This window comes from Pedobacter kyonggii (assembly GCF_004310665.1).
Classification (GTDB): Bacteria; Bacteroidota; Bacteroidia; order Sphingobacteriales; family Sphingobacteriaceae; genus Pedobacter; species Pedobacter kyonggii.
On record NZ_SIXF01000023.1, the window covers coordinates 1 to 89,237 of the forward strand.

61 protein-coding genes, 1 other RNA gene and 2 pseudogenes are annotated in these 89,237 nt (G+C 40.5%); 27 read left to right on the top strand and 37 right to left on the bottom strand.

The features are described from left to right. The 3 genes and pseudogenes from EYS08_RS25835 to EYS08_RS18735 all read left to right on the top strand — a co-directional run. A pseudogene (locus EYS08_RS25835) lies at positions 1–298 on the top strand (hypothetical protein); the annotation flags it as partial. 197 nt (positions 299–495) lie between these two features. Further along, on the top strand, positions 496–1,131 hold the full coding sequence (locus EYS08_RS18730; RefSeq protein WP_131031551.1) for an HAD family hydrolase: 636 nt from the start codon (positions 496–498) through the stop codon (positions 1,129–1,131). Between the two features lie 8 nt (positions 1,132–1,139). Next, on the top strand, positions 1,140–1,460 hold the full coding sequence (locus EYS08_RS18735; RefSeq protein WP_029279495.1) for a DUF962 domain-containing protein: 321 nt from the start codon (positions 1,140–1,142) through the stop codon (positions 1,458–1,460). 340 nt (positions 1,461–1,800) lie between these two features. On the opposite strand, the gene EYS08_RS18740 is transcribed toward EYS08_RS18735, so the two are convergent. Beyond that, positions 1,801–2,985 (bottom strand): proline dehydrogenase family protein, encoded by a 1,185-nt coding sequence (locus EYS08_RS18740; RefSeq protein ID WP_131031552.1) that lies wholly within the window; start codon positions 2,983–2,985, stop codon positions 1,801–1,803. Positions 2,986–3,078: 93 nt separating this feature from the next. Here EYS08_RS18740 and EYS08_RS18745 point away from each other — a divergent pair, with 93 nt between their 5' ends. The 9 genes from EYS08_RS18745 to EYS08_RS18785 all read left to right on the top strand — a co-directional run bounded on the left by EYS08_RS18745 (position 3,079) and on the right by EYS08_RS18785 (position 12,214). Then, positions 3,079–3,285 (top strand): RNA-binding S4 domain-containing protein, encoded by a 207-nt coding sequence (locus tag EYS08_RS18745; protein ID WP_131031553.1) that lies wholly within the window; start codon positions 3,079–3,081, stop codon positions 3,283–3,285. Next, positions 3,285–4,343, top strand: coding sequence for a 3-dehydroquinate synthase (gene aroB, locus EYS08_RS18750; RefSeq protein WP_131031554.1), 1,059 nt, complete (start codon positions 3,285–3,287; stop codon positions 4,341–4,343). Before EYS08_RS18745 ends, aroB begins: the two co-directional genes overlap by 1 nt. Position 4,344: 1 nt before the next feature. Continuing rightward, positions 4,345–5,307, top strand: coding sequence for a sterol desaturase family protein (locus EYS08_RS18755; protein WP_131031555.1), 963 nt, complete (start codon positions 4,345–4,347; stop codon positions 5,305–5,307). 644 nt (positions 5,308–5,951) lie between these two features. Next, on the top strand, positions 5,952–6,785 hold the full coding sequence (locus tag EYS08_RS18760) for a prephenate dehydratase (protein ID WP_131031556.1): 834 nt from the start codon (positions 5,952–5,954) through the stop codon (positions 6,783–6,785). 129 nt (positions 6,786–6,914) lie between these two features. Continuing rightward, positions 6,915–8,054, top strand: a complete 1,140-nt coding sequence (locus EYS08_RS18765) for a chorismate mutase (protein ID WP_131031557.1) — start codon at positions 6,915–6,917, stop codon at positions 8,052–8,054. Between the two features lie 200 nt (positions 8,055–8,254). Next, positions 8,255–9,544 (top strand): 3-phosphoshikimate 1-carboxyvinyltransferase, encoded by a 1,290-nt coding sequence (gene aroA, locus EYS08_RS18770; protein ID WP_131031558.1) that lies wholly within the window; start codon positions 8,255–8,257, stop codon positions 9,542–9,544. A 74-nt stretch (positions 9,545–9,618) separates the two neighbouring features. Further along, on the top strand, positions 9,619–10,716 hold the full coding sequence (gene aroC, locus EYS08_RS18775; protein ID WP_131031559.1) for a chorismate synthase: 1,098 nt from the start codon (positions 9,619–9,621) through the stop codon (positions 10,714–10,716). 9 nt (positions 10,717–10,725) lie between these two features. Continuing rightward, on the top strand, positions 10,726–11,334 hold the full coding sequence (locus tag EYS08_RS18780) for a DUF1684 domain-containing protein (RefSeq protein ID WP_131031560.1): 609 nt from the start codon (positions 10,726–10,728) through the stop codon (positions 11,332–11,334). Positions 11,335–11,458: 124 nt separating this feature from the next. Further along, positions 11,459–12,214, top strand: coding sequence for a LytR/AlgR family response regulator transcription factor (locus tag EYS08_RS18785; RefSeq protein ID WP_131031561.1), 756 nt, complete (start codon positions 11,459–11,461; stop codon positions 12,212–12,214). Position 12,215: 1 nt separating this feature from the next. On the opposite strand, the gene EYS08_RS18790 is transcribed toward EYS08_RS18785, so the two are convergent. Next, positions 12,216–14,531, bottom strand: coding sequence for a tetratricopeptide repeat-containing sensor histidine kinase (locus EYS08_RS18790; protein WP_131031562.1), 2,316 nt, complete (start codon positions 14,529–14,531; stop codon positions 12,216–12,218). Positions 14,532–14,804: 273 nt separating this feature from the next. Next, a complete protein-coding gene (locus EYS08_RS18795; RefSeq protein ID WP_131031563.1) occupies positions 14,805–17,225 on the bottom strand; it encodes an alpha-ketoacid dehydrogenase subunit alpha/beta in 2,421 nt (806 codons plus the stop codon). Positions 17,226–17,396: 171 nt separating this feature from the next. Here EYS08_RS18795 and EYS08_RS18800 point away from each other — a divergent pair, with 171 nt between their 5' ends. The 5 genes from EYS08_RS18800 to EYS08_RS18820 all read left to right on the top strand — a co-directional run bounded on the left by EYS08_RS18800 (position 17,397) and on the right by EYS08_RS18820 (position 22,306). Continuing rightward, the gene (locus EYS08_RS18800; RefSeq protein ID WP_131031564.1) at positions 17,397–17,789 is read left to right on the top strand and encodes a DUF1573 domain-containing protein; all 393 of its coding nucleotides are present in this window, start codon (positions 17,397–17,399) and stop codon (positions 17,787–17,789) included. 63 nt (positions 17,790–17,852) lie between these two features. Continuing rightward, on the top strand, positions 17,853–19,052 hold the full coding sequence (locus EYS08_RS18805; RefSeq protein WP_131031565.1) for a pyridoxal phosphate-dependent aminotransferase: 1,200 nt from the start codon (positions 17,853–17,855) through the stop codon (positions 19,050–19,052). A 131-nt stretch (positions 19,053–19,183) separates the two neighbouring features. Further along, positions 19,184–19,549: a transfer-messenger RNA gene (ssrA, locus tag EYS08_RS18810) on the top strand. 264 nt (positions 19,550–19,813) lie between these two features. After that, positions 19,814–20,629 (top strand): helix-turn-helix domain-containing protein, encoded by an 816-nt coding sequence (locus EYS08_RS18815; protein WP_131031566.1) that lies wholly within the window; start codon positions 19,814–19,816, stop codon positions 20,627–20,629. Positions 20,630–20,701: 72 nt separating this feature from the next. Then, positions 20,702–22,306, top strand: a complete 1,605-nt coding sequence (locus tag EYS08_RS18820; RefSeq protein ID WP_131031567.1) for a serine hydrolase domain-containing protein — start codon at positions 20,702–20,704, stop codon at positions 22,304–22,306. Positions 22,307–22,525: 219 nt separating this feature from the next. Here EYS08_RS18820 and EYS08_RS26365 read toward each other — a convergent pair. From EYS08_RS26365 to EYS08_RS18880, 12 genes and pseudogenes are all read right to left on the bottom strand, one after another. Next, positions 22,526–24,316, bottom strand: a pseudogene (locus EYS08_RS26365) (glycoside hydrolase family 9 protein). After that, the gene (locus EYS08_RS18830) at positions 24,300–24,848 is read right to left on the bottom strand and encodes a carbohydrate binding domain-containing protein (RefSeq protein WP_131031568.1); all 549 of its coding nucleotides are present in this window, start codon (positions 24,846–24,848) and stop codon (positions 24,300–24,302) included. The pseudogene EYS08_RS26365 and the gene EYS08_RS18830 overlap by 17 nt, the downstream one beginning before the upstream one ends. 229 nt (positions 24,849–25,077) lie before the next feature. After that, entirely contained in the window at positions 25,078–26,190 is a 1,113-nt protein-coding gene (locus EYS08_RS18835) for an IPT/TIG domain-containing protein (protein ID WP_131031569.1), read from the bottom strand. A gap of 5 nt (positions 26,191–26,195) precedes the next feature. Next, positions 26,196–27,773 carry a RagB/SusD family nutrient uptake outer membrane protein gene (locus EYS08_RS18840; protein WP_131031570.1) on the bottom strand — a complete coding sequence of 526 codons (1,578 nt, stop codon included), beginning with the start codon at positions 27,771–27,773 and terminating at the stop codon, positions 26,196–26,198. Positions 27,774–27,796: 23 nt separating this feature from the next. Further along, the gene (locus tag EYS08_RS18845) at positions 27,797–31,204 is read right to left on the bottom strand and encodes a TonB-dependent receptor (RefSeq protein ID WP_208745902.1); all 3,408 of its coding nucleotides are present in this window, start codon (positions 31,202–31,204) and stop codon (positions 27,797–27,799) included. Between the two features lie 260 nt (positions 31,205–31,464). Further along, positions 31,465–32,631: a FecR family protein gene (locus EYS08_RS18850; RefSeq protein ID WP_131031572.1), complete on the bottom strand. Its 1,167-nt coding sequence runs from the start codon at positions 32,629–32,631 to the stop codon at positions 31,465–31,467. A gap of 87 nt (positions 32,632–32,718) precedes the next feature. Further along, positions 32,719–33,336, bottom strand: coding sequence for an RNA polymerase sigma-70 factor (locus tag EYS08_RS18855; protein ID WP_131031573.1), 618 nt, complete (start codon positions 33,334–33,336; stop codon positions 32,719–32,721). A gap of 358 nt (positions 33,337–33,694) precedes the next feature. Beyond that, positions 33,695–34,042, bottom strand: coding sequence for a nuclear transport factor 2 family protein (locus EYS08_RS18860; RefSeq protein ID WP_131031574.1), 348 nt, complete (start codon positions 34,040–34,042; stop codon positions 33,695–33,697). A gap of 431 nt (positions 34,043–34,473) precedes the next feature. After that, on the bottom strand, positions 34,474–35,586 hold the full coding sequence (locus tag EYS08_RS18865) for a Gfo/Idh/MocA family protein (protein WP_131031575.1): 1,113 nt from the start codon (positions 35,584–35,586) through the stop codon (positions 34,474–34,476). After that, complete coding sequence (locus EYS08_RS18870; protein WP_131031576.1) at positions 35,586–36,449, bottom strand: sugar phosphate isomerase/epimerase family protein; 864 nt, start codon at positions 36,447–36,449, stop codon at positions 35,586–35,588. The genes EYS08_RS18865 and EYS08_RS18870 overlap by 1 nt, the downstream gene beginning before the upstream one ends. A gap of 2 nt (positions 36,450–36,451) precedes the next feature. Next, positions 36,452–37,996: an MFS transporter gene (locus EYS08_RS18875; RefSeq protein WP_131031577.1), complete on the bottom strand. Its 1,545-nt coding sequence runs from the start codon at positions 37,994–37,996 to the stop codon at positions 36,452–36,454. A gap of 26 nt (positions 37,997–38,022) precedes the next feature. Then, positions 38,023–40,941 (bottom strand): PVC-type heme-binding CxxCH protein, encoded by a 2,919-nt coding sequence (locus tag EYS08_RS18880; protein WP_131031578.1) that lies wholly within the window; start codon positions 40,939–40,941, stop codon positions 38,023–38,025. 165 nt (positions 40,942–41,106) lie between these two features. Between EYS08_RS18880 and EYS08_RS18885 the strand changes: the two genes are divergently transcribed. Further along, the gene (locus tag EYS08_RS18885; RefSeq protein WP_131031579.1) at positions 41,107–41,976 is read left to right on the top strand and encodes an AraC family transcriptional regulator; all 870 of its coding nucleotides are present in this window, start codon (positions 41,107–41,109) and stop codon (positions 41,974–41,976) included. Positions 41,977–42,087: 111 nt separating this feature from the next. Here the strand turns inward: EYS08_RS18885 and EYS08_RS18890 are convergent, their stop codons facing one another. The 11 genes from EYS08_RS18890 to EYS08_RS18940 form a co-directional block, all read right to left on the bottom strand. Continuing rightward, entirely contained in the window at positions 42,088–42,978 is an 891-nt protein-coding gene (locus EYS08_RS18890) for a PorP/SprF family type IX secretion system membrane protein (protein ID WP_131031580.1), read from the bottom strand. A gap of 16 nt (positions 42,979–42,994) precedes the next feature. Next, positions 42,995–46,216: a T9SS type B sorting domain-containing protein gene (locus EYS08_RS18895; protein WP_131031581.1), complete on the bottom strand. Its 3,222-nt coding sequence runs from the start codon at positions 46,214–46,216 to the stop codon at positions 42,995–42,997. A 31-nt stretch (positions 46,217–46,247) separates the two neighbouring features. After that, entirely contained in the window at positions 46,248–48,089 is a 1,842-nt protein-coding gene (locus EYS08_RS18900; protein ID WP_131031582.1) for a carbon starvation CstA family protein, read from the bottom strand. A 34-nt stretch (positions 48,090–48,123) separates the two neighbouring features. Beyond that, a complete protein-coding gene (locus EYS08_RS18905; RefSeq protein ID WP_131031583.1) occupies positions 48,124–50,073 on the bottom strand; it encodes a heparinase II/III family protein in 1,950 nt (649 codons plus the stop codon). 11 nt (positions 50,074–50,084) lie between these two features. Further along, a complete protein-coding gene (locus tag EYS08_RS18910) occupies positions 50,085–51,362 on the bottom strand; it encodes a polysaccharide pyruvyl transferase family protein (RefSeq protein WP_131031584.1) in 1,278 nt (425 codons plus the stop codon). Between the two features lie 33 nt (positions 51,363–51,395). Next, positions 51,396–52,559, bottom strand: a complete 1,164-nt coding sequence (locus tag EYS08_RS18915) for a glycoside hydrolase family 88 protein (protein WP_165456510.1) — start codon at positions 52,557–52,559, stop codon at positions 51,396–51,398. Between the two features lies 1 nt (position 52,560). Further along, entirely contained in the window at positions 52,561–53,478 is a 918-nt protein-coding gene (locus EYS08_RS18920; protein WP_131031585.1) for a DUF5017 domain-containing protein, read from the bottom strand. A 34-nt stretch (positions 53,479–53,512) separates the two neighbouring features. After that, positions 53,513–55,504, bottom strand: coding sequence for a RagB/SusD family nutrient uptake outer membrane protein (locus EYS08_RS18925; protein ID WP_131031586.1), 1,992 nt, complete (start codon positions 55,502–55,504; stop codon positions 53,513–53,515). Between the two features lie 11 nt (positions 55,505–55,515). Beyond that, entirely contained in the window at positions 55,516–58,902 is a 3,387-nt protein-coding gene (locus EYS08_RS18930) for a TonB-dependent receptor (protein ID WP_244216000.1), read from the bottom strand. A 200-nt stretch (positions 58,903–59,102) separates the two neighbouring features. Further along, the gene (locus tag EYS08_RS18935) at positions 59,103–60,269 is read right to left on the bottom strand and encodes a FecR family protein (RefSeq protein ID WP_131031588.1); all 1,167 of its coding nucleotides are present in this window, start codon (positions 60,267–60,269) and stop codon (positions 59,103–59,105) included. 122 nt (positions 60,270–60,391) lie between these two features. Continuing rightward, positions 60,392–60,982 (bottom strand): RNA polymerase sigma factor, encoded by a 591-nt coding sequence (locus EYS08_RS18940; RefSeq protein ID WP_131031589.1) that lies wholly within the window; start codon positions 60,980–60,982, stop codon positions 60,392–60,394. Between the two features lie 1,199 nt (positions 60,983–62,181). Here EYS08_RS18940 and EYS08_RS18945 point away from each other — a divergent pair. From EYS08_RS18945 to EYS08_RS18980, 8 genes are all read left to right on the top strand, one after another. Further along, positions 62,182–64,524, top strand: coding sequence for a sensor histidine kinase (locus EYS08_RS18945; protein WP_131031590.1), 2,343 nt, complete (start codon positions 62,182–62,184; stop codon positions 64,522–64,524). Positions 64,525–64,538: 14 nt separating this feature from the next. Continuing rightward, the gene (locus tag EYS08_RS18950) at positions 64,539–64,898 is read left to right on the top strand and encodes a response regulator transcription factor (RefSeq protein ID WP_131031591.1); all 360 of its coding nucleotides are present in this window, start codon (positions 64,539–64,541) and stop codon (positions 64,896–64,898) included. A gap of 188 nt (positions 64,899–65,086) precedes the next feature. Next, positions 65,087–65,245, top strand: a complete 159-nt coding sequence (locus tag EYS08_RS18955; RefSeq protein WP_208745903.1) for a hypothetical protein — start codon at positions 65,087–65,089, stop codon at positions 65,243–65,245. A 216-nt stretch (positions 65,246–65,461) separates the two neighbouring features. After that, entirely contained in the window at positions 65,462–65,902 is a 441-nt protein-coding gene (locus EYS08_RS18960; RefSeq protein WP_131031592.1) for an Hsp20/alpha crystallin family protein, read from the top strand. 80 nt (positions 65,903–65,982) lie between these two features. Beyond that, a complete protein-coding gene (locus EYS08_RS18965; protein ID WP_131031593.1) occupies positions 65,983–66,291 on the top strand; it encodes a hypothetical protein in 309 nt (102 codons plus the stop codon). Positions 66,292–66,383: 92 nt separating this feature from the next. Beyond that, positions 66,384–66,830: a response regulator gene (locus tag EYS08_RS18970; protein WP_131031594.1), complete on the top strand. Its 447-nt coding sequence runs from the start codon at positions 66,384–66,386 to the stop codon at positions 66,828–66,830. Between the two features lie 169 nt (positions 66,831–66,999). Further along, a complete protein-coding gene (locus EYS08_RS18975; protein WP_131031595.1) occupies positions 67,000–67,632 on the top strand; it encodes a TetR/AcrR family transcriptional regulator in 633 nt (210 codons plus the stop codon). A 604-nt stretch (positions 67,633–68,236) separates the two neighbouring features. Then, the gene (locus EYS08_RS18980) at positions 68,237–70,099 is read left to right on the top strand and encodes an amidohydrolase (RefSeq protein ID WP_131031596.1); all 1,863 of its coding nucleotides are present in this window, start codon (positions 68,237–68,239) and stop codon (positions 70,097–70,099) included. A gap of 147 nt (positions 70,100–70,246) precedes the next feature. Here the strand turns inward: EYS08_RS18980 and EYS08_RS18985 are convergent, their stop codons facing one another. Next, positions 70,247–70,444, bottom strand: a complete 198-nt coding sequence (locus EYS08_RS18985) for a hypothetical protein (RefSeq protein ID WP_208745904.1) — start codon at positions 70,442–70,444, stop codon at positions 70,247–70,249. Between the two features lie 486 nt (positions 70,445–70,930). Between EYS08_RS18985 and EYS08_RS18990 the strand changes: the two genes are divergently transcribed. Next, a complete protein-coding gene (locus tag EYS08_RS18990) occupies positions 70,931–72,007 on the top strand; it encodes an RICIN domain-containing protein (protein ID WP_165456511.1) in 1,077 nt (358 codons plus the stop codon). 431 nt (positions 72,008–72,438) lie between these two features. Here EYS08_RS18990 and EYS08_RS18995 read toward each other — a convergent pair whose 3' ends face one another. The 10 genes from EYS08_RS18995 to EYS08_RS19040 all read right to left on the bottom strand — a co-directional run bounded on the left by EYS08_RS18995 (position 72,439) and on the right by EYS08_RS19040 (position 87,767). Beyond that, positions 72,439–76,680, bottom strand: a complete 4,242-nt coding sequence (locus EYS08_RS18995; protein ID WP_165456512.1) for a hybrid sensor histidine kinase/response regulator transcription factor — start codon at positions 76,678–76,680, stop codon at positions 72,439–72,441. Positions 76,681–76,936: 256 nt separating this feature from the next. Further along, on the bottom strand, positions 76,937–78,865 hold the full coding sequence (locus tag EYS08_RS19000) for a beta-L-arabinofuranosidase domain-containing protein (protein WP_208745905.1): 1,929 nt from the start codon (positions 78,863–78,865) through the stop codon (positions 76,937–76,939). A 122-nt stretch (positions 78,866–78,987) separates the two neighbouring features. After that, the gene (locus EYS08_RS19005; protein ID WP_131031599.1) at positions 78,988–80,520 is read right to left on the bottom strand and encodes a glycoside hydrolase family 43 protein; all 1,533 of its coding nucleotides are present in this window, start codon (positions 80,518–80,520) and stop codon (positions 78,988–78,990) included. A gap of 72 nt (positions 80,521–80,592) precedes the next feature. Beyond that, the gene (locus EYS08_RS19010; protein ID WP_131031600.1) at positions 80,593–81,945 is read right to left on the bottom strand and encodes a glycoside hydrolase family 43 protein; all 1,353 of its coding nucleotides are present in this window, start codon (positions 81,943–81,945) and stop codon (positions 80,593–80,595) included. Positions 81,946–82,259: 314 nt separating this feature from the next. Beyond that, a complete protein-coding gene (locus EYS08_RS19015; protein ID WP_131031601.1) occupies positions 82,260–83,531 on the bottom strand; it encodes a glycoside hydrolase family 5 protein in 1,272 nt (423 codons plus the stop codon). Positions 83,532–83,619: 88 nt separating this feature from the next. Beyond that, positions 83,620–83,772, bottom strand: a complete 153-nt coding sequence (locus tag EYS08_RS26680; RefSeq protein ID WP_131031602.1) for a cellulase family glycosylhydrolase — start codon at positions 83,770–83,772, stop codon at positions 83,620–83,622. 169 nt (positions 83,773–83,941) lie between these two features. Next, on the bottom strand, positions 83,942–84,712 hold the full coding sequence (locus tag EYS08_RS19025) for a 3-keto-disaccharide hydrolase (protein WP_131031603.1): 771 nt from the start codon (positions 84,710–84,712) through the stop codon (positions 83,942–83,944). Positions 84,713–84,745: 33 nt separating this feature from the next. Further along, complete coding sequence (locus tag EYS08_RS19030) at positions 84,746–86,686, bottom strand: c-type cytochrome (protein WP_208745906.1); 1,941 nt, start codon at positions 86,684–86,686, stop codon at positions 84,746–84,748. 4 nt (positions 86,687–86,690) lie between these two features. After that, the gene (locus tag EYS08_RS19035; RefSeq protein ID WP_131031604.1) at positions 86,691–87,437 is read right to left on the bottom strand and encodes a hypothetical protein; all 747 of its coding nucleotides are present in this window, start codon (positions 87,435–87,437) and stop codon (positions 86,691–86,693) included. Between the two features lie 123 nt (positions 87,438–87,560). Beyond that, on the bottom strand, positions 87,561–87,767 hold the full coding sequence (locus EYS08_RS19040) for a fibronectin type III-like domain-contianing protein (RefSeq protein WP_131031605.1): 207 nt from the start codon (positions 87,765–87,767) through the stop codon (positions 87,561–87,563). Between the last annotated feature and the right edge of the window lie 1,470 nt (positions 87,768–89,237).

Consider the following 89,237-nt stretch of genomic DNA (forward strand, 5'->3'; position numbering starts at 1 on the left):
GAGACTCTCCTATGCAGAGCCTGAGATAGAACTCTCAGCAGATTCCTGTTTTACGGCACAGGAACAGGAGTTTCTTGATCATCGGATAATCCGTCTTGAAGGGAAAACCCAAAAGCAGAAAAACCCATATCAGGCAAAAGACCTAAAGAGGTATGTATGGGCAATAGCCAGACTTGGGGGATGGAAAGGCTACGAAAGTAAAAGACACCCAGGAATTACAACCCTTTGGATAGGCATCAAGTATTTTAAAGCATCAATGCAGGGCTGGGATATCCACAGAGATGTGTCCACACGATAGGCGAAGGCGGGAATCTTAATGCAAATAGAAAATACTGCTAAAGCATTAAGATTCCCAATCAAGTTGGGAATGACGCATCTACAAAGTATTACTCTCCAATTAAGTACTTCGGTTTTTTTATTGTAAAAAAAACGCCGTTAAATACCCTTCATTAAATCAGCAATAATATCTTTGCAGCAAATTGCTAAAGGATTTCCATGCAAAACATTAAAAACATTATTTTCGATTACGGAAACGTAATATTTGATATCGATTTCAGCATTGCGCAAGCATCTTTTCAAAAGCTAGGCATTACCGACATCGAAAGCTTCTTTGCCCATAAAGCACACAATCAATTATTTGATGACTTTGAAACAGGGGCAATTTCTCCTGCCCAATTTAGGACAGGAATTAGAAAGGCAGCGGGCAAACCAGACTTAACCGATAAACAGATTGATAATGCATGGAACAGCCTATTGATTGGCACCATTCAGGAAAACCACGATTTACTGCTTCGGGTAAAAGAAAAATACCGTACATTTTTGCTGAGCAACAATAACGAAATCCATTACGATTGGATTACCAACTACCTGAAAACCACTTTCGAAATCAATAATTACGACGCTTATTTTGAGAAAGCCTATTTTTCTCAGCACATGAAACTGCGTAAACCCAACACCAATATTTTTGAACAGGTATTAAAAGACAATAATTTAGACCCCACCGAAACTTTATTTATTGATGATAGTCCACAACACATTGAAGGCGCAAAAAAAGTAGGTTTAAATACCTTATTAATGACAGAAAAACCTGCTCAACTGGAATCTTTTTTAAAAGCAAACGGAATTTTGTAAATTAGTGTATGTCAGAAAAAAAGTTTAAGTCGCTAAAAGAGTTCTACCCTTTTTACTTGTCAGAACACACCAATACTACATCGCGTATTTTACATTTTATTGGTACGGGCTTGGTCTGTCTTGCTTTTTTTACAGGATTTTTGTTTCACAACTGGCATTTCTTTTTGGCTATTCCAGTACTTGGATATGGCTTTGCATGGGTTGGTCACTTTTTCTTCGAAAAAAATAAACCCGCAACTTTTCAATACCCGGGTTATAGTTTAGTAAGCGATTTTATATTGTTCTACGACCTCTTAACCGGGAAACAATCTTTTGTAGTGAAGAAATAATTTTTCTTGGTTTAAAAAACTACCGCTCAACCTAAACTCGATCCGATAGCTATCGATGAAGCGGCATCCCCCTCCCGATTTTACATCGGGATCATTGAGGATACAGCGCAAAGCGAGGTTGCATGTTCCGAAGCACTACTGTATGCTCATTTCCAAAAATAATGAACCAATTATAAGATGCTGAACTAAATTCAGCATGACGATACGAGAAGAAAAATCGTCATCTCGAATGAAGTGTAGTAGAGATATCTAGACTGATTTAGCTTCGCTGAGCCTTCGGGTTCTCGACTGCGTTGTACTCCGCTCGAAATGACGATATTAAGATTAACCAAAAACTGAGCTACAGCTTCCTTCTTTTTAATTCTCTTTCAATCAAACCCAGCTCACGGCCTGTTTGCCCGGCAACTGATGTATTTTCTTGTGCTCTTCTGAACAGATAAGGCATTACCGCTTTAATAGGACCGTAAGGAACATATTTTGCTACATTATAATTCGAATCGGCAAGATTAAAACTTAAGTTATCACTCATCCCTAGCAACTGGGCAAAATATACGTGAGGGTGATTGTGCTTAATATTTTTTTCCTCTAAAAGATAAGTCAATAAACGGCTGCTATCTTCATTGTGCGTTCCGGCAACAATGGCAATTTCTTCAATATGATCTACACAATAACGTAAAGATTCATTATAATCGTGGTCAGATGCTGCTTTATCTGGCTGAATTGGCGAAGGATAACCCATTTCTGCGGCACGTTTACGTTCTTTTTCCATATAGGCACCACGAACCATTTTCACACCCAGAATAAAGCCATCAGCTTTGGCAATTAAATGGTCGGCTTTCATATCGGCCAGTTTATCATGGCGGTACATTTGGTAGGTATTGTAAACAATAATACGTTCGCGGTTAAATTTACGCATCATATCCAAGGCCAGTTCATCAATGGTATTCTGAATCCAGGTTTCTTCTGCATCGATCATAATCGGCACACCTTTATCGAAAGCAGTTTTACAGATCATTTCGCAACGCAGTTTTACTTTTTCGTATTCTGCCTTTTCTGCATCATTTAAAGTTTCTTTAGCATCCAGCTTCTGCAATAAGGCAAAACGACCAATTCCGGTAATTTTGAAAACTGTGATCGGAATTTTGGTATCACCATCCGCGCGGACAATCGTACGGATAATCTCTGCACAGGTTTCATCAAAAACATGCTCCTCTTCTTCGCCTTCAACCGAATAATCTAAAATGGTACCCACTCCGCCTTTATTCAATTGCGCAATGGTTTTATCACACTCTGCAATGGTTTCTCCACCACAAAACTGCTGAAATATAGTCGCTTTTATTGCGCCCTGGATTGGTAAACCGATATTTAAAAAGAAATTGGTAATGGCAGGACCAACTTTGGTAAGGAAATTACTGCCAATCATTTTAAAAAGCCAATATGCTTTTTTTAGTTCGTTGTTAGATTTTTGACGGAAAGCAATTTCCGTATTGTCGAAATTTGGTTGTTTGTTGGGGGATAAATCCATTTTTATCTATTAATAAGTCAGATTGGTGCAAAATTATAAAAAGCATTGGTTGTTAAAACTAAAAAACTCCAAATAATCGTATTTTTGCACAAAATGATACAATTCAAATTAGAGGGCGAATTTATTCCATTAATCCAACTGTTAAAAGCAAGCGGATTGGTTGGGAGTGGCGGTGATGCCCAAACCGTTGTTGAGGATGGTTTAGTAAAAGCTAACGGCGAGGTCGAATTCCGCAAACGTTATAAGGTTAGGGTTGGCGATATTATTACTTTTGGAGAAAACAAAATAGAAGTTATTTAATGGAACCACTAACCAGTGCAGGTCACACCCTATATTTCGAAAGTAATTTAGCAGCGCTAAAAACACTTTTAGAAAGCAACAAATACAGTAAAGTTTTTGTACTTGCAGATGAACATACCAGCGAAATCTGTTTACCGCTTTTTCAATCGCTTTTAGATGATTTTTCTGAATTTGACCTGATCGAAACTTCGGCAGGCGAAGAAAACAAAAACATTGATTTTTGTATCGGAATCTGGAAGACGCTTTTGGATTTTGAAGCAGACCGCAAAAGTTTAATGATCAATTTAGGTGGCGGTGTAATTACCGATATGGGCGGATTTATTGCCTCTACCTATAAAAGAGGAATCGATTTTATCAATGTACCCACTACCCTTTTATCGCAGGTTGATGCTTCGGTAGGGGGCAAAACAGGGATCGATATCGACAATGTAAAAAACATGGTAGGCACCTTTACCTTACCGCAAATGGTTTTTATCGAAACTGCATTTTTAAAAACATTGCCACAGCGCGAGCTTTTATCGGGCTTTGCCGAAATGATTAAACACGGCTTGATTTATGACAAGCCATATTACGAAAAATTAAAAGGAAGCAATTACTTAACCCCTTCGGCACAAGATATTTACCGGTCAGTAGAAATTAAAAACGAGGTGGTTACGATTGATCCGCATGAGAAAAACCTGCGTAAGATTTTAAACTTCGGGCACACCATTGGACATGCTGTAGAGGGTTATTCTTTGGCAAATGACGAAAATCCGTTAACACATGGTGAAGCCATTGCCATCGGTTTTGTTTGTGAGGCTGCTTTATCAATCAAAAACAGTACGTTAACTCAGGAGGAATTGAAGGATATTAGTGGGTATATTTTATCCTTATACCCTAAATACCACATTAAAAAAGAAAGTTTCGATACACTTTTAGAACTGATGCAAAGTGATAAAAAGAATGAAGATGGAAACATTCTCTTTTCACTTTTAGAAACAACAGGCAAATGCACGTTTAACTGCCATGTAAGTACCGCCGATATTTTGAGCAGTTTAGATTATTACAATAGTTTATAAAATGAATTTTACCGGAAGTGATATTTCTGTTATAGGCCTATTTGGTTTCGTAATCGTTTTAACCTTGGTTGAAATGTATTTCAGCTATGCCCACGATAGAAAATTATATACCAAACGCGATACGTGGACCAATATCTACCTGATGACGGCTGCTATTGTGATTAATTTAGCAACCAAAACAGGCACTTTTTTTCTACTGCAGTATTGTTATCAATTCCGTTTATTTCAAATTCCTAATATTTGGCTTTATTGGTTTGTTTTGATTTTAGCGCAAGATTTCCTGTATTGGTTTTTGCATACAGTTGGTCATTATGTACGCTTTTTCTGGGCGATGCACGTTACACATCACTCATCTGAACACTTTAACTTAACCACTGGTTTCCGTTCAACCGTTTTCGAGCCACTGTACCGTGTTTTCTTCTATCTACCCTTAGCATTTATGGGTTTCACCGCTGTTGATATCCTTTTTGCTTACCTGGTAACCCAAATTTACGGCAACCTGGTGCACACACAGTACAACATTAAGCTTCCAAAATGGTACGCATATATTTTCGTAACGCCATCACACCATCGCGTGCACCATGCCAGCAATATACGTTACCTAGACAAAAATATGGGTATGGTTTTAATCCTTTGGGATAGATGGTTCGGTACTTTTCAAGAGGAGTTACCAGAAGATGTTGTTAAATATGGCTTAACTACTCAACCTAAAGATACTGGTGCGGTTAACATTATTTTCCATGAGTTTATTGCATTGAGCGCCGATGTTAAAAAGGCACCAACTTTTATGGATAAAGTGAAATACATTTTTAATCCGCCGGGATGGAGCCATGACGGAAGCACTAAAATTGCTAAAATTATGCAACAAGAATTGCGCGAAGAGGAAGGGAAAAGGTATGAAGCATTACAACAGGATAAAGTAAAAGGACTTAACGACCGGGGAGAGTTAAGTTCTACAGGATAAAAAATTAATTTGTTTAATCTAAAGGTCTGTGTCTCCACAGACCTTTTTTGTTAATATTTCATTTACTTTTTTTAGACACAGATGCACACGGATTAACACTGATGATGCTTTCATATTCGAAAATGCTGTCATTCTCAGCGCAGCGAAGAATCGATGACTGTGGCGAACAGGTGTTTCATCGTCTGCATGTACTTCATTACGCTTCTATTGATAGTACTCGATTAGTACAGTCGTCATTCCCGCGCAGGCGGGAATCTTAATACTTTTGCATTAAGATTCCCAATCAAGTTGGGAATGACGATCTCGCGCGACTGATCATCTCTAATCAATATTTCTAACCCTAACCATATAAAAATCCGTTTTTAGGTTGTTTCAAGAAACAAAAAGACCAATTCATAAAACAGACCGTTTTTAACAAAATTAAATTTTATTAAAAATATTTTCAATTTCCTATTGACAAATTAAATTTTGTTGCTACATTTGGCTCAACAAAAAAAGGATGAAAAATTTTAACACATATTACTTTGGTTACTTTTACTATTTTAGTGAGAGCCGGGGCTAATATGCAAAAAGATATATAACAATATTAAAATGTATAAAAAAGTCCCGGCAAACAGCCGGGACTTTTTTGTTTTAACGCAAAAATGGAAACGACAAAACGAGTAGCAATTCAGGGTATTAAAGCATCTTTCCACGAGGAGGCCGCCTACAAATTCTTTGGTAAAGACATTGAAACTGTTGAGTGTAATTCTTTTAAAGAAACCTGCGACAAGCTAGAGAAAAACGATGCCGATTTCGTAGTAATGGCTATCGAAAACTCTATTGCAGGCAGTTTATTACCAAACTACACACTGATCAGAGATTTTGGTTTTTCGGTTGTAGGTGAGGTTTACTTACCTATCCAATTGCACTTGATGGCACTACCAGGCGTAAAGTTTGAAGATATTAAAGTGGTTACTTCACACCCCATCGCCATCCGCCAGTGTATCGATTTCTTTTACGATTATCCACACATTAAAATCGTGGAGAGCAACGATACTGCTGCTTGTGCAAAACGTATTCAGGAAGAGACATTAACCGATACCATGGCCATTGCAAACAGCTTAGCTGCAGAACTTTATGGCTTAAATATTTTAGAACGCCGTGTAGAATCGAACAAGAAAAACTACACCCGTTTTCTGATCCTTAAAAAAGATAAAACAGACGAAGGAAAGAAAATAAATAAAGCATCAATCTGTTTTCAGGTTGGACACAAAGCAGGCTCATTGGCAACTGTATTAAATATTTTCGCCGAACAGGATGTAAGCTTAACAAAAATACAATCTATGCCAGTTTTAGGTAAAAGAAACGAGTATTACTTTTACGTCGACTTAGAATGGCCAAGTACCGAAAAATATGATAAGGCCATTAGAAAGGCATTAAAATATACATCGAACTTTAATATCCTGGGAGAGTACCAAAAGAACGATAAAGTATAAACGGTCAGAGGTCCGAAGTCGGGAGTCCGAAGACAGATAAGAGAACAATCAACTCATAATATAAAATAATTAAAATATAACTCCGGATTTCCGACAAAGGACTACGGAATTTAAACACCCCCCATCATCATGAAACTTAATTTAAACATCCAACCATTAAACACCTGGTTAAACGTAAACAACGAACCACTAATAATTTCTGGTCCTTGTAGCGCAGAAACTGAAGAACAATTATTAACTACAGCGCACTTATTGGCTGCTACCGGTAAAGTATCGGTATTGAGAGCTGGTATCTGGAAACCACGTACCCGTCCGGGAGAATTTGAAGGTATCGGAAGTATCGGTTTAGAGTGGTTAAAACGTGCTAAAGCAGAAACTGGTTTACCAACGGCTGTAGAGGTTGCAAATGCAAAACACGTTGAAGAGGCTTTAGCAGCTGGTGTAGATATCCTTTGGATTGGTGCACGTTCTACTGTAAATCCTTTCACTGTTCAGGAAATTGCTGATGCTTTGAAAGGCCATGATGTTCCGGTATTGATCAAAAACCCAGTTAACCCAGATTTACAATTATGGATCGGTGCAATTGAGCGTATCAATGGCGCAGGAATTACTAAAATCGGTGCTATTCACCGCGGTTTTTCATCATTCGAGAAAAGTTCTTTCCGTAACGAACCAATGTGGGAACTTGCTATCCAATTAAAAACACTTTGCCCTGAATTACCGATCATAAACGATCCAAGTCACATTTGTGGTAACCGTGAGTTAATCCCTTACATCTCTCAAAAAGCTTTAGATTTAGATATGCAAGGTTTAATGATCGAATCTCACGTAGATCCTTCAGTTGCCTGGACAGATGCTAAACAACAAGTTACGCCAGCGGCTTTAGCTGAATTGGTAGACCGTTTAACTGTTCGTGAACCAGAGGTTGCAAACGAAGCTTCTGCTGATAAATTAGCTGAATTACGTAAGTCAATCGATAAAATTGACGATATCCTATTGCAAAAATTAGGCGAACGTATGTCTATCGTATCAAAAATCGGTGAGTTTAAACGCGATAACCAGGTAACTATTTTACAGGTTAACCGTTGGGATGCCATCATCCAAAAAGGTCAGGCTTTTGCAAAAGCTTTAAAATTAGACTTAAACTTTACCGAGAAATTCTTAGAATTGGTGCACGGTGAATCAATCCGTAAACAAACTGAAATTATGAATGCTGGCAAAGCTGAACAAGGCATTGCTGCTGAGCAACATACTGAAGTTAAAGCGTAATAAAGGTGGAGGGTTTAAAGGTTTAGGGTGGAGGGTAAAACCAAAACCATAAAAAGAAATCCTCTCTATATAATATAACGTCGTTGCGAGGCACGAAGCAATCTTAAAAACGGTAGCTAAGGAACCAATGACAATATTTAATATTTGTGGTGTCAGATGTTTTATCTGACACTTACATTTAAGAATAAAAACAGAATAAAATGTCGAAAAACGCCTTAGTTTCTTTTAAAGGAACCAAGAATATTAATACGGAAATCCAATTAACAGGCTCGAAAAGCGAATGCAACAGGGCTTTAATTATTAGCGCTTTAAGCAAAAAACTGGTTAAAGTTGAAAACCTTTCCAATGCTGCCGATACGGTAACCTTAAATGGCATCCTAAACAAGTTGGGAGTTGAGACTAGTGAGTTGGGAGCAGACTCCAAACTGAAAACTGCAAACTCCGAACTGGTTGACGTTGGCCCTGCAGGAACCGCTATGCGTTTCTTATCGGCTTATCTTTCGGCTAAAAACGGCAATTTCTTACTTACCGGAACCGAACGGATGAAACAGCGCCCCATTGGTATCTTGGCAGAGGCTTTAAAAACCATCGGAGCTGATATTTCTTATGCAGAAGCTGAAGGTTTCCCTCCATTGAATATTGTTGGCCCTTTGAATCAAAAAACTGCTGAAGTTAAAATTAAAGGCGATATCAGCAGTCAATATATTTCGGCCTTGCTGATGATTGCCCCTATCCTACCTCAGGGTTTAACTTTAGAAATTGAAGGCGAGCTTACCTCTAAACCATATGTAGATATGACTTTAGATATGCTTGCGGAAGTTGGTATTGAGCATTCCTGGAATGGAAATTCGATTTCTATTAAACCTCAAGCTTTTACGCCTGGGACTTTAATAGTTGAACCTGATTGGAGCGCAGCATCGTACTGGTACAGCATTGCAGCTTTGGCTGATGAAGCAGAAATCAGTTTACCTGCTTTAAAAGAAAAAAGTTTGCAGGGTGATAGCCAGATCAAAAATATCATGAAGATTTTTGGCATTGCTACCAGCAAAACCGATAATGGAATTGCCATTAGCAACTTAGGCCTTTCTTTAGACACAAAAGAGGTTTTAGATTTAAAAACCTGTCCGGATTTAGCACAAACCATTGTAGTTATTGCAGCAGCTTTGGGCAAAAACATGGCTTTTACAGGCTTAGAGACTTTAAAAATCAAAGAAACAGACCGTATTGCAGCGCTTCAGAACGAATTGGCTAAAATAGGCGTTACTTTTACAGAAAGTAATCTTGTTTATACTTTAAATACAGACAACCTCCACTTTCCAGATAAAGTTACTTTTGCAACCTACGAGGACCACCGTATGGCGATGGCTTTTGCACCACTTGCACTGTTGATCAACGAAGTTGAAATTGAAGAAATGCAGGTAGTAGAAAAATCTTATCCATATTATTGGGAAGATTTGAAGAAGGCTGGGTTTGATGTTAGTATCAAGTAGCGAGAAGAAAGTATCAAGAATGGGTATTAAAATCCATTCAATAATTTAACCAATCTATAATTCAATCAAAAATAATGGCAGGCAACTCATTCGGACAACTATTTCGCATCACAACCTTTGGCGAATCTCATGGCGTAGCCATTGGGATAATTATTGATGGCTGTCCGGCTAAATTGGATATCGATATGGATTTTATCCAATCAGAACTTGACAAACGTAAACCGGGTCAATCCAAAATCACCACTCAAAGAAAAGAAAGCGATACCGTTCAGATTTTATCGGGTGTATTTGAAGGAAAAAGTACAGGTACACCAATTGCACTTTTAATTCCGAACGAGGATCAGCGATCAAAAGATTACGGTCACAATGTTGATGTTTACCGTCCCAGCCATGCCGATTATGTTTATGATGCAAAATATGGCATCCGCGATCACCGTGGCGGAGGTCGCTCTTCTGCGCGCGAAACTGCTGCTCGTGTAGCGGCAGGCGCTATTGCAAAGCTTTTTTTAAAGCAAAAGGGCATTGAAATTTTCGCACACGTAACTTCAGTAGGTACAATAGAAGCCCCCAATTTGGAAAGCAATGATTTATCAGCTTTATTGCAAATTAGAGAAGAAAATATTGTGCGTTGCGCTGATCCTGCAACTGCACACGAAATGATTGAGTTTATTGATTCGGTTAGAAAGGATGGCGATACCGTTGGGGGAAAAATAGGTTGTGTAGTAAAAGGCTGTCCTGCAGGCTTAGGTGAACCTGTTTTTGATAAATTACATGCCGATTTAGGTAAAGCTATGCTCAGTATTAATGCTGTTCATGGCTTCGAATATGGCTCAGGCTTTGCTGGAAGTGAATTAAGAGGATCGCAACACAATGATATTCCACAGCCTAAAGCTGCCGATTCGAAAGTTTTTAAAACCACAACCAATTATGCCGGCGGCATTTTGGGTGGCATTTCTAACGGGATGGATATTACCTTCAAAGTAGCTTTTAAGCCTGTTGCAACCATTATGCATAATCAACAAACCATCAATGCTGCTGGTGAAGCTTCGGAGATTAAAGGCAAGGGCCGACATGATCCTTGTGTAGTACCCAGAGCAGTAGTAATTGTTGAGGCCATGGCTGCATTGGTTTTAGCCGATCAGTTTTTAAGAAACAAAGCAAGTATTATTTAATTTTCGTTAATGAGAATCATCACCTTCTTATTTTTATTGATCAGCATGAATAGCTTTGCACAAAGTTATGCTGATCAGATTGCAAAACATCGTGAAACCTATAAACAGGACTTCATTAAAGATGAACGGTCTCCGCTCAGGAAAAACGACCTGCAAAACCTGCATTTTTATGAGGCTGACAGTACTTACAAAATCCTGGCCGATATAGAAATACTGAAGAATGAAAAAGTTTTCAAAATGCCTACTTTTAATGGTTCTAGCAGCGATTACTATAAATATGCACATGTAAACTTTGTTCTCAATGGCAAAAAAATCCAAATGACTTTATATAAAAGTGTTTCTTTATCAACCAACCCGGTTTATAAAGATCATCTCTTTTTGCCCTTTACTGATGAAACCAACAATAAGGAAACTTATGGCGGTGGCAGGTACATTGATCTGGATGCAAAAGAAATTGCAGATAATCACATTGAAGTCGATTTTAATAAGGCCTACAATCCTTACTGTGCCTACAGTGACGGATACCGTTGCCCTGTGCCGCCAGAAGAAAATGACCTGCAAGTGGCCGTAAAAGCTGGCGAGAAATTATACACTGGTGAAAAGAAACACCAAAAATAAAAGTTAATGTTACCTTTATCTACAAAATGATACCTGGATTGTATTATAATCTACATTTAACGTAAATTACAAACATTAAGTAAAAATGCGTGTTCTCTAACTAAATTACATAATCCATTCCTAAATGACATACAGCTGTTTAATTGTTGATGATAATGAAATTGAAAGAGATGCCATAGAAATGCATCTAAAAAAAATCCCATCATTAAATATTATCGCTGTCTGTAGTAATGGTATAGAAGCTTCGCAAATTTTATCAACCACTTCAGTGGATATTGTTTATTCTGATATTGATATGCCGGAGCTTTCTGGTATGGATTTATTAAAAAGCCTGAAAAAACAACCGCTATTTATCTTTATCACTTCATTTAGTGAGTACGCGGCAGAAAGCTTTAATCTGGATGCATTGGATTTTATTGTTAAGCCTGCAACGTTCGAACGCATATTAAAAGCCACCAACAAAGCGATCGAGTATATTGAATTAAGGAAACAAGTAAGTAAACTTCCGGTCGAGAACCTAAACAACGACGATAAAAAAGACGACGATTATTTCTTTTTTAGAGAGACCAAAGGCATAACCAAGCTGAAGTATAATGATGTAATTTATATTGAAAGTATGGGCGATTTTTCAAAGCTGTTTACCAGTAGCGATAAACATGTTATTTTGGTAAGCCTAAAAAATTTAGAAAAACAACTGCCTTCGAAAATTTTTTCAAGGGTACATAAACAGTACATTATTAATATAAACCACATTGTAACCTTAACCAATCATGAGGTTCATTTAGATCATAACTTTCTGGTTCCGATAAGTGCTTCTAACAGGCAGGAATTATTGGAAAAATCAATTGACAAGAAAATTCTCTCGAGATTTTTAAAATAAGTTATTTTTTCAAGATTATTTTGAAATAACTTCCGCCTGTGGGATTAATATCGGCGCTAATTTTACCATCCATCATGCTAATAAAGGTTCTGCAGAGCAATAAACCTAAACCTGTACCTTTTTCTTTATTGGTGCCTAATGTGCTTATACCCGCGCCTAAATAGCCTGGCTTATTAAAATGCTCGACCTGTACAGGCGTTAAACCGATACCTGTATCTGAAATTTTAATCTCCAGTACATTTCCGTTATGAGCGGCATTAGTTGTGATTGTACCACCATTTGGTGTAAATTTAATGGCATTACTGATGATATTTCGAATAACCAGCATAAACATATTCGAATCTGCTTTGCAAAATGTTTTGGCTGGCACTAAATTCTGAATAGTTAAGCTTTTTTCATTGGCATTATCCTGCAAAGAAAGAATAACTTCATTAATCAGCTCACGAATATCCAACGATTCTAAATACGGGTTAAAACCCTGCATCTGGCTGGCCGCCCAATTAAGGAGATTCTCCATCATTGTAGAAGTATAGGTGAGGTTGTTTTTCAGTGCCACAGCATACCTGTTTAATTTCTCTTGTTCAATATTCGTCCCTTCTAACAGCTGCATAAAGGATATTAATGAATTTACAGGGGTACGCATATCGTGACTTACGACACTAAAAATACGGTCTTTAACCTTACTTAACTGCTCTAATTCGCGTTTTTGGTTATTGATAATTATATTCAGCCTCGTTGTTTTCCGTTGATTAAAAAATATAACAACGGCAATAATCAGAATCAGTGTGGTGGCTATGGTGAGGAATAATTTTACACGTTCATCAAATTTAATCTGTTGTACCTGTTTACTAATCTGCTTATCCTTTATCCCAGCAGCTAGCTTTGCCTCAAATTTAGCATTAGCAAATTTACTATCCTGAGCCAAACGCTGAATATCGAGATCAGCTTTTGCCTTCTGAAAAGTCAGGAGATCCAATGCTTTTTCTTTATCACTCAACACTAACTGTTGCCTTTTTAGCTCAAGTTCTTGTTGTTGTCTTTTTAACTCGCCTTCTGTAAGTTTTTGCTTCAATAAATAATCGCGTTCTTTAATACCAAAATCGAGCTGCATCTGCCTTCTCGTAATTTCCTTTTCCTTTTCCTGGTCGAAAATTTTATCTCTAACGGCAATATACTGTCTGTAATAGGCTAACGATTTGTTATAGTCCTTTTGTTTTTTATATACCGTACTCAACCCTAAATTAGATTGTTTTTCTATATCCAATAATCTGTTTTCTTCGGCAATTTTTAAACTATTATTGAGTAATAGGATGGCGTTTTCAAAATCATTTTCTTTTTGGTAAAAGTTCCCCAATGCGTATAAACTTGATGCATAAGCTTCTTTATCATCTCCCGACTTATTTAACTCAACTGATTTTTGATACGATTTTAACGCCGCATCCTTTTGTCCAATTGAACTGTATAAGTCGGCAAGATCTCGCTTAACAGTGGCTATTAAACCTATATCTCCAATGGCTTCTGATACCCTCAGCGATTTATTATAATACGCTAAGGCGAGTTTAATTTTCTGGTTAGGCAATACATTCACCTCCATTAATTCGCGATCTGAAGCCTCGAAATAATTGGTACCAATCAAGCCATAAACAACGGCTACGCCTCTTGTATTTTCGCCATCTTTAGCAAATACTTTTAGCGCCATGTTCATATAAACCAAGGCCTGGCTCTGGTTACCTAAACTTTGGTAAATGGTAGAAATATTGGTATAACAACTTGCCATGTCTGTTTCGTTACCCATTTTTTCGTAGATAGCTATGGCCTTTTGGTTAACTTCCAATGATTTCACATAATCTGGAATGCTGCCATATAAAGCGCCTAAATTGAGGTAAGTTCCGGCAACCATATCTAAATTACCCACTGAGGAAAATTCGGCAATTGCATTGTGATAGTTCTCTTCTGCCTTTTGATAATTAGACCTACCGTGATACATCAAGCCTCGACGGTAATAAGCCATTGCAGAGAATTTTTTTTGATTTTTCTCATGCGAAAGCAGAATGGTTTTATCCACATATTCTTCTGCTTTATCTACATTTTTCATCCTCATGTATTGGCGGTAAACTTCCGTCAATATTTTGATTTTGGTGGAATCTGTTTTTAAATTCTTTTGATTTAAACTTAAAAGGCTATCCAGTTTTTTCTGCGGCGCACTCACCTGGCTAAAACCAGCCATACATAAAAATGAGAAAAAGAGAAACAGCATGCCTTTTTTAGAAAAACACGCTTTACTAACGAACTGAGCATTTACAAGATAGCGCTTCATTTTCAGATCAAACCAATGATTTGTTTCTACTGGATGATGAGCATAAAAAATCTTGAAAATGGCAGCGTTTCATGTCTGGGATGAGATAAAACATAAGAAATAACAAAATAGGTTTGGTTTATAAAAGTAATTAAAAAACCGATCAATAGTTAACCAGTTATTCACCTTTTTATCAATAGCTAAATCATTTAAGTATAAACAAAATAAGAAACTGATTTGTAAACCCTTTAAATTATTCAGACGGTTAAATCTTATACCCCAGCGATTGCTTTATTAAAAAAATGCGGGATATTTAGTTGGATTCGCATCGTGCATCATCTGGTAAATGGTTTCAATTACATCATCAACCGACGGTTTACTGAAATAATCACCATCAGATCCAAATGGCGGACGGTGCGCTTTCGCCGATAACGTTTTCGGCTGGCCATCTAAATGGAAATACCCTTTTTGTTCTTCGAGTACCTTTTGCAGGATATATGCAGATGCACCTCCGGGAACATCTTCATCTACCACCAGTAATTTATTTGTTTTGGCAAGAGAATTTACACAAACCTGAGTGGTATCGAAAGGTAACAATGTTTGTGGATCTATAATTTCTACCGAAATGCCCAATAAGCTCAATTCTTCTGCGGCCTCCTGAACAATTCTTAACGAAGATCCGTAAGATACTACAGTTATGTCCGTTCCTTCTTCTAAAACCTCTGCTTTGCCTAATGGAACCGTAAAATCACCAACATTGATGGGTAGTTTTTCTTTAAGTCGGTAACCATTTAAACACTCAATTACTACGGCAGGCTCATCGGCCCTAAAAAGGGTGTTGTACATGCCGGCAGCTTGAGTCATATTTCTTGGTACACATAAATGCATCCCCCTTAAAGCCCCCAAAATCATGCTGATTGGTGAGCCCGAATGCCAGATTCCTTCCAGTCGATGGCCACGGGTGCGCACAATAACTGGTGCTTTTTGAATCCCTTTGGTTCGGTATGAAAGCGATGCTAAATCGTCGCTGAGTACATTTAGTGCAAAAATTAAATAATCAAGATATTGTATTTCGGCAATCGGTTTTAAACCCCTCATGGCCAAACCAATGCCCTGCCCCATAATGGTCATTTCTCTAATTCCAGTATCGGTAATCCTCAACTCACCATATTTGGCCTGTAAACCTGCAAAGCCTTGATTTACATCTCCAATATTTCCTAAATCTTCTCCGAAAGCAACCAAACGCGGATCGCGGGCAAAATTTTCGTTAAAGCAGGCATTAAGCACTTCCCTACCGTCAACCATTTTCGATTGTTCATCATATGCTGCGTTAACCACTGCAATCATATCCGGACTTTCTTTACCGTCAGTATGTAGTTTAGAATTATAACGGTCGTGATTAAACTTAGCCTGTTGTTTATACCAGGTTAATAATTCATCGCGTTCGGGAGAATTAAAACTAGCCGATAAACGGATGGCTTTTCGTATAGCAGTAAAAACTTCCCTTCGTTGTGCATCAGCTGTCGAAGCCAGATTTGCAGCAATTCTAGCCAGTTCTGGTTGATGTTTAGCTACACCGCCAATTAAATCAATCACTTGTTTTTGTTCGGGTTTAATGCTATCCAAAAACTCGTTCCAAGCTTCCTTTTGTGCATTACGAACAAAAATTTTCGCCTCTTTTTCAATCTCTGCGATTTCCTCTTCAGTTGCTACTGCAGAATCGAGCATCCAGGCACGCATTTTCAGGATACAATCGTGTTCAGTTTCCCAAGCTAAACGATCTTTTGATTTATACCTTTCGTGCGAACCAGAGGTAGAGTGCCCCTGAGGTTGAGTAAGTTCGGTAACGTGAATTAAAACAGGTACATGTTCGTCTCTACAAACGTTTATTGCTTTTTCATACACCTCGCATAAAGCTGGATAATCCCAGCCTTTTACTTTATAAATCTCATATCCTGGTTGATCAGGCTCACGTTGAAAACCTTTCAAAACTTCAGAAATATCTTCTTTTGTAGTTTGATATTTTGCCGGAACTGAAATGCCATATGCATCATCCCAAATCGAGATGGCCATGGGTATCTGTAAAACACCCGCGGCATTAATGGCTTCGAAAAATACCCCTTCTGAAGTTGATGCATTACCAATGGTACCAAAAGCAACCTCATTTCCGTTAACCGAAAAATGTTTTAAGTAATCCAGTTCCTTATTTTGCCTAAATAATTTAGAGGCATAAGCTAAACCTACCAAACGGGCCATCTGACCTCCTGTTGGTGAAATATCGGATGAGCAGTTTTTAATCTGCGTTAAATCATTCCAGCTTCCATCTTCATTAATTGATTTGGTTGCAAAATGGCAGTTCATTTGCCTCCCGCCCGAAAACGGATCAGCTCCGTCGGTTGGATTGGCGTAAAGTTGTGCAAAAAATTCTTTAATGGTAGAAATCCCTGTTGCAAAGGCAAAAGTTTGATCACGGTAATAGCCCGAGCGCCAATCGCCGTTTTTAAAAGCTTTCGCCATCGCCACCTGTGGTACTTCTTTCCCATCGCCAAAAATACCAAATTTAGCCTTTCCTGTTAATACTTCTCTACGGCCCAAAACACTGGCCTGCCTACTTTCAAAGGCTATTTTATAGTCGTTTATAACAATAGATTTAAAATCATTAAAACTGAGTTCGGAAGCATCAATAGTGTTGGTCATCAATTTTTCATTCGGCATAGTAATCAAAGATTGGTTGCGGCAAATATATACAAAATTAAAAGTTTGCCTTTATCCTCCATTGTAAAATTATATATGGATTTGTAAAATATATTTGGAATAGTTTTTGTTTTAATATGAAAACATTAAATTTGTTTTAGAATTTTAAAAAATAAATTACAACCACATAACATGAAAAAGATCTTAGTATTATTCGCTTTTGTTTTAGGTTTAGGTATTGCTGTAAATGCACAAACTAAACCTGCAGAGTTTAAATTTGAATCGGAAACTCACGATTTCGGTAAAATTGTTTTGAACAAACCAGTAACTTACGATTTTAAATACACCAACATTGGCGAAGAGCCTTTAATTATCACTAAAGCTGAAGCAAGTTGTGGATGCACAGTACCTAAATACACATCTACCCCATTGAAAAAAGGTGAAACTGGTGTAATTTCGGTAACCTTTAACGCTGCTGCTGGTCCATCAACTTTTTCGAAAGCCGTAACCATTACTTCAAATGCTAAAACACCAATTAAAGTGCTTTACATTAAAGGTGAAACAGTTGCCGCAACTTCAAAATAATTTTTTTAAACGATAATATTTAAAAAGTCCCGATTTTCATCGGGACTTTTTTATTTTTGTGCCATGCCAAAAATTTCACAAAAAGGTGTGCAGATGCCTGCATCGCCAATCAGAAAGTTAACTCCATTTGCAGATCAAGCTAAAAAAGATGGTAAAAAAGTTTTCCATTTAAATATTGGTCAACCAGATATCGAAACACCTGAAGGAATGTTAAACGCCATCAAAAACATTGATTTTAATGTTTGGGCCTATACTCCATCAGAAGGTACGCTTGCATACCGTTTAAAACTTACCAAATACTACAATAAACTGGGTTACAATATTACACCCGAAAATATATTGGTAACAGTTGGTGGTTCAGAGGCCATTACCATTGCCATGCAAACCTGTGTAAACGAGGGCGATGAAATTATCATTCCAGAACCTTTTTATGCCAATTATAACGGCTTTGCCTGCATGAGCAACGTGGTGGTAAAACCGATCCTTTCTTATATCGAAAATGGTTTTGCTTTGCCTCCGATTGCCGAATTCGAAAAACTGATTACAGAAAAAACGAAGGCAATCATTATTTGTAACCCAAATAACCCTACTGGTTATTTGTATTCAAAAGCAGAATTAGAGGCATTAAAAACACTTTGTGTTAAATACGATCTATTTTTATTCTCTGATGAAGCTTATCGCGAATTCTGTTATGATGGGAGAGAATTTATTTCTCCAATGCATTTAGATGGTTTGGATGAAAATGTGGTCATTATGGATACGGTTTCTAAACGCTACAGCGCTTGTGGTGCACGTTTAGGCTGTTTAATCACCAAAAATAAAGAAGTTATTGCATCAGGATTAAAATTTGCGCAAGCAAGATTAAGCCCAGGCATGGTAGAGCAGATTGCCGGAGCGGCCGCTGTTGATACACCAGATAGCTATTTCGAAAAAGTAAATACCGAATATACCTTACGCCGCGATACTTTGGTTAGCCGGTTGAATAATATAGAAGGTGTTTTCTGTCCTAATCCGGGCGGTGCATTTTACGTGGTAGCAAAATTCCCGATTGATGATGCTGATAAATTCTGTCAGTGGATTTTAGAAGATTTTGCCCATAATAACCAAACGGTAATGATGGCACCTGCAACGGGCTTTTATTCTACGCCAGGTTCTGGTAAAAACGAAGTACGTATGGCATACGTGTTAAATACTGATGATTTAAACGCAGCTATGGACTGTTTGGAAGTAGCACTGCAACAATATCCGGGAAGAACGGTATAGTTTGCAGTTGGCAATTTCCAGTTTTCAATTTTAGATGCCAAATAACAGTTTACAGCTATTATTTGGCATTTTATTTGTATATTTGTTGTTCAGTTTGCAAACTGATTACTCAAAACTGCAAACTGAAACTTGGGGCCGTTCTTGGATTTGACAGGGTGGCGAAGGTTATGTTAGCATGCAGTGCGTTGTACGGAGAGCACTTAAAGTGAACGTTCACATTTTAGTTGGCGAAAATACTTACGCCTTAGCTGCTTAGTTTAGAACTAATTAGCTTTTGTCCCTCTAACTGCTGCATTGTTGGGTTAGAATCTGGGGCATCGAAACAACAAAGCTGGCTTTAAGGAGATACGACTTAAAGTGAGATAAAGTATCTAAGGATTTAAATAAGGTCGGTTTTCAGCCCGTTTATTTCCCGAAAATCAATTGAAAAATAAGCATGTAGAAGGTATAATTTATCTCACAACTGGACAAGGGTTCGACTCCCTTCGGCTCCACTGGAATCAGTATCAGAATTCACCAAAAAACACTAAAAGCCTGCAAATCAATTATTTGCAGGCTTTTGTTTTTTGGTATTTATTGGCTGGTTATCCAGCCAATAAACAAATAAAGGTGAGTGTTCGATCAAAAACATGGCAGTTCAAATTCCCTGATGAGCATCGCCGTAAAAGTTCTAAGGATGAGTATTGATATTTAAGAATCTAGTTTTTTGCCTCATACTGTAACTACAATTTGCTTTTTGTGTCTCAAGGTTAAAATGACTGATGAAAAAAATTACTGCGGGAAATTTTTTTGGTAATACTGATCAAACAATAATCCTGAATGAAATTATTATCACCAACACGGAGTACACGCACGAATTTGTTGACTGGCATTATCACGATAATGCTTATTTTACTTTTTTACTGGCGGGGAATGTCTCTGAAATAAGTAAAACGGATCATCATAAATGTGTGCCAGGCACTTTGCTATTCCATAATTCCCATGACCCGCATTACAATGTGAAGCCTAAGGGTTACACGAGGGGGATGCAACTGGAGTTGTCATCAGGATTGTTATCAGAATTTGCAGGCAAAAAAATGGACAGAGGCAGCTTTGAAGTCGTGAACCCTTTGGTAAAATCGCTTTTCCATCAAATGCTGTTATTATCAAAAAACCCTGATGAAACCAGTTTGCTATCCTTGCATTCGCTGGCGCTTAATGCGATAGATGGACTTTGTAATCATTCAAATCCTTTAATACACAAACATCCGCCAGAATGGGTCAATAAGATCAGGCAATTGTTGCACGACAATGTGAACAAAAGCCATTCCCTAGCATCCTTGTCGAATATAATTGGTATACATCCTGTGCACTTATCCAGATACTTTCCGAAATATTTTGGCTGTAACCTTGGGGCATACATACGCAGAATGAGACTTTGCAAGGCAGCGGCGGAATTTGGTACTAAAAAAAAATCTGCCATTCAGATTGCTTTTGAATGTGGCTTTTACGACCAAGCCCATCTCATTCGCTGTTTCAAAGAAGAATTCCGGTTTACCCCGCATCAATATCAGCGTTATTTAAAGCAAGAATTGTAATCATGGTCCATGTTAATTCTGTCCTATTTTTCAGCATCGTAAAGCGTTAACCTTGTCAGATAATATTTTCTTATGAAACGCATTTTATTTTTAACGGTATTTTTCACCTCTATAATCTCCTGTTTTACTGCAAGTGCCCAAATGAAAAGCCTTGATTTTTTAGATCACAGACCAATTCATCTAACTGATTCTACGGCTGAAGGAATTTCAAGCTATAATATTGGAAGTGATAAAGATTTATACTTAAGGCTCAATGTAGGAAAATCACTAGTTGAGGAACTCGCCATATTGGCACCAAAGGTTTCAGCCGATTCCTCTTTAAAAACTGGAAATTTTCAGTTTTGCTTTCTGATAGATGGTAAGATGGTGTATCAAGAGAATCTGCATCCTGGAGCTATTCTGCTTCAGGATAAAATAGTCAGTAAACCACTGGCGGTAGTGCTAATCAGTGCGAGCAGATCTGGACTATGGAGCATAAATATGTGGGATCGGTTTATGATAAATTCTGGAATAGATTTATTTGGGCCGTTGCCAAAAAAACTAACCGTCCAAGTAAGGGTCTATATCGATGCGGGCAAAAGAATTTATTCCCCAGTTTTGTTGGAATCTAGTATTAACATGACAAGAATTCTTCCCGAAATTGATGAAGCGCTGCTGAAACCCCAGGCGATTAAGGCAGGCAGTGGCTGGCCGCTGTATGTAGGAACGTACGATGAGAAGTTAATCACAGCGCTTAACACTAAAATTATCCAACAGTCATTTAAAAAAATCAATTCGGTGGTTGTAGTCAAAAAAGGAAAGTTGTTGCTGGAAGAGTATTTCAATGCTTCTTCCAGGGCAAACCTTCATGATCCACGCTCCGTTAGCAAGTCTTTTACCGGAACCCTGCTTGGTATGGCGATTCACGATGGCTACCTGAAATCTGAGGAGCAAAAATTGGGGGCATTTTACAATTTAGCGCATTTTGAACATCCCTCAGCGAAAAAAGAAAATGTACGGTTGGTTGACCTGTTGACAATGAGTTCGGCTTTTGACGGAAATGATGAAGTGATGGAATCCCCTGGTAATGAAGAAAATATGTATCCTACTTCTAATTACGTAAAGTTCGCATTGGATTTACCCATGGAAGCAGACAAGCAGAATGGCAAACAATGGTCTTACTTTACCGCAGGAACGATGCTGCTCGGTGATATTATGGATAAAACTATTCCAGGTGGCTTAGAGCTTTACGCGAAAAAAAAATTATTTGATCCTTTGGGCATTGATTCGCTTGAATGGGCCCGCACACCACAGGGTAAACCATTTACAGGTGGGGGTTTACGCCTAAGAGCCTTAGACTTTGCGAAATTCGGGCAACTTTATCTTAAAAAAGGTATCTGGAAAGACCAGCAACTTGTGCCAAAATCTTGGGTAGACAAGTCATTTCGCCATTTGCAGATACTCCCTTCAGACCGGCCAGGTTTTTATGGATTCCTCTTCTGGAATAAAACATTTAAGATTAACGGCAAAATCCTGGAAGCATGGTACAGCTCGGGAAACGGTGGAAACAAAATCTACATTTTTAAGGAGATTGATCTGGTTGTTGTAATAAATGCATCTGCATATGGAACTTCCTTTGCACACCAACAGGCAGATCAGATTTTAGAAAAATATATACTTCCGGCAGTATTGAAATAATCATCTTAAATAAATTTAAAATGCAATTGTATATAATCTAAAATTGAAAAAACATTTCAAAAAAAACAGATAGAATGAATATAAAATCAGCTTTACCTTTTGGGCCTTTCATTTACCTTAATTGGCAATATTAACCTTTCACAAACCAGGCAAGACAACCCATAAGGATTGATATATCCGCTGTGATGACAAACAAGCTAATTATATGGCTGTTTTTTACTACCTATTATTTGAACCGTCCCTTTCTTTTGTTTGTAAACACTCTAGTGCATTTGCAACATATACCAAGGGAGCGTTCCAATTGATCGCTATCTCATTACTTGCATAAGAAGCAACATTGTCGAGGTAAGATAGTTCCGGCTCCGCAAATTCATATTTTAGTCCGTCCTGCTTTTCCGAATTGGGCCCACCAACCAACATACCAGGAACCGGATCAGCAACACCATCAGCAAAAGAAATGCGGTGGTGTGGGTTCATCGGTGATTTGGCACCAATACCGGTAACAAAAGAATAACCAGTTGCATTTCTTCCCAGTATATAATCCAGATTACCCAGGGCGGCGTTCAGGTAATCCTTATTTTGTGTGAATAAATAAGCATTAATGAGCAAAACTGATTGATTCATGGCAACCGAATTACTTCCCCATACAAAATCCGACAGTGAGCTGCCCATTACTGAGCCATAGGCACCTGCCTTGCCCGACAACAGATAACGGTCTGCAATTGAAAGCACTTTTTTCTTCAAAATACTAGTGATGCTGCTGTAACTTTCTGGGAGTTGGTCATGACACCTGATCAGGGAATAATACCCTAAAATGCCTACGTAACTCCAGCCGGGCAAATTTACCTTTGCATTAAGCCGCGCAAAGAAGGCATCATAATATTGTGGCTCGCCGGTAGTGGCCAGGAGCTCAGCAGCTGCCCAGCTCCACTCGTCTTCAAAATCTTTGTCTCCGTAAGCACCTGTAGTGACTTTCAGATCAGATGTCTTGTTCATCAGTTCCTGATCGTAAGCCAGATTTGGATTTTTAAGGGCCCAATTCCAGGCCAGAATTGCGGCAGAACGGCAACTGTCTGCCAGGCCAGGATATTATTGAGGAAAATCCTTTAAAATCCGTGATGCCTGAGCGGCAACCGCAACTAGGTTTAACGTTGCTGCCGTACCTTTCGCCACAACATATCTGGGTGCCAAAGCCTCTGCAGGCATAATCATCGCATCGAAACCGAGATTTGTACACTTATTGTAAACACCGCCGTCATATGGATCCTGCATTTTCAACATCCATCGTAAATTGTAGATGGCTTCGGTCAATATATCCGGCACGCTATTCTTCGCTTTTGAAAGCTTCACTTTCAGACCAAGGAAATAGTTAGGAAAGTCCTCGTAAGCCGATAGTAAAGTAGCGGTAGATATGCCGCTATTGACCATGTACTTATTGTAGTCGCCCGCATCATACCAGCCTCCTGTCACATTAATCCTGCTTCCTGCAGCCCTTTTTTTGGTGGCGGCAGATGGGTGAATCAATACTGCGGTATCCGGATGTCCCGACATACGGTACCACTTCCCGGCATAATCTTTATCTAAGGCCGAGGAAGCTCGCTGGTAATAAAAAGCTTTCAAGCCAGCTACAGCAAGGTCCTGATGCACACTGTCTGCGATCTTAAAAACTGGAGAGTCATCAAGGCCCGGAATCCTGATCAAATAAGTTCCAGGTTGGTTGAAATGGCTGAAATCTGCTATTCTAGTCTTAATTCCAGAATATCCGGTGCTGCTCAATCCAGATAGCGATCCGGTAAACACCGACTTTCCAGCTGGCATGGCAATCAGTTTAAAACCATCGCCCGTAGCATCTTTGGTGACCACGGCACTTTTATTCAAACCTGGATAAAAGCCTGACTGATCTAAAAGTATTACCGGATGCCCGACCTTTTGAGCCTGGGCTTTCAGTGATCCCATAATGATAAGCGCGACGTAAAATAAGGATTTCATAGGGTTATAAATATTTCTCATACTCGGCCTGACTGATTACTTTGAGACTAACATCATCGACAAACATGGTGCCCGACACATAACCCAACGCAAATAAGAGTTTGATGTTCAGAGTACCTGGTGGAACAATATAAGCATATTCATAAAGCTTCCAGTCATGATCTCCGGTAGCTGAAGCAATATTAATCCCTTCTCCGATTTTGGCTTCGTTCTTACCCAGCATTTCAAAAAGGAAAAGTGCACCATTCCAGTCTTCCTTTCCGGTACTTACACCATCTACTTTGATCTTGGCCGACATCAAAATGTATTTTGTATTTTTGGGTAGAGTTACTATTTGGTGCATGCCTGTCCATTTAGAAGGATCGCCGGAGAATAAAGCGCTGCTCATTTTTCCGGTGCTGAAAATATAAGGTGTAGCCTTCGCAGAATAGTCTACCCATCCCCTAAGTTCATCTTCGAAGCCTCCATTTGTCACCAGGTTTTTTTGTGCCATGGCACTATAATTCGCTGTTAGTATCAAGATCCCAACAGCTACGTATTTTATAATATTCATGACTATAAATTTATTTTAATGGTTAAAGAAGGGGTTGTCTTATAAATCAATCTTTGAGTCTTGTCACGTTGAGCTCAGCCCGTGCTGAGTTTGCCGAAGCATCGAAACGCCTAAATGGCTTTTTTACAAGTCTTTCGACAGGCTCTCCGCAGGAGTCCTTTGGACTTGATGACATTTTTTTATTTATGAGCCAGCCTCTTCTTCATCAAATTATTCTTAAAATAAAGAATTAATATACACCGATATCATCCAGAAAAATTGTTTCCGGCGCATTACCACTCAATTCCTGAAAACCAATCCAGCTGAGACTAGTCGGTTTACCCGGTTGGCTGGCATTTTGAAAACGCTCCAAAGGCACGACATAGGTGGTCCATTTACCGGCATGCAATACAATGCTCACCTGGCGGTTGTCGAAATCATTCAATCCGATCTTTACTACCTTGCCTTCAGTTCCGGTTGTTCCATATATCGAGAATTTAACATAAGTTTTATCATTCAGGTCTACAGGATCATTGCTACCTACAGCATACCCAGCATAATTACCTGTATATGTGAGTTTTACAGAATACCTCCCCCTTTTAACCACCTCTGTATTATTAATATCTCCACTGGCACCGCCAAAATTGAAATCATAACCAGCTGTGATCTGATCGTCGTAAAACAAGTGCCTGAATCCAAATGGCAGTAGTATCGGCACTGCTGTTCCATCGTAAGATACATATGGACCAGTGCCAGTGCCACCAGGAGTGGTTACACTCACAGCACCCAGGGCACCGTTAGGTACTGTTACCTTCAATGCTGTACTTGTTGAGGAAACCACCTGGGCTTCTATCGTACCAAATTTAACGCTGGATACCTGATCGAAACGCAAGCCGGTAATGGTTAGCTCATCTCCTGCATTTCCGGCAAACTGGCTCAGGTCTGTAATTACCGGAGGTGGTTGTTTGATACTAAAATCGAAGCTCACCGTGCCAGATGCATTTGTAAGTGTCAATTTACCGGTTTGATTGATCCAGGAAGCCGTAGCAGGGATCATCACCACGATACTGTGGTCGCTAAACAGCGCAGTATTTAAGTAGGCTGCTGTGCCATTAAACTCCACTTTGTTTGTACTCTTCAGGTTTTCACCTTCGATTACATAAGTTACGCCGACATCACCTGAGGTGACCGTAGAATCTAAGGCCGTTGGTTGAGCCACTCCCGGCTTAACGAGGGTGCGCACCCTGGTGATAATTGGCATGCCTTGTCCCTCCACTTCTTTTTTACAGGAGGCTATAAACATCAACATGAAAAATAATCCTGTCAAACAAATGACTATAGGGTTTTTATATATGATTTTCATAATAACTATTTAAAATTGTAAGGTACCGGTGGCAGTAATAATTTAGGATTAAGGGTAGATTCTGTTGTAGGGTATGGCAAACGGAAATTGGCATCAGTGGGCGTATATTTTTGCCCCCAGATCACTACGGGCGTAGTATTGCTGTAAATGCCCCTTTCCTGATTGGCAATAATAGCGATTGCCTTTGGGTGAGAAGTTACATTAAATCCATCTAACCTGCCCAGATCAAACCAATAATCAGCTTCAAACACAAATTCCATCCGTCGTTCCTGATAAATATCCGCAATGGAAATGGAGGTTTTAGGAATCAGCCCGGCCCGGCTTCTGATTTTATTAAACGGTACCAGTGCAGCAGCATCTGTTGTACTTTGAGCACCAGCAAGAACGGCCTCCGCTTCAATTAGAAGCACATCTGCATAACGCATCAGATATGTATTGTTCCCTGTTGAAAATGAAGCGCCTTTACCCCCATTGTCTGCGGGAGTGCCTACCACATACTTTTTGATAAATGCAGGCATCCCCTGTGCAACTGCTCCCGCTGGCAAGGTATAACCGCCTTTGGCCTGGTTGATTTCAGGATAAATATCGCCCTGCATCATCACCGTAGGTTTTCTTCTTAAATCACCTGGCTCAAAAGCTGTCAGCAAATCGATTGATGGCGTCACACTACCATATCCATCTCCTGTACCCGTAATTTCAGAATTATAGGCGAGGAAAGATTGTAAGGCATTCCCGTGTCCGTAGGAAGATCCTCCCAGCCATTGAATAGCAGCGATGCTTTCTTCATTGTTGTTATTGGCTGTTTTAAATAAGTCTGCATAAGTCTTTCCTGAAACGTCGATTCCGTACAATTTAAACTCTCCGCTATTGATTACCTGTTCTGCTTTCAGGCGGGCGTTGGGGTAATCGCGCATATAAAGATAAACTTTAGCCAAAAGTGCGGCTGCAGATCCACTGGACACCTTACCCTGAGAAACAGATCCGGTTCTGATCATTTTGTTGCAATTCTCTTCAGCAAACTTCAGATCATTGATGATGAAGGTATACACGTCTGTTACTGGATTGGTATTGACCTGATAATTGCTGACATGGTCAAGGCTATTCTCTATAATCGGCACATTTCCCCAGGTCCTTACCAAGTAAAAATAAGCCATAGCGCGCATAAACCTGGCCTCCCCAAGTGCATTATTCACTACGGCAGCAGGTACACTGGCCGGGACTTTGGATTTGAGGTTGTTGATGAGTGCATTGGATTGGGCGACTACGCTGAACAAGGCATTCCAGGCCGACAACAATTGGGTATTATCGCCAGTTACCGAGAAATTACCAAAATTGATCACATCCGGAGAATAGGTGTGTGCATTGCCGCTCAACAATTCGGAGATACACCAGGAAGCTTTCGCATTCCAATCAAACCACGGAGAATTGTATAAAGCAACCGTGCTGGCCTGTACCTGTTCGGTATTCTGGTAAAAATTATCCGCACTGAGCGCATCCTGCGGCGGAATGTTAAAAAAGTCTTTTTTACAGCTACTGCTAACTGTGGCGATGAAGACATATATATATATGAGATATGATTTCATTTTCTTACAATAATTTATGGTCACTAAAATTGTGCGTTGATTCCAAATGTGATGGTCCGGGCAATTGGGTATCTGCCCAGGTCAATGTTATTCAGGATTGCACTTTGGTTGATTGCACCGATTTCCGGATCATACCCCTTGTACTTCGTAAAGGTGTACAGGTTCTGCACACTGGAATATACTTTCAGGTTACTGAATTTATATTTCCTGATCCAGGCGGCAGGCACTTTGTAACCAAGACTTAAATTTTGAATCCTTAAAAAGGATCCACTTTCCACATATCGGTCGGATACCACCAGGTTTGGGTTGTCGATACCAATTTTTGGCGCAGGAATGTTGGAGTCCGGATTCTGAGGTGTCCAGAAATTGCTGTATGCAGCATATTGATTCTGATAAACAGCCGCCAGGTTGCCCATGGTGTTGTTCAACAAGTTCATAATTTTCGAACCATAAGATCCATTTAAAAACAAGGTGAAATCAAAGGCTTTGTAGCTGAACGTATTGGTAATACCGTAGGTAAATTTAGGATTAGGGTTCCCGATCGCTGTGCGGTCTTTCTCATTAACTACACCATCACCGTTTACATCTTCATATTGCACGTCACCCAGCCATGTACTGTTGCTGTTATTGGCAACCGTTCTGCCGAACTGAACCGGTGCAGCACGCAGTTGATCCTCTGTTTTAAAAATTCCTTTTACTTTATAACCATAAAATTCACCCACAGATCTGCCTACAACCGTACGCGTAACAGGTGACTGCAGGTAAGCATTGGTTACTGTACCGAAAAGCTCGGTAAGCCCATTGCCCAATTCTTTCACAGCATTTTTGTAATGTGATAAAACCACATTGGTATTCCATTTAAAATGGTCATTATCGATATTGTGGGTATTGATGGTCAAGTCAAAACCTACGTTTTCAATCTTCCCGAGGTTTACGTAAGGCGGGTTAATGCCACCCAGGTAATCAGGCCCACCCACCAGGTATGCCGGAAGTGTCAGCTGGAACAAAAAGTCTTTTGATGTTTTTTTGTAGACGTCTATACTGGTATTGATCTTACCATTCAGAAAACTCATGTCCAAACCAGCATTATATTGGATCGAGGTTTGCCACTTTAATGCTTTATTGTCAATTCGTCCGGCAAGAAAGCCTGTACCCAAACCTGTCTGAGATGACCTCAATAAAGAACTGTATAAATAATTGGGAACATCCTGATTACCAACCTCTCCATATCCAAGACGGATTTTAACACCACTCACCACCTTATTTATTCCCTTCATAAACGATTCTTCAGACAATTTCCATGACGCGGCAAAAGAAGGGAAATAACCAGACTGTGATCCATCTGCAAATTTAGAAGTCTTGTCTCTACGGATGGTAGAGGTCAGACTATATTTTGAACCATAGGTATAAATGGCACGGGCATATATGGATTCTTGTCTCTGTGTTCCAATGTACTCATCATTGGTAGCTGTGATGGCCTGCCCTAAGTTCAGTGATTGTACATCGTTGCTATAAAAACCTTGCCTTGTTCCTTCTATACCTCTCCAGGTGGATTGCTGAACTTCATAACCTAAAATTGCATTCAGGTTATGTTTTCCGAATGTCTGATTATAATTCAGGTATTCTTTCCAGATCAGAAATGTACTTTGCTGATGGCGTTCCTGTAGCGAGGCTGTTGGGTTGGTAAAGCGGCCCCATGAATAACTTGGCGTAAACACGTTATTGTCAGAGAAATTAAAGTCCCCACCCAGTTCCGATCTTATGGATAGTGGTTTAAGTACCTTGATTTCATTGTAGATATTCGCATTGATGTTGCTCCTGTTCAGTTTGTTTTTGATTTGCTGTGCCTGAGCTACTGGATTTAGTGCCGCAGCAGCAGCCAGGGGATCCGATAAAGGAGGCCCGGTATACGAACCATCAAGATTGGTTACCGCGAGGTCGGGTCCCTGCAACAGTGCGTTGTAAATAATCCCGTTGTTGTCACTGGTGATGACGTTTTCCGCAGAACGACTGGCAGTCAGCGTAATACCTAGCTTAAACCATTCCTTAACCTGGGCATCCACATTGGTACGCAAGCTGTAACGACGAAAATCAGACCCGATAACAGTACCATCCTGTGCGAGATAGCCGCCTGAAATGTAATAGTTCAAACCCTCTTTACCGCCAGAGACAGAGACCTGGTGACTTTGCTGAGCTGCAGTTCTGAAGATTTCTTTTTGCCAGTTGGTACCTTCTCCCAATACAGAAGGATCTGCAAATTCAACTCTTCTTCCGATTCCATAGATGTCGCCCAATGAGTTCTGCAGTTTAGCATATTGTTTAAGGTCCATTACATCCATATACTTCGCTACGCGTTGAAAACCATAATAACCATCGTAATTGATAGCCGAATTACCCGTTTTTCCTCTTTTCGTAGTGATTATGATCACCCCGTTAGAAGCTCTGTTTCCATAGATTGCGGTTGCAGACGCATCCTTCAAGACATCAATCGATTCAATGTCATTTGGGTTGATCAGCGACAAAGGACTAACGGTGGTCTGAGAATTGGCGTTTGAAGAAGAGGCCTGCAAGGGTGATCTTCCACTTGTACTTTGGTTACTCGCATCACCTGAAATGGGTACACCATCAATTACATATAAAGGTTCGTTACTTCCGCTTAAAGAAGTTATTCCGCGCACACGAACGGATGTATTGCTGCCAGGTGCCCCTGAATTCTGGGTAATGGTCAGTCCCGAAGCCTTGCCCTGTAACATCTGGTCGATGCTCACCTGTGGTACATTTTCGATATCTGAGGCCTTTACAGAAGAAATTGATCCGTTAATGTCGGAACGTTTCTGAGTTCCGTATCCGATCACTACGACATCGCTGAGTAATTTAGTTTGGCTCTTTAAGACCACATTCAATACGGTTCTTTTGCCAGGAACAATTTCCTGGGTTTCCATGCCCACAAAAGAAAATACAAGAATCGCTGTAGCTGATGGAACGGAGATTTTATACCTCCCGTCGATATCGGTTACCGCGACCACCTTTGAATCCTTCACTTTGACCGCAACTCCGGGAAGTGTTACCCCCTTCTCGTCGCTAACTGTGCCGGAAACCTCGATGTCCTGAATTTGTATTTGCGCTGATGGCAAATAGGTTGTTTTTTTAAGAATAATTGTTTTTTTAATGATCATAAAATCCAGGTTTGTATTTTTCAAAACCAACACCATGGCCTGCTCAATAGGCATGTTGGTTACATTTACATTGATTTTGGATTTCTCATCAATATCGGCACGTCTGAAAAGCAGATGGTAGCCACTCTGTTTTTCTATTTGCTTAAGGACAGAAAAAATTTCGCTATTGGTATGTTTAAGCGTTATATTCTGACTAAAGCTATTTGCGCTAACCTGCATTAAAGTCAGAATAAAAAGAAGCACGGTTAGTCTCATTGTTAATAAAATTTGGTAAGAATCACGGCGAAATAGCTGCCTGATCCTATAAAATAAATTCATATCTTTATAGAGTTTGGGTTAAATTATAATGTCGTCTGAATTGGCTTGTAAGTAACCTTTACAATGACCGGATGTGCTGCAAACACGATCCGGTCTTTTTTTAAAAAAACGGTTACGCTGGTTGATTATGCAGTATTGTAGTAGTTTCTCATATTTGGTTATTTATATTTTTAAATTATGATTAAGCAGTTTTTCCATTATTCTATAATGGTAAGTACATGATCGTTCAGTTCGTATTTTAGGCCAGTAAACTGGAGCATGCTTAGAATTTCCGAAAGCGCGACATCTTTAGCTATCGTGCCTGTGTAAGGAATTTTTGAGGGAGTACCTTTAAACACAACCTGTACATCATACCATCGGGAGAGTTGCCGGGCAATGTCTTTGATCTCCATATCCTTAAAAACGAAAAGGTCGTTTCTCCAGGCCATCACGGCTTCCAAATCAATGTTGTTGCTTACCGCTATACCTGTTGACTGATTTATACTGGCTTGTTGTCCGGGTTTTAACAGCTTTGAAAAGTTTCCTGTCGATAAGTGGATACTGCCTTCCAGCAGCGTTGTTTTTTGATCAGCTTCATCGTTGTAAGCCATCACATTAAAATGTGTTCCGAGAACACTGATTTCGGTTCCACCGGATCGTACCTTAAAAGGCTGTTTAGGATTCTTCACAACCTCAAAATACACCTCACCAGTCATTTGTACGCTTCTTTCTTCACCTGTAAAAGAAGTTGGGAACCTCAAACTTGATTTAGAATTCAGCCAGACTTTACTCCCATCCGGCAATATCACGCTGTATTTTCCGCCTACAGGTGTTGTGATGGTGTTGTATACCATTTCGGAGGGATTTTCCCCCTTCCTTTTTTTATAACTCAGCTCCCCCTCAGCGGTTTTTACCACACTCATATCGTACTGATCAGCTACCTTACCCAAGTTTGCATCAGTCAGCACCAATAAAGATCCATCATCAAGTGTGAGTACGGCCTTATTGCCTCCCGGACGAATACTTGCAGATTGACTTGATTTAAAACCTTTTTTTGGAGAAAACGAGGAGGAGTATTGCATCCAGAGCAAAACCATGCTTAAGCATAAAAACAGCGATGCGGCAACCGCCAGGACTTTCCAGGAATAAATTGACTTTTTAGGGCGCAGGCTTAGCTTTTGATGCTCCTTTGCTTCGATGTTCTGGAGGATACGTTCAAAGATTTCGTCCTCCATGAGCAAGCGTTCCTCATCTGTAAGACCTGAAATATGATCTGGCACACCATCCATAAGATCAAACCAATGGTCAACCTCTGCGGCCTCACTAGCAGTACAGCTGCCTGAAAGGTATTTTTTAAGTAAGGATACGGCTATCGATTTGCCCATATTGGTTACATTATATTTGGTTGGTTAATGATATAGTCGGTCGGACAGGCTTTAGCCCCCAAAAAAAAATATATTTTTTTTAGACAGCTAAAATAACAGCCAGGCGAAGGATGAAGCGATCAGAACTTCCTTAAAATGCAGCCTGAAAAGTTTCAGCGCATTGGTAATGTGGTTTTCTACTGTTTTTTCAGAGAGGCCTAATAACTCAGCAATTTCCTTATTGGATTTATGATGCTGCCTGCTCAATTCAAACACCTTTCGACATTTGGCAGGCAATTTCGACATCACCTGGTTGATGCCATCTTCTACCTCATGCAAGAACACCGTTTCCTCAGTAGTATTGGCTGCCTCCTTATAACTAAAAGACAGCAATTCCAGGTAATTGTTGCGGGTTGCCTCCCTGGCCAGGTAATCAATCACCGAATAACGGATGGAAGTATGGAGATAAGCCTTCAGCGCACCCCTGATATTTATTTTTTTGCGATTGATCCAGAACAGCGTAAAAAAATTCTGGATAATTTCCTCGGAAGCTTCTTTAGATCTCAGCCGCTTATTGGAAATCAGATACAATTCATACCAATACCGGACATAAATTTCCCTGAAAGCAACAACGTCGTTTTCCTTAAACAGGATGACCAGTTCCTCATCGGTGTGTTTATGCCGGTTGCTCATAGGAAAGTAAAAGTATAAAAAATATAATTTCATTCAGCATGCTGAATATTTTTGCTGAAAAATGTTGAGGGTTCAGGTGTCTTGCCCTGTAAACAAAGCGTACATCACGCCAACTATATAGCCACAGCCGCTTTTAATTCACGATTTTTCCTGGTCTGATCACCATTCGTCCATGCGAGTTCAATTTAGATTTGGAGCTGCCTTTTGGGCTTTACGAAGAAAAGAATATACTGGTTTATATAGGTTACGAACCCAGCCCTGTACACCGTTTCTAAAAACCCCTCTTAACATTACTGCTGATAACCCAACTGCTTTTCACCGAATGGCGACGGCTTAAATGACCGATTTCTAAAGTTTAAACTGAACCGTCAAAGCGCTATACGTTCCGGATTTAAGCTTTGATGACGAAAGCTTTCAGCGATTTAAGCCTTCCTTCCCGAAGTTCCCAAATATCACAGTAGCTATAAGCAACCGATTCTCCGTTTTCGTTCTTCAAAGTGATTTTTCCAATTGCAATGACAGAATTATTTTCAGAAATTAAATTCTGCACCTCGAAAACCGGAGGTTCAAGATAAACTTCATCCATATATTTACGCACGGCATCTTTACCTGATAGTATTTGATCACCAATGAATTCCCAAACTAAATCATCTGTACACAGCGACAAAAAGCCTTCATGATTGCCTGCTTTGATAAATGAATTGGCGGTCAACAGTATTTCTTTATTCTCCTTGCTCATATGATTACAACCCATAATTATGAAATAGTGTTTTATCTCAGTCTGTAAATATTACTACAAACATACTTTTCTTCAGTAAAAGATGAATTGCCCAGCTTAATTCTGTTTGTTTGGTACAGATAGGCGGGATATTCGGGAGAACTTTAAAATTATGTGAATACTTTCCCGCATGGATATTACCGGTAAATCAGTAGCGAAAATCAGGCCGCACGCTGGTAGAATCAGCGATAGCAAATCCCTTTTCTTTAAAATGATTTGATACCGTAGCTATGAGATGCCCATCTGCTGAAAATCTCATGATGCCTATTCTCCGGGGATTAATGCTCCACTCTTTGGCTGGTTTATAGTTTTATTGCAGTAAATTAATAAGGGGTTGACAGTTCACATTTTTACAAACGGCTGTCTGAACCCCATTTTAAATAAGTTCCTACTTAAGAGATTGTGAAGTCTGGGAGTTTTATTTTTTGACCGCCTTCCATCGCACTTTCGTGGGCAAGGATACCTACACAGGTAATATTTGCCGATTGCCTTGCATCAGGGAAAGGTACCCGTTCCTGGATCAGTGCAGAGATGAACTCATGTACCAGATGAGGGTGAGAGCCACCATGACCAGCTCCCTGAATAAATGACAGGTGCTGATTGTTCTCTCCATCGTACACACCACCAGTAGTAAAGTGCTGTATCTCTTCTGGAAGCAAATGCGCATAATCTGGAATAGCTACTTTTTGAGGAGTCTCACCGGTATGAATCACGGAATGCTCGTGCTCTATCAGCGTCCATTCGAAGCTCTTTTTTGATGCATAAACATCAAAACTCTCCCTATATTGTCTTGCTGTATTGAACAATGACCTGGTTACTTCAGCGGCCAGATCTGAATCTTTAAATTTAATATGGCAGCTTTCTACAGCAAATGGGGATCCATATTTAGGGATTAGATGTGCATCGATTGTTCCTGATCCAAAACAAGATACATATTCGGCGTCTGCTTTGGCCAACGCCAGAACAGGGGCAACGCAGTGTGTAGCGTAGTGCATTGGAGGCAAACCTTCCCAATACCCCGGCCACCCCGCCATTTCCTGCTGGTGTGAAGCCCGTAAAAATTGTAGTTTGCCTAGCTCGCCTCTTTCATAAAGCTCCTTTACAAATAAAAATTCGCGACTGTAGATTACCGTTTCCATCATCATATAAGTTAATCCAGTTTCTTTAACTGCTGCAACAATTTGCCGGCACTCCTCCACACTGGTAGCCATTGGAACTGTACAAGCTACGTGTTTACCTGCCCTAAGTGCTTTTAACGACTGCTCAGCATGATTTTGGATCGGTGTGTTGATGTGCACCGCATCTACATCCGGATCTTTCAGTAATTCGTCAAAGTCGGTATACCTTTTAGCAATCCCAAAGGCATCCCCGATATTGTTAAGTTTCTCAGCATCTCTTTGACAAATGGCATACATGTTAGCATTTGGATGTTTCTGATAAATCGGTATGAACTCTGCACCGAAACCGAGGCCTACTATGGCAATGTTTATTTTTCTTTGCTCCATTATTTATTGAAATGTGATTTTAAAAATTCAAGTCCTTCTCTGGCAAAATCATCCTGACTATCAGCAAATGGACGCCAGATACATACGGCTGCCGCCAAATCCTGATTTGCTGGTGTAAAACTCTCTATCGAGACTATCCCCTGGTAGTTTATAGCTTCTAGTCCCGCCTTATAGGAATCCCATGGTGTTTGTCCTGTACCAGGTGATCCCCTGTAATTCTCTGAGACCTGCAGGTGTAGCAGCCGATCACCGGCCAACTTAATCGCAGTTTCTATATTCCTTTCTTCTATGGCCATGTGAAATCCGTCGAGCAATATTCCAGCTGAAGGATGGTTAATATCCTTTACCAGGCGTACTACATCTTCGGCAGTGTTTACCAAATCAGACTCAAATCGGTTAAGAGGTTCTATAGCCAGACGTACTCCCCTAGACTCAGCCATTTCAGCAGCAATCCGCAGGTTGACAACTGCTAATTGCCATTCCTTTTCACGTTGTTCTGGCGGCACCATCCTGGCTTTGCCTACGGCAGAATACATTGGTCCTGCAAAAATGGAAACACCCCAGGACACACATAAATCCAGGCAGGTTTCAATATACTTAAAACAGTTTTGCTGAACATCAGGATCTTCACTGGTCAGATCACGGCTAGCACTAAAAGCACCACAAACAACCGCCTTTAACTTATATTTTTGAAGCGCTAAACATACTGTTTCTACGTCAACCAGAGAAGGATCTTCGACAGCAATCTCTACCGCATCAAATCCAAGCGCCGAAATTTTAGAAAATAATTCTTCGACAGATGAGGTCTGAAATGGAGAAGTCCACAACCAGGTACTTGCTCCATATTTTATATTTACTGACATATTTAATTCTCCTGTGTCGTTCGATTTTCTAACAGCACAACTTTGTATCCTCCTTTTGACCTAAAATACAGCATCAGCAAAAGATAGCTACCTAACATGATTAGCGGAAAGATGACAATGTAGCGAAGGGCTTCTTTCTTTGCGCCATCACGTATGGCAGTTACGGTGTGCTGATCTTTAGGACTAGCTCCTGAAAGCTTAGTTTGGTCCAGCCCTTCGTAGTTGCCAAATAAACTGGTTTTCTTTTCTGTTACATAGGTTTTATGGATAACCGTATTGTTTACGACATCATATTGTGCGATTTTTCTATCTACAGATTTATCCTGGATAAAACCAAGAATCCCTGCGCCGATTACCCCTGCAGCAATCATTCCCAGTCCGCCGGTTATATTTAGTGTCAGCGCGCCCCCTTTAGGAAATTGTTCTGAAACGAGCCCCAACATGGTAGGCCAAAAGAAAGATTTAGCTAATCCGTAAATGGTTGCAGCTACGAGTATCATCATTCCGGTAGATGCAGAAAGCATATATAAGCCAATTACAGCAACTCCGGAACATAGTGACAACAAGCCCAATGAGGAAATTTTATGCACGAGTGGGCCCGCAAAAAACCTCAATACAAACATGATTGCTGAGGTATAGACGAGTACCCAACCGGCTTGAAGTCCGATTTTGGTCATTTCGGGAGTCATCAAATCTGTAATCCAACTATCAGTACCCAGTTCTGTAGTAGCAAGTGGAATCATCACCAATAGTAGAATAATAAACAAAGGACGGCCGAAACTTCTGGTGTAATACCAAAACCCTCCCGTAATCAATAGGGTAATGATTACATTGGTTGGGATAGACCATCCGAATACAGCACCCAGTTGAAAGATAATGAGGGCGACAATAATCAATGCCCCACCTGCCCCTACTTCCTGAAGCATCTCTTTGTAAGACACACCTGCCTGAACCCTTTCGTTTAACGGGAACTTACGGCCCAGCGTCATGACCCCATAAATCAATGTAGGAATCAATATTAAAGCGATTTTATATTCCCACCTGGTTTCAACACCTAATGTTAGTGCCATTACACCTCCTAAAACTAAGCCACCTGCCCAACCTGCATGAAGGATGCTGAGCCATTTGATCTTTTGTTTGGGAAACATGGTGGCCACTACCGGATTCGCTACCGCTTCAACAGTACCATTGCCAATAGCTACAATAAAAGAGCCCAGATATAACATCCAGTATCCATTTGCAAATATGGTGAGAAATGCTGAGGATATATGACACACTACAGCGAATATCATGGCTGTTTTATAACCTATTTTATCGATTACCAGACTAAAAAGCACAATGCTTATGGCGAAGGGCCATAAGCCCACTCCCGCAATCTCACCCAACTGAGTCTGGGTCAAATTGAAGTCAATACCCCATTGAGGCAAAATCAATGCCCTCAGAATAAATCCGAATGCGGTGGTAACCAGCGATATAAAGCAGACATAAAAGAGTTTCATATCTGGAACAGGTTGAGCCCCGGTATTTTCTGTACTAAATTTTGACATGATGAAGATGTTTAGTTTATATTTGGTTATTTAGTTACTTTCATTACTCCATTCATAATTCTCCAGTGTCCTGGAAAGGAGCAGATATACGGGTAGTCGCCAACTACATCCGGCACTTTAAATCTCAATCTGAACTTCGCTTCCGGATTTACCAGGGGCGTATAAAACAATACTTCAGGTATTTTAGGTACATATTGCATTTCTGCACCTTTAGGATTCTGGGCCAGTTTATCTGCGGCTGCCCCCACTTTGTTCATGCTCCCTTTTTTAAGGATGAGCAAATTGTGCTGCATAAAATCAATATTATCGAACACCAGCTCAACTGTCGTCCCGGCTTTTACAGTAAAAGTTTTTTTATCAAACTTCATTGCATTTACAATAGGTTTTATGGTAATCACCTGATCTGCCTTCGTTTTAACTGCAGGTTTTGTAGCTGATACTTTTGTTGATTTAACCGTATTTTTCACCTGTTTTGAAACAGCAATTTTTAGTGCCTCTTTAATCCATCTGTCGCCAGTGTTTACAGAATCCTTTTGAGCGGCAACCAGCTCATTCGCAATAGATGGCGATACCGGCAGGTCAGCGACTTTCAAAAATGCAGCCAAACGGGTATTTAGATTTTTATCTTTTATCAAGCCAGTTCCCTGGATAGCCGCCAGAGCGGCAGCAGTGTTAGGCAATACCTGTAACGCTGCTTTTCGAACCCCAGCAGAAGGGTGATGCAATGCATGCACTGCTACCTGAAAAGCTTCAGTTGTGGTGTACATCCCCAAGCCATGCAATGTCCATAAGGCATGTATAGCCGGCGCATTGATCCCGAGCTCATCCACCTCTTGATTGCGGATCATTTTGTATAAATCAGGCACCATTGCTTTATCCCCTTTTTCGACAATCAGCCGCTGCGCAGTCATGCGCCAGAATAGGTTATCACTTTGTAAGCCCTTTAATAGTGATTTTGGATCATTTTTGTCCAGGGATTTTATGGGTGCCGATTTGGCTTTGTTATAGACCACTCTATAGACCCGTCCGTGTACGCGGTCTCTGAGTGGATTGACGTAAGCATTTCCTTTACCATTTTCAAAACCTGGAGGAGTTGGGTTGTGCTGGATAATGAAATTATACCAATCAAGCACCCAAACAGCACCATCAGGGCCAACCTCAGTCTGCACAGGCCCAAACCACTCATCGGCACTGGCTACCAGGTTCCAGCCGTCTTTTTCTTTAAATCCGGATCCGGAAGGTTCCAGCATTGCCTGGTGAACTACACGTCCGGTTGGTTCATTAACGAAAGCAATCCGGTTCCAGTAAGCTTTAGGGAAATTCCTGGCCGTATATAGATTATGTCCTGCTGCTGAGGTAAATCCGTTAAAAACATCCACCTGACGTAAGTTTTTGGTAACCACATGCATGGCATAATGCCCGTCTATTTTATCTATAGCCTTATTAACCGGAACACCGATTTTATCAAGGTAAGAACTCGGAATACCTAAAAAAGCACTATGGGTATTATTTGCTGTAGAAAGGAATACATCATTGTTTTCGGAGAATCCCAGGCCCCAGGTATTGTTACTGGTCCCCCCCAGATACTCCAGGTTTTTCCCATTACTGTCAAAACGGAAGGCGCCCTGACCAAATTTGATTGCTTTACCGCCAACGGTTCCGTTATAGCCTGAGTAGCCTACTGTACCCCAGATTTTATTATCGAATCCATGATGTAGACTTGAAGGACCAGCATGGGTATCAAATGTACCCCATCCGCTAATGATCGTTTCCCTGACATCAGCCTTGTCGTCGCCATCTGTGTCTTTCAGGAAAATGAAATCGGGTGCCTGAGCAACAATGATTCCTCCATTAGCGAAAACAATACCGGTCGGGATATTTAACTTATCGGCAAAAACGGTAAATTTATCAGCCTTGCCGTCTCCATCTGTATCCTCACAAATTTTAATCCTGTCATGCCCTTCGCCCTTAACATCTCTAACGGTATTGGGATAGTCAACTGTCTCTACGATCCATAACCTGCCACGCTCGTCCCAGGCCATTGCAATTGGTTTCAATATATCAGGCTCCGAAGCAAACATCTCCAACTTAAAGTCAACCGGAACCTGGGTAATTAATTGCGATTCTGCAGGATTCAGTGCTGCCTGTAGTTTAAAGCCACCAGGTCTTTTTTCATAATTTGGAAGTTTGGCATCACTATATTCCGGAGCTGGTTTAGGCAATTTTTCCCATTGCTTTTTTGCTTCATCATTAACGGCCCATAACACTCCATTCCCTAACAATTTAAGGAAAGATGGATTTTTCCAGGTACGTTCGTCATGGCCATAAGCAGTATAAAACACTTTGCCTTTACCATAGTTCTTAACCCAGGTATAAGGTTCATGATGATCGCCTTCCACTCTCTCTGTAAGTACATGAATATCTTTGGCAACCTTATCGTGCACATAAGTTTCGTCCCAGGTGCTAAACGACGTTATGCCTTCCATAGTAGGATGTTGGGCATCTACAATTGTTGCAGAAAAATCGCCTGTTTTATGGGTCTTGAATTGTCCGCCTACCATATCGATATAAGCAGCCGAGTTTTGAAAACAAAAGGATGCACAATGAACGGGAATAAATCCTTTACCACTTTTCACATAATCCAGAAGAGCCTTTTCCTGTGGCCCTGTGATTTGATCATGATTGGAATAGATCATTAACCCGTCGTATTTAGACAGGTTTTCTGCATTCAGATCATTTACATCAGTTGTATATGAAATATTAATTCCGTTTTTAAAGAATTCCTGGGCAATGATTTCTGCAAATTTTTCAGAATTATGGTGCTGGCTGTCGTGCCCCAGGAGCAAGACCTCCAATCGCGGCGATTTTATATCTGTTATTAAACTAGCGCTCAAGCTGAACAGGGCAGCGATACAAATAACGCCTATAGTTAAATACTTTTTCATTTTGTGTGTTTATATTGGTTAGCATTCAAAAGCTAATATCTAGGAATAAGCTTACAATGCCTCCTACTTTTTTGCCCAATACTGACTGTATTTTATCAAACAGTTTATTACATTTGACCACTAGGATGTCAACAAAAAGGATGTATTAATGTTATTGAGTCGAATATGAAAGCTGCTGTTCTAAAATCTACGATCCCCGAAACACAAATGTTTATCATCAAAAAACTAGAGGACAAACATTTCGATCCAGTTTGGCATTCGCATTGCGAATACCAGTTATTTGTGGTGTTAGAAGGCTCAGGAACGAGATTTATCGGCGATAGCATTAAGTCTTTCGAGCGTGGCGACCTGGTATTCACAGGCGCCAACCTGCCACATCTTTGGCGAAGTGATGAGGCTTACTTTAAAAAGGATAGTCAATTGAGTGTCCATGGGATTGTCATTTACCTACAGGAAAACTTCATGGGTGAACAGATGATGCAAAAGGAAGAAATGCTGCTGATCAAAAAGTTATTAAAAAAATCGGCCAGGGGATTGGAATTCTACGGGGAGTGCAAAGACCTTGTTACTTGTATGATGAAAGCGCTCACACTAATGAGTGGATTAGAGAGCTTAATCCAACTACTCAAAATCCTTCAGGTATTGGCAAATTCGAAAGCCTATCACTACATCTCACATACAGAATATAGTGATCCTGTTAATGAGAATGAGACCGACCGCATGAACAAAGTTTACGAATATGCACTCGCAAACTTTCGGAGCAGGATTTCCTTGCCGGAACTGGCAGAAATATTGTGCATGACTTCAACCTCGTTCAGCAGGTATTTTACGGCGAGGAATAACAGGACATTTTCCAAGTTTATTATGGAGTTACGTATCAAATACGCTTGTAAACTATTGATAGAAACCAATATGCCTGTATCGTTAATCTCCTATGAAAGTGGATTTAATACCTTGTCCAATTTCAACAAGCAGTTTAAGGAAATTATGAACAAAAAACCGTCGGAATATAAAATACAGTTCTCAAGTATCTGATACATTGGTATCAGGCAACACTGGGGGAGTAGAAAACAAACATGATCTTTAATGAAGATAGAAAAAGAACCAAAAATGCAGCTGATAAATAGCGCTATTCAATTGATCTATCTATTTACTCAGATTAAGCCTGACATTGAGTTCAAAACTGCCATTTGTATAGCTGCTTAAAGCAGAGGTCTGTGTGGTATAGGTTCCGCTGATCAGGTATTTCTCTCTAAAGTCCATACCCAAACCAAAAGTTGCATTTCTGGTACTATGGTACATCGCTAACAAAAACACCTGCTTTTTGGCGATACCAAACTGCGCACCCGCATCCCAGATGTTGTCAAAACCTTTCACCCCCCTGTAGGTCACCTTTGGCTCTACATCCATACCTTCGATACCTTCACTGATCCCGATTTTATAACTTACTGCAGTATAAAAGGTAGCCACATCGGCCAGTTTGATCACATCCTTTTTCAATACACTTTTCAGGTTCGGGATGGCCGCCTGGATGTTCAGCTTACCTGAAGTATAAGCCACTCCTAAATCTCCGTCCAGGTAAGTTTTACGGTCATTGTACTGCCCTACTGTTGGATCATTGGGATTGCCATAAATATCTGCATTTTCTAAGCGCTGGCTCATAAAACCCAGTGATACCCCAAAGTGCAACTGATGGTTGTTGTTATTCAGCTTCAGGTGATAGGCATAACTGCCCATTACTCTGATCTTTTTTTGCAAACCCGCACTTTCGTTGTTTACCGTTAAACCCAGTCCAACTTTGTTAAAGCCATAATCGGCCGTCAGGTTTTGGGTTAAAGGCGCCCCAGGTACATTGCTCAATAGCTTACGGTAGGCACCATTTAGCTTTAAACCCTCGCCTGCCCCGGCAAAGGCCGGGTTAATCAGGTATTGATTGATATAGTACTGGGAGGATAAAGGGTTTAACTGTGCTTTTACCAAGGTGGTACTGATTATGCTAACCATAATCAGTACTAAGGTTTTATATATCGTTTTCATTTCTGTTTTACGCTGTTTACTCTGGCCCGGTAATGGTAATAAAACCTGTGAAACGTGGTCTGCTCGTTCCAAAATCTACGATATAGTAATAGGTGCCTTCAGCCAGTGGCACTCCATTTAAGGTACCTTCCCAACTGTTGTCATAACCTTTTTTACCATAAATAAAACGGCCGGCTTTGTCAAATACCTTTACTTCATTATTTGGATAGAGGTCTATATTATCGATCACCCATTTGTCGTTTATCCCATCACCGTTGGGCGACATGATATTAGTCGCCTTGATCTTCACCAAATCTTCCGGCACGATTAAGTTAATAGCCTTGCTTTCTGTAAAGCCGCTGGCATGGGTAGCTGTTGCAAAATTCAATGGCTGAGCCCCACCTATCTGTACCCGGTGGCGTAAGCCATTGGTATCAAAAGTAGCGGTAGCGGTATTTAGTCCATAATTACCACTGCCTATCACAGGTAACCAACTGTTTCCATTATATTTTGAAATACCGAAAGGAGATGACGGGGTAAAACCACTGCCTTTCAGGCTTGCAGGAAAGCCGACACGAAACGTATAATCTCCTTCTCCGCTTGTACGGATAACATGGTATGACGCATTTACAAACTGGCTCTTGTCTGCAACTACACCGCCATCTGGCAAACCATTAGTTGTAAGGCCTGTAAGTACACTCATTGTAAATTTGAATACAGCGTCTTTGGGTGGGGTAATGCGTACAGGCAGATAATTTCCGCCGTTTCCTAAAGGAATATCTCCCTGAGCAGTTGTTAATCCGGTTATTTTTACTTCTGCAATTTCACCGGAACTTGCTGACGACATGGTGTTGATATAGGAAGTGCTGCTTCCACCTGAAACACTTGAAACAATAAGCGCTGAAGTTTCCGGAATATTCAGCAGTCCCTTCTGCATATCCAGTTTTCCTATCGTCAGCACCGGGTTCAGTGTAACTCCAGCGGTTGAATTGATTACCATTTTATTGAGAGCAGCATTTTTAAAAGTATTGGCTGCAACGGTTCTTGCTATCGATGTAGAAGGAGAGGCATTTACAAAACCTATAGTGCCATTAGTTGCATCAACTATGCCAGTACCGTTTAGCGTGATAGCGCCTGCAATATTCATTACGGCACCCAGCTTCAGTTTATGGGTATTCCCAGCTTCAACACCTAGTGCGTTAAAAGTAACATTTCCGCCCATGAAACCGATATTATCAGAACCATTGTTAAAATTTACTGTAAGTGATGAAATGGTATTATCATGATCTACAGAGATACAATTAACGGTATCTTCTGCTATCAGGTTGCCACTGACATTCAATATACCTGTAGAAGCTACACCTGTAGAAACCGGAGCGGTATACACAGATGATCCTCTTTGAAAAAACACATCATTTGCTACACTTAAAGCAACTGTGTTGCTCACTTTCAGAAAGGTCCCTGCTATAACTGTTGGTGCTTTGGTATAGCCGGTCCCTCCGCTACTAATGCTTACCTGTGTAATACCAACTTTTGCAGAAACAGCTGCCTCTGTACCATTTCCTGTAACAGACATAATTGGTATGGAAGTGTAGTCAGACCCTGAACTGGTTATAACAATATCTATAATTTTACCACCACTCACTACTGCCGTGGCCGCTGCTCCGCTTCCGCCACCGCCGCTAAAAGTAATACTGGCAGAAGTATAGCCAGAACCGCGATTATTTATATCTGCACCTGTTACTTTTACTTTTGTGATAGTTGCAACAGCACTGGTAGAGCCTGCAGCTTGTCCACCGTTAACAAAAGATAGCGCAGGAATACTGCTTAAATTACCTGGCTCTACAATGGTTAATGCTGATACTACATTTGCATTGATCTGTGCCCTTAAAACAGCTCCATCCCCCTCTCCAACAATCAGGTTATTTAAATTTCTAGTACCTGCTACAACTGCGCTTTGCCCATTTCTTATTAACAAATTAGTTGTTAATCCAAGGGCAGTTGTTGCTGGTACCCAATTTCCGTTTGTAAAAACTTCAAACTGTGATGGGCTCCCCATACTGCTACTCAATTGTGTTGTCCGATAATCACCCGCAGCAGGAACATATTTAAATACATATTCATTAAACAACAATGATCCGTAGCCTAATAATATCGCAGTACCACTTTCTCCTCCATTGTCTTGCCTTATTTTCTCAACAACCATTTTGGTATATTTAACCGGCTCTCCAGACATCCCCAGTCTGTTTACATAATGATTGTAAACCAGTTCATAAAATGGAAGAAATTCTCCCCTTTCATCAGGAGAAATTTCAGATCCATAATGATTTGTTGTATAGGGTACGCTATAACCTAAATTATATTTAGCGGTATATTCGGTTCCTAACAATAACCTGTTTGAATAAAAACCATAAAGATCCGTGTTTTGGTTATACCCTATTTCGCAAGCTTCCGCTAAGCCCCCTATGCCCATTTGGGTATGGTTCTGATCGCGGCCGCTTTCAAAACACTGGCCGGTAGTAGGGTAAATGTAATTGTACAATGTTCCATTAGCATTTGGATAATTTCCATTCCCTGGGCGTGACGTGAAAAAATTGCGTCCTTTGGTGTAAATGGCAGCGTCATTTATAAAAATTCCTATTCCCATCATAGTTTTGGTAATGGCCGTATCCCAATTCCCCGCCAATCCCAGCTGGAAATCTTTAATAACCGGATAAATAACATCCCTGAACATAGATTCCGCTTGCAGTATATCTGCCGTGCTCCAGCCTGAGTTTGTATATCGCAGAATTTCCGCAGCATTAACCAAACCAAAACCAAACCACGCTGCAGCTAACTTGGCACCGTTCCCGCTAAAACCCTGCAAGGTACCTGACCAGGAGTTCAATATTGTTTTAGCAATAGTTGCATATTGAGGGTTTCCTGTAATTTTCCACAGAATTGCACACCTATAAGCTCTCTGACTTTGGGCAGATAGTGCGTTTGACGCATCACTGATGGGTTCTCCAGATTGTCTGCGAACAACGGCATAAACAGCTCCCTGCACATAGTTTAGATCGTTATAGGCAAGCAATTTAGCATATGTCGCTGCCCATGGCTGCCGTTCCGTAGTTGCATCTTTCTTTATCCTGTCCAAGCTGGCAGCGTTGAACAATATCCCGGGATGTACAAGTTGCGCTTGAGCATGTAAAATACCCATCAATAAAAAAACAAAGACCACCAAAGGCACTTTGGCACGTTTAATAAATGTTAATCTCATAATTGGTTATATTTGGTTATAGTCTGAATCTTTACCTCTCCACCAACTCCTTTACCGTATCTCCATAATAATCCACCTTATCTGCTTTCATTTTCGACAATTGATACCATCTTTTGAAGGTGTTCACAAACACAATGAACATCAGCACCATGGCTATGCAGGCCAGGAAAGCCAGTAAATATTGGCCTTTGGGCATGTACATATTCACTACCTGCTCGTAACCTGCCCAGAAGGTGATGAGCGCCATGAATACCCCAGGTATAGCAGCACAAAGGGCATACTTCTTCCTGTTCATACGGATGAGCATGGTGGTACAAACAATCAGGCCACAGGCTGCCAGTAATTGGTTGCTGATCCCAAACAACGGCCAGATACTACTTACGTTCCCTGTATACACCAGGTAACCCCAGGAAAAGGTGAACAGCAAACTGCTGATGATGATCCCCGGTATCCAGTTCTTATCTTTGAACCTGGGAATTACCCTTCCTATCATCTCCTGTAAGAAAAATCTACCTACCCGTGTGCCTGCATCAATTGCTGTCAGTATAAATACCGCTTCAAACATGATTGCAAAATTGTACCAATAGGCCATCACATCATCCATATAAGGTATTTTATTAAATATATGCGCCATACCCACTGCAAGGGATACTGCCCCTCCGGTCCTTCCCTGTAGCTCTACCCCAATCTTTTCACTAAAATGGGCCAAGTCTACTGCCTTTAAATCTGGATTTTGCGCAATAAAGCTTTCGTACATCTCTTTGGGGGTATTGATGGCGAAATAATCTCCAGGCACTAACGTACAGGCTGCTATCAAGGCCATCAATGCTACAAAGCCTTCTACCAGCATGGCTCCGTAGCCTACAAACAGGATTTCCTTTTCATTGGTCAGCATTTTTGGAGTTGTTCCTGTGGCAATAATGGCATGAAAACCAGAGATTGCTCCACAGGCGATTACGATAAAAATAAAAGGCAATACAGGACCACCAATAACCGGACCGCCACCGCTCACGAATTGGGTAAGTGCAGGCATTTGCAGTGTTGGATGTACAAATATCACTCCTATTGTTAACATAAGGATAGTTCCTATCTTTAAATAGGTAGATAGGTAATCTCTTGGAACTAATAATAGCCAAACAGGTAATACAGATGCTAAAAAGCCATATACTGTTATTGCTATGGATATGGTTTCTATCTTCCAGTGAAAAACATTACTAATAGTAGGAATCTGCATCAGCTCATGACCTCCCACTATAGCGGCAATCAGCATGATTCCCCCGAAAATACTTGCCAAGGTAATGCTGTCTTTCCGGTAGCGCATGATTAAGCCCATGATCACGGCAATGGGCATGGTTGCAATTACAGTAAACAACGACCAGGAAGCTTCGTGCATAGCGCTGATACAAGCTAAAGAAAGGCCCGCCAGGGTAAGGATAAGGATAAAAAGGATGGCTATTCCTGCGATTAAACCGGTACCTGTACCGATCTCTTTTCCTGCTATGGTAGCCAGGCTTTCTCCTTTATGTCTTACTGATGCAAAGAGCACCACCATATCATGCACCCCGCCACCCAGTACGCAGCCTATTAAAATCCATAGTGTTCCCGGCAGGTAACCAAACTGAGCTGCCAGCACCGGGCCTACCAAAGGTCCAGCGGCTGCTATAGCTGCAAAATGATGGCCAAACAGTACATTCCTGTTGGTGGCCACATAATCTTTTCCATCTGAAAATTCTATTGCAGGGGTTACGTTTGCTGCATTTAGCTTTAATACTTTATTGGCTAGGAAAATCCCATAAAACCGATAAGCAATAGCAAATACCAATAAGGCGATAAAAACTAAAGTGAGGGCATTAACCCCATTTAAAAAATCCATAGTGCTGTAAAATTTTCTGTCTTTTTTTAGAATGTTAGTTTTGCGGCCTATAGGTAATTACAATTTGACCTTCGGATACTGGTTTTGAAACAGAAATACCAATACGTGTATAAGGCGTACCACCTTCTGATATTTCCTCTGATTTTAGCAATAGTTTGTTACCCGCAGAAGAAAAGGTAACTAACATTTTTTCGTTTGCTCTTGTCAGCAACAATGTATTATCGGAAATCTGCTTCCATTTGGAACGAGTAGAAATCACAGTTTCAAACTCCTGAGGATTAGCATATGCAAAAGAATCCGTAAATGTTATACTGCCGACATCTGATCTATCGTAATCCATAGTACGCTCAAGCTTCTTTAATCCTGGCACATTATATGCCGACGCAATGTCTAATGTGATATTATCTTTTTCCTTCGTAAAATCCGTACGGACAGTTTTTGCCTCGGCTAGTTTACCCGGACGCTGTTGGCTACCCGCAACCAGCGGAACAGGATGACCATACGACCCTACTGTTTTATAAGTATAACGGTATTTAGGATCGAAAATATTGCTTGCATAAGGAATTACCCCAGGATCGCCAGCCATTATTTGATTTCCCTGTACAATTGTATACGAACCGATATCGTTATGATTATGAGATTCGTTGTTATTGCCGCCTTTAAGCGCCACACCTATATTAGCTGAAGCGCCTGGTAGAGGCCTGCAAACCAGCACACCTGTTTGCTCAAAAAGAGAGCGGATATTTGCTCCTTCTTTCTGCATATTCTTTTTAGGCATCGATTTGGATGAAGAATTTGGAAAAGCCATCATCACACTCTTACGATTGTCACTGGTTCCACTTTCGTTTGTAAGTGTGTCATATCGGGCTATGCCTAGCCCTAAGCTCCTGTTGAGATAAATCATCATCGCCTCATCAGGCGTAGCTCCTTCCCTACAATCTGAAATGGCCGGGTATACTCCATTTATAACCTCAATATTCGGCGCATAACGGGCAATCTTCTGAACTTTTGGGTCGTTAAAAAGATCAATATTTCCTCCCGTAGCCTGCCAAATACCTTCACGCAACAAGATATAATGGCCGAATCCATAGTTGTAATAAGTTACCCCTTCCACACAATATCCATCATCATTAAATCCGGCTAATCCATTCCGGGAATAATATTCTCCAATGTATGTAAATACAGCTCGCTCATGTTTATCTTCGATTACAGTTAGTGCTGCGCCCACCAATCCAGCCAAACAAACATGGTTCCAGTTGTTGTCTGCAGTTAGAAAATGGTTTTCTTTATCATTATTTTGTGTTTTAAATTTGTGATGTATGGGATTGAATATTCTTGTATATAAGGCATCTATGGCCTCTTTTCGTAATTTTGGACTGATCTTATTTCCCATCATATAAAGTGTTTGTGCAATGGTATGTGCATATAATGAAGAAGTCAGTTCTACTGAATACGCTAGTCCATTATAATTCTTAAAATCATGATCGCTGCGGGGCGATACCCAGGATTTTTGGTTAATAATATCACGCAAGCCATCTTCCACCATCCGGGTATACTTCCCTTCGTTTTGCAAGCATTCGGCCCAGGTTACTTTTGCCAAGCCTTCTGCCCTTTTTCGCATCATTGTCAAACCTGCGTTTGAAGAAGAGGCACTACCGTTTGAGAGAGAGAAATAATCGTCCTTGCTAAAAGCGGGGAAACTATAATCTTTCATCCCCCGTAAAAACCGATCATAATTACCTGATTTTAAGAGGTTGTCCCAAACTTTACGTTCATGATAAGGCTTCCCGAAACCTGATGGTTTATCCGACAGCATTTTTTCAATCTCCCGGACGCGTTTTTCATCAATAGGTTTGAGCGGAAAAGGCCCCGTTTGAGCAATTGATGCTGAAATCTTTAAAGTTAAAAGACCGGTAATAACAATAATTTTAGCCGTTAGCAACAAGTGCGTATAATAAGCTGGTTTAAAATGTACTTTTTTCATTTCTTTTACGGTTAAGCCTTTAAAGATTCTCCTAAAATCTTCATTGTATCCCTTTGGTATTGAGCTACCAGTTTCTGGGCTTTCTTTACTTTTTCTTTTGAGGCTGTAGGGTTTTTCACCATGTTAAGCACAGTAGGGACAATTCTTTCTACATCTTCTTTTGTATCCATATCGAACAGCCACTCTTTTAACCCAATGTCTTGCCACATATATCCTTTTGATGTTTGCTCGGTAAAGCGACAAACGATAGCTGGTACACCCAGGGCTATACACATTATTGGTGAATGCATTTCAAGTCCGAATAATCCTGCAGAACGGGCGTATGTACTCACCGCTTCGTCTGTAAGCCAATAACTATCGCGCCAAATAACGCGGGTTTTAACATCCTCTGGCAGGGCATCATACAGCATTTCTTTGCCTATACGGATTTGAGTTTCATTTTCCGGAACAATTAACACCTTAAGATCTGTTTGTCTCACCACTTCGATAATGGCCTGCCTAATGGGCAGATTATCATGTTCTTTCATTTTTTCGTTCCTCGCGTGTTTTTCCTGGTTAACGGGCAATTGCTTTGATGGAATCTCCCACCATGGAGAAAATCGAAGTTGTGGAATAACGCAAACAAATTTTCCTGTTTCGAGACCATGAGCTTCTAAGAATACATCTGCTGCTTTATCGTTTCTAACATCGACGGCAAATGCGCCGTCCGGGCAAAAACCCATAATCTTGCAGCGTGCACCATGCTTTTTAGCAAATTCCAGAGATACCGAATCCCTGAAATAAGTGAAAGCAGCATGATTAAAAAGTTCCATATCTAATGGATTGAATGTTGCATCTTCGGCTTGGAATCCGTAATTCCCAGGGAAGGTAATCCCATATATACCATAAGGTTTGCCTGTCTTTTCTTTCCATAACTTAAGTTCATGCCTCCCCACCAAAGACGGACCTGAACCATGTAAAAAAAAATCGCATTCGCTTATTGCTTTCTGCTTGTCCTCGGCTGTTTTAATAATTTTTAACTTAGGAAATCTAGCCAAAAGCATCTCCTCTACGCCTGATTTAACAGAATCTGGCCAAAGGCGAACTTGCACATGCGGTAAGTATTTTTCAATCAAAGCCAAAACACCAGGCGTATGACCGATATCTCCAATATTTTCAACCTGCCAGGATGAACGTAGGAGTAAGTTTTTTTTGCTCTTGCCAGCGTGTGCCAATGCCGGAACACTGGCTAAATATCCTGCCAATAGGAGACTGTGCTTAAGGAAATCCTTTCTAGAAATGTGTGTCATATTAAATTCTTATTATTGGAAAGCGTGCGCTAATTATATTTTAATCCGGCTGTATCTTAACAAAGCCTCCAGGTAATAATAATCTGCGTAAATAATGGGTGTGTTTACTTCTGATTGATAAGGCTTTGAACCAACCGAGTGTTTGAGCAGGAAATTGTTGTTTTCTCCTAAATTTGCAGTATATACTTTGCCCGAAAGACTCCTCAATATATCTTCCGCCAGTCTGAAGTGCGCCTTATCTTTTGTATAAGTATACAATTCCAATAAAGCAGAAGCCGTAATGGCCGCTGCTGATGCATCTCGTTCTTCATTCGGTATATTTGGCGCGTTAAAATCCCAATACGGAATTTTATCCGATGGAAGGTTCGGATGATTGGCTATAAACTTTGCAATATTTATAGCTTGATTAAGATATTTCTTATTTCCGGTTTCCCTATACATCATGGTATAACCGTAAACAGCCCATGCCTGCCCTCTGGCCCATGCAGACTCATCTGCAGCTCCCTGATTGGTTTTCCTGGCAAGTACTTTCCCTGTAGTATCATAACAAACTACATGGTAACTGCTATAATCTTTTCTGAAATGGTTTTTAAGGGTATTGTCTGCATGTGTAGTACTTAGATCATAAAATTTGCTGTTTCCTGATGCTCTCGCAGCCCATAATAAGAACTCCAGATTCATCATATTGTCTATAATCACTGGATAGTCATACCCCTTAAACTCCTCCCAGGACTTAATCAGTCCAATTTTAGGATTGAAACGCGTAGCCAGCGATTCTGCTCCAATAAGCATAATGTCCTTATATTTCTCATTTTTGGTTAAACGATAGCCATTTCCGAAAGAACAATACAGCATAAACCCTAAATCGTGGGTGGTCTTATTGTACTTTTCTTTTTCTACAGCCATGGTCCATTTATCTGCAGCTTCTTTCCATTTATTGTCCTGAGTATATTCATAGAGATACCACAAGGACCCGCCGAAGAAACCACTGCACCACCAATCTGATGTTCGGGTATCCAGGATTCCCTCTTTCTTTACAGATTGAGGAAATCTGGTGAGGTCTTTATTCGCTTTCAGCATCAATTCATATTGTGCTTTGGCAAATTCCATTTCTTTATGTACATCAACCTTAGGTTGTGCCGGTAAACTGAGTGTCGTTATTAAAAGCGTAATCGCTAAAAAAATAGTCTTCATCATCCTAGTTTGTAACGGTAATTTCTATTTGCCTAACTACCTTTTTATTTCCATAAACATTATTTGTTTCACCTATAAAAGTAGCGGTATAGGTGCCAGCGTTGGCATAGGTATAGGTGTAACTTTCCTTTTTTGCTTCTCTGAACAATTTAAGCGCTGTTGCTTTATCTGTCCCTAAGTCGTTAGGATTGATATGAATGGCCCTGCTAATTCCCCAGTCTTCTGTATATTCTTCCTTAATTGCCGCAGCTGCATTTCCTTTAAATTGGATGGTCGTCGTGTTTACAAGTGATCTGCCTGCTTCTTTATTTCCATAAGAAAACACAGAAAAATTGCTTCCTGAACCGTAGTCCATTAGCGTGACCTGCCCATCATCAAGTTTACTTTTGAACAATACAGCAGTAAGGTTCCAATCATTGGCGGCTCCAAATTCGGTCTGAGGTTTGGTAATGTATCTAAAGGCCAGATATAATGGTTTTCCTGCAACAGCCAGATCCATAATATCAACTTCAGTCGACGCTGTTACGGTGGCGTTCTTTGCAAGTACAAATCGGTTGGTGACGTCTACCCAAGTAGCCTCCCTGATATTACCAATTGCATATTTACCATCAAAATCAGAAGAAACCAACACAGCTAATTGATTGGCCTGTTGTATAGCGGCTACCGTAGCACTTGAGAAGGACAAATAACAATTTTTTAATGTTCTGGAGTTTGTGGCATAGTTGTAGTCCTTCAGGAATTCTCCTGAATAAAAGGAAAGCATTTGAGGGCTCCCGCCAAACTTGAAAGTGATCGGTTCACCAGCCTTAATTGTAGTTTTATCAGCTGTAACCGCTAATGCGGGATCATCAAGCTGATATTTCTCACAAGAAAATAAAGCAACCGATATCAGTATTAAATAAAATTTGAAATATGTGTTCATTAGAATATCAGATTAATAGTAAAATGATTGACGATTACCAGCCTGGATTCTGGCCAATTACCTTATTGACTGTAGTTTCGGCATCTGGAATAGGCCATAAAACATCCCGTTCAGAGGTGTTTTCTCCTGCTTTTCCACCGAAGGCCCTTGATCCCAAAGGAGCAAAATCAAGCGCAATTTGTTTCATCACACGGTAGTAATCACCCCAGCGCACCAAATCTCTCTTCCTCATGGCCTCAAATGCAAATTCCCTGGAACGCTCCGCTTTGATAAATTCCATAAATCTGCCATAATCAGCAAAATCGGAAGTTTTTACATCTCCCTTAAATACAGATAGATTGGACAGGGTTATCGTAGCTTTTGCCTGCACACCAGCATATGTAAATACAGCACCTGTAGTGGCTGCTGCAGATGCTCCAGAGCTTTGCGTTGGTGGCGTAGTGGTGGCGGTACCTGCTGTAGTAACTGTATACAGCTTATTGGCATTATAAACTTGTTTGCCTACAGCGTATAAGACATTTGGCATCCACGATTCACCAATAGTGATGGTTGGCACTGAATTATAATTACCACCGCTATTCTCCAAATAAATTGCGGTTAGCGCTCTGGTTCCACTGGTTGCAACTGTTGCTACAGCAGCGCCACCTGTACCTCCACCACCGGAAATTGTAACCACTGGTGCTGATGTATAGCCTGTACCTGCAGTTGAAATGGTTATTGTATCGATCATTTCTCTATTTGGCAATAGGTTTCCAAACGCTCTTCTTCTCACTTGATTCACAGTCTGATCCAGTATATCTTGGGCTGGTATGGTTGCATTTTGGCCTGCTACAGCTTCTGCATACATCAGCAGCACATCTGCGTATCGCAGCAACGGATAATTGACCGAATTACCTCCCTGCTCCTTTGGATAAACGGTTTCATACTCCCTTCTCCATTTGGCTACGTGTCTTTGACTTGCCTGCGCGGCTGTTGGATAGACAGGCCAATAGGTTTTGGTGGCTGGATTGGTTGAAGATAAAGTGTATGGCGCGATGTTCCAGTCCCTTCTCAGGTCACCTTTTGTATAAGAAAAATATAACTTTGGTGTTATCGCTACATATCCGAAGCTATAGCCATAATTTGGATCCTGGCCACCATGAGAAATACCATAATGAATGCCAACCTTCCCGGTGGCATTAAAACCGTCTGAGCTATATCCATAAAACTCTACCTCCCATATACTTTCTTTAAGGTCATATTTATCCTGGCTCATATTGATGAATACTTGCCTATAATCTGGGTTAAGGGTATGATAGCCATCATCAATCACTTTTTTTGCCCAAATTTTCGCCATTTCGTATTTAGATACATCCTTTACAGGGTCTCCTGCCATGTATAAACATACTCTGGCCAACATACCTCGTACAGCAGATTTGTTGATGTGCCCTGCGTTGGTAACCTGTCCTACACCGGGAACCAGACTTTCCGCTTCGGTCATATCTTTGATGATCTGCTCGTATACTTCTTTTGAAGGGGTTCTGGGATTATTGGTTTGCGCAACAGAAGAGGTAGGCTCCAGCAACAAAGGTACATCTCCCCAGTAACTGACCAGTAAAAAGTAAAAGTAAGATCTTAAAAACAAAGCTTCACCTCTAATAACAGCCCGATTTGCTTCAGCCATTGTTGGCTTATTGATATTGGCAAGCAATAGGTTTGCTCTTTCTATCCCACTATAAAGTGCGGTCCATACTGTAGTTACGTTACTTTCGGAAGTGGTAACTAAGTTGACAGCAATGCCAGTGTTCTGTGCAGAACGGTTATAAAAACCTTCATCTCCATCCAAAGACATCACCCCTTGAAAGCTGTGCGCATAAATTTTTGTCAATGTCTGAAACACCCCTGCCAATGCAGAATTAAGCTGTTGTTCTGTCTCGTAATAATTTAAACTTGTGATTGTATCTTTTGGTACTGTATCTAAGAATTTAGTGCAAGATGTAACCACACAAACCAGGGCTACCAAACTGATGTATAATTTTGATTTCATAATATTTGGTTTTATAGTGAAGCTTTAAGTCCAAAAACTAATGTTTTCGCCATAGGGAATGCGGAATAATCGAATCCTGGTGTGAGGATAGAGTTTCTCGTCGACACTTCTGGATCCATACCTGAATAGTTGGTCCATGTAACCAGATTCTGTGCTGAAGCTGTCACCAAAACCTCTTTAAGTCCCAGTCTTTTCAAATAATTCGTCGGGATGCTATAAGCCAATTCCACCGTCTTCAACCTTAAATAAGAAGCATCTTCCAGTTCCCTGGTTGAATAATAGCCTTCCGGAACCCCGCCCACCACGGGAATGGTTGTACTCGGATTGGTAGGCGACCAACGATCCGCATAACTTGCGTATTGATTTAGCATACTATATGCCTTAGCTTCGAACATGAGCTTGTTTGCATTGTACACATCATTGCCATACGACCATTGGAAGAATACGTTCAGGCTTAGATTTTTATAAGTGAAATTATTGGAGAAACCTCCAGAATGAATAGGTAACCCCCTACCAATAATGGTCTGATCTGCCGCTGTGATAATTCCGTCATTGTTCAGATCTCTGTAACGGATGTATCCAGGCCTAATCACCTCTCTTGCCAGGCCATTTGTCGGCACAGCATTTTTAAGTCGGTAACCGCCGTTTGGCAATTGATGAAAATCTTCATACTGATAAATCCCGTCGAAGATATACCCAACAAAATTGCCTACTGAATGACCTATAGCTGCACTGTACAACACTGGGTCAGCATATCCAGACTGCCACCTGGGTGAAATACTATTCAATAAACGTTCTTCCCCATCAGCCAACTGTAAAATAGTGTTCCGGTTAAAGCTTATATTGAAATTACTTCTCCATGCAAAATCATTCTTATTGATATTGATCGTATTCAAGGTGAACTCCAATCCCTCATTCTTTAATTTACCTACATTTTTGTAGGCACGGGCATAACCTGTACTGGGCGACATATTGGCAAGCAGCAACAAATTGTCGGTTTTTTTCCGATACACATCAACCACCAACTCAATTCTATTCTTCAATAAAGATAAATCGTATCCTAAGTTGAGTTGCGCAGTAGTTTCCCATCTTAAATTGGGATTACCAATCGTAGGGATGGCTGCTGGTGTTGGCACCTCATTCCCAAAAGAATAGCCAGTAGAGTTGTCTACACTGATGGGTGAAAGTGCAGAAAAATCTCCTACCCTGTTGTTGCCGGTCAGGCCGTAACTTATACGTAATTTGGCTTCTGTAATGGCTTCAATCTCCTTAAAAAAGGATTCTTCTTTCATTTTCCAGGCAAAAGCCCCCGATGGAAAGTAACCCCATTTATTGTTTGGAAATTTAGAGGACCCATCTGCCCTGAATGTTGCTGTAAACAGGTATTTGGATCTATATCCATAATTCACTCTGCTGAAATAAGATTGCAGGGTATTGTAAGTACCAAAAGAGCCTACCGCTAATGGTGTACCTTGCCCTAACCCATCTATGCCCAAAGTCTCATTTGGAACTTTAATTGCCGTGTAGTTATTTCCCTTGTTGGTTTCCTGCTGAAAACTAAGACCACCCAATACAGTCAACGAATGGATTTTGTTCACTTTGCTATAGGTAAGGGTATTTTCGTTAGACCAGGTACTGCGGTTGCTATAGGCCATGGCACCCCACTGTCCATAGTTGTTTCTCGGACTCTTAGGACTGCCTTCACTTGTGCTGGAATTATAAAAGGCACCCAATTTAATGGTATTCAGGTTAATAGCGCCGGTAGATTTGAATACCAGGTTTTTAGTCAAATCGTAACTAAAGTACCCATTGGCAACCAGGTTATTGTTATCTTTATTTCTGTATACATTCTTTGCAGACTCCACTGGATTAAAGCGGTAATCTGTCGTGCTGGTTACGCCTTCATCAAAAAGTTCTTCTTCCAGGTCTAGATCACCTGTTAGGTATCCTGCATTTACGGGCCGGTATCCCCATACAGAGTAAAGAAGCGCGCTCGAAGCATAGCCATCGCTAATGGAAGAAGCAATTTGGCCATAAGTCTGTGTATGTGTATAATTTGTACTCAACCCAGCTTTCAACTTTTTATTGATATTTTGATCTATCGTTACACGTCCCTGCTGCTTCTTTAAACCTGTGTTTACTACAACAGAACCAGTCTCAAACAAGGATCCTGAAATGGCGTATTTGGTATCTTCATTTCCGCCTCTCAACGATAAATTGTGGATATTGGTTGCTCCTTGTCTGAAAAACTGATCCTGCCAATTAATCCCTTCTACATTTTTATACGAATCGTAGGTTATGCCGTCTGGAAAATACAGCGCCCTAGCCGTTACTGAATCACGCTCATATTCCAATTTAACAAACTCATAAGGACTTAACACCTCAACTCTTTTAGTTACATCCTGGAAACCGTAGGATCCTGAATAATTCAGATTGGGTTTGCTCACTTTCCCCTTTTTTGTTTCTACAACAATGACACCGTTTGCACCTCTGGATCCGTATATCGCGGTTCCGGAAGCATCTTTAAGTACGTTAATAGATTCTATATCGTCTGGGTTCAACATAGAAAGATCAAAATTCTCAGTAGCAAAGCCATCAATTACAAATAAAGGGGACGCATCTTGAGTAATCGAACCTATCCCGCGGATCCGAATGTTGATTCCTTCCTCTCCAGGTTGGCCCTGACTATTTTGCACACTCAATCCCGCTACCCGGCCCGCCAATGCCTGTACAATGTTTGATACGGGTGCTTTAACCATATCTTTAATATTTACCTGTGCAACAGAACCGGTAATATCTACCTTCCGTACAGAACCATATCCAACCACGAGCACTTCATTTAAACTGCTGATCTGCTGTTTCAATCTGACATTGATCACAGCTCTTCCCTCTACTTTTACTTCCTGGTCATCATACCCCAAATAGCTAAAAATCAAAACAGCACTTTCCCCAACTTCAAAAACGTAACGGCCATCCTGATCTGCTACTACAGTTTTTTCAGTGCCTTTCAGCTTAATGCCTGCGCCGGGCAAAGAATTGCCTTGCTCATCTGTAATTAAACCAGTTACTTTGATCTTTTTCTTCACAAATTGTGAAAAGGTGTATTGACGTGCTTGCAAAACAACTGCTTTATTGTCAATCTTATACGTTAAGGGTTGGTTGGAGAAAATGCTTTTCAGAACATCCTCAAAGTCCGCATCTTTGACAGAAATATTTACAGGATTAGCTAATTCAAGCACGTGGTCAGCATACACAAAGTTATAACCACTTTGCGCACGTAAGGATTTTAGCACAGATCTCAGATCTGCATGCTCCTTGTTCAATGTGATTTTCTGTGCAATGCTGGCAGCGCTTAGCTGCATCAGGGCAGCTACTAATAATACGGTGGTTAATCGCATAATAAGCCAAAATTTACGGGCACAACAGTATATTGTACCCCGGTTTGTGGTAAATTTTTTATACATTCGTTTACATTTGGTTACGCAGGAGCCTTGGTTTCCAATCTTCAGGCGACTGCGGGTTTATTTATATTAAAAAAATAAGGGCCAAACTTTAACCAACTCCCTGCTACAACAGGGATTTGGTTTTTTTGCCCATACTATTTACTTACAATAATTTTTCTGCCGTCTATTTTAAATTTTACTTCACCAGTTGATTCTAAAGGCCGCAACACTTCAGATACATTCGCAAAACGGGATACCCCGCCACTGAATGTGGTTGAAGGCAATTCACCATGGTATACTATTTCAACATTATACCACCGTGAGATCATCCGCATGATGTAACGGATGTCTTCCTTTTCAAAAATAAATTGGTTGTTTTTCCACGCCACAGCGAGCGCTGCATCAACCTCCTCTACTTTCAAACTTGTTCCCTGCAGTATAGATTGCTGGTTGGGCCTAAGGACCACATCATTCACACTTGCTCTTCCTTCCACCAAGGTGGTTCTGGTAATTCTTTCATCTGGATAAGCATTGATATTGAACGCCGTACCAATATCTTCGACAATCTGTCCGGCACTTTCTACCCTAAATGGTCTTTTCGATTGATGCACTACGATGAAATATGCCTCGCCGGTTAGCTTAACCCTACGGTCCTTATTGAAGGTCTGGTTGGCAAATTCTAATTTACTATCCGCATTCAAAAACACCTTTGTCCCATCTGGAAGCGCCACCTGATAAGTTCCGCCACGCGGTGTGCTAATGGTCGTCAATCCGCTAAGCTGAGCACCTGTTCGCTCATCATCTTTTCCAGTTTCGAACAATGTACCATCAATATATTTAATCTGATCTGCATCAATTACAACTCCAGTCTTGGATTCGCTCAACTGCATTCTGCTGCCATCAGGTAAGGTGATAGTAGCGGTGTTTTTACCGGGTTTAATATGGTTTTGATTGACTATATCCGAGTTGCTTTTTATGATTGGGTTGTAAGTATAAAACCAAATGCCTGAGATAATCAAAGCTATTGCTGCTGCTATTGCCGTCAGTTTTGGCAGTAAACTCGCCCTCTTAGGCCGGGAACTTGCTTGTAAAGGCTGATAATTATAGATGTAATTTAAGATAGCCTGCTTTTTTGTAGCATCCAATGCATTTTCGGGAACGGCCATTTCGTTACTAAATGCATCGGGAAAAAGCTGCATCAATTCCTGATCGTTGTGAGAAGCAATGATATGTGACCATAATTCTTCATTTTCCGTTTCGGTATTCAGGTTATTGAAATAGTTTTGCAGCAGGACTTGAAGCCTCGCATTTGATTTTTGCATCGTTTGTTGGTTTAGGCAGTTTTATACCTTTTAACTACATTGACACGTGAAGCAAAAAAAATGCTTAGTGGTTTATCAAAAAATAATTAATAAATATTTAATAGACTGATTTACAATGATATTTACTTGAATAGTACAGCAAATAATGCCGGATAGGTAAGCGCATGTTTGTTGAAATGCTCACGGATGTGTTTTAAGGCTTGATGCATATGTGCCTGTACGGTACGGCTTGAAACGTTCATCTTTTTCGCAACTTCTTCATATTTCAATCCCTCTATATGACAAAGGGTGTATGCTGTCCGTTGCTGGGGGCTTAAGTTTTCTATAGCTTGGGTTAGTATCCTATTGCTTTCATTGTAATCCAATGTTTTATCTGTAGCGTTTTCAGATTCCGGATTGTGAATTTTAAGCTGTGTCGCCGATCTGGCATCTTGAGCCAATTTTCGTATAATGTTTAATGAATGGTTTCTTACCACACGGTTTAGGTATGCTCCAAAGCTTTTTACTTCATTAAGCTTTTCTCTGTTGAGCCATATTTTTAAAAAAACATCCTGTACGATTTCACCGGCCTGATCTTCTGATTTAGTCAGCTTTCGACCATAGTCATATACATACCGTTGATAAAAATCAAAGACCTCCGTAAATGCACGCTGATCGCCCACGGCAATCCTGGCCAGTAGTTCTTCTTCATTTTTAAGTTGCCTGTTTTGCATTGGCTGTACCCTTGGGTGATAACTTTATTTTGGTTAGCTGAACAACAAGTATAGTGTAAATTTAAGCATCTGCAAGTATCTATTCGTTAGTTTTAAGAGTAAGAGATGATTTTTATCTGGTACCCTAAAAATTAAAAGCCCTTGCAATCATCTGATTTACATGGATTTGGTACATTTTGGTGGTATTAGCTGCGATCCCGCCGGGAGTTGTAACTTACCCAATATCAATGTTTAAATAGTAGCTATTTATTGATGCTCAGGCTTATTTCAAAACTCCATTTACATAACCGCTTACTGCTGAGGTTTGAGTGGTACTACTGTAGCTGCCATTCCCTGCTAGAAAGTGAGCGTCACCCCAAAAAATAATGTATTCATAGCATTATCTTGCTTTGACTGAGTTTACGGGCTTATTTACAAGCAATAAAAATCAACCCATAATTAGTTTCACTCCTATTCAGAAAGATATGTTCTTAAGTAACGCCAGGAATTTTGGTGGCATTCGGTTTGTTCGTGATAAACAAAAAAACATTACAGGATTTTATATAAATTCTGATAGGATTAAAAATCCATTTTTTGAAAAAATAAAACATTGATCGCTCCTGTCTGTCCGGTGTCCCGCAGTTCTATGAAGTTACGAATTTTTATAGGTTGCCGGAGACACCAATGGTTATAAGTCCATTCAAAAAACTTAGATGTATTTTCGATCGGCAGATAAGGCAGTAGAACGAGCGATAACAGAAGATTTGGAACGAGAAGAACCCGTGTTAAAGCAACCTTTACTACTTTGCCTTATTTACGCAGGATGTTCTCAAATAAAATCCCACCAAGGGCAAACAGCGGCGGGAAAGCGCTAAAAGCATAATATGGTTTCCCTCTGAACAATAGCTATTAGTTGTTTGCATTCTGAAAAACTTACACATTGTGCTCATTAATGCCTTCTATATTAACTAGATCACTCGACATTCTTAAATTGTTGCAATTTCCTTTCATGCAAAATCCACATTTAGTTTAAATTAAACACATTTTTCTTTTTGCATCACACTAGCTCAGAGTCGACAGATTTAATAAAAAAGGCTAAAATATACCGCCCAAAAGGGACGCATTTTTATATTCTTAAAACTATTATCGCTCAGGGTTGTTGACATAGATCGGGTATTAATGTGAATGTACCTTCTTTAATTAAATAATTGCCCCCCAGTATGGACTTAACTTCCCTAAATCAACTGTTTACCTTTAAGTCGATTTTTGAAAGCTTGGAAGACGCAGTAATCTGCCATGACATTGATTTTAAAATTACAGATATAAACCCGGCGGCAGAGCGACTGTTCGGTTTTACCAGGGAGCAGATCGGAAAAACAGTTTGCGGGCTAATGGAAAAAGCCGTTTTTGAAGAGTATGAGCACTTAGTGAATACTGTGCGGAGCGGTGCGAAGATCCAGGGTTTTCGTACCGTACGCCGATCGATAACAGGGGAAGACCTACATGTTTCCATTACCATCTCTCCAATTACTGATGCTGAACAAAAATTGATAGGCATTTCCCAAACGATCCGTGACATTTCAGATGAACATATCGCCGAAGAACAACAAGCTACACTGGCAGCCATTATTGAAGGATCTGAAGATGCAATCGTCTCTAAAACGCTAGATGGTTTTATCACCAGCTGGAACAATGGAGCGCAGGAAATTTTTGGTTATGCTGCATCAGAGGTAATCGGGAAGCATATTACCATCCTCATCCCTCAGGATCGGATACATGAAGAAGATTATATTATCAATAAGATAAGGGCAGGCAAAAAAATCGAATATTACAAGACAGTACGTCTGGCCAAGGACGGAACTGAAATACCTATATCGCTTACCGTATCGCCCGTAAGGAACAAACAGGGCCACATTATTGGGGTGAGTAAGGTTGCGCGTAACATTACAGCCCAAAAACTCGCCGATGAGAAGCAGGCCGCATTGGCTGCCATAGTTGAGAGTTCCGATGATGCCATCGTAAGCAAAACGCTCGCTGGTATAATCACCACATGGAATAAAGGTGCAGAAAATATTTTTGGCTATAGCGAAAACGAAGCCGTTGGTCGCCACATCTCCATATTGATCCCGCCAGACCGCCTTGATGAGGAGGAACGCATTATAAGCAGTATCAAAAGAGGTATAAAGATAGATCACTTTCAAACCATAAGGATAAGTAAGGAAAACAGGAAAATCCAGGTCTCCTTAACAGTGTCCCCGATAAAGAACAGTGATGGGATAATCGTTGGCGCTTCAAAAGTAGCCAGGGATATCACTGCCCAGAGAGAAGCAGAAAATGCCTTAAAAAGCAATTCCCAAAAGCTCATGATCCTGAATTCGATAGGCAAGAGCATCAGTGAACAACTGGATGTCAATGTCATTTTACAGCAAGTGACCGATGCGACAACAGAACTTACCGGGGCGGCATTTGGCGCTTTCTTTTACAATAAAATCAATGAGGAAGGTGAATCTTACATGCTCTATACGCTCTCGGGCGCTCCTCGTGAGGCATTTGAAAAATTTGGTATGCCCCGTAATACAGCAGTATTCCATACCACCTTCAGCGGTGAGGGAGTGGTGCGTGTAGACAACATTAAAAAAGATGAACGTTATGGCAAAATGGCTCCCCATTTTGGGATGCCCGATGGACACCTGCCTGTGGTCAGTTATCTGGCTGTCCCTGTTATTTCATCAACAGGCACAGTAATTGGCGGGCTTTTCTTTGGTCACCCAGAACCCGGCATATTTCTGCAGGATCATGAAGAACTGGTGGTTGGGGTTGCCTCTCAGGCAGCCATAGCACTCGATAACTCAAAACTTTTTGAAGAGGTCAAAACCCTTAGCCTTAAAAAAGATGAATTTATAGCCTTGGCTTCACATGAACTCAAAACACCACTCACCTCTATGAGCGGCTTTCTTCAGGTGCTTCAAAAAACAGCTTCAGATGGTATGAATAAAGTTTTTTTAGACAAGGCGATCAGGCAGGTAGACAAACTCAATATCCTTATCAATGACCTGTTTGACATTTCCAAGGTCCAGGCTGGCAAATTACAGTTTAATTTTGAACAGTTGGACCTTGGTGCACTGATCGGTGATATCTGCGAAACATTTGAGCAGACCGTTCCCGGACACAATTATATTTATACCCGCGAAGGAGACCTTGTATTGCATGGGGATAAAATGCGGATGGAACAGGTAATCACGAACCTGATTGGCAATGCAGTAAAGTATGCGCCCCACTCCCGGGATATTAATATAACGGCTGTAAACCGTGACCATGAAATAATTATTTCGGTGATAGATTATGGCGCAGGGATTCCTGCCGCCGAACAGGTCCATATATTCAGCCAGTTTTACAGGGTAAGAGAAAAGGACCGTAATATATCTGGGCTTGGACTTGGCCTTTACATTACCAAGGAGATTATTGAACGCCATGGGGGGAGGATATGGGTAGAAAGCGAACCCGGTAGAGGTGCTGCATTTAAATTTGCGGTCCCTGTATTCAACACACACACTAACATCTAATATAACAAACACAAATGAGCAAAAAATTAGTTTATGTCCTGGAGGACGACGCAGATATTAGTGAAGTGGTCAGTTATATCCTGTCCGAAGAAGGCTATGAAGTAAATGGCTGCCCTACCGTCGCGGCGTTCAACCATATGATCTCGCAGAGATTGCCTGATATAGCGATTCTTGATATCATGTTGCCCGACGGTAACGGGCTCGATATCTGCAGGCAATTGCGCATGGATGAACGTACTTCAGTCATTAATATCATCATGATGTCTGCCAACACGACCAAGAACGAAATTTTGGGTTCGGGCTGTGGCGCAGAATTTATAGCAAAGCCCTTTAATATCGACCATTTCGTTGCCCGGGTAAACCAGTATGCTTAGATTGGCATAACACCTTTATAGATTTTGCATATAAATTATATGCTGATTTTTAAAGACACCTTGATAAATCTTGTACAGGCCTGCGTGGTATAGTTGATGGAGGTTAATTATGTTTGGTAGGCTTGCCACGATAGCACTAAAATATACACTCAGTTGTTCGTCCAGGTACTTTTCTTTCATCTAAACGCATGAGAGAACTAAATGGTTACTCGGCTGGAGAGGAAATCTCTCTTGAAGCTGCTCTCGCCCAGATTCTCCAGAAATATAGACTAAAAGTGTTTATTAGCATGGTCAGTCATGAACTTAAAATACCAGTAACGGCTTTGAAAGCCTATATCAATTTATAACCATCCGACCAGCGAACTGAAAATTTTTCAGTTCAAAGCTGAAAAAAGTTCAGAATTTATGAAAATTTTTCAGCCAGGGTTTCTAAAAAGTACGTGAATATTCTTAAAAGTACCGTTGGCACAACACTTGAAGTTGATATTTCAAAACCGCTTAAAGGTTTTAGAGAAAATTAATTGATTAATAGTCTATTTTTTTTTTAAAAAGGAGAACACACTATGACATTGGTTAAATTCAATCCAGAAAAGAAAAACAGTACATTATTGCCAGGCTTTAATGACATTTTCGAATCCGTACTGGGCGACACATTTTTTTCAGACCGCCGAATCAACAGCCTTCCTGCTGTAAACATTTTAGAGTCCGGTGAAGAATATCATATCGAGCTTGCCGCTCCCGGCCTGAAAAAAGAAGATTTTAAAGTTTCTGTAGAGCGGGATATGCTTACTATTTCTACCGGGCATTACAGCGAAAACAACACATTGGAAAAAACCTACAACAGACGTGAATTCAGCTACTCGGCTTTCACCAGGGCATTCACACTTCCTGAAAGTGCCGATGTGGACCGTATCCAGGCAAGTTATGTCGACGGGGTACTTAAGCTTGCACTTCCAAAAAAAGAGGAAGCAAAGGCAGTTTCAAGACAGATCGAGATTCGCTAGTAAATTTGAAAATGCCGCAGCAAGCGGCATTTTTTTTAATCCCGAAGCATACTGATCATAGAAAATAAAAGCTAAATGAAATGGAATCTACATTAACAATAATAGTGGTGCTTCATTTAAAGGGCACCAAAATTACCTATGGAAAATTTACGCTTGGAACAGACCGGGAATCTGCACTTGAAACCTTTAACATGCTCAAAGGGAAAAAGGAATCTTTAGGAGCCTGTATGATCCAGATGGAACTTATCGAGGAGATTGCGGGTCTTCCGGTACCATTAGGAACAATATCCTGCAACCTGGAGCAACTAAAGGAAAACGTAGCGATTATTTCAAAAGAAATCTTCCGGATCGCGCAACTCGATGACCTGGAAATCAAACCATTGCAATAGGCAAAAAAACATGAACTTTTTGGAGGGCATCAGCATATATCCATACAATTGAAGGATTTTCAAAAACATATAACACTAACAATGAGAAGATTATGGAAACAAAAAAAATATTTATTGTAGAGGATGACCTGGTGTTACTGGAAACGCTGCAAGAAATTCTTAAGTTGTACGGTTATCAATGCCAGGGTTGCCATGATCCGGAGAAAGCGGTTAAACAAATTGAGCATTACCGTCCGGATTTGATCATTTTGGACTATATGTTACCTGAATGGAACGGAGGAGAACTTTGTAGTGCCATCCGCGCTATCGATGGATTTGAGGACATCCCAATCATCATTATTTCTGCCTATACTAAAATACTATTTTCATTGTCTGATTATGGTTGCGATGCGATATTGGAAAAACCATTTTCGATCCAGGAAATCACCCGTCTCATCAGCACCCTACTTTCAGAAAAACGCAGCGACAGCGGTCTTCTTCCAAAGATCAAAACCGTAATAAAAAATGTGCTGCAAGAGGTAAAGGCCAAAAATATTTAGTGTCTTTATTTATTTGCTGAAAAGGGATAAATTACAAATTATTAAAAAGCAATGCAGCAAAATAGTGCCGTTTCAATGTGTTCTATTGAAAAAGATGGAACAAATAGCGCTGCATTATATATATTTGGATAATCTCCGGAGATCAAGAAATTGTTGTACCCCCCCCCGAATGACAAGAAAACCTACGAGCGGCCCCATCAGAAATAAAGAATGGACAAAACAAAAACTTATGGCCGCAGTTGGTAAAATCTTAAAAAATGACGGTTTTACCGGCTTAAACGTTAGTAAAGTAGCATTAAAAGCCGAAGTAGACCGAAAATTGGTTTATGATTATTTCGGCAGTATGGAAGGCCTGGTAAAGGAATACCTAAACAATAGCGATTTTTATACTGCAAATATCGATCAATCAAAAGAAATAATCGAGCAAAACAGAAGCGATCAGGGCAAAGAGATGTTGTATCATTTACTGGAAGATCAGCTCGATTCTTTAATTGCAAATGAAGAAATGCGAAAGATCATCAGTTGGGGGGTATGCGAAAGTTCAAAAGTATTAGAGGAGTTAAATGAGAGACGTGAATCTCTGGGAGAGCAGTTTTTTAGTGAACTTACTGACAAATACTTTAAAGGCAAAGATAAAAATATCAGGCCGGTTGCTGCCCTTCTAATTGGTGGCATATATTACATTACCTTAATTGCTCATACAAATAATGGCCTGATCTGTGGAGTTGATATCAGGAAAGAGGAAGCACAGGCCGAAATAAAGAAGACCATTAAACAAATCATTGAATGGGCATACCTTTAGCCATTCGTAAATAAGTTTGTAGTAGTACAATCAAAGGCTCAACTCCCTAAAGAAACTTAAAAATCAAATAGTTACATAATTAACACCCAATTTTACATCCATTAAAGTGTAGTTGGGTATTTTTTTAGCTCTATTATTTTCCAAATATATTTTAAATTTTCCCGAGGAACTTCGCTGTCTGAGGATAAACTCCTGTCATTGATTTGTAGAATATTTTCATAAGAATCTGTACAAAGAAAAGTGATGTACCCGTGAGTGGCTTACCTGGAATACTCGATTCGAAGTGATCGCTAAATAAATATTTACAACTGAACTTCAAAAGAAAATCTACCGAAACGTCAATTTTTTGGGCATGCTATCGGAAAATGAATGAAAAGATTATAAATAACACCACAAACATGAACGCCTATGAATACAAAAAAAAACATCGTAACACTACGAAAACATTCATTTAAAGCTCCAATACCCGAACAGGACTTATACACATCAGCCCACCAATCAATCCCCAATATGAACTACACAAGCCAACAAAGACAGTACACAAATAAAATGCTGTATTTTGGGACATACAACAAAACTTATCATTAACACCCTTAATCAACCAATGGAAAACCAACACGTACACCATCATGGCTGCACACAATGCGCCTGCAACAATCCTGTTTTAGAAATTCTCAAAGAAGAGCTTTTCAGTCCTGAAAACCTCGCAAAAATGAAACCAGGCCCCGGGCTTAAAGCCAAACAACAGCCCCAAACCCTATTAATCACCGGCGGCACCATCCGTCCGATGACTGGAGGATCCACGGGTACCGTTGAAGCCATCGGAATAGCAGACGGAAACGTTGTGGTCAATGGCACCCAAAGTGCAGTAACAGCATATATGGAACAAAACTATCCCGGTTACAAGACCAAAGAACTTACCGGCACACAAACCCTGCTCCCTGGACTGATCGAGCCGCACGTACACATCGTTCCAACCGCCATGATGACAGAATGGGCAGATGTAAGCCCTTTCAAAGGTCAGGATTTACTCGAAACATACAACCTGGATTCAGTTGGAAAAATCATCAACGATAACCTCCCTGATAATTTTCAATATGTTATCCTAGGCAAGGGGCTTGATCCCTCGCTGATGCCTTTTGTGGTCAACAAAAACGGCGAAGAGGAATTGGTCACGATAGATAATCACATACTTGACAGCATTAGAAAAGACATACCGATGATGCTACTGAGTGCCTCAATGCACACCCTTTATTTGAACACCAGCGCATTACATTACGTTTTTAATAACAATGAAGATGTGCGAAAGGAATACAAATTAGTGGATTTATACATTGCAAGAACTAAAGGTCAACTACAGGAAAGTTTAATGATGACCCCAGCGCTCACCGTGATCAAGCAACAGGTTATAGCAATGGCGAACAACATCGATAGCTACCTCACAGAACTTTTTAAACTGGCGAATCAAAGGGGAGCGACCTTCATGTACGATGCAGGACTGAACACCAATTTTGAAAAGATTTTGCTGCAATACTTGAGCAGTAATCCCGAGCTGGTCCGGATCGGGGGCGCATTGCTATGTTCCACCCAGACCGAGGTAGACAACCTTGGCAAATACCCAGACACAGCCAGTTACTCGCCTGTGTATAATGGCCACGTAAAAGTTGTTTCGGACGGTTCAAACCAGGGTCTCACCGGCTACCAGAGTACACCTTATCTTTGCAAGCCAGCTAATAATACAGGGATATTCAATTTCCCACAACCAAACACCCCTACAGGTACCATTCCACAAAACTATCAATCACTGATCAGTGGTGTTATAGCAAAAGGCTGGCCCCTGATGATCCATGCCAATGGCGACCAGGCAGTAACCTTCGCAATAGAAGCCTACCAAACTGCCCTCACTCAGCCCAACGTTACCGAGCTGCGCAACCGCATAGAACACTGCTCACTTCTAACAGCAGACCAGATATCAACAATGCTCAAAATGGGCGTTTCACCAAGTTTCCTTATTGGCCACGTAGGATATTGGGGACATGCTTTCAGCCAGGTCATATTTGGCAGCGCAAAAGCCCAGATGCTCGACCTTTGCGGTTCCACACTTGCCGCCGGAATGAGGATCACGCTACACAGCGACAACGAAGTAAGCCCATTGGGTCCATTGAGAATGATGGAACAATCCATTACCAGGATAATGGAAGAGAATACGGCAAACGGTGAAGTATTAAATCCCAGCGAGTGCATTACACCAGAACAGGCCCTGGTTGCAGTCACCTATGATGCCGCGTGGCAATGTTATGCCGACCAGTGGGCCGGGTCATTGGACGAAGGCTACTTTGCCGATTTCGTCATCCTTGAACAGGATCCCCTATCATTAACCACCCCATCTGAGCAATACATGAAAATGCGGAACATCCCAGTACTGGAAACCTGGCTTGGTGGCATACCTGTGCATATTAAAGAGTGATCAAACTAATGAGAGCTAAACAGGATTAATTATCATTGCAACAACTATCTCTGCATTACCTTGGGGGATAGTTGTTACTAAATGCCTTGAACTCCACTTCTATTGATAAAATCCTAATTCCCGCCTACAAGGCAACAATAAATCTACTTAAGAGATTGTGAAGTTTGGGCGTTTTATTTTATGACCGTCTTCCATCACACTTTCGTGAGCAAGAATACCCACACAGGTAATATTTGCCGATTGCCTTGCATCAGGGAAAGATACCCGCTCCTGGATCAATGCAGAGATGAGCTCATGTACCAGATGAGGGTGAGAGCCACCATGGCCTAGCACTCTGTCATTCATATTGAAGAGATCCCAAACAGGCAGATTTCGCCACGATCTAAATCAAAAATAAACGTAAAAAAGACGCTTATAAAAGATTGCTTTCTCCTATTTAGCTTAACATCTTGTAATAAAATAGGAAAACGAAGAATTTACCCCCTAATTTATATTAGATTACCCCTCACTACAAGCACATTTTTTATGGTTAATTTGTTTCAACCAAGTATAAAAATCTGGTAAACTACCAGAAGTATCTTTTACAATTCTTTTAATCGTTACCGCTGTTTGGGCAGCAGCAGTAAGGAATGGGCAGGTGATTACGGGATAAACCAAAAGCCTTGTAAACCAGGTCGTTTTAAAAGGCTAAACCTTTTTAAAACAAGGTGATTACTATAGTTTTATTGATCATAAAAAGAGGGGCTCACCTATAATGAGTAGCATATGTCCTCTTTAAAATAACCAAACGAACATGTTCATATGCCTGTTCATTCATTCTTACCTAATTTTATGAAAACAAAATCTTTTACTTTACCCTCAGTCGGCATATTGATGCTCGGATTTGTTTTATTTTTTGGCAGTTGCAGAAAAAACGATCTTCCGGATCCAGACAGCGCGGATCAGCTTTCGGTGAAGACAAAACTGAGCGCAATACCGCCAAACGAAACCCCACTGTCTATAACCAATGGCACCTTTTATATCGTGAACCGCAAAAGCGGAAAAACACTCGATGTGGGTGGTTTTCAGACTGCTGACGGCTCGAATGTTTCCCAATATGGCGGTACAGGCGGAACAAATCAAAAATGGAACCTGACACTGCTTTCCGGTGGTTACTATTCAATTATTGGTGTGCATAGCTCCAAAGGACTTCAGGTAGACCAAGCGGGAACAGCTGATGGGGATAATGTGAATATATCTACCTATTCGGGCACTACAAACCAGCAATGGCAATTTACCTCATTGGGCAACGGGTATTACCGCATTATTAACCGAAACAGTGGTAAAGACCTTGAAGTTGCCAACCAGTCAATCGCTAATGGTGCCAATGTTGCGCAATGGACTTACAATGGCGGAGAAAACCAGCAATGGTCTTTGTTAACGGTCAATGCAGGCGGTCAACTGAATTGGGTGCTTAACAGTACAGGCGTACCTGCTGATGTACTTGCCCGAATTACCAGCGCTATGAATGATGCCTGTGCAAGATATAACGCTGGCGCCAATTGGCCTGCCCGCACACTTACCGTACAATATAACACAGGTGTGCCCACAGCCGATGGCAGTACAAACGGAAACATACGTTTTGGTGCAAATACCAGTTACCAGAATGTCCGTACGGCAATGCACGAAATTGCCCATACCTATGGCGTTGGCCTAAGCAGCGGATGGACTTCAAATACTAGTACGGGCGACTTCTTAGGCGCAAACACAGTTGCACTTGTTAAAATTTTTGATGGCACTAGTGGTGTAATACACATCGGAGGCGGACATTTTTGGCCTTACGGTTTAAACTATGACAATGAATGGAGTGAAACAAATGCCTTTAGACATGTAAAATTAGTTTTTGCAATGCGATCGGACGGGATGTAGAGAAGCAGATCTGTAGCTGCTATTGAATTAAAGAGGGGGTATCATAAAAGCGATTTCACCTCAGATGCTGTCATGTTGTCCAAAGGACTCCTATGTAGAGCTTGTCGAAACACCTTAAAGAGTATTTAAACAGGTCCTTCGACAGGCTACCATTGAAAGATTCAAAAGAAGGTCGTCATTGCAAGGAGGAACGACGAAGCAATCTTAATGCGCACGCTAGTAGCGATCGTTGTAAGATTGCTTCGTCGGCTGAAAAAGCCTTCTCGCAATGACGATTCCTCGCAGCTTACAATAGGATAAAGACCCCTTATGTCATTCATATTGATTTTTATAAAATAAATTACCCCTCACTGTGACAAAAATGTTAGATTCGTTAATACAACTTGGTTCACATCAACTCGGATGATAAAAAAGATTTGTTCTGTTTTAATTTAATGCTCCTTATCTTTATTGGCCTTCCTTTTTTCGGCCATATATTCGGAGGGCGCTATGTTATATTTTGCTTTAAATGACTTAGCAAAATAATTAGGAGCGCTAAAACCTACCATATAACATATCTCTGAAACTGTTTTATCACTTTTCTCTAATAATACTGCGGCTCTCTCCAGCTTAACAGACCGGATAAAATCAACAGGTGTTTTACCCATTACCTGCAAACACTTTCTATATAAAGATACTCTACTCATCCTCAGATGCTTACTTAAATCCTCAACAGACAATTCAGGCTTATCAAGATTTGCATCAATATAAGGCAATACTTCGTTAAGGAATTTAACATCGGTAGATTCGATTTCTATTTCCGGGGCCTGAATACTGATCTGTCTGGAATAAGTATTCTTAAATGTTTGATGAAGCGTGAGCAGATTCTTTATTTTTGAATGTAAGATTTCAAAATTAAAAGGCTTAGTCATGTAATCATTCGCTCCTGTTTCCAACCCTTTAAGCTGTTCTTCCTCAGCAGTTAAAGCTGTTAACAATATGATTGGGATATGTTTGGTCCGGTCATCCCCTTTCAGTTTTTTACATAATTCAGTCCCATTCATTTCAGGCATATTTATATCTGAAACAATAAGATGCGGATGCAAAGCAAGGGCCTTTTGCCAGCCTTCCTTACCATTCGAAGCCTCTACTATCTTATAAAAAGACCTTAAATTATCTTTAAGATAAAACCTAAAATCTTCATTATCTTCAATTAACAAAACAAGAGGCACATCTGTTGTGCGGGTATCTATCTCAGAATACTCACTTTCATCCTTTCTTTCATTGGAACATAATTGTTTTTCAGTGGTAACAAAGCTATCATAAGCATGTTCATTACTTTTTGTAAGTGATATGCTTATAATGGTATCATTTGATTCTGTATATGGCAATTCAGCATTTTCAAGATCCTTTTGCTCCTGCGCCGAAATTGAACTGGCAGCGAGGTTTAAGCGTACGGTAAAACAAGTTGCTAAACCTGGTTCACTTTCTACCAATATTTCACCTCCGTGCATTTTCACAAACTCTTTGGTGATGGACAAGCCAATTCCCGATCCCTGGTTAAGGATGGATGAGGATGTTTCATTTTGAAAAAAACGATCGAAGATCATTTCCTGCCTATCTTTTGGGATCCCGATTCCTGAATCTTTCACTTTTATCTCCAATGAAACCCAGCCATCTTCTCCCTGATGCGGCAGCTTTTGTAATTCAACACTTATGGTTCCTGCCGATGGTGTAAATTTAAATGCGTTTGAAAGTAAATTGAACAATATCCGCTCAATCTTATCGTGATCAAACGATACATATAGATTTTCAATAGCACTTTTAAAAGCAAATTTTATCTGCTTGCGTTCTGCCAGATCATAAAAAGAGTCTGTTGCATCTTTAATAAAGGATACAATTTCGCCATCGCTCTTATGTAATTGCAATTCCTGCTCCTCCATTTTACGGAAATCGAGCAGCTGGTTTACCAGGTTTAACAAACGCTTTCCATTCCTTTTAATCATGGCCAACTGACCGTAACGTCCAGTCTCTTTGGTCTCCGTTAAAAGTTTATCCACAGGAGCGAGAATCAATGAGATAGGCGTCCTGAATTCATGGCTCAGATTTGTTAAAAATTTAATTTTCAATAAATCCAGCTCACGCAATCTTTCAGCTTCTTTACGATCTTGTTGCCTTAATTGCACCGCTTGAATTCTTTCCTGTTCCTGTAATTGCCTGGCCTGGATCCTTTCCTGCTCTGAGGCAAATTCCTTCCTTAACTTTTTGATCCCTCTGTTCCGAATAAACAGGAGTGAAAAGCCAATAGCTAAAACATACAGTATATATGCCCATGTGGTGCGCCAGAAAGGAGGCAAAATGGTAATTTTCAAGTGCGACTCTGCCAGTGGTATAGGATCGTTTCCGTTAAAAGCTTTTACATGAAAGGTGTAATTTCCGGGATCAAGATTTGTAAAAGTGGCCTTACGCATTTCTGCAGGAACTGTAAGCCAATGCTTATCAAATCCTTCTAAATTGTATTTGTAAGTTATTTTGCTGTGATTAATATAATTGAGCAATGCAAATTCGAGTGAAAAAATGTTTTCTTTATAAGTAAAGGTTAAATTTTCAAGCGCTGTTATTGTTTTTGGCAAAATAATATGGCCGTTAATGCTTTCTCCAACCTGTATGTTATGGTTAAACATTTCTAAGCCCGTTATTACCAGCGTAGAGGGATACCGCCCCTTAGTGATTTGCCCCCCTCTGAAAATATTGAAGCCATTTGCCCCTCCGAAAATCAATTCACCGGCTTTTGTTTTGTACGCAGCATTCATATTAAATGTGGGCCCTTGCAATCCGTCGGCCTCATTGTATTTGCTGTATATAAATCTATAATTTCCTCCTTCAGCAACTACTGTAATCTTGTAAAGGCCTTTTTGCGAACTATACCAAATATGATGATTTTCATCTTCAAGCAAATCCAAAACAGCACTTTCGGGCAGCCCGACTTCCTCGCTTAAATTATTAAAGGTTTTTGTTGCAGGATTATATATACTTATACCCTCACGGGTACCTATCCAAATCCACCCTCTACCATCTTCGATAATGGAATGTACATTACCAGATACCAGGCTGTTCGGATCCTTACTGTTATTAATTAAATGGGTAAACTTAAAGGTTTTAGTATCCAGCATACTAACTCCACGGGTAGTACCAATCCAGATTCTTTTAAGTTTATCTTCATATAAACAATTAATGATATTAGAATTTAGTGTGTTTTTAACTGTCGAATTAAAGTGCCTGAAGGTTTTGGTATTTCGGTCAAACAGGTCCAATCCATTACTTAAAGTACCAACCCAGAGCCTGTTGGATGAATCTTCTAACAGGGCATAAATGCGATTATCTGAAAGGCTGGAAGGATCTGTAGTATGTTTATAATGGGTAAATTTAGTCCCGTCAAAAGAATTAAGCCCGCCTAAATAGGTTCCAATCCACAAAATGCCCGAATGATCGATGTAAAGGCTCACAACAATATCGCTACTTAAAGAATTATTGTTGGCAGGATTATTACGATATGCTGTAATTTCACCTGTGCTTCTGTTTAAATACAGCAAACCAGTACCGTTTGTTCCAATCCACAAATTCCCCTTACTGTCTTCCGCAAATGAATTAACGTCTTTATATATCGCGTTTTTCCCTGTTAAATACTCATTTCGCGGAAACTTAAAGATGCTTTTATGATAGTAACAGATCCCTTTTTTAAAGGTGCCAATCCAGATTATCCCGTTATTGTCTTTGTATAAGTCAACAATGCTGTTCTGCTTTAATCCCCTGGGGTCATCTTCTTTACTTAAAATATAACTTATTTTGTAGGTTAGCTTATTTAAGATATTAATTCCACCATGATCGGTCCCGATCCAGATATTTCCATCATCGCCCTCTATAATGGAACTTACATTATTAGAACTGAGGCCTGAATGATCTGGCTTCTTTCCAAAATAACGGAAAGTGTTACTTTTTTCATTAAGATAATACAAGCCGAAAGGGTTACTCATATTATAAATAAAAATATTGCCTCCAGAATCGTTGCTGAGGTGGAAATCGCTTAGCTGATCTCCAAAACGTTTGTTTATTGCAAAATATCTATTTGTTACCCGCTGTTCTTTTAGGTTAACCTTATCAAGAACACCATTGGTATAAATAACCCACAAATTACCTTTTTGGTCATCCAAAAAATAGCTTATTTCGTTAGCATACAAGGAGTTTACTATTCCATTTTTATGAGTATACCTTGTGGTTGTATTACTTTTCGCATCATAACAAAAAATGCCTTGATTTTCAAGGTGGAAATAGTACTTTCCCTTATTATTGGTTTGTATATCTTTAAGGTATCCGCCCGGAATTTTATATTTTTTAAGGTGCTTATCCTGAAATGGCTCAAATTTCTCTGTCAAAGGATTATAAATACTGAAACCGCTTCCAGATTTAATCCATAACTGTTTCTCCGGCCCTTCAAATATTTTGAGCACATAATCATCGGGGATACTGGTACTATCCTTTATATTATGTTTAAATACCCTGAATTCATGCCCATCGTAGCGGTTGAGGCCGGCTTGGGTTCCAAACCACATAAATCCTTTATGATCTTTATATATGGCTTTTACCTGATTATCCGATAAACCGTTAGCAATATCCAGATGAGAAAATTGGTACAAACCTTCTTGAGCAAAAAGAGAATTACACAGTAGGAATGTGCTGACTAAAATTAAAACCCGAAACATATATTTTTCTACTCAATACAGAAGCATCATCACCTGCAAATAATTAATCTAAAAACAAAATTTGGTTACAAAACGGCTGTTTAATATTGACATAACCAAGCTACGCTTATATTTTGATATTTTTTAATAAACACGAAAATTGTAGGTAATGAAATGCACAAAGGCACCTAAATCACTAACAATTAATGGTCTAATATTCCCTGATCGATGCGTAAACACCATAGGGTGTATGGCTTATGCCATAAAAAGGACGTAAGGTATAAATATGCTTACCATCCTTCAATTGGAAAGATGCAGAATCAATTATGGATAGGTTTGTTAATAATTGCTCAGGCTTGCCCCTCAATGCGAGTTCGGTATCAGTATCGAAAGCCAACAATGTAGGCCCATAAAAAAAAGCAACTTTGTTCATGTCATCCTGCATGCGCTCAATTCTAAAGCGATAGTCGAATACCAATTTAATCTGATCCTTGTTTCTCCATACCCTATCCAGTCGCACAAAAGAATTGGGAGCAGCTGTTTTGGGTTGCAAGCGCCCATTCAAGTAGATCTTTAGTCCGTTTGCCCATGAGGGAACAAATAAGTTAACGGTTAACCGGATATCTTTTTCAGCTGAAAAAGAAAATAAAACCTCATTGTCCTTTGGAAAGTTACCGCTTTGGTTGAGGCTAAGCCTTTTTTCATTCCAATTGAGCTGAGAAGGGATATATTGATTGATCCAAAGGCTTGATGAATCCCTGAAATAAATATTAGCATTGAGACTTGCAAATGCTTCTATTGCCGTTCCATTACAGCAACGAAAATCATTATCCTTTAAAAAAGCCTTTGTTCTTGGTGAACCAAGGGGAAGGTGATAAACACAAGTTCCATTCTGGTCGTTCTGGGTAGGCAGTACTGCATTATAGAAAGCATTCATATAGGCATCGGCATACTTTGGTTTTCCTATCCACGTGAACAGCTCCGCGGTAAGCTTTTGGGTATTATGGGTGACGCATGATTCAGCAATCTCTTTCGTCATCGTGTTGCTCAAGTGCCCTGGCAGCCCCCAGTGCTCTGCAGAGAGCGAAGTTGGTGTAGTTACATTTGGGCGAGGACCACTACTTGATCCATTGACATAAGTATGGTCATGCTCAAGAATGTTCCAAAAATTCACGACCGCATCATGGCATGCCCGCTCACCGGTGAGCATATACCGTTGAGCAAAGCCATTAACCAAAACCAAATGGGTATTGGCATGCAGGTCGCTAAGAATCTCATGATTTTGGGAAAGCGGCTGCAGAAACCAATCTCTGTCAAATAGCTTTGCAAGCTCAAAATGCATTGGATTCTTTGTAATCTTATATAACTTGTACAATATCTCGTTCATTGCCCCAGGTTCATTTTCGGGGTTTGCCGCTACGGTATAAAGCATTCTTTCAATGGTTTGATTATCAAGCTTTGACATCCTTAATTTTACGTATCCTGCCATACCATTAACGATCTCCAGTGCCTTTTGGTTCCCAGTGTGCGTGTAAACATCTAAAAGTCCCTGCATCACCTTATGATAAGTATAATAAGGAGCCCAGACTCCAGAAAATTTTGTCTCCAGTTTCTCAAAATCAGATTCGGGAAATGCGCTGAGATATCCCCTGCCGAGGGCTTGCTGGCATTTGGCAAGCTCAGTGACCATATATTCGAGCCTTTTGGAGAGAACGGGCTCATGATACCGTTCAATCAACATCGAGACAGCCGAAAGGTAGTGACCAACAAAATGACCACGTAAGCCGACATTGGGACTTTCCCAACCCTCCAATGCCTTTGCCGTAGATGGAAGTCTGGCATTTACCCTAAAATTATGAAGCAATCGATCGGCATCCAAAGAACTGATATAAGTTGTATTTAAGGCCTCCCTTTCAAGGATCCAAGATGCATTTAATTTTACGTCCTTTGCCTGGAAAGCGGTGAGCTTAGCCCTACTTTGGGCATTCCCAAACATGCAGTTTACCAAAAGCAAAAACAGGATGGTTAAAATTTTACCACTTAAATAGCTGTAGCCAGGAAAATTACGCCTACACAAATTATCCTTAAGCAGATAACCTAAAGTTCTGCCAGCCATCGTTTCTCCTAATATTTGGTTCATAAAAATTATTCGTATTCTATATTACAATTTTATGCATTAAGCAGCTAGTGCTATAAAAATATCTGCCATGTCTTTTCTGTTCGTTAAATTGCTTTCTGCCTTAAATAAACCTGCAACCAGAATTAACGAATGAATTTCCATTCATCAAACAAAAAACCCGCTCCATTAAACACGAAATAGATATTCTCTACTCCTTTATCCATTTTCAGGTTTATTTTCTTTGATAGCGTGGTCCATTCCTTCTCATCACATGTAAGGGAAACAAGAGGAGTACCTTTAAGATTATTTACATAAACATCAATTCTACCTTTCCCTTTCACCCTGGCTTCGAATTTGGCAGGGATCTGTTTACTAAAGTCGGCTCCCCTCACCATGATACATTGTTGATCTGCTTTTCCTTTGGCAACCATATTGCCCGGATTACCAGCAGCTTCGAACTGGACCTGCCCCGAAGTGCCTGCAGTGGTTTCTGCCTGCTGAAGAACGAATGGATTTAATGGGTTAAGTTGTGTCGTACCTTTAAAGGTTGCTTTGCCCATGGGGATATTCACATTCTTTTCATCCACCTGCATTTCTTCGATACCCACATTACGAAAACCACCTTTGGTGCCAAAATAATCCTGTAAATACATGGCATGGTAAGTAATATAATATTTCTCTTTAAACTTGAACAGGTGAGTGTGGTTGTTTGTCCAAGGGCCCACATTAACCTCGCCAGTGTTTTTAAAGTAATTGTCGCGATATTTCCAGCTATCCGGAGTTAAGGGCGTTTTACTCGTCATATAAGACATGTTGCATTTGGTTGGTTTGTCAATATTGCTATAAGGCCATTCTGTGCGTTCTTCCCAATTTGTATTATAGGTATAAACCCAGGTTCCGTTTATGAAATTAAGGTCGCTGGCCTCAAAAAAATAAGGAGCGGGTATTTTAGCAACATCGCTGGCCAAACTGATCATATCTTTTCCCAATTTGACGATTCTGGCATTATCTGGCATATATTTCGTTTTAGGCGATCCGCCTCCAAAAGTAAGCCAGCCAGTACCCTGGTCATCAATCACAACCCCGGGATCGAATGGGGCATCAACATCCACACCGGGAACCGAACGGTCGATTATGTTCTTTCCCAGTGGGTCTTTCCAGGGACCAACCGGAGAGGTGGAAGTAAGCATGGCTGTGCCAATACCACTATTGGAGTAATACAGATAGAAGTGCGTTTTACCATCTGCTTCCTTTCTGGATGTAATGGAAGGGGCCCAGGAATTCTGGCTCCATGGTGCCAGCTCGGCAGTATTGATAAGACCATGATAGGTCCAGTTAACCATATCATCGGAAGACATCATCACCAGCGTACGGATATGCTCGTATGAATTTTTCCCATCTTTTCCAACACGCTCATACTGTTGATGATCATTTGTGCCATACACATAAATTCTTCCATTGTATTCTACAGCTGTTGGATCGGCCGTAAACATAAAATCTAATAAAGGATTGGCATTATTGGAGATAAGTTTCGGTGAAACATTTGCGAATTTTTCTGCCAGATTTTCTTTAACCATTTTCGGTTTACCTGCATTGGTCTGAGCCTCTGCGAATTCTATGCCTCCCAGAAAAGCCATAACAACGGCTGTACTTAACAATACTTTTTTTCTAAACATATTTTTATTTTATCTAACGAATACCCGTTAAGGGTTAATTTTTAATTGATTAATTATTCTTTAAGGAAGATTTTATTTATCGAATCTCCACCAGTTGAAATTGAACAGATCGCCTTGACTGCCTTTAAAAACAAAGTACATATCGTGAATACCCTTTGTCTTTTTTACTTTAGTTGAAACGGTGGTCCAACTTTGCAAGCTTCCTGTATTTTTAACCTCACAGGCCCCCAATAGTTCTCCTTCGAGACTATCCATATGTATTTCGATAAAACCACCTGATGCCGATGAAACATTTGCCTGAAATATTCCTGCTCCCTTCTTAAAATCAACACTTCGGACTTTGATAAAATCGCCATTGCTGATTTCGGTTACATAAACTCCCGCGTTGTTGCTGCGTTCGGTTTCAATTCCCTGCTCCCAGGCTATAGTTTCCGCTTCCTGGCGGATGAATGGATTTAAATGTTCAACAGGTTTTACACCTTCGGTTGTTGGAGTTATCTGCGGAATGCTCCCATCTTTATTATACTGAAACTCATCCACACAAACAGAACGGGTAAAACCTCCACCACCTGGCAACGCACCGTTATGATAGAACAAATACGATCTGCCTTTATAATCGATCACACCTGGATGATTGGTAAAGGCGCCTCCCTTGCCAATTACCCGCATAGTGGTATCCCGGTAAACCCATGGTCCGGTAGGACTTGTACTGGTTGAGTAAGCCAAATGTTCAGGCACACCTCCTGCAGCATAATGCATATAGTAAAGGTTTTTACGTTTGTAAAACCACGGAGCTTCTTCGTAAGCTGAAGGTCTTTTATCAACATCTTTATATCGTACATTAAAACCTTCTTTATTCAACGGCACCGTAACTACCTCACCAGCGTAAGAAATCATATCCGGATTCAACTTTACGTATTTAAGATAGGGGTTCCCCCAATAGAGATATGATTGGCCATCGTCATCAATAAATACTGTGGGGTCAATATCTCCGTAACCACTGTGAACCAGTGGTTTTCCAAGTGCATCTTTAAACGGACCTGTAGGACTATCAGAAACAGCCACCCCGATTGACATTCCCATCGTTTCATGGGTCATAGGCACGTACCAGTAAAACTTTCCATTCCTGGCAATGCATTGTCCAGCCCAGGCATCTTGCTTCGCCCAGCTGAACGTTTTAACCGACAGGGGCGATCCGCGGTCTGTCCAGTTCACCATATCGGTAGATGTGAAACAGTGCCAGTTTTTCATCACAAATACATTCGATTTATCTTCATCGTGCCCGGTGTACAGGTAAACGGTATCTTTGTATACCATCGGCGCCGGATCTGCTGTGTAAATGGTTTGTATAATCGGGTTTTGGGCCTGTGCGCTTGCTGCAGCAAAAAGAACTGTTACCTGTAAAACTATCTTTTTGATATTCATTGTGGTTCTAAATGTGTGTGTATATGCATTATAATCGCAATTAATTTTAGGTTTAAAAGTTATGGTTTCAGTAAGATTACCTATATGTAGTAAGAGGTTGTATCATAAAGGCGATTTCACTTCAAATGCTGTCATGTTGTCCAAAGGACTCCTATGGAGAGCTTGTCGAAACACCTCAAAGAGTGTTTAACAGGTCCTTCTACAGGCTTAGGATGACAAATCTATATTTATGATACAACCTCTTTTTAAGTTCAATGCTAAACATGAACCTCTACAATGCTGTATTTCTATTCAGTTATAGTATCTCTTACTATTTACTTAGATCCTGCAATAATGGCATCTAAAATAGCCTGGTCTTTTACCTTATTATTAGCTCTGTCTAACATAAAACCTATCTCCCAATAGAAGGGCAGAATACCATTGACTTTAGCCTGTTTGGTTACATAATATGTCCAGTCATTTACAGACTTGTTGTGCATAGCCAGGTCCTTAGGAAGATAATTCGGGTTGTTAATCGCATTCCTTCTCCAGGCTGCATATTCACCCAGCATTACAGGGATTCCTTTATCAACAAACTTCTGTTTAATATTTTTGAATTCAGTATCAATCACATCCTCTTCTCCAAAGGTAGCGTTGCGCTCTGGTTCAATAGTAGAATGATTCCCTTTTCCCCAGTAGTAAGCCATTTTGCCCCAAGTTGCATCTCCATTTGTTAGTATCGTAAATGTTGCAGGCGTGTAGTCATGCACCTCAACCATCAACTTATTAGGAATTTCGTCTTTTGGCATTGTATTCATCAAAGTAAAAGTTTTAGTAGGGTCAGTGGTGGGGCCCTGCACAACCAGCACCCGGTAACTGTTCCTGCCGCCGGTAGAACGAACAGCCTTGATGAATGTTTCGTGATAACTATTGAGTATAGCCATCTGCTCAGCATTTTCAACTGCAGGTTCATTCGTACCGGCAAAAATAAGATGTTCGTCAAAATCACGCATGGTTGTAGCAATCTGCTCCCAAAGCGCTTTTAGTCTCGCATTAATTTCCTCTTGCTTTTCCGCATTGACATTATTTTCGAGCCAGCCATTGTCTCCGTGCGTATTCAGCATTACATACATATCATTAGCTACACACCATCCAACAACTTCTTTCACCCGGTTAAGCCATGCCTGGTCAATTTCTGCTTTACTTGGATCACTTAAATGAGTCCAGTTCCAGTTACAAGGAATCCGTACAGTATTGAATCCCATTTGCTTTACAAATTTCACATACGATTCGGTCAGTTTACTATTCTGCCACTCCCCTTCAACTGGTGATTCCATGGTATTGCCAAAATTTATTCCCAAATGCATTTTTGCCGCCAGTTGTACAGCTGTACTACTCATACCGGTTGCATCGGGTGCTTTTGGCGATAAATTATATGTTGGATATAAATTACTTACTTGTGTAATCTTTTTAATATCCAATGGAGAAACTTCCAGCTCTGCTGCAGCCTCCGACTTCTTACATGATGAGGAGAATGAAGCGATAACGATCAGGAAACCTAAAAGTATACCCTGACTTCTATTTTTTATATTTATAATGTTTTTCATTTTGGTTAGATTTTAATTTATTTTTCACAACCCTCAGATTGTTGAAGGCTTTTTTTTTACTATCAGTCTTTTGAAAATTTATTTCAACTTACGTATTGTCAAAAACCTGATTTCTTTTAATTTCATGTTGAAGCGCTGCTGTAGTGCGGTTGGCCATATATTGATCCCAGGAGCAAGGAATTCGAATGGCGTTAAACCGTTTTTTTTTAACCAGATCGACATATGCCTGGGTAACCAGCATTCACTGCTTTTACAAGAGACTGTTTCCCAGCCAGACTTCCGGATTCTTGCTTGTGGAACCTCGTAGACATAGGGATGACTACGATGCCGAAAAGATAATTTACTGTTCTCATATAGGTATATAATTGGTTTCTATTAAAAAATCGATCAGCAGAGGGGCAATTTACTTGCTACAATTTCCTTAACCAGATATTGCGATAGCTGATCGGTTCACTTTTATCTCCATGACTCTGTAATTTAATTGGTGAGGCATCATGTTTTCTGTAGGTTGGCTGGCCAATATAAGGGGTATCCCCTTTTAGTATGGTGGCATTCTGCACGAGAATACCATTGTGAAAAACTGTCGCTACAGCTGGTGACTTTACAGAACCGTCTTCGTTAAAACGGGGAGCTGTCCAGGCGATATCATAGGTCTGCCACTCTCCTGGTTTTAAACAGGCATTTACCATCGGTGGCGATTGTTTGTAGAGACTACCAGCCTGCCCGTTTACGTAGGTTTTATTGTCGTAATTGTCCAGCACCTGCAACTCATATCCGCCAGCACCCCAGGGAAGAGCAGCCAGAAAAATACCGCTGTTACCTCGGCCCTGGCCACTTCCGCTTATATTTTCTGGAATCCTGTATTCAATGTGAAGCTGAAAATCCATAAACTTCTCTTTTGTCTGGAGATCGCCCGCTGACTTATCTACTGTCATAATCCCATCAGCTAACTTCCATTTTTTTGCTGAAGCAGCATCGCCGGAGTTTACCCACTGATCCAGATCTTTCCCGTTAAAAAGAAATATGGCATCTGAAGGCGCTCCTCCATACACCTTAGCCGGACTTACCTTTGCAGGTACCGGGGCCCATACTTCCGTATCTTCTGGCTTAGCAGGTTGCTGTGCCTGAACGAGCAGCGCATTTATTACGAGTATCCCAAAAATTAATATTGATCGTTTCATATTATTGATTGATTTTCTTTAGCTATTGAAGTATTATTTATTTAATGATTTGATCCAGGCCGCAATTTTTGTAACCTCATCTTTTGGAACATTGGTCATTGGCGGCATCGGCGTGGAATAACCTGGCCAATGCTCCGGTTTAGGCGTATAAATCAGGCTTATTAGTTCCCCGACCGTATACTTTTTGGTGGAAATCTCTTTAAAAGAGGGGCCAACTTGTCGCTTATCTGTATTGTGGCAGGCCAGGCAGGTATTTTTAACCAGAAGCCCTTTCACCTGATCGTAAGTCGGAATTTTTACTACTGATGTTTTCCCACCTGATGAAGACTTTTTGCTTTGTGCCGAAGGCAGCGTTTTAGTTAAGGCCGAATTTTTGGTACTTATTCCTGCAAGGCTAAGTGCTTTCCCTTCCGGGATATTATTTAAAGTATAATATGCTGTTGGATGTACCAGACTATAGTAGTTCTCTTGTGATCGGATACCATCCAAAGTAATGCTATGAATGTATCCTTTGCGCAGGCCGGCTACAATAATTCTGGCAGTGAGGCCATCAGCTGAAACGCGAACGCCCTTTACATTGCACTTTTGGCTATTTACCGGCGGACTTCCATACACACTATGGTATTTATAAATAAAGCTTTCCACTGAATAAGAGGCAAGATCTAAGGCATATTTCTTATCAACAGGTTTGGTGAACTCTATTTCAAACCCATCAGGCATAGCTTTGATGCTGCGCATTTCAAAAGGGATTTTGTTGTTCCAAACCAGTCGCTGGATCCCCTCTGTGGCCTCGCCGGCCGAACCCCATCCTCTGTTGGTCTCGCCGGCGAACAATGATCCATCCTTCCCCCAGGCCAAACGCACGATACCCGACTGAAATCCACTTCTGAAAGGCCATGCGGCCCCCTGATATTCTCCGTTTATCTTTTCCATAAACACACGGCTTACCATACTCTGTCCCTGGTCACCCACCAAAAGCTGGCCAGCGAAAGGACCAAAGGAGCCTTGAGGAATTTTTACTATCTCAGAATTTGAAATACCCAGAATTCCGTGAGGCAGCCACACCGCGGGTATTTGCAATTCTGGAAAGTTCTTCTTCATATCCATCTCGGTTACCACTTTTGCATTCACATCGTTCTCTGGCTTTACACTGTTTCCCTTGCTGTCGTAAATCATCTTTGTCTCATTCTTGGCAAAGAACTGTTCTGTGGTCAATTTTATTGGAGACTGTGGCAGATTAGCCCACACCAAGCTGGCTGGATGCCCCATAAATGCGCCTTTTTTTACTTGCATGATACTTCCAGAGCCAACCCAATCGCCTTGATTATCAGTATAAAAAAGCTGATCATCAATCATACTAATTCCGCAAGGCGAGCGCATACCTGCAGCCCAAGGCTCTACTCTTCCATCTTCAAAAATATGGAGTGCCCAGCCCCTCCATGGAACCATACTTGTCGGGTTCCACCAGGTTGGCGGAAATCCAAGATTCAGGGTTACAAAAAAAGATCCATCGGCAGCTAGCTTAGGGCCAAAACTATACTCATGGTAATTTCCTGACAATGGCCAAGCGTATATGGTTTCAAAATCATCGGCCACTCCATCGTTGTCTGTATCTGTCATTTTAGTAAGTTCACCTCGCTGAACACAATACAGTGATCCGTCTTTATAGGCAAGTCCAAGCACTTCATGAAGGCCCGAAGCAAACTTTTGAAATGTTGGTTTCAGTGAAGACGGATTTTTCACAATGAAAACATCCCCCCTCCTGGTGGTGACACCCAGATCGCCGTTAGGAAATGTACAGAGTCCGCCCACTTCGAGGATTGTTCCTTCGGGAGCGGGTACTTTCATGATCTTAAAATAATCATCTTCCTTTGGAGATTCTGCCTGAGCAAAGCAGCTTATTGACATCAATATAAATGTCATTGTCAACAGGCACGAAATACAGTTTTTATAATAATTGAAATAAATATTCATCTGGCTATTGGTTAAAAAGAATGGAGTAAATGATCTTACCTTGGAATGGAACCAGAAGTTCCTGAGTTCCCTGTATGGTTCTGACTACAGGTTTCAATGCCGTCCCATCCTCAACCGTAATGGAATAAGCTTTATCAGCAATAACATATTTACCATCTTTCTGTTCGATGACGTTTGCTTTGGCGAGACACAGGTATAAGTCATTGGCACTTCCTTCTGACTCAATTTCACGCCGAATGCCCTGGCCACCATCAATCACCTTGGTCGCATCTTTAACACTCAATCCGTATGTAAAGTATTTAAACACTGGCAGTCCTGATGCATCAAGTGTATAGCCCTTCGGTTTGAAGCCCGACCCGACCGTGTCTTTTTTAAACTCACTTTGTAGTGTTGATAACCGTTGAATCTGGGGTATGGCATCGCCAACCTGGAGTGCTGTTCCGAGTGGCCGCGAAGAACCATCGCCCCTATCATGCCACATTGGTGTCGCATCCAGAAATCCTCCTTTCCACAATAATACCAATTGGCCATTGTCGGCGTCGTAGGTATAATGCACTTGCAACGGACTACCTATGCTGATGGCATGGGTAACCCGTTTACCACCATCAAGATCAATAAAGCTCCTGAGCAGGATATTGCGTTCTGCCTTAATGATTATTGGCTCAACTTTGGTCTCCTGTGCAATAGCCGACCCGCCCGTCAAACAAAAGGCCGATGCACAGGCAATGAAAAAATAAGAATATAAATTCATGCTTATCTGTATAATATTTGGTTAATTAAGTGTGTTGGTTTCGCATTATCTTTAAAATTGGGCTACTGACCGGTTCATAGCTTATCAATAGTATACCCGTTTCTTTCCTTTTATCGCCGCTCACTATTTAACAGCGATCTTCGGCTTTTGAGAAATATGGCCTGGGGAGTTACCCAGTTGAAGCATGAAGTCTCCTGCCTCGATATTCCAGCCCTTTTTCCCCTCGTCATGGAAAGCTAAATCAGCAACTTTTACGTCCATCTCAACAGTCTTCGTTTCTCTGGCTTGGCCATTATCGGATTTAACCATAACCCGATGGAGCTGTACCATTACCGGAAAATTTTAGCCTTTTGTGTGCATGCCACCTTACTCCTTTTCTTTGCATTTCTCATAATTAGTAAGAGGCCTGGATAAGCTTCTTATGGATAATTGGTTATTAGCTTCAAAATTAGGCCAAAGGATACCATTTGGAATAGATCAGATCTTTCAATTTCCGCAAAAAATGTTACACAAGCGTTGTATTGAGTGCTAAAAATCCTTTTTTGCTAAATAATATCATTTGAATTGGAAACATTTGCATCCGATTTTTATCCTGATCCGTAAAACTGCTGAGCACTTAACTTGAGCGCTTTTTATTGCAAACCCAAACAGATGCAGGCCTGTGGAACAATCTACGAATGACATATTTTAAAAACGGCGTCATCTCCTTTGGTTTTTGGCTAAGTACAAACTTCTACCATTACAGACTCCAATAGAGTGTTCGTCATTCTCGCGCAGGCGGGAATCTTAAAGCGCTTGCATTACGATTCCCAATCAAGTTGGGAATGACGAACCGCCAAAACCTATCATCCAACTCCTTTGTTTTTGGCTAAAAACTGATCTCTACCAATGGCAGATTCCAATAGAGCGGTCGTCTTTCCCGCGCAGGCGGGGATCTTAAATCGGTCGCCATCTTTGCCTTAGGCTCGGTCTTGCCTCGGCTCACCGCCGAAGGGGCTCTTTCTTTTATCCTTGATGATAAAGAAACAAACCTGAGCGCAGCGAAAGCATGCCTGCCGTTAAAAACAACCAACACAAAGGCATAACTGAAAGGCTTGCATCGTTTTTTATGTGATCATATTGCTTTTTATAGGTATAAAAGATTGCTGCGCAATTCTTGTAAAAACCTACTGAAATCTTAATTGCGGCAGCATCGAGGCTCTTACCCTTACCTGTCCCACCGCTCCCGCTTGATCCTGCCTTGGACCGTGGGTTAATGATAGGAAGTGCACAGATTTCCGTGCTTTTTCCTGCGAAAATCTGCTATGCCGGATAGCATGGGGAATATTGCAGGGTGCCGTAATTTGTTTTTTAGCCCTTTCCCTTTCAGGGGAAAGGTGCCGATAGGCGGCTAGGGGTTTAAGGCGGTCGCTATAATCGGTCGTCTTTCCCGCTAGTAGCGATAGTTGTAAGATTGCTTTCCTGAAAGGTCGGGACAGGTTGTCGGCTGAAAAAACCTTCTGGCATCCGATAGCTCCTAAAATCCGCATGTCTGTCGTAATCTGAATATTACTAAGTTCTAAAAATGAATATCACCTGATTTTATTCCGCGATAATTATATTTATAGGCGGAAGTTCATTTTTGATTGGCATTTCTGAACAGATTTGGGGTCGAAATTTTATTTTAGGCATAAAAATGAAATAGACATCCCCTCCTGGCTATATTTCAGGTAACATATTAGCGCTAAGTATTTCTTTTAGTGATCCTGATGCTATGGGTAGCTATGATCTATTGAGTAAATTCTTAATTTCAGCTGTCTG

Excerpts from the sequence above, each read along its gene's own strand:
- EYS08_RS18785 (WP_131031561.1), top strand. The coding sequence starts at position 11,459 with ATGACATACAGCTGTTTAATTGTTGATGATAATGAAATTGAAAGAGAT.
- EYS08_RS18915 (WP_165456510.1), bottom strand. The coding sequence starts at position 52,559 with ATGATGAAGACTATTTTTTTAGCGATTACGCTTTTAATAACGACACTC.
- EYS08_RS18920 (WP_131031585.1), bottom strand. The coding sequence starts at position 53,478 with ATGAACACATATTTCAAATTTTATTTAATACTGATATCGGTTGCTTTA.
- EYS08_RS19040 (WP_131031605.1), bottom strand. The coding sequence starts at position 87,767 with ATGGTACAGCTCCATCGGGTTATGGTTAAATCCGATAATGGCCAAGCC.
- EYS08_RS18795 (WP_131031563.1), bottom strand. The coding sequence starts at position 17,225 with ATGCCGAATGAAAAATTGATGACCAACACTATTGATGCTTCCGAACTC.
- EYS08_RS18955 (WP_208745903.1), top strand. The coding sequence starts at position 65,087 with ATGAGAGAACTAAATGGTTACTCGGCTGGAGAGGAAATCTCTCTTGAA.
- EYS08_RS18990 (WP_165456511.1), top strand. The coding sequence starts at position 70,931 with ATGAAAACAAAATCTTTTACTTTACCCTCAGTCGGCATATTGATGCTC.
- EYS08_RS18975 (WP_131031595.1), top strand. The coding sequence starts at position 67,000 with ATGACAAGAAAACCTACGAGCGGCCCCATCAGAAATAAAGAATGGACA.
- EYS08_RS18845 (WP_208745902.1), bottom strand. The coding sequence starts at position 31,204 with ATGAGACTAACCGTGCTTCTTTTTATTCTGACTTTAATGCAGGTTAGC.
- EYS08_RS18970 (WP_131031594.1), top strand. The coding sequence starts at position 66,384 with ATGGAAACAAAAAAAATATTTATTGTAGAGGATGACCTGGTGTTACTG.
- EYS08_RS18885 (WP_131031579.1), top strand. The coding sequence starts at position 41,107 with ATGAAAGCTGCTGTTCTAAAATCTACGATCCCCGAAACACAAATGTTT.
- EYS08_RS18880 (WP_131031578.1), bottom strand. The coding sequence starts at position 40,941 with ATGAAAAAGTATTTAACTATAGGCGTTATTTGTATCGCTGCCCTGTTC.
- EYS08_RS18840 (WP_131031570.1), bottom strand. The coding sequence starts at position 27,773 with ATGAAATCATATCTCATATATATATATGTCTTCATCGCCACAGTTAGC.
- EYS08_RS19000 (WP_208745905.1), bottom strand. The coding sequence starts at position 78,865 with ATGAACCAAATATTAGGAGAAACGATGGCTGGCAGAACTTTAGGTTAT.
- EYS08_RS18905 (WP_131031583.1), bottom strand. The coding sequence starts at position 50,073 with ATGAAAAAAGTACATTTTAAACCAGCTTATTATACGCACTTGTTGCTA.
- EYS08_RS18910 (WP_131031584.1), bottom strand. The coding sequence starts at position 51,362 with ATGACACACATTTCTAGAAAGGATTTCCTTAAGCACAGTCTCCTATTG.
- EYS08_RS19010 (WP_131031600.1), bottom strand. The coding sequence starts at position 81,945 with ATGAATATCAAAAAGATAGTTTTACAGGTAACAGTTCTTTTTGCTGCA.
- aroB (WP_131031554.1), top strand. The coding sequence starts at position 3,285 with ATGGAACCACTAACCAGTGCAGGTCACACCCTATATTTCGAAAGTAAT.
- EYS08_RS18730 (WP_131031551.1), top strand. The coding sequence starts at position 496 with ATGCAAAACATTAAAAACATTATTTTCGATTACGGAAACGTAATATTT.
- EYS08_RS18895 (WP_131031581.1), bottom strand. The coding sequence starts at position 46,216 with ATGAGATTAACATTTATTAAACGTGCCAAAGTGCCTTTGGTGGTCTTT.
- EYS08_RS18865 (WP_131031575.1), bottom strand. The coding sequence starts at position 35,586 with ATGGAGCAAAGAAAAATAAACATTGCCATAGTAGGCCTCGGTTTCGGT.
- EYS08_RS18900 (WP_131031582.1), bottom strand. The coding sequence starts at position 48,089 with ATGGATTTTTTAAATGGGGTTAATGCCCTCACTTTAGTTTTTATCGCC.
- EYS08_RS19030 (WP_208745906.1), bottom strand. The coding sequence starts at position 86,686 with ATGAATATTTATTTCAATTATTATAAAAACTGTATTTCGTGCCTGTTG.
- EYS08_RS18890 (WP_131031580.1), bottom strand. The coding sequence starts at position 42,978 with ATGAAAACGATATATAAAACCTTAGTACTGATTATGGTTAGCATAATC.
- EYS08_RS19025 (WP_131031603.1), bottom strand. The coding sequence starts at position 84,712 with ATGAAACGATCAATATTAATTTTTGGGATACTCGTAATAAATGCGCTG.
- EYS08_RS18735 (WP_029279495.1), top strand. The coding sequence starts at position 1,140 with ATGTCAGAAAAAAAGTTTAAGTCGCTAAAAGAGTTCTACCCTTTTTAC.
- EYS08_RS18755 (WP_131031555.1), top strand. The coding sequence starts at position 4,345 with ATGAATTTTACCGGAAGTGATATTTCTGTTATAGGCCTATTTGGTTTC.
- EYS08_RS18765 (WP_131031557.1), top strand. The coding sequence starts at position 6,915 with ATGAAACTTAATTTAAACATCCAACCATTAAACACCTGGTTAAACGTA.
- EYS08_RS18800 (WP_131031564.1), top strand. The coding sequence starts at position 17,397 with ATGAAAAAGATCTTAGTATTATTCGCTTTTGTTTTAGGTTTAGGTATT.
- EYS08_RS18860 (WP_131031574.1), bottom strand. The coding sequence starts at position 34,042 with ATGAGCAAGGAGAATAAAGAAATACTGTTGACCGCCAATTCATTTATC.
- EYS08_RS18870 (WP_131031576.1), bottom strand. The coding sequence starts at position 36,449 with ATGTCAGTAAATATAAAATATGGAGCAAGTACCTGGTTGTGGACTTCT.
- EYS08_RS18835 (WP_131031569.1), bottom strand. The coding sequence starts at position 26,190 with ATGAAAATCATATATAAAAACCCTATAGTCATTTGTTTGACAGGATTA.
- EYS08_RS18875 (WP_131031577.1), bottom strand. The coding sequence starts at position 37,996 with ATGTCAAAATTTAGTACAGAAAATACCGGGGCTCAACCTGTTCCAGAT.
- EYS08_RS18815 (WP_131031566.1), top strand. The coding sequence starts at position 19,814 with ATGAAAAAAATTACTGCGGGAAATTTTTTTGGTAATACTGATCAAACA.
- EYS08_RS19005 (WP_131031599.1), bottom strand. The coding sequence starts at position 80,520 with ATGTTTAGAAAAAAAGTATTGTTAAGTACAGCCGTTGTTATGGCTTTT.
- EYS08_RS18945 (WP_131031590.1), top strand. The coding sequence starts at position 62,182 with ATGGACTTAACTTCCCTAAATCAACTGTTTACCTTTAAGTCGATTTTT.
- EYS08_RS18745 (WP_131031553.1), top strand. The coding sequence starts at position 3,079 with ATGATACAATTCAAATTAGAGGGCGAATTTATTCCATTAATCCAACTG.
- EYS08_RS18760 (WP_131031556.1), top strand. The coding sequence starts at position 5,952 with ATGGAAACGACAAAACGAGTAGCAATTCAGGGTATTAAAGCATCTTTC.
- EYS08_RS18855 (WP_131031573.1), bottom strand. The coding sequence starts at position 33,336 with ATGAAATTATATTTTTTATACTTTTACTTTCCTATGAGCAACCGGCAT.
- EYS08_RS26680 (WP_131031602.1), bottom strand. The coding sequence starts at position 83,772 with ATGCTGGTTACCCAGGCATATGTCGATCTGGTTAAAAAAAAACGGTTT.
- EYS08_RS18965 (WP_131031593.1), top strand. The coding sequence starts at position 65,983 with ATGGAATCTACATTAACAATAATAGTGGTGCTTCATTTAAAGGGCACC.
- EYS08_RS18940 (WP_131031589.1), bottom strand. The coding sequence starts at position 60,982 with ATGCAAAACAGGCAACTTAAAAATGAAGAAGAACTACTGGCCAGGATT.
- EYS08_RS19015 (WP_131031601.1), bottom strand. The coding sequence starts at position 83,531 with ATGAAAAACATTATAAATATAAAAAATAGAAGTCAGGGTATACTTTTA.
- EYS08_RS18935 (WP_131031588.1), bottom strand. The coding sequence starts at position 60,269 with ATGCAAAAATCAAATGCGAGGCTTCAAGTCCTGCTGCAAAACTATTTC.
- EYS08_RS18850 (WP_131031572.1), bottom strand. The coding sequence starts at position 32,631 with ATGGGCAAATCGATAGCCGTATCCTTACTTAAAAAATACCTTTCAGGC.
- EYS08_RS18985 (WP_208745904.1), bottom strand. The coding sequence starts at position 70,444 with ATGAATGACAGAGTGCTAGGCCATGGTGGCTCTCACCCTCATCTGGTA.
- EYS08_RS18925 (WP_131031586.1), bottom strand. The coding sequence starts at position 55,504 with ATGAAATCAAAATTATACATCAGTTTGGTAGCCCTGGTTTGTGTGGTT.
- EYS08_RS18790 (WP_131031562.1), bottom strand. The coding sequence starts at position 14,531 with ATGAAGCGCTATCTTGTAAATGCTCAGTTCGTTAGTAAAGCGTGTTTT.
- EYS08_RS18805 (WP_131031565.1), top strand. The coding sequence starts at position 17,853 with ATGCCAAAAATTTCACAAAAAGGTGTGCAGATGCCTGCATCGCCAATC.
- EYS08_RS18950 (WP_131031591.1), top strand. The coding sequence starts at position 64,539 with ATGAGCAAAAAATTAGTTTATGTCCTGGAGGACGACGCAGATATTAGT.
- EYS08_RS19035 (WP_131031604.1), bottom strand. The coding sequence starts at position 87,437 with ATGAATTTATATTCTTATTTTTTCATTGCCTGTGCATCGGCCTTTTGT.
- EYS08_RS18830 (WP_131031568.1), bottom strand. The coding sequence starts at position 24,848 with ATGAATATTATAAAATACGTAGCTGTTGGGATCTTGATACTAACAGCG.
- EYS08_RS18960 (WP_131031592.1), top strand. The coding sequence starts at position 65,462 with ATGACATTGGTTAAATTCAATCCAGAAAAGAAAAACAGTACATTATTG.
- EYS08_RS18930 (WP_244216000.1), bottom strand. The coding sequence starts at position 58,902 with ATGCGATTAACCACCGTATTATTAGTAGCTGCCCTGATGCAGCTAAGC.
- EYS08_RS18740 (WP_131031552.1), bottom strand. The coding sequence starts at position 2,985 with ATGGATTTATCCCCCAACAAACAACCAAATTTCGACAATACGGAAATT.
- EYS08_RS18980 (WP_131031596.1), top strand. The coding sequence starts at position 68,237 with ATGGAAAACCAACACGTACACCATCATGGCTGCACACAATGCGCCTGC.
- EYS08_RS18820 (WP_131031567.1), top strand. The coding sequence starts at position 20,702 with ATGAAACGCATTTTATTTTTAACGGTATTTTTCACCTCTATAATCTCC.
- aroA (WP_131031558.1), top strand. The coding sequence starts at position 8,255 with ATGTCGAAAAACGCCTTAGTTTCTTTTAAAGGAACCAAGAATATTAAT.
- aroC (WP_131031559.1), top strand. The coding sequence starts at position 9,619 with ATGGCAGGCAACTCATTCGGACAACTATTTCGCATCACAACCTTTGGC.
- EYS08_RS18780 (WP_131031560.1), top strand. The coding sequence starts at position 10,726 with ATGAGAATCATCACCTTCTTATTTTTATTGATCAGCATGAATAGCTTT.